We start from the raw sequence: 113705 nt of genomic DNA on the forward strand, positions 1-113705 counted from the left end.
CGGCCCTGCAAGGGCCGTACCCCGACTGGGACGAAGGAAGCTCCCTCTCGGGAGCTTTTTTACGTCCGGGGATGAGAACCCAAAGGGTTCGTCGGAGCATAAGCTTCGGGAGGAATACTCCGCAGTCGGCCCTGCAAGGGCCGTACCCCGACTGGGACGAAGGAAGCTCCCTCTCGGGAGCTTTTTTACGTCCGGGGATGAGACCCCCAGGGTTCGTCGGAGCATCTCCAATCCAAAAAGGCACGGCTCTACTGTTTCAAGCAGAGCCGTGCCTTTTTATTTTCTCCAGTAATCCGAATTATGTTGTTTTCCTCTACACCTTGAATTTTCCGATCACTTCCTGAAGCTCTTGCGCCATCTTGCTGAGGGCTTCTGCGGACGCTGCGACCTCCAGGTCAAGCTAACCATATCAATCCCTTTTTGCATAACTTCAGTTCCTTCGTTCATGGATTGAACTGCTTTTTCAGCTTCGGATTGGACCTCTTGAATCAGGCCGCGGTTAGGCCAGCCTAATTTGCCCAAAAGCCGGATGTTTGGTTAATATGGAGTTGAAATACATATTGAGAGGAGTGCATATCGGTGAAATTCAGAAAGTTAGGAAGAACCGGGCTGGAAGTATCGGTCGTTGGTGTAGGAACCTGGCAGTTCGGGGGAGAATGGGGCCTGAATTATACCCAGGCTGAAGCAGATGCGATTCTGGATAAGGCGGCTGAGCTCAATATTAATCTGATCGACACGGCGGAATGTTATGGAGATCATCTGTCGGAATCATTTATCGGGGATTATCTCAGCAGACGCAAACGGGAAGACTGGATTGTGGCGACCAAGTTCGGACACCAATTTCACGATCTGTTCAACCGGACAGATGCCTTTAAGCCGGAGGAGGTACTATCTCAACTGGATGCATCGCTGAAAGCGCTCCGTACGGATTATGTGGATCTGTATCAGTTTCACTCAGGCCCTGACCAGGTTTTCGATCATGATGACTTGTGGACACTGCTGGATAAGCAGGTTCAGGCCGGGAAAATCAGACATCTGGGCATTTCCATAGGAAGCAATGACAATCTCCATCAGACAGCGCAGGCGACCAAGGTCCATGCGGATGTGATTCAGGTGGTGTATAACCGGTTGGACCGGGTTCCGGAGCAGAGGGTTTTTCCTTCTTGTCAGGAGCAGAATCTCGGTGTGCTGGCACGTGTGCCGCTCGCCAGTGGGTACTTGAGCGGGAAATATAAGCCAGGCGCTGAGTTTCAGCAAAATGACGTGCGGAACAATCATGATGCGGAGCAGCGTAATGAAAAACTGAGACTGGTGGAGGAAATCCGGCAGAACGAGGTGCCGGAAGGTGTGCCGATGGCCGAGTGGGCCTTGGCCTGGTGTCTGCAGCATCCTGCTGTTACGAGCGTTATCCCGGGATGCAAAACCCCCGAGCAGGTAGAATCGAATGCGCGTGCAGCTGACCTGGAGCTGTCGGTTGAAAAAGCTTGACAATGCGATACTGTCTAATGTAATTTTATAAAAAATTATGAAGAAAATATATCCAAAGGTGTTGAACGGGACCATATGCTCCGATTCGGCTGCTGACAGAGAAGAAACCCTTGGCTGTAAGGTTTCGCGGCACGGTCGTACGCATCCCTCCCCGCTAGCTGCTCATTTGCCGGGTCGTTCCGTTATCGACATGAGAAGAGAAGCGCATGTTTGATGTGAATTTTGAAACCTGCGCTAAATAAGGGTGGTATCACGACGCATTCGTCCCTTGACGAATGCGTCTTTTTGCGTTTGGGCTGGGTGCGGGGTTCCCCTGTAACTCAAGCATACAAAAAGATGCCCATGGCTAACGGATATCATTCCGTTCTATGCCTTGAGCGAAACGAAAGGAATGGGTATACAGATGAGACAGACTCAGATTGCTGTTCCAACATGGAGAGAAGCCTCTGCTGATGCTGAATCAGGGGGCCATCGTTATCTGCTGCGGAGCGGTATGATCCGGCAGCTGGCGGCGGGGGTGTACACCTATCTGCCGTTGGGTTTTCGCGTATTGTCAAAAATATCTGCCGTTATCCGTCAAGAGCTCAATCATGCAGGCGTACAGGAGATGCTGATGCCTGCGCTGCAGCCAGCGGAGCTCTTGAAGACTTCTGGAAGAGATGAGGTTTACGGTCATGAACTATTCCGGCTTAAAGACAGGCACCATCGCGAATTTGCGCTCGGGCCAACTCATGAGGAGGTCATCACTTCGCTGGTCAAGCAGGAAATTTCATCATACAGGCAGCTGCCGGTGGCATTTTTTCAAATTCAAACGAAATTCCGTGACGAGCCTCGTCCACGGTCAGGGCTGCTGCGCGGGCGGGAATTTCTGATGATGGATGCATACTCTTTTCACAACGATTATGAGAGCCTTGATTCCTTCTACGAAGTGATGCATGCAGCCTATGAGCGCATTCTCAGCCGCTGCGGTCTGGAATACCGGGGAGTGGAGGCGGATGCCGGGGCCATAGGCGGAGAGGGCGGTTCCCATGAATTTATGGCCTTCTCGGACATCGGTGAGGATACGATTGCTGTTTGTGGCAGCTGCGGATACGCGGCCAATCTGGAGAAGGCGGAGGTACGCTTACGCTTGGCTCAAAACGGGAGTGAACCTGCCGGGATTAATTCCGGGACTAATATAGAAAATGCTGTGCCGGAGAGATTCCACACGCCGGGTTTGCGCACGATTGAAGAGCTTTCGGCAGCCTGCGGGGAGCCGGCTTCTTCATTTATAAAAACCATTCTGTTTAACGCAGATGGAGCAGCGATTGCCGTGTTGGTCAGAGGAGACCGTGAGGTCAACGAGATTAAGGTAAAACATGCCTTGGGGGCACAGGAGCTTCGATTGGCCGATGGTGGAGAGATCGTGGATTGGACCGGAGCATCTTCCGGTTTTTCAGGGCCGGTCGGCCTCACGCTGCCGCTTCTTGTAGACCGGGAAGTAGCGCTTATGAGGCGGGGTATCGTCGGAGCAAACGAGACGGATTACCACCTGCGCGGTGTTCGGCCGGGGAAAGACTTCAGCCTGGAGCGGACGGGCGATTTCCGCAATGCGGCTGAAGGTGATGCATGTCCCCGTTGTCACGGTGTATTGTCAATGCAGCACGGGATAGAGGTAGGCCATATTTTCAAGCTGGGGGAGAAATATACTTCTCCTTTTAACGCTCAAGTGCTGCGGGCAGACGGACAAAGCCTGACTCCTGTTGCAGGCTGCTACGGTATCGGTGTGTCGAGGCTCATGGCTGCGGTGGCAGAACAGTGTCATGACGAACACGGTCTCAACTGGCCTGAGGAAGTTGCCCCTTTCCGGGTTCATCTTATCCCTGTGTCTGCAAAAGATGAGCTGCAGATGCAGATGGCGGAAAAGCTGTATCAGGTTTTAATTGGATTAGGTATGGAGGTGCTGCTGGATGACCGCGAAGAACGTCCGGGGGTCAAGTTCAATGATGCTGATTTGATTGGGATTCCTTGGAGAATTATTGTGGGCAAAAAGGCTGGCGAGGGTTATGTTGAAGTGAAACGGCGGGGGATGCAGGAGACGGAGACGGTGTCGTTAGAAGAAGCAGTAAGGCGGGTTACTGAAAGAGAATAGGAACATTAGAGAGAGATAGAAAATATGAGGTGAATGGGAAGGTTGTCGGTAAGAGTTACGAACCTGGGATGGATTCGGATTAGCCGGGACTAACCGGGATTGACCAAGGCTGGTCAGGAAAACGCGATTAACCAGGATGGAGTGTAGCTGCCTTTAAAACTGTTTATATTGGAGTAACGAGAATGCGGACCGTAGAGACGCTATGTGTGGGACTTTGCTGGATTGGAGGCAGTTGGCGGACTGTAGAGCCCTTATTTCACTAAAAACGCCCTGTGACAGAGGGAAATTGCTTGAATAAAGGCATCTGAGTCCGCTAATAAGAGGAATTGCCCGGCTTTTTGAACAATAAGAGCCTCTGGGTCCGGTGCATTCAGTCGGGATACGGCCCTAACGGGCCGACTGCGAAGTAGCGCTCCCGAAGCGTATGCTCCGACGAACCCAATGGGGTTCTCATCCCCGGACGCAAAAAAACTCCCTAGATGGGAGTTTTCTATGTGCGACGGGCAGTCGTACTTTTAGCAACTAATTGCTATAAACAATCCGTTAATAGCGGCGACTACGTTACCGTAGGTAAAAACGAGTCGAGAGCTTGGAAGGATGTTTTCCAGAGGGTGAAAGTCCCTCCTCAAGCGCTCTGGTGCGACTTGAGAAGCCTAATCTAGGGCGGCATCGTGAGGTGACCGTTTGAAGGAGATGCGGATAATCGAGAGACCCGTAGGCGGATGAGCAGACCCAAATGCGAAAGCGTGAAGCACGCAGCGGCAGGACAAGTCGGCGACTGTGCGTAGATAACGGGAAGCCTAGGAAAAAAAAAAATCGTCGTCCAATGGGCCAGACGGAGGGCGGTGGCTTGTCAGGTGAAGGTGCTGGGTATGTTCAGAAGGAAGGTACGATGACCCCGTGAGGTTCTCTGCTTACCTGTGAAGGATGGCCTGCATATAAGGCTTCGCCGAAGTTGCAGACATGGCAGAGAACTCAGACGTTCTCATAGTACGGGAGTAGGCAGATGACCAAACATCTGCTGAACGGAAGGGGAGCGACCTCGTGGACGAACACTTGAATGTGGTGCCGGACAACCGTCACGATACTGCGGTAAGAACGAACGGAGTGGGCACGATGAAAGGTGGGAGATAGACTTGAATCAAGCATTAAAGCTAAAATGGCACAGCATCTATGGGCAGATTCTGTTTGAGCGAAAACTACATGAAGCATGGTTACAGGTCAAAGAAAATAAAGGTGCGGGCGGAATTGACGGTGAAACCTTGGAGAGCTACGAGAAGAAACTGGACGAAAACCTAAGCGGACTCTTACAGAAACTTCGAGACAAAGCTTATGTTCCATCCCCCGTACGCAGACGATATATCCCCAAGAAAAATGGGAAGATGCGTCCGCTCGGGATACCGAACATTGAAGACCGGATCGTGCAGCAAGCCATTGTAAACGTGTTGCAGCCAAAGTGTGAGGAAAGCATCTTTCATCGCTGGTCATGCGGGTATCGCCCCAACTACGGAGCGAAACGCGTCGCCCAGATTATCCTGTGGAACATAGAGACAGACCATAATTTTATCTATGACTGTGATATACGCAGTTTCTTTGATAATATTCCCCACAAGAAACTGATGGGGATACTGACGAAATATATCGCAGATGGAACGGTGCTGGATATGATCTGGAAGTGGCTCAAAGCAGGATACATGGAAGAAGGAAAGTACCACGAAGTGGATGCCGGAACCCCGCAAGGGGGCGTCATTTCACCACTTCTAGCCAATTTGTACCTGAACGAACTGGATTGGAAACTGGAAGAGCAAGGTATCCGATTCGTGCGATACGCAGATGACTTTTTACTATTCGCGAAGACAGAAGAGGATATCCGAAAAGCTGCGGAAGTCACTATCGAAACGTTAGAAGCACTGGGATTAGAAGTCGCAGTGGAGAAGACCCAAACGGTTAACTTCAAAAACGACGACTTCGACTTTCTGGGGTTCACGTTCCAGCACTGGCGGGAACGCAAGAAAGATGGGAAACCGTACTTCATTGCTAAACCCAAAGAGGCCACGTGGAAAGACTTCAAGCAAAAGGTCAAAGCCAAAACGCGAAAGACTTTAACGCTGAACAAGAAAGCATGGCTGGAACGCGTAAATCCGATTATTCGAGGGAAGGTAAACTACTACTTAAACCTATACAAAGCAGTAGAGGAAAACAAACGATACGGACAGGAGAGCCGTTGTTTTTATAACGCCTGCAAAAACCAGCTCTACGACATGGATGGATATGTAAGACAACGACTGCGAGTCGCGATGATCCACGACCATCCAAGCCAAAGAAAAGGACATGCAATGAAAACGAAGTGGAACAACGAGTTCTTCGCTCGAATCGGACTTATTCCGGCGTTTTGGCTGTATTACAACGAACAATATGGGTACACGCTCGACGACTATATCGATTACATGAAGAACAGACAGAAAACAAAACAGGCCCGAAAAGAGCAAAAAACAAAAGAACGCGGACAAGCGTACTATACTCCTGAACGCGTTCGAAAGATGCAATATGCACAGCGTTTGGCGACATACTGATACAAGTTGAATCACGTTGGTGAGCCGTATGCCTTAATAGGGCACGTGCGGTTCGATAAGGGGGAAGCCATGAGAGTGGTTTCCCTACTTTATTTACGTCCCAGTCGGGGTACGGCCCTTGCAGGGCCGACTGCGAAGTAGTGCTCCCGAAGCGTATGCTCCGACGAACCCAATGGGTTCTCATCCCCGGACGCAAAAAAAACTCCCCGGAGGGGGGAGCCTTGTATACGTCCCAGTCGGGGTACGGCCCTTGCAGGGCCGACTGCGAAGTAGTGCTTCCGAAGCTTATGCTCCGACGAACCCCAATGGGGTTCTCATCCCCGGACGCAAAAAAAACTCCCCGGAGGGGAGTTTTTCATTTACGTCCCAGGAGGGATTCGAACCCCCGACCGACGGCTTAGAAGGCCGTTGCTCTATCCAGCTGAGCTACTGGGACTTAAAAGGTTATGTAGGACAGCGCATTAATGAGTATAGCATAATTTGTGGTGGTATGGGAAGTGTTTTTTTATGTGTTATTTCAGTCATAGTATGTATATGCTTGATTTTACAAAAAAGCCCCTAAACAGGCTTGCAAGCCGCTGCTTTGGGGCATTATGCTTTTTTACCCTACATTCCCGCCCGGACCGTGGGGTCCATCTTTCATGAATCGCAGCGGGTTGCGCCGAATGAGAATCACCAGCCGAAGCATGCCACAGCAGCATGGCAGCTTCATTTCCCGAACTCCGCCGCCAGCTCGCTATCCATCTTGCCGTGAGACAGCAGCTCGCGTGTGAATCGTCCCCGCTTTTCCGGCAGATCTTTCCCGTCATTATCGCTAAATACGACATCTGTCACTTCCTCAAAAGCGGAATGAAGATTGTTGTCGTACCAGTCGAGTTCCAGATCCGCGTCATTGCGGAGCATACGCAGCATTTTATACCCATCTCCCCCATCAGACGGAGCAAGATATACAAGCAGACCCGTATCCTCCACACTTGCCGAATTCACTTCGATTTCTGCGCAGCGCACACCGTCGATGTCTGTAAATCTCCGTATTTTTGCATCTTTAATCGTATACATAAGCACCCTCCGTGTCAGCCGCCAGCCGTTTTATGTTTGTAGTTTTCGGTAAGGACAGACATTTTATGCCTTCACCCGGCATATGTTTGTTTATGCTTTTACGGCCGGGAGAACGAACTCCCAGCAGTGCAAAACCGAGAGCAGCAAGACAAAGAAGGGATGAACCTACATGTGCGGAATTACTGGATTTATACAGTGGAATAAGGATTTAACAGTACAATCGGAACTGCTGTCCGGCATGACGCGTACACTGTCCCATCGCGGGCCGGATGCAGCCGGAACTTGGATATCCAATCCGTGCGCCTTCGGACACCGGCGTCTCAGTGTCATGGACCCCGAGAACGGTGCGCAGCCCATGATTCGCCATCGGGATGACTATACGTACGCACTGGTATATAACGGGGAACTGTACAACGCTCCCGAGCTTAAAATAGAACTCCAGCAGCGTGGACATGTCTTTTTAACAAAATGCGACACAGAAGTGCTGCTTGCTTCCTACATCGAATGGGGGCCGGATTGCGTAGACCGGTTAAACGGTATTTTTGCTTTTGCGGTCTGGGATGAACGAAGACAGCAAGTTTTCATGGCAAGAGACCGGTTAGGAGTCAAGCCGCTTTTTTACAGTGAAATCCAGGACGGTCTCATCTTCGGCTCGGAGCCCAAAGCGCTGCTCAGGCATCCTGAAGTTGAGCCTGTCGTTCATGCGGACGGCCTGGCCGAGATCTTCATCATCGGGCCTGCACGCACTCCAGGGCATGGGGTCTATGCTTCTATCCGTGAGCTTCGTCCCGGGCATACGCTGATTCACGACCGGAGCGGAACGAAAATCCGCGCCTTCTGGAAGCTGGAAAGCAATCCTCACGAAGACGATACCGAACAGACTGCTCTCCGGGTACGGGAGCTGCTGCAGGATACGCTCGAGCGCCAGCTCGCCTCTGACGTGCCCGTTTGCTCCCTGCTGTCAGGCGGGCTTGATTCAAGCGCTTTATCCGCGCTTGCCGTCAGTTATTACACAAGGACAGAGCAAGGCAACATCGATACGTTCTCTGTAGATTATGTAGATAATGACAAGTATTTCAAGGAGCACTCCTTTCAGCCTGGAGCTGACGGACCGTGGATCAGACGTATGGCTGAAGAGCTTGGCACCAACCACCACTGGATTGAGTTTGATACTCCAGACGTCGTTGAAACGCTGAATGCTTCGACCGAAGCACGTGATCTGCCGGGAATGACAGATGTGGACTCCTCGCTTTATCTGTTCTGCCGTGAGATCAAAAAACACGCAACCGTCGCGATCTCCGGGGAAGCAGCCGACGAGGTGTTCGGAGGATATCCATGGTTCCACCGTGACGAGATGCTCAATTCCGGAACCTTTCCGTGGGCCGTGGCGCCGGAGCTGCGGGCAAGCCTGCTGAATCCCGAGGTCAGGGAATGGATCAGGCCGATCGAGTATTTGAATGACCGTTATGCCGAAGCCGTCGGCGAGGTGCCGAAATTAGCGGGAGAAACCGGCAAGGCAGCCCAAATGAGAGTCATGTCGTACTTGAACATCACCCGCTTCATGCCTACACTGCTGGACCGCAAAGACCGTATGAGCATGGGTGTGGGGCTGGAAGTCAGGGTTCCATACTGTGATCACCGCCTCGTGCAATATGTATGGAATACCCCGTGGGAAATCAAAATGACCGGAGGACGCGAGAAAGGTCTCCTGCGCAAAGCGCTGGAAGGTGTTTTGCCAAATGACGTACTTTACCGCAAAAAGAGCCCTTATCCGAAAACCCATAATCCGGCTTATCTTCATACCGTAAAACAAGAGGCGCTTGATATGCTGGCCGACCCCTCCTCACCCATTCTGTCCTTGATTAATGCCAAGCGCATCCGGGAAATCGCCGACTCGCCCGACGCCTCTTCGAATCTGCCGTGGTTCGGGCAGCTGATGTCTGGCCCCCAGTTGTTCGCCTATCTCGTGCAGGTGAATCATTGGCTGAAAACCTATCGTGTGGCAATCCGCTGATTTGAACGTGAAAAACCCGGCTCCTCTTCATGGAACCGGGTTACAACCCAACATTAAAAGTCTACCGCTTCTTCTCAAGCTCGGCTGCCAGCTGCCGCAGCGCTGCCCCACGGTGGCTGATCGCCTGCTTCTCCTCCAGCGTCAGCTCTGCCATCGTTTTGCCATACTGCGACAGGTAAAACAGTGGATCGTAGCCGAAACCGCCACTGCCGGCGGTGTCCGAGGTAATCCATCCTTCGACGCTGCCTTCAGCTTCAAGGGCCTCTCCTGACACGGGATCGTACAAAGTCAAGGCGCACACAAAACGGGCGGGACTCAGCAGCGGCTGCTCCGTATCATCCCCGAGCTGTCTGGATTCGAGTCTATCCAGCAGCTTGAGATTGTTCTCCTGATCGCTGGCGCCTACACCGGCAAACCGTGCCGAATAGACACCAGGCTCCCCGTTTAGCGCATCTACGCACAGTCCCGAATCGTCCGCAAGTACAGGCAGCCGAAGCACATCCCCCACGGTTTTTGCCTTCTTGAAGGCATTTTCCGCAAAGGTTTTTCCGTCTTCAACGATATCCGGCAGCTCCGGATAGTCGTACATGCTCTTGACCTGCTTGCCAAAAGGGGCAAAGGCGTGCGCAAATTCACGGATTTTGCCTTTGTTTCTGGTGGCTACTACAACCACGGATTGCTCAAGCCACATCAGGCCCGCACCCCCGCCTGACCCGTGCCAATCTTGAGCGCAATCGGTCCGAGCACTTCCTTTTGCCGCTCAATCATCTGCAGAATGCCCTGCTCGCCAAGCGCAAGCATCAGGTCAAGCTCCTTGCGGTCAAAAGGACTTTCCTCTCCGGTTCCCTGAAGCTCGACAAATTTTCCGCTGCCCGTCATGACCAGATTCATGTCTACCTTGGCTTTCGAATCCTCTTCATAGTTCAAATCAAGCAGCGGCTGTCCTCCTACCACACCGACGCTGACGGACGCCAGGAAATCCGTGATCGGGAAGCGCTGCAGCTTGTGCTGCTCGGCAATTTTATTGATTGCGATTGCCATGGCCACGAAAGAGCCTGTGATCGATGTTGTGCGTGTTCCGCCATCTGCCTGAATCACATCACAATCCAGGGTAACCGTCCGCTCGCCCAGCGCCTGCAGGTTAACCACCGAACGGAGCGCCCTGCCGATCAGCCGCTGTATTTCCATCGTCCGGCCGCCCAGCTTGCCGCGGGCCGCCTCTCTCTGGTTGCGGGTATGCGTCGCCCGTGGCAGCATGGAATACTCTGCAGTCACCCAACCCCTGCCCTGTCCTTTCATAAAAGGGGGAACCCTTTCTTCCACGCTCGCAGTGCAGATCACCTTGGTGTCACCGACTTCAATGAAGACGGAACCCTCCGCATATTTATTCACACCCGTAGTCAATTTCATCGGGCGCAGCTCATCGCCGTTTCGGTCGTTAGCTCTCATGTAAGTGCCTCCTACGTAATTGCGTCCTGTATGTTCACCCTATTTTACCAGAGGAGTTTTGAAAAATCCAAAGATAGATGCTGCAGGACGTTAGATGTACGGTGCGATCAAATCGGAATTTCATTGATATGCTGCGGTTTGGCCGCAGGTTTGCCGTAGTTTATGTTGTCCTCGCCAAGGACGCTGCTCTCTCCGTTCAGCACAATTTGCACTTTGGCGGAGCTGTTATTCGCATTGTCAGAGGCCGTCAGGACAACGGACTGCAAAAATTCGGCCGGAACTACCTCGCCTTGAGAGAACATATCATCCGCTATGGATACTTTTACAATGCCTTCGGAAGATTGCTCTACGGATTTCAGCATCGTCCCTGACGTCATGACCTGATTCAGACCATCCTCCGCCCGTGGGCCACGGATTAGCTCCTCCAGAGATGCCTTCATCTTGTCTTCGCCAGGCGGAACAAGCCTCGTCACAGGCACGTAATACTGAATACCGGCAGGAGAAGAGGCGGAAAAATATACCGTGACAGGGCTCGAAGATGTATATGACGCCCCCTGCCCCAATTGCAGGTTGATGCCGATCCCCCGCGTCAGGAGATGGTCCATCGGCATCCCACCCTTCGGCATCTCGCTCAGCTTCTGTCCGTCCACCCAAATTTGCACGTTCTGTATATCTGGCTGTTCCGTCAGCGTCCATGTCACAGCCTCCACAATCTTCCGTTCCTCCGCTTCCGCATATTCCATAAACGGCTTTGTAAATTCGACGACAGCCAGCTTTCCATTCTTATCAAGGGTCACACTTTGCACCTCAGTTCCCTGTGGAAGAACACCTGCAAAACCGTCGGGAAGGTTTCCTGCATAGAGTCCGCCGTTAACCAGCATTTCAAGAGAAGCCTTGGCATTCACCTCCACGGCGCCTCCCGGGACGGGAAGTGACACAGGCACCAGAAATCCGTTGGCATCCTGAAGGTAAACAGTCTCTAGCTTTGTTCCTGCAACAGCCTCTTTTCCGTGGGACTCCGCCGCTGCAAGCATGGCCTGTTCCACGGCAGCAGGAGGCGGATCGATAGGCTCAGCACCTGTGCTCCAATCCCCGCAGGCGCTCAGCAGCAGCACGGACGACAGGATACAGACGGCGGATCCTGTCCGCCATGATAGTTTACCCCTCATCGTTGAAGCTCCTTCCTAACCATTTTGTTCAGTTTGTACTAATATGTATACGAGACCCTCCGCAAAACATGCGCACCAAATTTAACTGTACTGGACAGGCAACAGAAAATCATGCCAGGATTGGTTATACTGTTACAAGACAACAAAGCGAAAGGTGATGAACATGAAGCCGGAGAAAATTCCTTACAGCTTAAACAGTAAAAAGGTGGCTGACGCTACAAAAGAGTGGTTGCATAAACGCGGTGTAGCGGTTGACGAAATCGCAGAGCTGGTCATGCTGCTGCAGAAAAAATATTATCCGGATCTCACAATGGAAGAGTGTGTCCACAACGTTGAAAAGGTACTCAGCAAGCGTGAAGTGCAAAATGCCGTCCTTACCGGAATTCAGCTGGATATTCTGGCAGAGCAGGGAGCGCTGATTTCGCCGCTGCAGGAAATGATTGAAAATGATGAAAGCTTGTACGGGGTTGATGAAGTCCTGGCCTTCTCAATCGTGAACGTATACGGCAGCATCGGTTTTACCAACTACGGCTATGTAGATAAGTTGAAGCCGGGGGTGCTTGAAAAGCTGAACGACAAAAATGACGAACCGATCCACACCTTCCTGGACGATATCGTAGGGGCGATCGCCGCCTCTGCCAGCAGCCGTATTGCCCACCGTAAGCAAGCAGAAAGAGAAAAAGCCTTGGGAGAAGAAAGCGTGGGAGACGGCAGCACTCCCGAGTGAGGAGGAAGATCGATGGGAGAGGAAATTCTGATTCGTAGCATGTCCATGGATGATTATGGCGAGGCACTGGAGCTCTGGCACAGCGTGGAGGGTCTGGCTGTCAGCGAAGCGGATTCCCCCGAGCAGCTTGGAAGGTATCTGGAGCGCAACCACGGATTCAGCTTCGTATGCGTTATTGAGAGCCGCATTGCAGGCACCCTTCTGTCCGGGCATGACGGACGCAGGGGATATATGTACCATCTGGCGGTGGATCCGGCCTACCGCAGCCGCGGCATTGCAAGCCAACTTGTTGAACATGCGCTGGAGGCCCTGAGGCGGGAAGGAATAGACAAATGCCACATTTTCGTCATCAGCGACAATGAAACAGGCAAGCGCTTCTGGTCGGCGAACGGCTGGGAGCAGCGTAGCGGCTTTTATGTCTACTCGAAGTCCGTATAGGCTTAAATCGGAAAATCGTACAGAGAGAGCATAGCCTTAAGTCAACCCGTTCATAAGTTGACTTAAGGCTGTTCTGCCTTCAGGGTTCTATATTATTGCGCTCTACCCGTTAGAAGCGGCGACATACGCTGTACCCCAGCTGCCCGCCTGCTCCTCGGCCTGACCTCTTGCCATCAGTTCGTCAAGATGAGCCAGCGTTTCAGAGAGCGCAAAACGCAACTGATGGATGGTGAGGCCGTCCCCGAACATGGCAAGGCACAGCTCATAAGCGCTGCGCGGTTCTTCACCGAGCAGCCGCGCAAACCGATCCAGCCTTTCTTCATGATGCTCCAACAGTTTGGCTGTACGATCCCTGAAATGAGTGAACGGGTGACGGTGTCCCGGGAAGGCTTGCTGCACCTCATATTGTCCCAGCTTTCGCAGTCCGTTCATGTAAGCGGCAAGAGGGTGTGCGTCACTGCCCGGCAGCAGGCTTACATTGGGAGAAATCTGCGGCAGCACAGCGTCACCACACATCATGATTCCGCTGTCACGCTGATACAGCGACAGATGGCCAGGCGCATGTCCGCCGGTCATGATCAGCTCCCACAGCCTGTCCCCCATCCGGAAGCTGTCCCCTTCATTCACGCAAGTAACTGTCGGCTGGGGCAAAACCTCTCTGTACGAGCCAAGCAGATGCTCACGCATCTGCTCCGATAGCTCCTGAGGCAACCCATGGGCATGAAAGAAACGGACAAGCCTTTCCTCTGCTCCGCCTTCCTCCCCCCACATGAAGCGGGCTTCCTGCAGGCTCCTGGCTGACATCAGCACCGGCGCCCCGCTCCGCTCCTGAAGCCATCCTGCCAATCCGTAGTGATCGGGATGATGGTGGGTGATGAAGATGCGGGTGATATCCTTGGCCGACCAGTTCAGCTCACTCAGCACCTGCTCCCAGTTCTCTACAGCCACAGGCGTATGTGGTCCAGGATCAATCACTGTTATACCTTCATCCCCAGGCACAATATAGCTGTTGACCCACCGCAGCGGAAAGGCCATCGTGATTTTCACCTGAATAATCCCTTCCTCTTCAAAGCGGTTCCATTCGGGCAGCTTCATCTTCTTCTCCTCCTATAACGACCGGGATCTCATCGTATATCGGAAATTCTCTGCAATGTATTTCTCGTAGTTACAGTAATTCCCTTCCGTTTGTCGTGCACACGCTCATGATACTGACCTTTGCTCATCATTTCAATCCCTTTCGTGCTACAATGGAGTGCAGACAGTATAGATAGAGCATCATCTGCATATCTGAACAGCAGAAAGGAAGTGATCCGCTAATGATCCGGATCGGACTTACGGGCTGGGGAGATCATGACGATTTGTATCCATACGGCACCAAACCTGCGGGCAAGCTGCACGTATATGCTTCCCACTTTTCCATCGTGGAGATGGACAGCTCCTTTTACGCGGTACAGCCGGCCGAACGAATGGGGCGCTGGGCTGCGGAGACCCCTGAACATTTTTCTTTTATCGTGAAAGCGTATCAGGGTATGACAGGACATACACGGGGGAAAACTCCCTTTTTTGCAAATGAGGATGATATGTACGACGCGTTTCTTCTTTCCATTGAGCCCCTGACCCGGGCCGGCAAGCTGAAAGGAATTCTGTTCCAGTTCCCGCCCTGGTTTGATTGTACGAAGGAAAATGTACAGATTCTCCGCTCGGCAAAGCAAAGAATGAAGGGGCTTCCCTGCATTCTCGAATTCCGTCATCAAAGCTGGTTCGCCCCCGAATTCAGGGAGCGGACGATCAGCTTCATGCGCCGTGAAGGCTGGGTCCACAGTGTATGTGATGAACCCCAGGCCGGCATGGGCTCCGTGCCGATGGTTCCCCAGGCAACAGATGACAGCCTGACCATTGTAAGAATGCACGGACGCAACCTTGAAGGCTGGAATCAGAGCGGGGCGCCCAACTGGCGGGAAATCCGCTACCTTTACCGCTATAACGAGCAGGAGCTGCTGGAGTGGAAGGACATCATTATAGAGCTGGCCCGCCAGAGCCGGGAGGTGTGCGTCATTTTCAACAACAACTCCGGCGGGGACGCGGCGGCCAACGGGAAACAGCTGATGACCCTGATGGGCATGGATCCCAAGCCGTTTCCCGCCCGTCTTGACCGAAATACGGATGAGGATCCCGAGCAGCTTGAATTATTCTGATTCAGCCTTCTGCCGATATATAAGATGAGAACAGTTGGAGGAGGGAAGAGTATTGGATATCGGATCCACGTCTATGGCACTTAGCCAGAGCAGCTTGAAGCTGAATTCAAGCATCAAAGTATTAAGCATGTCCAAGGACATGGCTGAAACTCAAGGGCTGGCCATGATTCAAATGATGGAGAAGAGCGTACAGCCGAATTTGGGCGGCAAGCTGAACATTCGCGTCTGATCATCAAACCGTACGACCTGAACACAGGGGCATCCCATGTAGTCTTATTGGCCTGGGGCGCCCCTGTTTTTGCGATCCGCGCAAAACGTAGTACTATATAATTTAACAACTATTCTAGGAGGATAATGACGATGAATTACTCCGTCTATTTTGAACAAAACAGGGAAAAACATCTGGAGGAGCTGAAACAATGGCTATCCATCCCCAGCATTTCTGCGCTGTCGGAGCATAAGGAGGACATTAACCAGGCCGCTTCCTGGCTGGCTGATCAATTGACACAGGCTGGCCTGGAGAATGTTGAGATTATCCCGACGAAAGGGCATCCGCTCGTTTACGCCGATCATCTGCATGCACCCGGCAAGCCGACACTGCTCGTATACGGGCATTATGACGTGCAGCCGGTGGATCCGCTTCATCTGTGGGAGACGCCTCCATTCGAGCCTTCGATCCGTGACCACAAAATTTATGCACGGGGGGCAACCGACGACAAAGGCCAGGTTTTCATGCATATCAAGGCGGTTGAGGCCATTTTGCGCCAGGAAGGGCAGCTTCCGGTCAACCTCAAATTCTTCATTGAAGGAGAAGAGGAAATTTCCAGCCCCAGCCTGCTTGCATACCTGTCTGACGGTGCAGGCCGTTTGGCTGCGGATGCGGTGCTGATTTCGGATACCGCTCTGATTGAGAAAGGTAAACCCGCCATCTGCACGGGGCTGCGCGGCCTTTGTTCGCTTGAAGTCGCTGTACATACGGCAAATACCGATCTGCATTCCGGCTCCTTCGGGGGTGGGGTGCCCAATGCGCTGCATGCCATGGTCTCCCTGCTTGCTTCCCTTCATAATGACAAGGGAGAGGTCAGTGTGGCGGGCTTTTATGACGATGTTGAGACGCTTTCCCCTGCTATGAAGGCGGAGTTTGCCAAGCAGGATCTTAATGAGGAAAAACTGCGCACCGATCTCGGTCTCGACACTCTTTATGGAGAAGGAGACTACAGCTTCGTGGAACGTGTCGGGGCCCGGCCTACGCTTGAGCTGAACGGTGTATATGGCGGCTTCCAGGGGGAAGGCACCAAAACCGTCATCCCGAAGGAAGCCCATGCGAAAATTACATGCCGTCTCGTAGCCAATCAAAATCCGCAGGATATTCTCGATAAAATCGAACGCCACCTGCGTACACATATTCAGCCCGGTGCCCGCCTTGAGGTTATTAAGGGTGAAAAAGCGAACGCATTTAACATTGATCCTTCCCATCCGCTGCTGCAATCTGCCGCTGACGCATTTGAACGGGTGTACGGAACACGGGCTGTCTTCACCAAAGATGGAGGCTCCATTCCGATTGTCGAGACTTTTTCCCGCCTGCTGGCAGCGCCAGTTGTGCTCATGGGCTTTGGCCTGCCGGATGAGAACCTTCATGCGCCGAACGAGCATTTTCATCTGGAAAACTTCGATAAAGGCCTGTTGACGATTGTAGAGTACTTAAAAGCATTGTAAGTGCAGCACAAATAAGGCATCCCTAAGCATTTCAGGCTAAGGGGTGCCTTTTCATCAGGCTTGGAAATGACGTGTTTTTCATTTGGTAAGGCCCCTGTACAAGACGTATGCCCCCAAAATCGAACAGATCAGCGAAAACGGGCCGAAAAAAGAATGACCAAGCATCCAAAAAATGAGACTGAACACCGGCCAGCCGATTAACGCCCCCAAAAGAAGCGCGAGGCTTAGCACCTCTTTGAGATCGTTCCAGTCGTACACATATCTTGAACCCGCGTATCTGATTTTGTTTTTATTGCTTTTATTGCCTTTATTCCTTTTCCACCATTTCTCCACCGCTATGCACCCTACATTCCGACTTCGCGGGGAAGTCATTTGTTATCTGTTTAAAATCGGTTGTAGAAACATTTAATCACAAAAAGGGCTTCATTGTCACCTAAGAATTTGCTGCCTTTCAGGATTGGAGAATCATAGTTTCTCCAAAATGTTAACAAAAATTCAAAAACAAAAAACAACCGGCCTTAGCCAGTTGTTCCCCGTTCCACAAAGTATTTATTCGTCATGTAGTAAGCTTCGCCTCTGGATGTCTCAACCATTCCCTTTTTACTGTCCAGGAATACGATTTCCCTGCATTTCGTGCAGTACCATTTCGTTCTCTTGAAGGGGGATTCCGTGACGTAGGCCGTTCCGCATTTGCAGTCGATTTTGATGAGAATCTCAGAAGCTTTATAAGCGTTCGATAGCTGTTTCATACTGTGGTCATGCTGTTGCTGAACAGGAGCAAGCACTTCCTGATAGCTTGAGTGAGCGTTATGCACCTTAAAATCGGCAACTAGCTCCGAATGCAGCCCGAAGAATTCTTTACCGATCTCGGTGACGAACTTGCGCCCGTTTCGGTAACAATCCATCCATTCTCGGATCTGTTGATTAGACAAAGGCACAGTGCCCTTGATGCCACTGTTCAAGGTATAGGTCATGATGTATAATGTATCCTCTTGTCTATTACCGTACATTAGAAGCCTCCTTTAGATTCTCTGCTAATGTACTACAAACCTGAAAAAACATCAACGAGTTCCCCTATATAAAAAAGGCTGAGGGATATATTCCCATGAAAACAAAGTACATACGTTATTATATCGCAAAATTCGATGATTCGGAAATACATTCTTTTCTCCAAAGCCAAATAAACCGTCCCCCGTAAATCCGGAAACGGTTTACAAACAAAACCCCCTCCCCTATCCTTCCTGAAAGATAGTGAGAGAGGGCATGCCTCCACGGAAAGCGTAAGTAGCTAGATTTTGAGCTCTCCGAGCTTAATTAGCTCTACGACCGCTTGTGAACGACCCTTAACATTCAGCTTCTGCATGACATTGGAAATATGATTACGCACCGTCTTTTCGCTAATGAATAGCTGGCCAGCTATGTCACGTGTTGTCTTGTCCTGCACCAGCAGTTCAAATACTTCACGTTCACGGTGAGTGAGCAAAAATTTGCTTTTATGGTCGCTACCCTTCAAGTTCACCCCTCCTTGCCCGGGTTTATGTGGTGTAACAAGGTTAAGGGATACAGTCAACATATTTTATGTAAAGATGACAGGGTTGGTTCTGTATAAGCAGAAAAATGGGCATAAGAGGCTGCATATGCACCAAAGAAAAACCCACTGCCGTATCGGCGCGGGCTGAAAAGGATATATGTATGCGATTGCCCGGCACACGGGCCCGCGAGTTCTATATCTTCTGGAGCGTCTTTGGCAGGATCAGACGTTGATGCCGCAGAGCATCTGTGCGGTTGCCATGTTCCCGGATCACATACACTTGCCCGCCAGCCGCGAGCAGTTCCGCCGGAGCCGGATGACCAAGAAAATCGACCGGACTATAGCTGAGGCCGTATGCGCCGGCATTGGGAATGCCGATGTAGTCAGCTTCCCTGATGAGCGGCAGCTTCACTTTTCGTACAAGACAATCCTCGGGCGTACACAGCGGGCCGACTACGGTGACCTCTTCTTCCTGATCAGCCTGTCCGGGATTGTCCCCGCCCTGCTGGCGGTTATGTGCACTGAAGACCTTCACCGGAAAATTATCGCGCAGCCTGCGGCCCCGGAAAGCTGCCGATGCGTAATGATTCATGCCTCCGTCCGTGACGGCGAATTTTTCCCCCTTGGACGTTTTGGTGTACAGCACCTTGGCCACATACATGCCAGACTGGGCCACCAGATACCTTCCGCTCTCGATGATCAGGCGGACGCCCGGCATACGCTGCACCGCTTCTGCTGCCAGTCTGTTGAGATGCTGGAGCACCCGGTCCATATCGAGCGGCTGTTCATGAGCAAAATAAGGAATGCCAAAGCCGCCACCCAGATTAATGCTGTTAACGGGCAGGCTGTATTTTACACTAATCTCTCCGGCAAGTCTGACGGTATTCTCAAACGATCCAATAATGTCCTCAGCCTTCAGCATCTGTGTACCCGTATAAATCTGAATGCCCTGAAATTGAATATACCTGCATTCCCGGAGAGCTGCGAAGAAAACATCCAGCTGGGATTCATCCACTCCGAACGGGCGGGCAATCCCGCCCATTTTAATCGTCGCTCCGGATACATCCGCGTCAGGATTAATGCGGATGGCGGTCCGCACACAGGCACCGCTGCGCTCCGCCGCTTTTTCCAGCAGCCGCAGCTCGCGGACTGATTCAACATTCACACACCCGATTCCTGTCTCCACAGTCTCATTCAGTTCGGATTCCGTTTTCCCCGGTCCGGCAAAGATAATATCCTCCGGCTTATAACCTGCTTTAAGGGCTGTATACAGCTCTCCTGACGATGCAATCTCCGCCCCGCAGCCAAGGGAGCGCAGCAGCGCGGCGATACTCACATTCCCGTTCGCTTTCAGCGCATAATGCAGCTTGACCGCCGGATGCAGGCGGGCGAGTATACTGCTCACATGAGAACACAAGGCATCTCCGTCATACAGAAAAAACGGAGTCCTGTGGCTCCGTATTATGGACAATAGCTGATCATCCGATATATTCAAGAAGACCTCTCCCTTCATTTTATGCTGCTCTGGCAGGCTGATTGATAAATGGCATCCAGCAGCCTGATCCGTTCCGCCGATTCCTGAAAAGACAAAGGCGCGGCCATGCCGCGGACCATACGGCAAAAATGCTCCAACTGATTGACATAATAATTCATGGGCTGAAATTCGGTTTTAGCCGGTGCCTGTCCGAGCTGCCGTATCCGAAGCGTCATTTTATAAAATCCGAGGTTGGCGCGAAAGCAATCATGCAGGGAAACCACCGCATGCTCGAAGGTCAGGGTGTGCGAACAGCGATAAGGGCGTTCGAATGAGAAGAGAGCAACCGCGCTCAAGCCGTCCGGATATTCCGCCTGCGCCTGAAATGTCCAGTCACAGCCCCCCGGTCCGTCGAACGAAGATTGTCCCTGAAATCCGGCCCCCTCCAGCCCGACCACCATCTGCAGAAACTGCAGCCAGTACACGCCGAGATCCCGGAAGCAGCCGCCTCCTTGCTCGGGGCGGCTGCGGTAATTGTCCATGTGCCCGTTTTTGGCAGGGATGCACAGACTGGTTTCCACTGAGCGCAGCCTGCCGAAGCTGCGTTCGTTTACCATGACACGGAGCTTGTCCTGCCAGGGATGATGCCTGACCATCACCCCTTCCAGCAGGCATGGCCCGCCCGGCTGCAGCGCTGACTCGATCAGGCCCAGTTCATCTGTGTGCAGGCACAGCGGCTTTTCGACCAGCACGTGCTTGTCGGCGTTCAGCGCCTTTGCAATCCATTCGGCATGCAGGTCGTTGCTGAGCGCAATATACACGGCATCCACCTGACTGTCACTTAATAACTCTGCGGGTGTCCGGTACACCGTGTCGATGCCGTACCGTTCCGCCATCATTTCGGCTTTGGCTTCGGTCCGGTTCGTGACAGCCACAACTGCCGTATCCTCAACAAAGCGGGCAGGCTCAAACAACGCGCGCGGCACGATGGACGAGCAGCCGATCACGCCAAACCGGACGGGCTTTGCAGTCGGGAAAGACGACGCATATGCGGCGGCAGTATTCATCGGCCCCCCTCCCACACACCGGGAACGGTCTGCGCAGGGTGCAGGTCAAGGCGCTCTGCCAGCAGTGCCGCACATTCCGGAGTCCGCTTTTTCGTCTCCAGCATGGCTGTATGCATCGGCTCCAGGATGTCCGCACGGCCGCCGTATTCCGTAATCCAGCGCTCGTACCGGATGCCAAATCCAAGCTGCTCCCACAGGTCCGCATTGTCCTTCTCATGCGCACCGAATGGCTCCAGCATGATGAGCGGTGTCGCAGATGCAAACGAATCGGTCAGGGTTCCCCCTCCCGGCTTGCTGACAATCGCCTTCATCTGGCGCTGCCGCGCATATAATAGATGATATTCCTCCTGATTGCCGTACAGGGTTTCTTCCCCCGGATGAACTTCGGCAAACGGAGGAAAGATATGCCCTCCAGCCGCTTCCGTTTGCCACGTCCGCCACTGCGGATCCATCCGGTAATATCGTCTGCCTGGCTGCCCGACAGGGGCATCATCGTTGTACAGTATCATGTCCAGTCCGTAACCGGCAGCCTCCAGCTGATCCAGCTTTTCACGATAGGTGCCCATTCCCCAGCCGCCGCCGTGCACGAACAGCCGCTGTTCACGCTCCGGGTAGGGCACAAGGGGAACAGGCACATCGATGTAACAGCTTATGCTGCCGGAGGCACGGTCAAACAGAGTTAGCTGGCCACAGCCCGCAGCAAATTGCGGCCGGTGCCGTGCAACATTTTTCCAGGACGGGGAGGGTGTAGAATCCATATACAGCAGCTCAATGTGGAGCGGAACCCCGCTTCGCCGGGAGCGGTACTCCTCCAGAACATACATCCAATGGCCTGACAAACAGATGAAATGGCGGCGATCCTCCTCGCACCAGAGGGACAGAAGCTGTTCCAGCGCTTGCGGATCGATGGATTCACTCATATCCTGCGGGATTTTTTGCGACATCAGCGCAATCTTGAAATTGTCATGATAGGCTTCACGATTCTGGTCCACTTTGATACGGGCGGATTCTGGCAGCACATTCTCGAATACATGAACAGCCGTCCTGATGCCAAGCCTGCGCAGTCCCCCTTCAATCAGCAATCCGGGCGTATAGAAACCCAATCCGAAACCGGAGCACAATATCGTAACCTTCATTTCCCTTCCCCCCAGCTATGTCAAAAATGAATTTCCTTTCACCAATTGCAGCTAATTTAAGACAGCAAACCGGTTTTCGGTAAAAAAACGCTCCAGCCGCTCTGTCAATTGCGCTTTTTTGTCCTGATTCTCAGCGATCATCGCAAGGTAAAGCCGCCCTTTTCCTTTTCGTCCCGTACTTTCATCACTGCTTGCCTCGTTGCCCGGAATGGCCGCATCCCTTCCGCCTGTATTCACATAAAGCGTATTGGCCGAGAGAGGCATTACCCCTTCTTCCCGGCTTCCGGTGAAAAGCAGCTCCGCCTGCTTCAACTTGTCCAGCAGAGACTCATACGGCAGCGACCCCTGATGGGACAACGTGTAATGGGTCATGCTGCCCTGCAGCGACCGTTCCGCGAGAAGCAAATCAATGCGGTGCTTGATCAGGCTCATGGAACGCCGCGCATTGATTTCGACAATTTCTTCCAGACTTCCGTCCCTGAGGGTCATGGAATCCACACATACATCCCCAAAATAACCGTCCGCCCACAACTGTTTTCCGACCGCCCTCATCAGCGAAAAATAACCCTTCTCTTCCAGCATCTCCATGAATCCCGGATCAGGCAGCAGCGACTCTCTGTAGGAAAAGCTCGCATTCGCCAGCAGCTGAACAGACACGATGTCCACTTCCCCGGTCTCGGAAACGACAAATTGGCAAGAGAAATCCCGCTCTTTCTCCAGAAAAGGCTCCAATATGAAGCAAAGCCTCTTCCCTTTCCGTTCCTGCTGCCCCAGGTACGCCACGATCCGCTCCAGCATTTGCGCGGAAGTGATATGCAGATTGCCCTTACCGGACACGCCAAAATCGTCCTTCACCAGAAAAGTGCCCCCGGCCAGCAGCTTCCGTCCTTCCTGCTCCAAGTCCGCGGAGCTTGTTACAATCAGACCGGGATTGCTCAACCCAAAGCGCTTTTTGAGCATGGAGGAGTAAGTTTTGGCATTCACTTTGCGGATCGTCTCCAGCGACGGCTGATGGATACGGATGTCCCAGGCTTTTGCCGCCTCCTCTGTGTAAGGAAGGCACGCAAACGGAGTGAGCAGGCAGTCCTTCAATCCCGGCAGTCCTTGCAGGCCGTCGTTTCTGCGTCTGCAGAGCAGCTCGAAGACGGATGCAGCGGAGTCGTGCGCAGGGGTTTCGTCTCCGCACAGATCATGCTCATTGACGGCGGGCCTGAAGCCGAACCCGGATATATACTGCCTGTGTACAGATGACATGGCATAACGGGTAAGCAGCACATCCCCTTGTCCGCAGAAGCAAAACAGCAGTTCATCCATCGCTGCGACAATCGCCGAACTGGACCGATCCGGCAAAGCAGGCAGGGACGCGGTTTCCGGATCCCTCCAATAAGCTTCCGCCTCAAAGGTTCCCATATAAAGACGCTTCAGCCCAGGTATATCAGTTCCCATGCATCTCTTCCTCCCCGAAAAATAGAATGCTGCTCCTTTTCCCACGCCGGTCATTGACTGGCACTGGTATAACCGCGCAGTGCGAACTGCCAGATCAGCCGCACAAGCAGCAGCAGCCACAGTGGCGCCAGCACAGCCCACAGCAGCATGCCGCCGTTCATCATGCCCAGCACAAACATCGGCGGAAAATTGCAGATGACGAATACCGGCAGCACAAAAATGCCGATCCTCTGAATGAGATTGCTGTATACCGACATCGGCACATAATTCGTTTCAAACAGGCTGTTCGACAATTCCGTCACCCCGTTCGTGCGGATGGTCCAGAAGCCCAGCATTTGCGGCAGCAGAAAGACGGAATAAGCGGTAAGCACACCGGCTACGAGCAGCAAAGCAAAACCGCCAATCGCGTCCCAGGTGAACGGAAGCTGCAGTCGATGCCAGCCGATGCCTGCCATAATGCCGCCCCCCACGACATTCGGGATGGTGTACCCGAGATCGAATTGCCGCAGGGTGACAATAAACTGCAGGGAGACCGGCTGGGTCATCAGCACATCCAGCGAGCCTGTGCGGATTTTGACCGGGAGCCCGGTAAAATTGCTGTAAAAAAGCCCGCTGTACAGACCGCTCATGATCGTAAATACACCGATATACAGAAGCACCGCATCCGGGGACCATCCGTTGATGTCCGTGCCTGTCCGGTAAGGGACCGAGGCATAGAGCAGCTTGATCAGCAGGTAAGCCGTCTCCACGAGAAATGCGGTGATAAAATTGATCCGGTATTCCATTTGCGACATGACGGAAAATTTGATGAACCGCCCATACAGCCTGGCATAGCGGATACAGGTCCGCAACAAATTGCTCATTTTACCCTCCCACGGACACAAAGCGTCTGACACCTGCGCGCCATACCACACCCGAAAGAATAAAAAAGACGGCAATCCAGAAAACCTGTACCCCAATGCCAGCCGCAATGAGGGGGGCTTCCAGTTTTCCGGTGATCGCATTCACGGGAAAAAACACCGTATAGGCAAATGGCAGCAGGCTCAGCAGCCTGCCTGCCACATCCCCGAATATCGTCAATGGAAAAACGGTTCCGCTCGCTACGTATATGACAAGGGACAGCGTATAGAACAGCCCCGAGGATTCCGTAACCCAGAAGGCCATGCCGCTGAGCGTATAATAGACGAGAAAATTCAGCAGCAGCGCTCCGGGCAGAGTCAGCATATACAACAAAAGATACGTCATTGAAAAGTCAGTGCCGCCTGACAGACGGAGCCCGACCAGCATACAGACAGCGCCTGCCCAAATGACCGTGCTCTGCACCGCTTTGCCGCCAGCAAACCGGAAAAAACGATAGGCGAAATAATGAACAGGCTGCACAAGAAATTTGCCAAGGCCGCCCTCCTTGATATCTGCCGCAATCTCGTATTCAAATCCGGCCGCAATCAGCCTGCCGGTGACCGCTGCCATCACCACATAAATAAGCATTTCCTCCAGCGTATAACCAAGCAGCCGCCGTTCGCCCGAAGAGCCAAAAACAGCAAGCCAGAGAAATACCTGTGTCATTAACGGCAGGGTGAAGGAAAAAAGCTGCAGCCAGTAGTTCGTCCTGTACTCCATCTCGTTCTGCATGCCGAGCAGAAACACTTTGACATACTTGTTATTTGCAATCAGATTATTTCGCATCAGCCCATCTGCCTTCGTTGTACAGATTTTCAATGCCCTCCTCCAAAGGCACATCCTCAATGGTAAAATCCACAACAGGCAGCGCATCAAGCACCTTTTTCGACCAACCGAGCGTATCTTCCGCATCCACCTCAAAAACAGCCTCCATCTGATCGCAGGAACGGACGCTGCCCAGACCCGTTAGCTGCTTCCGGGCGACCGGCTCGGCCAGCCGGACCTTGAGCAGCTTGCGGGCGCCCAGCCGCTCATTGACGCTCTTCAGGTCCCCGTCATAGACAAGACTCCCGCCGCTAATAATGATCGCCCTTGTGCATAAATCCTCGATATCCTTCATGTAATGGCTGGTCAGCAGCACCGTGGTCCGGTGCTGCCGGTTATACGCCTTGAAGAATTCCCGAATCCGGCGCTGGGAACCCATATCCAGACCGATGGTCGGCTCATCCAGCAAAATCACTTTCGGCCGGTGCAGCAGCGCGGCAATCAGTTCCATTTTCATACGTTCCCCGAGCGACAGCCGCCGCACCTGCACATGCATCTGCTCCTCCACACCGAGCAGCGTGACCAGCTCGTCCAGCGAAGCGCGGTATTCCTGGTCACCGATTTCGTAAATCAGCTTGTTCAGCTCAAAGGATTCGCTTGCAGGCAAATCCCACCATAGCTGGTTTTTCTGGCCCATGACGATGGAGAACTGGCGCTTGAATTCCTTCTGCCGTTTCCAGGGCGTAAATCCCAGCACGGAAGCTTCGCCACTGCTCGGATGCAGAATGCCTGACAGCATTTTCAGAGTCGTCGTTTTGCCGGCCCCGTTCGGCCCGAGAAAACCGACCATTTCGCCCTCCCTGACGGAAAAGCTGACGTCCCTAACGGCTTCCTTGGCCAGCTTTTCCCTGCGAAACAGGTTTTGCAGCGATTTCCGCACACCCGGTTCTTTTTTGTAGTACGTAAATGTTTTCGACAATCGGTTCAGTGTAATGGCCGGCAAAACGTTTCCCCCTCACTCATGTTGTGAAGCGTGTTCCACAAGAGGCAGCAGGCCTTCAAGCAGCCGGTACTGCTGATCGGCCAGTTCATTGGCACGGTTGATGATCGCCGGCACGCGGCGTCTGTCAAGCTGCAGACCGGTCTTGTAGATCAGAAGATTCAGGCGGTGCCAGCCGGCATAAAGCTCTTTTGCCCTGTCCGCGATTAAGCGCACTTCCGCCCCCAGCGTATCCTCATGGAGCAAGGCATAATCATGGAGATAATCTGCCAGGGTAAGCGCAGTGCCAATCCGCAGCTGGTAATAAATCTCTCCACAGTGGTGCCGGAATTCCTGATCGTTCATCCCGGACAGCAGTTGAAAATCCGCTATGAAGGCACGATAAGCCGCATCTCCTTTCCGGAACCGTGGCTCGTCGCTCCGGCCTGTCAGATAATCCCGGATATGCAGGGCGCACGCTTGATACATTCTGGCTGGTGAAAGCGCGGCTGGCGGAAGCGCCAGCCAGGCATAATCCAGTATTCCACCCAGCAGATCATCCAGGCGGGCAGTACCCGTGTATTGAAACGCCTGGCCTGATGAGTCCAGCAGAAAGCTGTCTGATACATGGACATCCCCTGACTCCGCATCCAGTCCATGCAGCTCGATCACATGTCCGCGTGCGCGGTTGATGACGTAAATCTCGTGATACGTCAAGGCTGCGCTGGATACGTGCAGCATCGTGCCATACCCGCTATGCAGTACCTTCACCAGTTTGTGCGGATCGCTGTCCTGCGGATCCCAGGCTTCAACCCGGATGGCAGGGCCACCGGAGGCCGTAATTCTGCGCAGCTGGTCCCCGAACGTTCCCGGACCAAACGGACGCAGCTCGCCCTCATATTCCGCGTTCATGCTGCCCGCCAATAGAAACAAATCAGCCTCGGCTGCTGCAATGCCTCGGTGCAACAGCAGGCCGCACAGAGAAGAATAGAGGCAATGCTTGCCTACCCGGCTTGCACCCGATACGGACTGTCCATGTAAAGCTGCCCCCGCCTTATGCATATCTGCCCAGGAGCTGTCCGATTCCCTCAAGCGTGGACAGCTTATCAAGCACCAGATTATCGTCATCGATCATAATATTCAGTTCGTTCTCCAGTTCTACAATCAATTCAACCGCCGACAGCGAATTGAGTCCAAGGCTGCGCAGGTCCCTGTCCGGTTCCAGTCCATCCAGCTCTCCAGCCGGCAGCTTCAACACCTTTTCCAGCAGAGGCACCACGATGTTTGCCGTCGTCTCCATCCGAATTCCTCCATTCTCTCGCAGGTTTCATTTCATAAAATTCATGTGTGCAGGACCTGTACTTGCTGGAGATCGGCTAATGCCTGTTCCAGCCGGTGCGCATAATCTTCAGCCTCTTCCCAGCTGTCTGCGGCAATCAGCGTGAAAATGCGGCTGATAAATCCCTGCTTCAGACGGGCCGCAGAAAGGGTACCCGCCGTATACGCAATCACCCCTTCCGGGTGTTCTGGACCGTACAGCAGCCCATTCTCCCGGAGCAGCCCGCAGAGGGATTCATACGTCAGCGGCTCAGCAGAGACAACCCGGTAATAACGGGACAAAAACTTGCGTTCTCCAAGCACGGCGGATACAAACGAAATATAGGTCGAGAGTGTCAACCTGCCGTTGATTTCAATAACCGGAAAGAGCCGGCCGTCCTCATCCACAAAACCGTCAATGGACGCAATTCCGGTATAACCGGCGGCAAACAAGGAGGCGCCAAGCTGTTCCGCACAGCCGCGGATCTCCTCCTCCAGCCTGTTGCCCAGTTCCGCAGGCATGCGGGAGCCGGTATACACCGTTCCGGCAAGCTGCTGGACCTTCAGTGAAAACAGGGTCACTCCACCATCCCTACCAATATAAATCTGGTAATTCAGATCCAGCTGTTTGCCATACCACCGTTCCACCAGCCAGCCAGACGCAAGGGAATCACGTCCGGCAAAGCGCTTCATCACATTCAGAACCCCATTCAGCCGGGACAGGTCCTCGACGAGAAGCATGCCTTTGCCGGAAGCCCCGTGCGGCTGCTTGATAATAAAGCGGACAGGACCCGCAGCTTCCGCCGCGATGCGGCCGCACGCCGCCTGCACCTCCGTTTCATCCTTGCATACGGCCCCTTCTGTAACCGGAAAACCAAGATTTTCAGCCATCCTGCGGCTGAAAATCTTGTCATTCACACGTGCACACAGATCCGGGCTCGCTCCGAGCAAGGTAAGGGAGCAGCGTTCAGCAACCAGCTCTTCCTTCCATGTCACAGCATAGGGCATCAGATAAGCGCCGCCCGCTTCCTGCGATGCGGTCTGCAGCCGCTGCAGCAGCCCTTCATCGGCAAGTAACAGCTCGGTAATCGGCATCAGCGGGTCGGAAGGCGCCGGCACCTCGATGCGGGGAATGGTGAACCCCATTCGCCGCAGCGTCTCCAGAAAATGCGGTTCCGGCTGCTCCCGCAGCACGATAATATCCTGACTACGGCAGAGCAGCAGGTTCATTTCCTCCATTCGGTTCACCACGGTCTGCTCCGCCGGATCGGCGATTCCCCGTGAACCGGGATGCCATACCTCCTCAGCGCCAATATTGAACAGCCAGATGAACACATGCTGACTGCGGTCGGTTGAGAGCGCTGCCAATACATTTACATCCGAAATACGATCCATCACGTGCATCTCCTTTTTAATGCTGCTCTGCCGCCACGGCCGCCGCTCAAATATATTTCAGCGATCCGGCTCCATGGAGATACAGCACGCTGCATTTGGAGCATACAGGTGTCAGCCCGTTTTCGTTGATGATGGACCGGGTCATTTCATATTGGTCGGATTCCCAGATTTCCTTCAGACTGTGCTCCCGCAGACTGCCGATCGTGAACTCACTGAAAAACTTGCAGGGCATCACCTTCCCGTCCGGCAAAATGTCAGTGCGTGAATTCAGGGCAAGACAACGCGAGGAGCAGCGGCTGACCATTTCATCGCCATGAATGAATTTGTCGATTTCCTCGAAATCGAGGCCAGGCTGATAACGGACACGGATATTCCATACACGCTCATTGATACGGCGGAGCTCCTGCATGAGCGGCTCGATGTTGTCCGGATTGATTTTGTATTTAAAGGCATGCCAGCTGCTGATATTGTTTTCCTCAAGCGAGCGCAGCCAGGAGAAGTTACGGGAGAAATAGTCGTCCATCTTGAGTGAGGTTTCTTTGGAGATATACCATGGGAACGTAAGCAGCACGAGATCCAGCCCCATGCTTTCGAACATTTCGAGAAATTCGAACATCCGTCCGATCATGTTGTCATTGATGACTGCATGCACGGTTACTCTGCCTTTATACAGGCCCTGGTCGCGGAACTCGATCAGCCGCCGCATCTGTGTCATCGTTTTTTTGAAGGTGCCTTTGCCGCGGATCAGATCATGCTCCCGCTCGAAGCCCTCAACGGCGATCAACAGCTCCAGATTTTCCGACAGGTCCAGAATCCGGTCCAGGTACTTGTCGATCAGGAGGCCGTTCGTACAAAACGTCATCTCCCGCCGGTCTTCGGCCAGCACGTCCAAAATTTCAGCAAAGCGGCGGTGGAACATCGGTTCTCCACCCCACATATACAAGCGGGATTTGGCCTCCTTCGTCTCCTGTAAAATTTGTCTGAGCAGCGCAGGGTCCAAATCCATATTCTGTTCTTCCTTGTCCATCTGGTGGTGGTAGCCGTCCTCATTCCATTCAAAGCAGTGAGTACAACGGAGATTACAGCGGTTCGTCAGCTTGATGCCGATCGTCTGGGGCATGTCCGTCCTGAAGGAAGGGTCCTTGACGGAGTTGCGGTAGGAAACCGATGCGTTTTTCAAATTTCTTTTGATCAGCTTGAATGCCTTCTCGTCAATCAACACATTGCTTTTCGGTTGCATGGTTATGCACCTCGCTTATCGATTTGATGAATCTTAACGCGTCATGCCGTCATACTGTCCCGATTTCCGTTGTCTCCGCGAATCCTGGGTTTTCCCTCATTTCCCGGATATAACCGCAGAAGGCATCAATTGAACTCAAATATTCCAGTTCAAAATCTTCAAAATCGATTTCCACGTCAAATTCATCTTCAATCTTCAGCATAAAGTGCACCAGCTGCAGGGAATCCAGGCCTGCGTCATGAATAATATCCGAAGTGCCATCCAGCTTCCCGGCGAGTTCCGGGTCTTCCTTCACTTCACTGATCATGCGGATTACTTGGCTCTGCATTTCGATTCCTCCTCCTTTTCTTTGGCGGCCGAATGGCCGGCAAGCGAGGGGCGGGGCGCAGGCGAGTTTCTCTGGATGATCCGCCCGGCAAGTCATAAGCATGCAAAGATACAATGACAGCACAGAAAATACAGGTAGAATTCTCCTCCTAATTCCATACATGGAACTATATACAATTATAACTCTCGTTAATTGCCATTCGTCAATAGCATAAAATGTAGTAATTTGTCATATTTAACGGGAGATCATCATTTTTTGCTTCCTCTTGATTTTGGCGCTGAAATTTCCTATGATGATTATGAAAATAATTTTCTTATAAATCGCATAAAAAATTAAAATAATTTTCATAAAGAAAAGAGGTGACGATTCCATGTCGGCCATTTTGAAGACACTGCAAAGGGAGCTCGCGGCCCTGCCTCTGCAGGAACGCAGACTTGCCGAGACGATTCTGGCTTCACCTGATGCGGTCATACGGCTTGGCATCAAGGAGCTGGCCGAAGAGGCAGGTGTCAGTCCCGCGACGGTAACCCGTTTTTGCAAATCCCTTCATTTCAAGGGTTATCCCGATTTTAAAATGAAGCTGGCCGCCGAAATCAGCCATCCGGCGACAGAGGCGACTTATCAGGACATTGTGGCAGGCAACCCGCTTCCGATCATCGTGCAGGCGATTGAAGCCAACCATATTGCTTCCATCACCGACACGACCCGGCTGCTTGATTTGGAACGATTGGAGCAAGCGGTACAGCTGCTCTGCAGTGCAGGCAGGATCGATCTCTACGGTATGGCGACCTCCTCCATCGTGGCGCAGGATTTCTACCAGAAGCTGATCCGGATCGGGGCCAATAGCACGGCATTTCCCGACTCCCATATGCAGATTACATCCGCTTCCTCACTCGGTCCCGGAGATGTGGCCCTGGCCATATCCTACTCCGGTGAAACGCCTGAAACGATCGATGCGCTGCGGCTGGCCAAAGCAAACGGCGCACATACGATGTCGCTCACATCTTACGGCAGCAATACGCTGGCAGGCATCGCGGATATCCCGCTGTTCTCCTCTTCTCTGGAAGAAGGCATGCGCAGGGGGGATATGGCGTCCCGCATAGCCCAGCTTCATGTCATAGATATTTTGTTCACCGGAATGGTAAGCGCAGGCTTCAACCGATATATTCCAAAGCTTGAGCAGTCCTACCGCAACGTGCGGACCATCCGCAAAAAAAAGGAGGAGAATTTGTAATGAACATTTGGACCTTTGAGCATGAAGAAGATTTGAGTTCCACGGGGGCGGGCATTATTGCCAGTCTGCTGCAAAGCAAGCCGCGCGCTGTGCTTGGACTTGCCACAGGCAGCTCGCCTGTCGGCATTTACCGCCATCTGACGGACATGCACCAGCGCGGACTTGTAAGCTTTGCGCAGGCGTCAACCGTCAATCTCGATGAATATGTGGGACTCCCGGAAGGCCATCCTGAAAGCTACCGCACCTTCATGAATCATCATCTGTTTCAGCACGTGGATATCCAGCCGGCCAATACCCATGTGCCTGACGGCAATGCGGCTGATCTTGAAGCAGAATGCGCAGCTTATGACCGGCTGATTGACGAAATCGGTCCTGTGGACCTGCAGCTTCTTGGCATCGGGCATAACGGACATATCGGTTTTAATGAGCCTGGGCCAAGTCTGGTTGGCGGCACACATGTTGTGGAGCTGGTAGAACAGACTCGCCAGGCGAATGCCCGCTTTTTCCCATCCATTGATGAAGTCCCTGCCCAAGCCGTTACGATGGGTGTTGCCTCCATACTGAAGGCCAGACAAATCCTGCTGGTCGCACGCGGGGCGGATAAAGCGGAGATCATTCACCGTGCGCTGACCGGCCCTATTACGACCGAATGTCCCGCTTCCCTGTTGCAATGCCATCCGAATGTGGTCGTTCTGCTCGACCGGGAAGCCGGAGGGTTGCTGCGATGAGTATAAACCACAGCAACCGTGCCGAAATTTTATATGGATCTGTCGTCACACCTGAAGGAATCATCGAAGATGGGGCGCTTGTGGTGCAGGACGGCATCCTGCAATATGTGGGAACTGCTGCGGAAATCCCGGCAGCGCTGACAAAAGAAGCCGTACAGGGCGAGACGCGAAGCGGCTATCTGCTGCCTGGATTTATCGATATCCATGTCCATGGCGGAAACGGCGCAGACTTTATGGATGCAAACCCGGAGGTGCTGGATCGGATCACTTCCTTTCATGCTTCACAAGGTACGACATCCATGCTGGCAACAACGATGACCGCCCCTAAAGACCGCATTGAGCAGGTTTTGGCCGGGGTTCACGCGTATATCTCCAGAGGCTCGGATTACGCGCAGCTTGCAGGGGTTCACCTTGAAGGACCGTTTATCAGTCCCAAGTGGCCAGGGGCACAAAATCCGGAGCATATCGCGTTTCCCAATGTAAACTGGGTTCAGGAATGGCACGATAGCTACCCGGGGTTAGTCAAACAGCTTACACTTGCTCCTGAAAGGGAGGGGGCTTTGGAGTTGATTTCCTGGCTCAGGGATCATGATATTACTCCTGCGCTGGGACATACCGATGCGTCCTTTGAGGATGTTGAAGCCGCGGTGGAAGCGGGGCTGCGCCATGCTGTTCATACCTTCAACGCGATGACACCGCTTCATCACCGCAAACCGGGTGTGGCTGGAGCCGTCATGTATGACCAGCGCATCGAAGCCGAAGTGATCGCGGATGGCATTCATGTGCATCCGGCGGCCGTTGCCGTGTTGGCCAGACTAAAGCAGGATCACAACCTGATCCTCATTACGGATGCGATGTCCGCCGCCGGGCTTGAGGACGGTCATTACATGATCGGAGATCTCCCTGTCATCGTACAGGCAGGAGTTGCGCGTCTGGAGGATGGAGTCACGCTAGCGGGCAGCACGTTAACGATGATTGAAGGCTTCCGCTTTCTTGTGCAGAAGGTCGGCCTGAGCATCACCGAAGCATCCCTTGCCGCGAGTCTGAATCCGGCGATGTCCATCGGAATCGATAAGCAGACTGGGTCGCTTGAGGTTGGCAAGCAGGCTGACATTCTCTTCCTGAGCCCCGATTTGGACCTGAAGACGGTCTGGATTCATGGCAAACCGCTGGCATCGCCAAGACTGTAAATTGGCAATATGCCAAAAAAAATAAGGTCCCTGGTTCGCCAGAGGCCTTTATTTGTTGCATAATCAAATTTTCAATTAAGTCTTGCTTGCACGATCAGGCGCCGCTCTCCCCCAGGGGTGCAGGTGATCAATGTCAAAATCGACTCCTCCCCCTTATCGGCAATTACGGATAGATCGGTCGGATCAACAACAGTAATCCGATCGACGGTGTACACAAACTTTCCTGACGGAGTGGTTACCGGGATGGTATCGCCAAGTTTCACTTCATCCAGCCTGTTGAAAAGCCGTCCTTCGGTTCTTGCCCGATGAGCTGCTATTGCCACATTCCCTACAGCTCCAATCGCCGCAGTTTCGGACATGTGTACGGTAGCATGGCGCATATTCTCCTGGGTCGCCCCTTCCAGAACCGGGAGCTTGACCCCGATCACCGGAATCTCAATGACGGCAATGGGTGTCTCTCCGTCTACATTCTTTAACAGTTCGGGCTGGACCATGGGCGCAGATTCATCTGCTTCTGCTTCCGCCAGGAGGCGGGATGTCCGCTGGTATTCGGCGGCTAAGGACGGATTCTGTCCGCCGTTTTGCTGCTCTGCTTCCCACTGAGCAGTCTTCTGCATCAGCTCATTCTGCTTATGATCTTCTTTCCATTCCAGCAGCGTGGGAGCAATGATAATCAGGCCACCAAGCAAGATCAGCAAATATGGCAGCAGCCTGCGCATATGTTTATCAGCCCCTTCCTGTTTCAAAATTGTCTACTCCATAATACACGTTTTTAATTGCATGAAATCAGATATATTGTATCTGTCACTTCTCAACATTTTCTACACAAAAGCCTTTGCCGACAACATTATGTAAAATGAACAAGCCGCGTCCGTCACGGTCACGGAACACGGCTTGCTCAGATGCATCTACACACAAGTTACCGATTGCCGCTAATGGTCGAATTTCCGCGGTTGATGGTTCCTGCTCTTGGACCGATTCCATCCAAGCCGATTGTTCCCGCTGGAAATAGACGATCTGTCAACGTCCGGAAATCATTCCTCATCCCGCTAAAAGGCAGGCCATTTCCCAAATCACGTGCATAACCGCCCATCCGGGTCACAAAATCAGGATCATTGGATACGTAGACATGCTTAATATGTGGTGCATACTGTTTTACTTTGTTCGCCACTTTGTTGCGGACATGGCTTGGTAATGCAGTTGTGCCTGTTCCGGAAGTTCCGTATAATCTGTTGTTATCAGCTATAGACCCGCGTGGAACGGGGCCATAGTTATTGCCTGTCAATCCAGGAGCGATTCCGCTGGTTGTATACGGAGCTCTTGTGCCCACTGTGCCACGTATGCCCATATTCCCCATATCTGTCGTCCGTTCCCGCATCGTCGCATTCGTTCCGCGCCGCCCTTCCTGGGAAAGGGCCACATAAGCACTGTTATCGTTCACCAACACCGTTGCGTTGCGGATTCCCTTCATCTCCGAAATATGCCGGGACAGCACTGCACTATACCGCATATTGTCGAAATTCCGAGTACCGACAACATTTGGGCTCAGATTGTCCAAATTCCGAGTGCCGACAACATTTGGGTTCAGACGGTTCCGCATATCAGTGGAATTGACGCCAAACCGGTTGATCCGGTTCGTATCCGTCACGCCATAACGGATGTTTTGGGTACGGACGCCGTTGCCGTTATCACGGTAGCCGCATCCTGCAATCCCGAACATACTGGCAATCAAAGCCGCCGACACGGACAAAGTAATTACTTTTTTTGCTCCAGGCATCAGCTCATCCTCCATGAAGTTAGTATGTGAGACAGGCTATAGGATGCGCGACGGAATAGGGGTTTATCCTGAGATGTTCTGGATGAGGGGGGCGGCGATTCTCCTTATGCATAATGGGGATTTTCTTTGGGCGCTCCGAGAACGAAGCATTCCTCCAATCGCTGTTGACCCTTCGGGCCAAAGGCGACCGCTCCGCTTTATCCGGAATTGCTTCGTTCTCTCCGCTGCTGCGTGCAATCCCCTGCTTAATGCAAAAAGAAGAAATCGCCGCCTGAAAGGGGCTTATAGGTTTGAATGGCCGAGAACAGGGAACTAATTCCTGTTCTCGGCCTGCTCTATTTCTTCAACATTGGCGGCAGAAACTGCATAAGCCCAATTGCTGTCAGGGGGGATAATCCACACTGTGTCTGTCTGGCCAGTCGTTGTCCAGCCCTGATAAACCTTGGGGGCTTTACCTTCGTCCAAGGTTACGGTCAACGTAAAACGGTGCGATTCCTCCTTGAGCTCCGACGTGCTGCGGAGCTGTTTGGACGTGGAGGTATTAATTAACTTGTCCGATAATGACGAAGCGTCCTCCTCCTTGATCTGCTTTCCGTTGAGGGTCCAGTCCGGGCCGGATTCCCCTCGTTTCAGTACCCAGGAGAAGGATGTGCCTTCCCACTCCAATGCCGACAAATGAGCCTTGTCCCATTCAAATGGGGTGGTATCGGTAAATTCGGTTGCGCTCAGCAGCATCCCCGATAAGCCGTCCTGCGCGACGGAAATGACCGCTCCGCTCTCCAATTGAACGTAGGAGGAGCTGCCGGATGGCAGCGTGCTTCCCACCGCCAGCTTATGAACCGCACCCTCGTTTCCGGTTACCGTGATGTTCCAGCCATGCTGGCCGCCAATACCATACTTTTCCGGGTTCTTGGGCTGCTCCTCTATCATGTCACCGGCCGTTGCTGCTTCAAGCGCGTTCAACCAGTTATCAACGGCATAGCTGTTTAACGGGTACGCATGAGGAAGCTTCATAACCCATTCGTCATTCTGCTTTATCATTTCAACAGGGTCACCGCCGGTCTGTTCAATCCTGATTCCGGTTACGACTTCACGATGAACCGCCATCAGCTTCTGCGGCACCGGATCGGATGCGCGAAAAAAATTATGGCTGCTGGCATACACGACACCGGCGGCAAAAATAAGCACCAACACCAGCGTAGGTATCCATTTTCTCATGCTTTTCGTCTCCTCCACCACAGAAGCAGGCCCACTGCAGCAAACAACAAAGGAATAACAGCAACCGCGATCACGAAAACACTTCTCGCCTGAACAGGCGTCAAGTAGGCAACCTCGTAGTTTTGCTGCTGGCGAGGCCGAATCGTGAGATCATTCGATTGTTCCCGCAAATAATTGAGTGTATTCAGCGCAAAATCCCGGTTTCCGCCATTCATAAATTCCGTATCGCTAAACAGCGAGGAAGTGCCCAAAATGACCGCTTTCGGTTTGCCTTCCTGCGTATCCGCCGCAAACCCCAAATCAACGGGTCCCTTCGTGTCCTGCCCCTCGTTATACTCGGTTTCGTTATTGAGCAGTCCCTGAATATTGGTCTCTGCATAGCTGTCATCCGAGGACTGCAGCAGCGACGTCAGCTGCCATTTGGATTGCTCCTCCGCTTTGACGCCGATGGACAGCGACAGCATCGGGAACAGGTTGGATTCAGACAGCTTGCGTGTAATATCATGATCGCCAAAGCCGGGAACAACCCACAGCGGTCCAAGGGTGCTGGTCTGCGTGTTGTCCACGGTTACCGCATGAAGATCGCTCACTCCGTAATCGGAGGCCAGCTTATCGATATTGGTCCAGGCCGATTTCATTTCCTGATTAAAACCGAGCGCCAGCAGCAGCTTGCCCCCATTCCCGAGATAGGTGCGGATTGCTTTCAATTCTGCCGTGCTGATATCCCGCTGCGGCCCTATCATCGCCAGCACTTCCGCATCCTCAGGCACCGCACCGTCGCGGTTCAGCTGTACTTCTTCTGCGGTGACATTGCCTTGCTGCAGAGCCGAATTCAGGCTTGTCATACTGGACAGCGGAATTTCTTCATGCCCCGTCAGGAAAGCAACCTTGTGCTTCTCGGCAGAGGATAAGGTCATCAAAGCCGAGGTCAGCTGCTCCTCACCGGAAAATTCATAATTGCCTTCCTGATCAACCGCCCGGAAAAGCGTTCCGATATCGATGGTCCGCCGCTGCTCTCCCTGCTCCAGCACAATCGATGCAGAGGATACCCCGTACTGCTGCGCCAGCGCAGGCTCCTGATTCAAATCATACTGCTCGATTTTCAACTTGCTGCTGTGCTTTTTATATTCATCCAGCATGTCCGAAACATCCTGATTCAAACGCTGGTTGGCCGATGTGCCGACCGTAAAAGCAATGATGCGCACATCCCCGCCAAGATTCTTCAAGGCAGTCAGTGTCTGGTCTGACAGCGTATACTGCTTGCCTGCCGACAGATCCAGCTGAAAGCCGCTCAAAGAACGCAGGAACAGCGTCAACAGGATAAAGATGCCGATAAGAGCCGCCGACAGGATCAGGCTGTTGGTCCGGCTTAGCCATTTTTTCATGCCAATCACCTCCACCTCTTCCGCTCGACAACCTGTATGCTGAGCAGCAGGAACAGAACGGCAAGTGTAATATAAAAGAGAACATCCGCGCCGTTGATGAGTCCTTTGATAAAGCTGTTAAAACGTGCGGACAGCGAAAACGGCTCAAGCCATTCCCGCAGCTCGCTTCCGCTTCCGAAGGAATTCAGCATCCAGAGGCCCACCAGCAGGATAATACCTGAAACAGCAGCCACCATCTGGTGCTGGGACAGCGTGGATGCAAACAACCCGACCGCCATCATGGCTGCTCCGAGCAAAAACAAACCTAATGCCGAAGTAAACACGGTATTGTAATCAAGATTGCCAAAATAGGACATCATAACAGGGTAGAGCAGGCTGAGCAGAACAAGCACCGCCATCATGACCAATGAGGCCAGATACTTGCCAATCATAATTTCCGCCGCGCTAGCCGGTGATGTCAGCAGCAGCTCGTCCGTTCCCTGGCGGAATTCCTCTGCCATCAGTCTCATGGTCAGTAGCGGAATGACAAACATAAGCAGAGAAAGCGTATCCCCCAACACAAGCCTGTAGTCCACGATGCTCGGTTGATAAAAAACAAAGCTTGTATAAAAAAACAGACCGGAAATCAGTGTATACACAGCCAATATAAAATAAGAGGCCGGGGTCCAAAAATAAGCGTGCAGCTCCTTACGACAGATGGCCAGCATTCTCTTCATCCTGTGCCTCCTTCCCGTCAACCGGCGCAAGCCCGGCAGAGACTTCGCTGGTCGTCAGCTTTTGGAAAATCTGCTCCAGACTCATATTCTCTTTCTTCATTTCCAGGACAGGAATACCGGCTTCCGACAGCAGATAAAAGAGCGGCTCACGGAAATCCTCCCCTGATCGCCCTGTCAGAAGAAGACGGACTGTTCCTTGAACCTCGGCTTCCGGATTATCTTTCAACACTTCCGCACTTGCATGCTCCCACTCACTGAACACACTTTGAATACGGCTTTCTTCTCCCTTCAGCTCTACGGCCACCTTAAACGGCTCATCCCCTCTGCCACCGATAGAATCCGGTGAGCCATCTAAAACAAGCTTACCCTGATTAATAATGAGCACCCGGTTGCACAATGTGCTTACCTCGGGCAGGATATGTGTGCTAAGCAGCACCGTATGCTGCTCCCCCAACTCACGAATCAGCTGGCGGATTTCCAGAATCTGATTGGGGTCCAGACCGGAAGTAGGCTCATCCAGTACGAGCAGATCAGGCTTGTGAATGATGGCTCCGGCCAGCCCAAGTCTCTGTTTGTAGCCTTTGGACAGACTGCGCACCAATTGGCGCTCCCGCCCGTTTAATCCGAGCCTGCTGATCATCTCGCTGATTCTGGCCTTCTGCTCCCTGGCCGCCACATCCCGCAAGCTGGCTACAAAGCTCAAGTAGCCGGAAACGGTCATGTCATGATAGAGCGGCGGATTTTCCGGCAAATAACCGATGCGTGAGCGCACCCTGCGTCCCTGATCGTGCACCGATATACTGTCAAGCAGAACCTGTCCCTTCGTCGGCTGCAAATAACCTGTAATTAACCGCATGGAGGTCGTTTTGCCTGCCCCGTTCGGACCGAGAAAACCGACGATCTCGCCCCGCTGCATGGAGAAGTTCAGCTCTCCAACACCGCGTCCCCCTTCAAACCTTTTGCTTAATTGGTTTACCTCAAGCATGCATCCCATCCTTTCTTTTTGATAGTATTCTTTTATCGTAGTGCTGCAGATATAAACCAAGCTTAAAGTCGCTTTAATGAAAGCTTAAAAAAATGTGTCCGAAATGTGAACTTCAATTCCATGCATACATTTCCTCTGACCTGCATATTCTGCATAACCGCAACTTCTGCTGGATATTACCGGAGCTCTCGTCTGAATGAATACATTCAATTTCTTTTCATGCACCCAGAAAGGGGAGAACGACAATTAAAATATTGTTCACCTTCTATGTACCAAGCGGCGGAATGGAAACACTGAACCGCCAGCGCTGCACAGTACTCGCGCGCAGCGGAATGGAATGTCACCTGCTGTATTACCAAATCGGTACGGGCAAGCAAAACCTGATGAACAATGACATCCCGGTATTTGTCGTCTCTGGCGACAACGAGCTTCTGAATATTGTTCATTCCAACCAATACGATGCGATCATCATCGCCACAGATTATCATTTGCTGAGCAAACTGCGTCAATCGGGCTATAACGGTGCGCTCATTTATGAAGCGCAGGGATTCTCAACTATGGAAGAGGCTGAAAATACGGTGACTGCGGCCGCACCGATCCTGTATAACTGCTGCAACGGGGTGCTTGTGCCAACAACCTCGTATCTTGTTGAACTGTTCACCAGGCTATGCCCGTCGCTCAACCTTTTCTCTTTTCCGAATGTGCTCGACACCTCTACAATCCGTTATACAGCAAACATTCCCCCTTCCGATCCGGTTGTGGCCTGGATCGGAAGGCTTGAGCCCAATAAAAACTGGAGACATTTCCTGGATATTTCTTTATTGCTGAGACAGCAATTCCCCAACCTGGGGTTGTGGATGTTTTATGACGATACCCTTTCACAGCCGGATGACAGGAATCAGTTCGAATACTTGCTCAGTACCCATGGCTTATCCAATGTTGTTGAAAAATTGAACAATATCCCACATCATAAAATGCCTTATTATTACTCCATGATCGGTGATTCCGGGGGTTTTCTTCTTTCCACTTCCCTGCTCGAGGGTTTTGGTTATGCAGTAGCAGAGGCTATGGCCTGCCGCTGCCCGGTGATTAGTACCGATTCCCACGGGGTACGGATCTTAATCAGACATAATGAAACGGGGAAATTTTATGTGCATGGAGATCTTGATCAAGCGGCAGCAGAAGGAGCAGAGTTGATAACAGATCATGCCTTGCGCGAGCATATCCGCCAACAGGGAACGGACATGGTCGCCGGACTGCTGAACGCCGATTCCTATGTCCACTCCTTCCGCTCCATGCTGCATTCACTGGGATTAGCCAATTAGCGGTTATGAGTGACTAACCCGCAGCAGCCCTCCAACTGGTCACCGGAGGGCTGCCTGTCTGTCCTATTCATCCAACATTGTTCAACCAACTGTCATATGTCTGCCTTAATCCTTTTTCAATACTGTAAGACGGCTTCCATCCAAGCAGCATACCGGCTTTAGCATTCTCAAGACAGCTGTGCCTGATGTCCCCCGTTTTGGCCGGCGTATGCACAGACGTCAAGCCCTTGCCATGCAGGCCGAGCAGATAGGAAGCCAAACCGTTGATCGTAGAAGTAAGGCCTGTGCTGACATGGACTGTGCTTTGACTGGCTTTCCGGGCAGCGGCCATATTGGCCTTGACGACATCATATACATAAATAAAATCCCTCGTCTGTTCGCCATCCCCGTGAATTTGCAAGGGCTCCCCTTTCACCAGCCGTTCCATGAACAAAGCTACAACGCCGCCTTCTCCTTTTACCCCTTGGCCTGGCCCATATACATTGCTGTAACGCAGAATGGTGTATTCTACTCCATAAAGATGGTGAAACAAACGGATATAACATTCCGCAGCCAGCTTGGATTGACCATAGCAGGAAATCGGGACCGTGGGGTCTTCTTCTACGATTCGTTCCTTTTGCAGCTCTCCGTATATCCCTGCCGTTGAAGAAAAGACGATCTTGCATCCCGCCTCCCTGCAAGCTTCCAGAATACGAAGTGTACCCATAATATTAACATCGGCATCCTGCCATGGCTGCCGAATGGAATGCTGAACGTCTGCCTGAGCAGCAAGATGAAAGACAACGTCAGGGCGTTCCCGCTTGACGATCTCGCCGGCCTCCATGCTGCGGATATCCATCTGATGAAACACCGCTCTTGCATCCAGTCCCGCAGTACTTCCGCTTGAGAGATTATCCAGCACGTGCACCTCGTATCCGGAATCGGTCAGGGCACGGACAAGATGGGTCCCGATAAAGCCGGCTCCTCCGGTTACAACAGCCTTCACTGACCTCACCCTCCTGATCTATTTGAAAGTGGCATTTGATAACTCATTAAATGCATGACTTCGACCAAGAGTATGGACCAATACAGGATTATTTCAAAAAAGGCAATCGTCCAAGCCGGCATTCCTTTTCCACCATATAATGAGAGCAGCCAGCTAAAAAGGAGGCTTTATCTATGTCTGTATTCCGCTTGTCCACCGGACAGCATATTCATTGTCCAAGCCAAGATATTGACAGCATACAAATAACCATCCAGAACTGTGGCTTACACCAAACTGACGTTTTGGTGGAGGTAGACAGCCCCAACGGCCTACTGCTGCGTGAGCTCCGCACCCTGAAGACTCAGAACGATTTTCCGTCTTTATTCATGATTAAAAACATTGCTACAAATGGAAACCCATTCATCCTGCAAGTTGTGTCGAATACCCGGAATAAGGATACCCTGCTTGTCCTCGTAGAGCTTATGAAAGACAGTACGATTATTGCCAGTCATACGAACAGGGACTTTACGATTCTGGAATAATAATAAGAGGGGAAAGACTGAAAGTGCCCCCCTATAATAGACATTGGAAAACACCCCCTGGGAACCAATGAATTATAGGGGGTGTTTTTTTATGTCATAAAACAGAATTTTTGTTTGGCCAAAGCGCCTTCTGATACACCTTAAGAAGATTTCCGATCATTAGATCCATTGACCAATACTCCGTCCCCCACGCTTTAGCTGCAGCTCCCATATGGGCACGAACTTCATCATGAGCCAGAAGAAACTCAAGATGGGAGGCTAACATATTTACATCCCCCACGGGTGAGACGAGGCCTGTGACTTCGTGCTGAACCATCTCTGGCAGCCCCCCCGCATTGGACACAACAACGGGCAACCCTGATACCTGGGCCTCCATCACTGAAAAAGGCTGGTTATCCTGAATGCTGGGGTGTACAAAGATATCCGCCTGCTGGAGCAGAGCGGGAATATCCGAACGATGACCCAGAAACACAACATTCCCGTCAACTCCGGCCTGAATTGCCTGTTTCATCAGATCCTCTTTCTTGTCACCTTCCCCTACGATCCAGCACACCCAGTCGCTGCGGCGCTGATTCAGGAGCTGCAGCGCGGATATGAGAAAATGAAGCCCTTTAATATAAACCAGACGAGCAGGGCAAATAATCACTTTTTTTCCGGGAGGAGCGGTTAGATCGGTGCCTTGGGCACAGATGGACCAGAATTGATCGGTGTCCAGACCGTATTGGAAAGTGCTGATCTGCTGTTCGGGAACCGAAAAATTCTGCATAAGAATGTTCTTCATCCAGGTGGTTGAAGTTATCGTTACATCTGCGGCAGCAGATCCGTAATGCTCCAAAGCCCAGTAGTATTTCCACACCGGCGATTCCCGGTAACCGGGGTCCTGATTCCGTTGCAATAAAAGTATAACTTCGCTTGCAAGTGAGCCGTGAACATTGGCAACCAAGGCGGTATGTTTGCTTTTCACCCTGCTCATGGCAAGCGCTGAGATGACATCCTGTGCATGAATGATATCATAATGGTCCAACCCGAAATAAGCTGCGGACAGCTCCAGGCAGTATCGGTCCAGCTCGACATTGCGAACCCAGGGGTCCATATTCAGCAGGGGATTCGCATTCTCATTAAGCTTTCTTTGCAGCATGGGCAGAATGAACTCCTTGCTCAATTCCCTCTCCTGGTTGACAATATAATATTTAGGGGAATCCGGCCCATTCCCGAACAGATCGACGGTATGTCCAAGCTGCTCCAGTCTGCGCTTGACCTGCAGCATAAACGGCCAGACCCCGCCCAAATGGGGGATCGGCCAGTACGTTGCCAGTAAAATATTCAATAGATCATCTCCCCCTGTCTGAAAGATAACCTCCGAACACCTCACGCCGAATGAACTCACGGGTTCTTTCGGATGAGGTGTTTTTGGACAGAATTATCTAATCAGCCTAAGCGCCCTCTGATAAGCCTGAAGATATTTTCCAATCATGTGCTCCAGTGACCAATGCTCTATCCCCCACGCTTTAGCCGCCGCTCCCATATGGGCACGAACTTCATCATGGACCAGCAGAAACTCAAGATGGGAGGCTAACGTCTCTACTTCCCCTACAGCTGAAACGAGGCCTGTCACTTCGTGTTGAACCATTTCCGGCAGCCCCCCGGCATCAGACACAACAGCCGGCAATCCGGAAACCTGAGCCTCCATCACTGAAAAAGGCATGTTGTCCTGAATGCTGGGGTGTACAAAGATATCCGCCTGCTGCAGCAAGGCAGGGATATCCTTACGCTGTCCGAGAAACACAACATCTTCAGCGATTCCCGCCGCCAACGCCTGCTGTATCAGCTCCTCTTTCTTGTCTCCTTCCCCTGGGATCCAGCACACCCAGTCGCTCCGGCGCTGCTTCAGCAATTGCAGAGCAGAGATGAGGAAATGCAACCCTTTAATATGCACCAGACGGGCAGGACAAATAATCACCTTTTTTCCATCAGGAGCGATTAGATCGGTGCCTTGGGCACAAACAGACCAGAATTGATCGGTGTCCAAACCATTTGAGATGGTGCTGACTTGCTGTTCGGGAACCGCAAAATCTTGCACAAGAATATTTTTCAACCAATGGGTAGGAGTTATGGTTACATCCGCTGCAGCAGCTCCGTTATGCTCCAAGGCCCAATAGTATTTCCACACCGGCGATTCCCGGTATCCGGGGTCCTGCTGCCAAAGCATGAATTCTCTGGCAAGTGAGCCATGGATGGTGGCAACCAGGGCGGTATGTTTGCTTTTCACCCTGTTCATGGCCAGCGTTGAAATGACATCCTGCGTATGAATGAGGTCGTAATGATCCAGTCCGAAATATGCCGCAGACAGCTCCATGCAGTACCGGTCCAGCTCAACATTGCGAACCCAGCTATCCACATGCAGCAGGGGACTGGCTGTCTCATTAAGCTTTCTTTCCTGCACAGGCAGAATGAACTCCTTGCTCAGTTCCCTCCCCTGGTTGACAATATGATATTTAGTACCATCCGGCGAGTTCCCAAACAGATCAACATGATGTCCGAGCAGCTCCATTTCACGCTTGATCTGCAGCATAAACGGCCAGACTCCGCCCAAATGGGGAATCGGCCAATACATGGCCAGTAAAATATTCAATAGACCTTCACTCCCTATTTGGGTCCTTCCAGCAAAACTGTCAAAATCCTCTGATCAGGCAATATATACTGTTCCGGAAGTCCTATATTGATCCTGTTCCAGATGCTATAATCCACATACAGATCCGGATGTGATTGCTGAACGGCAAATATCCCGTTGTATAAATCACTGATCACTTGAACTCTCATCGTACTCCTCCCTTTTCTTTCGCCTGCTCTGAAACCTGTTCATAAACCTGAAGAATTCTTCCGATCATTTGATCTATTGACCAATGTGCTGCCCCCCACGCTTTAGCCGCCGCTCCCATATTGACACGGGCTTCATCGTGAGACAGAAGATATTCAAGATGGGAGGCTAACACATTTACATCTCCCACGGGTGAGACGAGGCCTGTCACTTCGTGCTGAACCATTTCCGGCAGCCCTCCGGCATTGGACACCACAGCAGGCAATCCCAGTATCTGCGCCTCTATCACCGAAAAAGGCATGTTATCCTGAATGCTGGGGTGTACAAAGATATCTGCCTGCTGGAGCAAAGCGGGAATATCCATCCGATGACCAAGAAACATAACATCCTGACCGATTCCGGCCTGAAGCGCCTGCTGCATGAGCTCCCCTTTTTTCTCCCCTTCTCCCACGATCCAGCACACCCAGTCGCTTCGGCGCCGCTTCAGCTGCTGCAGAGCGGAGATGAGAAAATGCAGCCCTTTAATATAAACCAGACGGGCAGGACAAATCATCACCTTCTTTCCGGGAGGCGCGGCCATATCAGTGCCGCTGGCGCAGACGGACCAGAATTTATCGGTGTTCAGACCATATTGGAAGACAGTGATTTGCTGCTCGGGAACCGCAAACTGCTGTACAAGAATGTTCTTCATCCAGTGGGTTGAAGCTATCGTTACATCCGCGGAAACGCCTCCGTAATGCTCCAAACCCCAGTAATATTTCCACACCGGCGATTGCCGGTATGCGGATCCCTGATCCCGTTCCAGACCAAGCATGACTTCCCTTGCAATCGAGCCGTGGATGCTGGCAACCAAGGGGGTGTGTTTGCCTTTCACCCTGCTTATGGCAATCGTTGAGATGGCATCCTGTGTATGAATGATATCGTAATGGTCCAGCCCGAAATAAGCCGCAGACAGCTCCATGCAATACCGGTCCATTTCTATTCCGCGAACCCAGGCATTCATATGCAGCAAGGGAGCCGTCGCCCCACTAAGCTCTCTTTCCAGCACAGGAAGGATGAACTCCTTCCCCAGCCCCCTCCCCTGGTTGACCATTTGAAATTTAGGAGGATCCATCCCATTTCCAAGCAGATCGACGGTATGCCCAAGTTTCTCCAGTCCGCGCTTGATCTGCAGCATAAACGGCCAGACTCCGCCCAAATGGGGAATCGGCCAGTATGTTGCCAGTAAAATATTCAATAGACTTTCACTCCCTGTAAAGATGATTCCGCAAAGAAAACCTCACCCTAGATGGTCGCAGGGCATTCAGGCGAGGTTTTTTAAAAGGTTATTTACCCTCTTCCAGCAAGAGTGACAGAAGCGTCTGATCTGGCAATGTATACTCTTCATGGAGTCCCATGTTGATCTTATTCCAGATGTTATAGTCCACATACAGATCCGGGTGTGGCTGCCGAACAGTAAATATCCCGTTAAAGAAATCACTAATCACTTTAACTTTCATGGTTTTCCTTCCTTTCCCTTCGCCTGTATCCTTCATCTATATACTTTATTTGAAACACTCTCATAAGTCTGAATATATTTTCCGATCATTTGATCCATTGACCAGTGTGCCGTCCCCCATGCTTTAGCCGCCGCTCCCATTTGGGCCCGAACATCGTCGCGAGACAGAAGATATTCAAGCTGAGAGGCTAACGCATTTACATCTCCCACGGGTGAGACGAGACCTGTAACTTCGTGCTGGACCATCTCCGGAAGCCCTCCGGCATTGGACACCACAGCAGGCAATCCTGAAACCTGAGCCTCCATCACCGAAAAAGGCATATTATCCTGAACACTGGGATGTACAAAGATATCCGCCTGCTGCAGCAAGGCGGGAACATCTTCCCGGCTCCCGAGAAAAAGGACATCCCCACCGAGTCCCGCTTGCAGCGCCTGCTGCATCAGTTCCTCTTTCTTCTCCCCGTCCCCTGCGATCCAGCACACCCAGTCGCTTCGGCGCTGCTTGAGCTGCTGCAGAGCGGAAATGAGAAAATGCAGCCCTTTAATATAAACCAGACGGGCAGGACAAATCATCACCTTCTTTCCGGGAGGAGCAGCCATATCGGTGCCGTTGGCACAAACGGACCAGAATTGATCGAAATCCAGACCGTATTGGAAAGTGCTGATCTTCTGCTCGGGAACCGCAAACTCTTCCACAAGAATGTTCTTCAGCCAGTTGGTTGAAGTTATCGTGGCATCCGTGGATACACCTCCGAAATGCTCCAAAGCCCAGTAGTATTTCCATATCGGCGATTGCCGGTATCCGGCGTCCAGATTCACAAGCCTGATTTCCCTCGCAACTGAGCCGTGGATGGTGGCAACCAAGGCGGTATGCTTGCTTTTCACCCTGCTCATTGCACGCGTTGAGATGATATCCTGTGTATGAATGATGTCGTAATGGTCCAATCCGAAATATGCCGCAGACAACTCCATGCAATACCGGTCCAACTCTGCATTATAAACCCAGGTATCCATGTGCATGAGGGGAGCCGTCGTCTCATTAAGATTTTTGCTCAACATAGGAAAGATGCTCTCCTTGCTTACTTCCTTCCCCTGATTGACCATATGATATTTAGTACTGTCCGGCGCATTCCCGAACAAATCGACGGTATGCCCCAGCTTCTCCAGTTCGCGCTTGATCTGCAGCATAAACGGCCAGACCCCTCCCACATGGGGAATCGGCCAATACGTTGCCAGTAAAATATTCACAGTTCATCACTCCTTTCTGAAGGATGCCACTTGCGGGCAAGGACCTTACATATTATTTACGCCTTTCCGACCAGGACTGCCAGAATCCTCGGATCGGGCACTGTATACCCTGGAGGGAGTTCCATATTGATCTTGTTCCAGATGTTATAGTCCACATATATATCCGGATGTGGCTGACGAACACCAAATATCCTGCTGTATAAAGCACTGGTTACCATAACTCTCATCGTTTTCCTCCCTTTCCCTTCGCCTGTCCTTCACTTAGATCTGACGACTCAAACGCAAATGCGTCGCAGCATTTCCTGAAAGCGGGGCTGGTAACGGGCCTGTAGCTGATCATACTCCGGTTTGATTCTAGCCGAATGCAGTTGTGTACCCATTTGGCTATGCACACGATAATTCGTCAAAGCCATATCCAGATACATCGTAAAATGACCGCCGAGCAGCACACGGTACCACATATCCAGATCATGCGTGTAAGGAAGGGTCTCATCGAACAGGCCGATTCGACCAAACAGTTCCCTTTTGAACATGACTGTACATCCATTCACCGGGTTGGCCGTGGCAAAGCACTCCAGAAACTGCCTGGTGGAGATAAACGGCTCGCCCGCGCGCAGCTTGGTTATCTTGCCTTGGTCATCGATATAATTAAAATTGGTATGGGAGATGAAGGACTTATGCTCCTGCATAAAATAAACCTGATTATTGATTTTATCGGGGTGAAAGGCATCATCTGAGCTCAGCCACGTAATATAGTCTCCGGATGCATGACGGATGCCGTGATTTAACGCACTCGCGGTGCCGCCATTAGACTTGCCAAGATAGTGAATATATTTGAGGTAAGGCTTCACCCTGTCCTTATGATCCGTCGAACCATCATCCACAAGAATGACTTCAATCGCCCGGTAGCTCTGGTTCAATGCACTGTCCAGAGCCTGTTCAACGTAATTACAGTTATAAAATGGAATAACGATCGATACCTTCGGTCTGGATCTCATACCTCCCCTTCCTCTCCGTTTCGAAAATAATCCAGACAATCAGCCAGCGACTGGTGTAATGGAATGGACGGGCTCCAGCCCCTTGCCTCCAGCCATTCCGCCCGTTGCAGCTGTCCCGGGGCTGCTTCTCCTTCCTGCCCCCATTCAATTTCCGCCTGCCGGCCGCTCCCGGACAGTGACAGCATATGATCGACCACGGTGCCAAGCCCCTGTTCGGTTCCCGAGCACACCGGATAGACCTTTCCGCTCTCTCCCTGCTCCAACAGCAGCTGGTAGGCCCGCAGCGCATCGCGGACATCCAGGAAATCACGGACCGCCTTTCGTGAGGAGACATGGAAAGGTCCCGGGGACTCTTTCCGCTCGGAACGGACAATATGACGTGCCAGCAGAGCGCAAAATCCGGTGGATGGCCCCGGTCCGATCAAATTGGAGGACTCTGCCGTCACAACCTCCTGCTTGAACAGAACGGACCAGGACCGGGCTGCAGCCTGCTGCAGCCCTTTACTGAGACCATACGGGTGGACAACACGCTCTGGTGCTTCAAGCGATGCCTTCAGTCTGGAGCCAGCCACCAAAATTCTGCACTGCGGAAGCTGGCGCAACGCATCAAGCAGATACACCGTACCCATCACGTTGGCCTCCATAAAACGAACAGGATGCTCCCATGATTCGGACACCGCATTTTTGCCGCCAAGGTGGAGAACATAATCCGGATTAAGACTGGCGACAAGCTCCCGCAGACGCTGATGATCCAGAAGATCACACTGGTAATAGACCACATTATCCAAGCCTTCGGGTTGCTTCCGGGACTCGCGAACGAGCCCCGCAACGCTCATGCCGATCGAAGCAAAGTGAAGACAAGCGTTCAAGCCAGTAAATCCGGCGGCACCGGTAATCAGAATGACTGGCATTCTCGGGGATTTCTTATCCATAAGAGCAATTCCTCCAGCATATCGCGGTAATCGGGAACAACATATTTCATGTCCGGGCGCGTTGACCGCAGCGTCCGGTCTTGAACTGGCATATCCACCGGAATAATGGACACATCTTCTTTGCCCCAGATTTTCTGCATCAGCTGCAGTAAATCATGCTTACTCACAGGCCGCGGACATGCCAGATGAACGAGGCCGGACAGCTCCTGCTTGACAAGAACATCGATGGCCTTGGCCAGTTCGAGTGTGGTCACTCCATTCCACATCACCTGCCGGTATCCGCTAACTTCACCCTTTTGCCGCATGAACCATTGAAACAGGCCAATGCCGCCATCACGAATTTCAGGGCCGATAATGGATGTCCGTATCGTCAGATGTCCGGCCTCTACAACCTCTCCAAGTGCCTTCGATTGTGAATAGACACTGGTCCCATCAGGCTGATCCCGTTCTGCGTAACCTCCACGTGTACCGGAGAACACACAATCCGAGCTGATATGAACAAGCTTCGCGCCGACGAGATCGGCTGCTTTCCTCAGCCGATGCGGCAAAATGCCGTTGAGCTCGTAGGCTCTCACTTTGTCTTGCTCAGCAAACTGATTCAGGACGCCCACCGCGTTAATAATGACAGATGGTTGTACGGTCTTGATGATGGACTCCACCATGCCGAAATCCGCAGCGTTCAGCAGCAAACCATCCGTATCCTCCGCATCGCGTGTCGTGTAATACACACGATGCTCCTCCTGTTGTCTGAAATATTGAACCAGCATATGTCCTGCCATCCCATTCCCGCCAAAAACGAGAATCTTCATCTGATGAAGCCTCCCTGCCGCAGAATGGCCCGAATCTCGTCTTCGGACATCAGATTATACTCCGAACTGAAGCTGCTGAACGAGACCGGCGGGCAATGCTGGTAATGCTCCTTAAGACCTGGTATATTCAGCGTTGGCAGGATAATCAGGTACTGATCGTCGTACACGACGGTTGATTTGCTTTCGAAATCGCTCATCAGAATTTCATGAATTTTCTCGCCAGGGCGAGTCCCCCTTTCAACAATCTGCACATTTTTCACGCCCGAAGCTTCAATGAGCACATGAGCCAAATCGACGATCCTGCACGTCGGCATGGTGATGATAAAGATTTCGCCCCCTACACTTTCGATGGAAGCCTTGAAGAGAAGGGATATGGCGTCGCTCAGTGTAATAAAGAAGCGGGTCATATTCATATCCGTGATGGAGATGACACCCTTTTGCCGAATCTGGCTTTGGAACAGATGAACGACGCTTCCATTCGTGCCAAGCACATTGCCTCCCCGCACCGTGACAAATTTGGTCGGGCCGTTAAGCAGGTTGGCATAAACAATCAGCTTCTCGCCAATAGCTTTAGTCATTCCATAAAAGTTCGAGGGGTTGGCCGCCTTGTCCGTCGAAATGTAAATGACCTTTTCCACCTTATTGGCCAGCGCTGCCTCGATCACATTCTGCGTGCCTACAACGTTCGTTTTAAGAGCTTCATAGGGCTGATCCTCACAGATCGGAACATGCTTTAACGCAGCCAGGTGATACACGTAATCCACCCCCTGGCAGGCTGTCATAAGGGCCTCCCTGTCCCGGATATCTCCGATACAGAAGCTGAGCCGGCTGTCCTCGAAATGCCTGCTCATCGTGACCTGGCTGGACTCCCCGCGTGAGAACACGATGATCTCGCGGGGCTCGAACTGCAGCAACTGCGCAATAAGCTCATAACCCCATGAACCCGTGCCGCCAGTAACCAGAATCCGTTTATTTTTGAACATGCCTTTCCCCCCCAAGCAAATATTTGACCACTTTATCGGAAACATCTTCGACCAGGTATCCGGCTGGACACAGCCAGCCTTTGTTCATCTCCGTCATCAGCACCGTCGCACGTTCGATGGCAGGTCCATCGAGACCTGACACGACATTGCTGCCGCAATCCACGGTTTCCGGCCGTTCTGTCGTCCGGCGCATCGTGACCGTCGGCACCTGCAGAACACAGCATTCCTCCTGCACGGTCCCGCTATCGGTCAGCACACAACGCGCATGACGCTCCAGATGAACAAAATCGAAGAAACCGAAAGGCTCATGCAGTTCAATTAACGGGTGCAGGCTGATTTCCGGAAAGGCTGCGATTTTTGTAGCCGTGCGGGGGTGAAGACTGCAGATCATCCGCTGCCCGAATCTTTCCGCGATCCTGTGAAGCCCCTCCAGAATCGCTTTGAGATGAGGAGCATGGTCCACATTTTCCGCACGGTGTGCAGTAACCAGAAAATAGCCGTTCTTGGAAAGGTCAAGCTTTGTCAATATATCACTGCTGTTGATCTGGGAGTCGTAGTGCTTCATGACTTCATAAATCGGATTCCCTGTGAGGATAATCCGCTGTACGGGAAAACCCTCGCGGAGCAGATGCTGCTTGCTTTGCTCCGTGTAAGGCATATTGATGCTTGAAATAGCGTCGATGATCTTCCTGTTCTTCTCCTCAGGCACATCCAGATCGAAGCAGCGGTTGCCGGCTTCCATATGCACCACAGGAAAGCCTAGTCGTTCGGCCATCACAGCGCATAACGCGCTGTTCGTATCCCCCAGCAGCAGTACACGGTCCGGTTGCTCCCGCAGCAGGATCTCTTCCATACTTGAGAACATGGCGGACAACTGAGATCCAAGGCTGCCCGCTTTTTCCTGCAGCACATAATCCGGCTTGCGAAGACCCAGCTCACGAAAAAACTGCCCGCTCAAGCTTTCGGTGTAGTTCTGCCCGGTGTGCACGAGTACATGCTTTTCAGCCCATCTATCTAATTTTCGTAGAATCAGGCTAAGGCGGATAATCTCAGGTCTTGTACCCAGAATCGTCAGTATTTTCATCTGCCCGCCCCCTTTCTGCGCGAGCCGGTGCTCATTCTGCCTTTCCTTGCCAGTCTCTGTTTGCGTCGTCCGGTCGCGGCCCGTTTGGGAAGCCTGCGCTTGCGCCGGTCCGAAAGGCGGCTTCTTTTCTTCCCGCGCCGGGTTATGCTGCGGATTAACCGTGCTTTCCTGCGTAGACGTACCGTTCCGCGTTTGTTCGGCGCGGGTTGAGCAGGCCTGGCCGCATCCTGTACAACTGCATTCGGCTGCACCTCTGCCCCCGCCAGCTCGACCGGCGGCCCCGCAGCCGCTTCGTATAATCGCTGTGGACTAAACCACTCCGGCCGTTCATTCATCCATCGCTCGACCATTCCTCTTAACTTGCCTTGATAAGCCTCCAACCCGTAAATCCGGTCTGCCTCCAGCCGGTTGCGCCAGCCTATCGCTCTGCATTCCTCCGGGTTGCTGATGAATCGGGACACGGAGGCCACCAGACCGTCACTGTTTCCGGGCTCAACCAGAAACTCCCCGTTGCCCGTCTGCTGCATCAGCTCGGCCAGTCCGCCCTGAGCAAAGGCAACGACCGGTCTGCCATACATCAGCCCCTCAAGTGCGGTGAGACCGAAGCCTTCCTCCACCATGCTCGGCACTACTACTGCATCCATTACGCCGTACACCTTCGTCAGGGAAGCTTCAAAGCTGGTCAGGATAAACCTTTTGCTATACCCTGATTGCCGGATCATCGAAATGCATTGCGAATAATAAATGGAATCCGAAGGTTTACCGATAATCCAGAACCTGCACTGCGTGTAGCGGCTGCACAGCTTTAAAGCCATTTCAACAAAGTACAGCAGACCTTTGGCCTCGTAAATAAATGAAGAGATATACCCTACACAAAAATGGGAACCCTTCAGGCCCAACTGAGCCCTCTTTTTTTCTCTAACTTGGCTCAACTTTTCCAATTCCTCTGCACTAATGCTTCGCGAGGGCTCGACCACGCTTGTTTTTCCAGCCGGCAATCCCCGCATCAGAGGAGCGAGCACCGTATGCGATATACCAATAACCCAGTCACTGTACCGGTCGAGCACCCGTACTGCTGCAGCAGTGTGTTCATTGGTTCTGATCACTTCTGTGATTTTCCATATAACGGGAACGCCAGCCGTTTTGGCGGCTATGGCAGGCAGCACATTCACACATGTATTGGTTAGAACCAAATCCGGCTGCATACTTCTGATCAGATGCACGATTTCTCCAAAAAAAGGATCATTCCTCAACTGTTCCACCTCATGCTCCAATCCCTCATAAGGTGTGTACATGTTGTAAAGGAGCGGAAAGGCATGAATCTCGACAGTGATTCCCTTTTTCCGCGCTTCCGCCGTTACTTTCCCTTCAACCGGTGCGACCAGCACACAATCAAAATAAGCGGACATTTCCTGGCAGAAACGCAGGAGCAGCCTTTCGGCGCCCGTTATTGTAAAAGCATTACTGACGTGGCTGAACAGCATCATACGAGGTTTCATTGCCATCGGCCTCCTTTCTCCTGCTTCAATGCAGCGCCTCCGTTATGGAAACAGGATGGAAAGCATCTGATGAAGCCTATGGGCATACGTATGTTCCTTCAATGTCCGTTCAAGACCTCTCAGTGCGATCTCTTGGCGCTCCTTATCATGGGTGAGATAGTATTCGATCTTTTCGATCAACTCCTGCGGTGTACTGTAGGTTTCGATTTCCTCTCCCGGCTTATAGAAACTGGCCATGTTGTCCCGCGCATCCGTGAGCTGAAAGGCTGAGGCCGCACAGATCTCAAAACATCTCGGATTAGGGGACGCTGCCGGAATTTTCAAAATAGCATTATTGTTAACCGAATCATCCAAATGTGAACGATGCAGATTAATAACAATTTTGGAGCCGTTGTACAGTTGATTGGTATCCTCTGGCCCGTGCCATTTGTTCACATCGATTTTGCTGGCGTACTGATGATAGTTTTCGATCCGGTCCCACCAGAGGCCGTTAATCCCCGTATTGTAGGACATCAGCTGCGGCATGATTGGATTCATGAAATAGACGCGGCTCCAGTATGCTGAACCTGTGAAGTTAACATCCCGACGTACGACGGACGGAACTGTCAAAGGAAAGTAATGGTCCCGGTAAGCTGCGAAGGGTAAATAGTGTACAGAGGAGCAGCCCAGCTGGCGGTAAAGATCAATGCAATTGATCTCCAGGGTGAAGATATCATCAAAGTGGGGAGCCATTTGGGATGTTGTGTCGGTATAATAGGGATCATCTGTCAGCCATACAGCAGTCCGGATGCCTTTGTTGCGAATATCATCTACCTGATTTAATGGAATCTCCATGCCATCCAGCGCCAATACCAGGTCAGGTTTAACCTGAGCGGCAATATCGGCAATCTGCTGGCGCGGATCCGCAATCGTCACCTGCCGCACCATATCCTGCAGTGTTGCAATAATGGCCTGATCTATCGGCGAATATGGATACAGCTTGCCGGAGGACACATACAAAATGTGCAGCGGGCGTACCGGGAACGCTGTTCCCCTGCGGGCGGCAATGGCATTCGCTCTCCCCCTGAAATAACCTTCTTCATAGCCGGCATGCATCCCGCTTTCACGTCCTCTATTGTAGGAGACAGCCGCAGCCAATGAATTTACATTTACCGGTTGCTGCTCTTCCATGCAGTTCACTCCTGTTCGTTGGGATTCCGGATGCTCTAACTCAAGGCAAAGTTCAGCAGCTTCGGTATTCGGCTTGTAAACGTATGGTTTTGTCGTGTCGTATGCACGCCCCGCCAGGCAATATGCTCACGCTGCATGCTGTGTTTCAGGTAGTAGTTTATTTTGGCCTTTAACTCATCTGCGTTCTCGAACGTTTCGAGATCATATCCGGGGCGGTAATGATTGCCCAAGTCATCACGTATATCGGTCAACTGTAATGTCCCGCACGCGCTGATCTCGTAGGTTCGCGGATTGATGGACATCGCAGACTGCCGGTAGGTGTTTTTGTTGTCCATACCCATTTCGCTGGGACGGTGAAGATTAATCACAATCTTCGAAGCATTGTAATAATTCACCGTCTCCGTCGGCTCCATCCAGCCGTCCCGGATAAACTTTCCGAGCAGATCGGTTCGCTTCAGACGATTCCAATGTCCACCTGCAATCATCACCTTTTTATCCGCCAGAAAAGGCGCAAGCTGATCAAACAGTTCCACCCTGTTCCAGAATCCACTCCCTATGAAACAGACATCATATTGGAAGTCGACGCGGCGGGGACGAAAAATCTGCTCATCCACCCCAAGAGGCATGTAGTGAACATGTTCGGCGCCAAGCGACCGGTAAAACGGGACACAGGACAGCTCGTGGGTAAATACAACATCATACTGCAGCGCGATGACGGAAGTTTCTTCTGTAAAGTAGGGATCATCTGCAAACCATATCCCTGTTCGAATACCAAGTGCCCTTACGTTCTGAACCTGTTCAAAATGATCTGGCGGAAACACATGTAGCCCGTTCATAACCAGCATAAAGTCGGGGCGAAAGGCCGCTGCCGTCTCAAGCATCGTTTCCGGTGTCCCTATCAGACACTCTTTTGTACACCGCTGAAGTGCCTCAGCCACTCCTCCATCTATGGCCTGGAACCCTTGAGGGATGAACAGAACCCGGCAATCTATCATCTGCGGATATACAGGGGTACGCTCCACCATCGCCTGGCAGCCTCCCAGTCTCCTTCCCTCGCTGTAGCCGAGGCGGAATAAACTGTCTCTCCTTTTTATCCTTCGACGTTTCGCCACCAGCATCACCCGTCTTCTTGTAGACTCGACTTCCGTCTCTTAACCTATATATGCCGCAGCGTAAGAGGTATCATGGACGACTGTCTCCGTAAGGACAAAAAATGGCGATTGTCCACTCTTAATCCGCCTATGTCATAGAAGCAACCCTTTAGATATCCAAAAAAAGAAAAACGGCAGCCAGCCACAAGCAGATGCCTGCGGCTGATTGCCGTTTTTAACGTTCGCCTATAAGGCCTACGCCTGATTGGACAGACTGCTGCCTTCTTCGTAGCCTTTTGCAAAACCTTGGTCGAAACCTTCCTGGTAAGCATCCTCATACCCTTTATTGAATGCCGTTGCATCATGGGGCAGCATCGTACCGGGCGCGACGCCCACTGCCTGTGGGTCAATTACCGGTGCCTGGGCAGGAACCGTGGGCGTTTCAACCGGAACTGTAAAATCCCGCGGGTGGACACGCTGCTTTGGACGAAGAAAGCGCCGTCGTCTCAATAGCTTTGGCGTCCGTTTACGCCGGAGCAATCCTCTTCTCCGTACTTTCGGCCTGCGTATGCTTCTTCTCTTTAAAAGGGGTTTTCCGTAGCCCAATCTTTTTTTGCCTGTTTTCTTCCTGAGGCTAAGTTTCAGTTTCATACGGTTCCTCCTTCCTTGCATGCCGGTCTGACACAGGGGCATATACACCTTTCATCCTGCTCATCCACGGCAGGGCGGGGCTTCCCTTCACCTGCCGATTCAACGAGATCCCTGTGACTTTGATCATACGGGTAATCTGTTCCTGGTAGGACGCCAGAAGACAAAGCGTTTCCTCCAGACTCTTGGCTGATATGCCCGAATGGGGAATGACATCCGATACGCTGTTCATCATCCTTGCTACAGCCTGCTGGCTTGCAGCAATCGATTCCAGAAACGAAAGCTTTACCTCCTGCTCGCTTCTCCCGTTCATGTATCGAAATCTTCCCCGCCCATGGCATCTCCCATAAATCCGCCCATGCCGCCCGAACCGGAACCTTCGTCTCCATCCAGCAGTGCCTTCATGTTATTGCAGAGCCCTGTCTGCACGCGGGTTAACCCCTCCAGCATTTCGACCAGCTGCCCGTGAATTTCCAGCGGCTTTTTAAGCTGGTCCTCGTGCTGCTCGAAGGTCTGAGCTCCGACATGATTGATGATCCAGTTGCGGGCCTTCTCAGCTTCAACTGTTTTGGCCTCCAGGATCATAGCGATATCCCACTGCATTTTTGCAGCAGATTCCAGCATACGCATCATGGCCTGTTCTCTGCTCATGCTTTCCTCACCGCCCGATTCACATCTACTCCTCGTCCTGCACGTTCATTTCCTTCTTTACCCTCTCCAGAATCTCCGCCATGGACTCCTGCAGATCGGCGAGACCATTCAGGTAATCGATCACACTTTTATTCACTGCGGACGAGTTGTCCATCAGCCCTTCCAAACTGCCGAAATCCGGGTCCTCATCCGGCAAATTATGAATAATTTGCGCCATGCGGACGGCGACATGTCTTTCCGTATCCAGCAATCTGGCCAGTTGTTCCTGGGCTTGGGATATATGCTGCATAATTTCATTAACCTTCTGTTCCATATGCTTTTCCCCCTTGCTCCGATTTACCCTGACTCCAAATCGCTTACCAGCATGCACAGAATCTGTACTGACGTCTATACATACCTATTCAAAATCAGGGCTCCTGGTTCTTAAGAAAAATATATATCGACGCACATTCAATGAACTCCCCATTTTCTCCTAAAACACGGACTTGGCAGCTCCTGTCGGTTTCTTGATATAACGTCCGGGATCCACCCGCCATTTATCTACAAACCGTTGATAATTACGCTGTATCAGTTCCTTCAACGCTTCCTCTTCCATCAATTTGAAGCTTGCGCTTCCCTTATGGTGGACAAAGCAATCGCCGCATGCAAGCAAGCGGAATCCATGCGCCCGAACCCTGAAGCAGTAATCGTCATCCTCATAATGGCCACCGCTGAAGATCTCATCCAGATACCCTACCCTCTCCAGCAGCTGCCTGCGGAATAAAAGGCAGAGGCCCACAAGTCTTTCCGTTTCGATCCAACGGGTCGGATCGCTCCGATTGTTGCCTGTGGCAAAGCGCAAAAAAGCTTCCATGCTGTCCGCTCCGGTCTCCACCTGCTGAATGCCGCTAGCGTAATTGGTGACAGGCCCCACCATTCCGACATGCTTGCTGCTGTGCAGCGCAGTATACAAATTGTTCAACCAGCCCGGCATCACGGTCACATCATTGTTCATCAGGAGCAGATGATCGCCCGCAGCCAGCTTTAATCCCATATTACAGGCGGCCGCATAGCCGCGGTTGTCCGGATTCCAAATGCTGATGATCCGCTCTTTTTCACAATAAGCCCATGTTCCGTCATTCGAACCGTTGTCAACAACAATGATTTCATAAGGGAGGTCCGAAAAATTGCGGATTGCATCCACACACGGCCGCAGCAAATGCAGGCCATTGTAGGTTGGAATAATAATACTAATCAGCGCAATAGCCCATTCCTCCTTCTGGCAAGGTCAACCCGGACCATAGATGGAGACGCCGGAATCCTGCCTCTCCCCGTCATGGTGAGCACATAAGCCACAGCTTCGGCATGATCGCCCACAATCAGTGCTTCCACCGGATTACCGGCTCCCTGGTTCAAGGAATTGCGCCCTCTGTTACGGCTGAGCACATCTACGGTATGAGCAGGGGCAACCTTCATCCCTTTCAGCATCGCGGCAGCCTGTGCCAACGGAGGTACGGCAAGCAGCTCTGCTCCGATCTCTTGCAGACAGCGACGGGAAAGGGCATGAGGAACAGCTGTCATCGAATCGCGCCCCAAGTCGGGGCGCTTCAACAGCCTGTTCAAGGAGCCCTTGCACCGGGTCACACTGTCCTGCCTTTTGAACGGAGGCAGGAGCGGGGTCAAGTGATTCAGCGCCACATCGCAGCCACGTTCTATCGCGGACAGAAACGGGTAGAGCTCCACAGCGGGGATCCTCATGTCTCCGTCCACGAATAAGACACAATCAGCCGTGCTCAGCCGTGCGCCGATCCCCCGTCCTACATCATATCCAAGCTTTTCAGGAATGTTCACAATCACAATGTTTGGAAATTCAAGCGCCCTGCGGTACGTCCCGTCAGTGCACCCATTCAGCACGACGATAATTTCCTGTAGGGGGAGACGTTTGAGCTCATTAAGCACATCGGCGATTGTATTCTCTTCATTACATGCCGTTACAACAGCTGCTGCCGATATGTTCAAAGTAAAAGAGGTGTTGGCAGACGGATGCCTTCTCCTGCTTTTTTGTAACGAAGGCTGTGCCGATGCTGGCCGCACCCTCCGCTTGCCCTTGGTTCGCCCCCGGCGCTTCGCCCGGCGCTGCAGTCCGGGAACGGATTTATCCTTCTCACGAATCATGACGGCCTCCCCCCGACAGCGCTGCGCCTTCGCCCCAGATCACTGAATCCGGCACGGGGACCGAGATGTTCGGTTAACCAGCGGATTGCTTGCATATGATCTTCCAGCACAAAATCCTCCAGCGGATCTTGCCTGTCGTACCATCTCTTGACATTCATTTTTCCGACTTGAACAGCAGATGCCGTTTTTACTTTTAATCCCGCGACGACAGCCATAGCCTGAGCGAGCGGTGGCTGTCCCAAAGCGTCCCCAACCATTTGGACGGCTTTGCGGCTCAGCGCATGAGGCACCGTCATTAAGGAGGCTCCCTTTAAATCAGGGCGGCTCAACAGGATGTTCAGCACAAATTTGGCTTCAACGACCCTATGAACCGGATCCCGGTCTACAGGTCCGCTGTAGCTGTTCAGTGCCACATCAGCGCCACGCATGACGGATTCAATAAAGGGCTGCAATTCAGCGGCCGGAATAACCATATCCGCATCCAGAAAAAGAAGGATCTCCCCCGCAGCAGCCTCGGCCCCGATCCGGCGTCCGACGTCATGGCCAAGAGGCTCCGCATACCGGATTACTTTAGCTCCGGCTGCAGCGGCCAGTGCAGCAGTGTTATCCGCTGACCCGTTGTCCACAACAATAACCTCCACTGGATGGCTGACACGGCAAGCCTCTTGGACAACTCTGCCGATGGTTCGGCCTTCATTCATCGCGGGAATGATAACGGATACCAAGGGACGTAAGATCCGGCGGGGGAGTCCCCTCTCATTCAGCCTTGCCGGAGCGTTCTTTTTTGTTCGCATAAACCTCCGTTGCCTTCTCTTCATCAGTCTGCGCCCTCCTTGCATCAACGCTGTAAGCCTTCAGCATTCTATGAAGCACGGAAGTCCTCCGTAACGGCCTTTGTCCTAATCTATCAAAGTTCCCTGTACAAAAAGCTTGCCATTTTTCAGCGGATTTCAGAGAAAAATCTCAAAAAACCTCTTCTCGAATCTATGAATCTGTGATAATATCAATTTCAGATTCGAAGGACTTACAAATAATAACTTTTATGTATACCAACCCCTGTCCTTTTGCATCCCTGCTACGCATCAACTCTATCACGAAGGGAGGACTGCCCATCTGACTTGTACAACCCCTGTCTGCTTACTTCTGCTTCACAACTCTGCTTATGCAAAATGAATTTTCCTCTGTGACCTCTACTTCAAATCAGCTTGCTTCCTGATCCTGCTAACGATGCTTTTCTTTCCACCGGCTACCAGACATCTGATACCGGAAAGGCAATTTCCAGCACATCTAAAAATCTGTTTATAGGAGAGTGGATGAAATGCGGATGAAAAAAACGGGAACGCTCCTGGCAGGAGGCACGCTGCTTTTTGGTGTACTTGCCTCGGGTGCAGGCGCTGAACCCTCGGACAGCAGTCCTGTGGAATTAACGCCAAAGTTTGTAACAGAGGTCGCAAAAGCGCCGGCTTCTGCCCCCAATGATCAGAAAGTATTGAATTTTTTGCAGAAAAGCGCCAAAACACTCGGCTTGAGCAGTCAGAGTGTGCAGAAACAGCTGAGAATTGTCAAACGTGAAAAGGACAGCAACGGCTTGCTGCATTACCGCCTGCAGCAGTATATCGACGATATCCCGGTCTACGGAGCGGTGCAGACCGTACATTTGGATAAGGAGGAACAGATCACCTCTCTTCTCGGTGCCGCAATCGCCGAAAGCTTTCAAACCATCCCCGGCGGCACAACCCCGAAAATCAGCGCAGCCGATGCCGTTTATATTGCGGAGCAGGAAGCTGCTGCCCGTATTGCCAAAGAGCTGGACAATGCCGAGGTAACGGATGACGTGTACGCGGTAAACAGCCTTGAGGAAGACCGGATTTCGCTTTCTGACTCTGTGCTGGGTGAACATGCGGCCGCGCCTAAAGCGGAGCTCTATATTTATCCGGAAGGGGATGCTGCCCGGCTGGTATATATGACAGAGGTAAACCTGATTGAGCCTGTCTTGCTTCGCACTCGCTACTTCGTTGATGCTCAGGATGGCAGCATTGTGTTCCAATACGATATCCTGGGCATGGCTACAGGCAGAGGAACAGGCGTGCTTGGCGATTCCAAAACATTCACGACAACCCAGTCAGGCAGCACCTATCAGCTAAGAGATACGACCAGGGGGAACGGAATCATAACCTATACCGCGAACAGCAGATATACCTGGCCCGGCACATTGCTGACAGATACGGATAATGTCTGGACAGACGCTGCGGCGGTCGACGCCCATGCTTACGCTGCCGAGGTTTACGATTACTATCTCGACAAATTCAATCGCGACAGTCTGGACGGCAACGGCTACCAAATCCGATCCACAGTCCACTATGGCAGCCGTTATAATAACGCGGGCTGGAACGGTGTAGGCATGGCTTATGGCGACGGCGACGGAGTGCAATTCCGACAGCTGTCCGGTGATCCAGACGTAGTCGGCCATGAGCTGACCCATGGAGTGACCGAATTCACCTCAGGCCTGGAGTATCTTAACGAGCCCGGAGCGCTTAACGAAGCATTCTCCGATATTATTGGCAATGATGTCCAGCGCGCGAACTGGCTGATTGGCGATGATGTTTACACCCCCGGAATTCCCGGAGATGCATTAAGATCGTTGGCCAATCCTGCGCTGTATGATCAGCCCGACCATTATGATGACCGCTATAGAGGCACGGCGGATAACGGCGGTGTTCACACGAACAGCGGCATTATTAACAAAGCGTACTATTTGACGGCTGCAGGCGGAACGCACCATGGTGTGACTGTGCCCGGGATCGGACGCGACAAGGCTGTGAAAATCTACTATAACGCCTTTGTCTATTATTTGACGCCAACGTCCAACTTCGCAGCCGCACGTGATGCCCTCGTTCAATCTGCCGTTGATCTGTACGGGGCAGGCTCCGCCGAGGCTACCTCTGTCGGTCTGGCATTCGATGCGGTTGGCGTCCATTAATCTGCAGGGCAAGGCCATCGGCAGTTGACATTATCGCGGACTGGGTATCCAGGTTATTTTCAAAATACTACATATATTCTCATAAATGGCGGTATCCCGGTCCGCTCCTATTGTTCTTGAAAAAATAACGGCCTGTACCTGCGGTTCCGGTGAAGGACATACAGGCTTACAGGCCGTATTTGTTCTCTTCCGTTCATTTATGGGCTACCTGTTCGATGATTTCCGCCCACCGCCGTGAAGAATGCTCCCACAAAAAGCGGCTGCCCGCTTCCCTCAAGCCCGCAAGCCCCATCCGCCTTCTTGTCAGCGGCTCCTGCAGCAGTCGTATAATCGCTTCGGCAAGCTCCTCCTCCATCCGTTCGGGCGAGATCAGCATGCCCGTAATACCGTCCTTTACCACCTCCGGAATTCCTCCCGTACGTGCTGCCACCACTGGCACCGCCGCCGCCATCGCTTCCAGATTGACCAGACCGAAGGCCTCGTCCCGCAGCGAGGGGACAACGACAAGATCTGCAAGCTGATACCAGCCCGGCAGTTGATCATGGGGAGTGTAAGGGATAAAGCGCACATGATCTCTTACGCTCTCCGCCTGTGCCTGCAGTTGCCTTGTATACGCTGTGGAGCGGCGTTTGCCGTAAAATGCGCTCCCGACCACGAGCAGCAGCACATCCGGACAGAAGACGATAATCCGGGGGAGCGCCTCAATCAGCCGATGCACCCCTTTGCCGGGGACCAGCCTGCCTACATACAGAAGAATTCTCCGATTCTGCCAGCCAGCCTCGTACAATCTGGCCGCGCGTTCCGCTTCGCCTTCCGCAGTCCACCGCTGCCGAAAACGATCGATCTGAACCCCGGGGTAATTGATCGTTATCTTGTCCGCTGCCTGCGGCGCCCTGCTGATGACTGCCTGTTTGACATATTCACTGTTCACCACGATTTTGTCGACAGGTGCAAGCAGCTTGCTTTCCTTGCCCGGAATCATGTAAGGAGGGCGCATAAAGGTGGTGGAATGAAGCGTCAAAATAACAGGCATGCGGGGAAAGGCTTTCTTGATCCTGTAAGCTGCAAAAGGGCGGTTGTGTACATCCGCGAGCTGGGCAGGCCATCTTTTTATGGCCTTGATGACAGCGGGGATATATTTTTTGCCGCGCGGAAACCGGATGCACGGGATGCGCTTCAGTCGGCCCCGTGCGGATAGACCCTCCCCCCGAATCCCGTAAATCCGCGTTCGGTACGGATCGGCAACAGGTGGAATCGTATGCTCAATCACCCGTTCAACAGAGCTGCTTCGGAAAGAGGGAATGACAAAGGATCCTGGTGTCACAACAACCAGCCTGGGAGAACGCACTGCAGCATTCACCCCCTTTCTCAATCGGTTTATATATCATCATATACAGCATCTTCTGCGGGGGAAGGTTTTTAGCCCGAATTATGTAAATATAAACAACTTAAGTCAATTGCCATGTCCCTTGCGACCAGACGAGTACATATAATGTCATTGTTCAATCACTGTACTTGACAAGGAGGATTGGCCATGCCCCTAGAGTACGCCGGTATACTGCTAAGCTCTGCCGCATACAGCAAAATTCCAACAGGACGGACAGGTCATGAATCGCTGTTGAACTATGAAGAAGCCGGCGGTCGCTACGGGCTGATCCCGTGCTACCTGTGCTTGAAGGATATCAACCTTGCCACACGCGAATGCATCGCTTACATCCAGCATAACGGACGCTTCATCCGGGCGGTGATTCCGTTGCCCTCCGTGATTCACAACCGCGCCATACACGGGGGCCGGGCAAGCAGGATGAAGCTGGCAGCCCTTTGGAAGAGTGGCGTGCGCATTTACAACCTGCAGACCCGTTTCAGCAAATGGGATACTCATACGGTACTGTCCCAGCATCCGCAACTGAGCCACCACGTACCCGTAACGTCTCAGTTCAGACGAACTGCTCTGCAGAAAATGATGGGCCAGTATGAGGATCTTATCATAAAACCCTGCTTCGGCAGTGTCGGCAAAGGGATTATGCGTCTGCAAAAAAGCGGCGGCCTGTGGAAGCTTCAGTATAAGCAGAATAAACAATCAAGCCCGGGAAGTCATAAATGGGTGACAAAATACCTGAGCCGGCAAGAAGTGCTCTATAAACTGGGCAGAATTACGAGAAACGAGCCGTTCATCATCCAGCAGACCATTCCGCTGGCGGTCTGTGGCGGACGCCCGTTCGATATTCGCATGACAGTGCAGCGCGGCTATGGTGGAGACTGGACCTTGACCGGCATGTTCGCTAAAATTGCACCACCCTATACATTTGTCTCTAATGTAGGGCAGGGCGGTTCGGCGGCTTCCGTGACTGAAACGCTGGCCTCCGTTTTCCCCGGCTTCGATGTCCAGGTGCTGATTGACAGACTTAGGAGTTTTGCCCTTCAACTCGCTGAAGCGCTGGCTGAGAAGCTTCCGCACCTTGCGGATGTCGGGCTGGACGTCGGGATTACAGAGCAAGGTGAGCTTTACTTCATTGAATGCAACGGCCGCGATTTGCGTTACGGTTTTAACAAGGCTGGTATGCTTCATGAATGGAAAATGTCGTACGCCCACCCTATGGGCTACGCCCGCTGGCTGCTGGATCAACGCGCACAGCTCCCCCATGGCCTGCCATATTGATTTACATCACGTATTATGTCAATATAATGCAGAGCGGCCGGGCACGATTCGGTTCGTAAGGCCCTGAACAATAACAAGGGGGAGCAGTAATGACAAAACGGTGGCTGCGGCTGATGACAGAGCTCTCATCTCGCAAATGGGTCTGTCGGTTGATGGGGGCTTTCGCTCAAAGCGGTGCCAGCCGGCATATCATCCCTACATTTATTCGAACCTATCGTATTACAGCGGAGGAGGCCGAGCAGGACTGGAGGCAGTATCCTTCGCTGAATGCTTTTTTTACACGCAGGCTGAAGGCGGGCGCGCGACCGGTACATGCAGCCCCGGACATCATGGTCAGCCCGGTTGACGCTTTGATTACATACAACGGCGGGGTCACTGCCGGTATGCTGCTGAATGTGAAAGGGCAGGATTACACGCTGGAAGAGCTGCTTCATTTCTCGCCCCGGCTTGAGAAGTATACACACGGACACGCCTTTGTTCTCTACCTGAGTCCAACGGATTATCACAGGATTCACGCGCCGGTTACCGGAAATCTGGTTGAAAAAGAGCATGTGAAGGGCAAAGTGTATCCGGTAAATGATTTTGGACTTACCCATATGAGAACCGTGTTAAGCCGCAATGAACGCAAAATCGCATATATTTCCCACGAATACGGAGAAATAGCCCTGGTCAAGGTCGGGGCCATGAATGTAAGCAGCATCCGCTACACCGATGAAGACGCCAAATCCTGGACGGCCGGCGACGAGCTGGCTTATTTCGAGTTTGGTTCTACGGTTGTGCTGCTGACGGAGAGCGGCACGTTTACACCCGATCCTTCCCTGCATCAGGGAGCAAGGGTGAAAATGGGCGAAGCGCTCGGCCGTTTTGTATCGGACAAGCCCGGCTCTTAAGATTTACAGCGGGTGCGCCATTTAGAGCCTGGGGCGACCACGATCTATTAACGATAGCAATAGCAGGACAATTGCATCCGTCTTTAAAACCACCGGTTGGAGGAGCCGCCTCCTTTCCGGTGGTTTTTCTGTCATACCGCAAAATAAAACGGGCTCACTTCAAGCTTTGCCATGCCGCCGCCAGCCTTCTCGCTCCCTCCTCCAGCCGCTCCTCATCCAGGTGTGCAAATCCCAAACTGACGGATGGGGAAGCAGGAACAAGATGATAAGCGGACATGTCCCTGAGAATGACCCCATGCGCGGCGGCAGCCTCCATAAAAGCTGGATAGCAGGCCGGGTCCTGCTTCCAGCGAGCGTAGATATGCAGGCCGGCATCACCCGGCTCCAATGCAAACAGCCTGGAGGCATGGCGGCTCATGCTTTCGCGGAAATGATCATGCCTGGCTCCATAGAGCCTGGTCATGCGCCGCAGGTGGCGCGCATAGCTTCCGCGGGCCATGAAGCGGGCAAGGGCCCGCTGCTCCAGCAATCCGGGCGGGAGCGGATCGTAGAGCCCTTTAGCCGCGAGCAGCGGACCAACAAGTGCGGGCGGCACCACGGCATAACCCAGCCGGAAGTCGGCCAGCATCGTTTTCGAGAAGGAGCCGATATAGATGACACGTTCTTCCGTATCCAACGCCTTCAGCGGCTCAATCGGCCTGCCGCCCCAACGGAACTCACTGTCATAATCGTCCTCGATAATGACGGCATTGTGGCGGGATGCCCAGCCGAGCAGCTCACGGCGTCTGCCCAGGCTGAGCACCGCGCCTGTCGGATATTGGCGGGCGGGCGTGACGAACAGCAGCCTGGAATCCCAGCTCCCGGGGATGATACCATCCCGGTCCAGCCCCGCTGGCAGCGGATTACCCCCGCATGCTCTCACTGCGGTCTGAATACCCGGATAACAGCTCTGCTCCAGCACGACGTTATCTCCCTCCGCAACCAGAAGCTGTGTCAGCAGGGCGATGCCCTGCATGGAGCCGCTGAAGAGCACGATGGTGTCTGCATCCGCCCGAATGCCGCGTGTGAGGCGCAGATGGGCGGCGATGCCTTCGCGCAGCTCGGCGGCCCCCGCGCGGTCCTCCACCCCAGGCTCCGCTGCTTCACGGGCCGCGGCATAAAGCGCACTTTTCCACTCTTCATGCGGAAAGTGCTCCCGCTGCATGCCCTGTGGAATCAGGCTGATCAAATCCTTGTGTTTGGGACCCTGCCGTCCTGGAATGACCGTGTCCTGTGGGCCATACTCCTGTCGGACGCAGTCCTTAATCCGCATCAGTCGCTGTCCCCAGGGAGAGAGCACGATGCTTGACTCCCGGCCCGCCTCAGGCTGCGGGCTGGCCGCAGGTGCGACGAACGTCCCCCGCCCGACTTCAGCCTGCACATATCCGTCGGCCAGCAGCATATCGTACGCCTCCGCCACCGAGCCGCGCGACAGTCCGTAATGCTCCGCCAGCCAGCGCGACGAGGGCAGCCTGGTCCCTCCCTGCAGCGTGCCGTTAAGGATGGCATCACGCAGAGCATGATATAGTGCGGCATATTTATATGGGTGCTTTTCCAAATAAGAATCGAGCGGCAGCATGAACTCCATTACGAAATACTGAACCCCCTTCGGCATAAAAATTGGTCTAATATAATTACTTTAAATTGGCTCTTATTTCATGTCAATTTGCAGTTTATGCTGAAAAAACAAGTTGCCGGGTCATATCCCGCCAGTTTTATAGGGAGGTTGCATACATGAGAAGAGAAGAATTTACAGTGACAGAAGAAGAGGAAATTCGCAGCTATTTGCATGGCATGAGCTTCGGTTTTTTAGGCACGGTCGGTCCGGACGGGCGGCCGCGTGTTACACCATTAAATTTTGTATACGAAGACAGCTGCTTTTACTTTCACGGCAGCTATGCCGGAGAGAAAATGAAGCATCTGCAGAGCAGCGATACCGTAAGCTTTACGGTCGCCGACGAATATGCGCTGATCCCGTCCTATTTTGAAGACCCCGAAATGGCCTGCCCCGCTACGTCCTACTTCAAAAGCGTAACAGCTTCCGGGCGGGCGGAAGCGGTGCGTGAGTTAGACGAGAAGGCACGGATTTTCACAAGCTTTATGAGCAAGCTGCAGCCGGAGGGCGGATATGCGCCAATCGACCCGCAGGATGACCGCTACAGAGTTGCTCTCAAAGCCGTATCCCTGACACGCATCGTACCTGAATCCATAACCGCCAAGTTTAAATTCGGCCAAAATCTGGAGCAGACTGACAGGGACAGCCTGATCAGACAGCTCGAAGAGCGCGGGCAAAACCGCGATCAGGAAACGGCGGACTTAATGCGCCAATACTGCCCTTTTCATCAATGATTACACAGCTTAACCCCGGATTTTCGCCTTCTGTTTTTCATGAGCTTTTCCCGTGACTGTAACGCGGTGAAATGCTATAATGATTGGCAGCAGAAAACAGAGCGGACCGTATGATCGCGATCCCTGCGCATTCCTGCAATAACCTTACATGACTGGAAGGATGAAAACCGGGATGAATCCACTGGCTGTGCAATTAAACCAAAGTATTCAGACAAGTAACGAGCATGTGTACGATATGCTTTCCCAGCTCGGCAAGGAAATTTATTTTCCAAAGGAAGGGATCTTGAGCCAGTCTGCGGAAGCGGGCAAGCTGGCCAAAAAATACAATGCGACGATCGGCATTGCCACAGAAGCAGGGGGACCGATGCATCTGGGCGTCATCCACGACAAGTTGTCGGCCTTCAGCCCGAAAGACCTGTATCCTTATGCGCCGCCTGCCGGCAAACCGGAATTACGCGCCGCATGGCGTGAGAAAATGCTGAAGGAAAATCCCGCACTGGAGCATAAAACGTTCGGAAATCCCATTGTCACCAATGCCCTGACCCACGGTCTGAGCATCGTGGCCGACCTGTTCGTCGAAGAGGGCGATGCCGTCATCTATCCCGACAAAAACTGGGAGAACTATGAGCTGACCTTCGGCATCCGCCGCCATGCCCGGCTTGTCAATTTCCCGCTGTTCACGGAGCAGATGACCTTCAACAGCCAGGGGCTGCGCGAAGCCCTGCTGGCGCAGAAGGATACCGGCAAGGCCATCGTCATTCTGAACTTCCCTAACAACCCTACCGGCTACACACCTGGAGCAAGCGAAGGCGAAGAAATCGTCGCCGCCATCCGTGACGCCGCCGAAGCCGGCATTAACGTTGTTGTTGTTACGGATGACGCCTATTTTGGCCTGTTCTTCGAGGATTCCCTGCAGGAATCGCTATTTGGCAAATTAGCATCCCTTCATCCGCGTGTGCTGGCCATCAAGGTGGACGGCGCCACCAAAGAGGAATATGTGTGGGGATTCCGCGTCGGTTTCATCACCTATGCCTCGGACAGCAGTGAAGTGCTGTCGGCGCTGGAGCAGAAGACGCTCGGCATTATTCGCGCCACCATTTCCAGCGGACCGCATCCGTCGCAGACTTTTGTGCTGGAAGCCCTGAAATCCCCGGCATTCGAACAGCAGAAGGCGGAGAAATTCGCCGTCATGAAGGGCCGGGCCAATACGGTCAAAGCACTGCTAGACAGCGGCAAGTATGATGATGCCTGGGACTATTACCCTTTCAACTCTGGCTACTTTATGTGCCTGAAGCTGAAGACGGTCCATGCCGAGGCGCTGCGTATCCATTTGCTGCAGCAGTACGGGGTCGGCACAATTGCCCTTGGCGAGCATGATTTGCGCGTTGCTTTCTCCTGTATTGAAGAAGAGTTTTTGGAGGACTTATATAATCTTATCTATCAAGGGATTCAGGATTTGCTGCAAGCATAGATTCATTTAGATCCATTTAAAAAGAGGGGTGCTCCCAAGCTATGATGCCGGGAGCCCCCTCTTTCTGTTATGCTTACTCTTCATCCGGGTCACTGGCCCATTTCTTCGCCTGCATCCTGCGTTGCAGCAGAATCAGCAGCAGGCCCGCTGCCAAGGAAAGCCATACGGCAGACCATCGGCCAGCTCCACCGGCCAGCAACGGCAGCCATAGAACGACCGCTGCCGGAAGCATGATCTGCATGTAAAAGTGAAGGAAGGCATTCCCGCGGGCGCTCTCCGGGATCGGATACAGCTGCAGCCACAGGGAATCCCGATGTGACCGCCGCAGGGCGGCAAGCTGTACGCCGATTAAAAATACGAACAGCAGATATACAGCGCTGCCCGCCCAACCCCCGCTCAATATCCAGATCAGCAGCAGCCCCAAAATCAGTAGCCGGGTCACGATACCTGCAGGCTCTGTACGGGCAAAGGTCTTCACCAGCAGGTAGCGGTATGCCGCATCCCGGCTCCAGGGAATACGGCTGCCGAGCCAGGCCAGCCAGCGCCGCCGCGTCACCCGCTGCGTCCAGGCCGGAACGTCCACGAACCAGGCGAGGGTGCGCATCACCCGTCCCGCCTGGGCCTGCTCCACCCGGATCAGATGCTCCCACGGGACTTTATGCTTGGCTGGCAGACGCAGGACGGCATAATACAACGCCGCCACCAGCAGGATGAACGGCAGACTGCGCAGCGGCGGCTGCCATAGCCAGGCACCGATGGTCAGGACGGCAAGCACCCAGCGCAGCAGCCGGTAAACGCCGGCCGTGCTCCGAGAAGCCATACGCAGCTCCTGCCAGCCGCCGTAGCTGAACAGCAGCTTCAGCAGCACAAGCAGGAGCAGAAACGGCAGGAGCGGACGGGGAGCTTCATCACTGCGGATATAGAGCGGCCACAGCAGCATGAACAGAAGCAGCATGCCGATGATTTTATATACCACTCCGCTAATTCTCGCGCCCCTGAAATATACGTGCAGCCGGTATTCCTGCGGACGCAAAAACACGATATCCGCGTCATTCAGATACGTACGGAAGCTGCTCCATGCCGCGGGCGCCGCAAGCAGCAGCATAATCCACCGGATGGGCAGGTCCGGCGGCAGGTGAAGGATCAAGGAAGTATACCAGGCGGCAAAGGTGATCAAGAAGGCCATGAACAAAACCGCCAGACCGCTTTGCATAACGTAACCGAGATAGGGGAGCACCTGCCCCCAAAATGCGGCCCGCCTTTGCCTGTGCAGTGCTTTCAAATCCATGCTTAGTCCCTGTCCTGAACGAGAGAATAAAATACTTCTTCAAGGGGAATGCCCGGTTTCCCCGCCTGTGCCCTGACCTCATCAAGCGTGCCCTGTGCGATAACGGCTCCCCGATGAAGCACAATGAAACGATCGCAATAATTTTCAATGGTGGATAAAATATGTGAGCTCAGCAGAATCGAAGAGCCGGAGCGCTTGATCTCCACCATAAAATCAAGCAATGAGCGAATGCCGAGCGGATCAAGGCCCAGAAACGGCTCGTCAATAATATACAGCGGCGGCCCTGCCAAAAAGGCACACATAATCATGACCTTCTGTCTCATCCCTTTGGACAGGTGCATCGACAGGCTGCCACTTTTCTCCTGCATCCGGAACAGATCCAGCAAATGCGCTGTTCTGGACTGAAAATCTGCCTCGCTTACTCCGTAAGCCCTGGCCGTGAATTCAAGATGCTCCATGACGGTCAGCTCGGGGTACAGCTCCGGTGCTTCGGGAACAAACGCGATCGCCCTCTGGTATTGTTCAGGGTTCTCCTCTCTCGTATGCCCGTTTACGCGGATTTCGCCGCGCTGCGGGGTCATCAGGCCCAGAATATGCTTCATCGTTGTGCTCTTGCCAGCTCCATTCAGGCCGATAAGACCGATCATTTCGCCAGGCTGCACCTCCAGCGAAACATCGTGCAGCACCGGTCGCTTCGCACTGTATCCGCCTGTCAGTCCGCCAATTTGCAGAACAGGATTCTTCTGCATCGCTTCCCCTTCTTTCCATCCGGCGATCCGCCTCTGCGGCGGTTCCACCGGATATCCATTGTTTACCGATATTGCTCAGACCGCTATTACTCAGGCTGCTGGCCCTTTTCCTTCAGCCATCTTGGAGCCCCTTTGTTCTTCCGGTCACGCTCCCGCTCGCTTTTGCTTTTGAGCCCATTCTGAGTCTGCCCGCCTTTACGCGCGGGAGGACGAGCCAGCTTCCTGCCGCTGTCCACAGCGGCAGGGCGGGATGCTTCCTTCATTCCCCCGCCCCCGGCAGGAGCAGCCGGACGGGACGCCTCCGTCTTGGGCTTGGCCGGTGCCGTTCTGCGCACGCCCGTCTGGCCCGGCTCGATCACCATTCCATTTTGCAGCATACGCTCGCGGATATCCTCCGCGATATCACGGGAGAATTTGTTCATAATGAAACGCTCCCGTTCCGTGATAACGGAGATGACCGTACCTTTACGGCCCATTCTTCCTGTGCGGCCAGCGCGATGCACGTAATGCTCCGAATCCGGGGCCGGATCGAATTGAATGACCATGTCCAGTCCTTCGATATCCAGCCCGCGGGCAGCCACATCCGTCGCCACCAGCAGCTTGAGCTTGTCCGCGCGGAATTGGGACAGAACTGTGGCACGGGTTACTTTATCCGCGTCGCCATACAGAGCAGCTGCCTTCAACCCGACATGATTCATCTTGGCTTCCAGCTCTCCGATGGTGTCGGTCATGTTAACAAATACGATTGCCTTGCGCGGATTGTAGGTCCGTACAACACGGCGCAGCATATCCGCCTTATCCCGTTCCTCGCAGACAAAATAGTAATGTTCAAGTCCAGCTGCCGTCACTCGCTCCGGCTCGATACCGACCTCGGCCGCATTCTTCATCTCGCGGCTAGCCATGGCGCGAATCTCCTTGCTGATGGTAGCCGACAGAAATACTAGCTGCCGGTCGCGCAGCGCGCTGTTGATGATCTGATTCACTTCCCCCGCATCACCAAGCTGAAAAATCTGATCCACTTCATCCACTACGATGGTCGAGATGTTGTGCATCTTCAGCTTTTTCAGGGCAATCAGTTCCCGTACGCGGCCCGGCGTTCCCACCACCAGCCGCGGGTGCTCGCGCAGCTTTTCAATCTGCCGCTTCACCGCCGCTCCACCGATCAGGCCGAGCACCCCCATGTCGCTGTCCATATAACGCTGTGCTTCACGAACGATCTGCATGGCCAGCTCCTGACTGGGGGCAAGCACCAGTTTTTGCGTGGCTTTCAGCTCCGGCTCTATGCTTTGCAAAATCGGCAGCAAATAAGCCAGCGTTTTGCCCGTGCCGGTCTGGGAGCGAGCGATGACATCCTTTCCTTCCAGAATCAGCGGAATGGCCTCCTGCTGAACCGGAGACGGTTCCTCAATCCCATGCTCCGCCAGTTTGGCGGCAAGAACGCCGGATACGCCCAGTGTTGCAAAATTAAATTCCATGAACAAGTCCAACCCCTATACGTAAATTCAAACGGATCTGTCTATATGTTACTTTCCGATATCCATTATATGCGAATACGCGCCATTCACCAAATACCGCCAGGCACAAAAGGCCGAGAACAGGTGAACTTGAACCTGTTCTCGGCCTTTTAACCACACCAGAAATCGCAGGTAGTTCTTTTTGACTGACGATTTCCGTGTGATGCTTTTTAGTATGGAATATGCACAATAGCAGCGGAGAGGACGAAGCAATTCCGGAAAAGCGAAGCGCTCGCCTTTGGCCCGAAGGGTCAACAGCGATTGTAGGAATGCTTCGTTCCCGGAGCGCCTCAGAACAGCCAAACGGTCCGCCTCAGGTCAACAGAACTTCCGCTTATTTCTTATTCATCATCTTGTATGTCAGCCTGTCGGCCAGCCGTGGGAACAAATGGTACAGCCTGATGCCGGCTGCAGCCAAATATGGAAGATTGACCTCTTCCTTGTGCTTCTCCATGGCAAGGATGATATGCTTCGCCACTCTGTCCGGCTTCATCATGAACCAGCGGATGCTGCCGACATACCCTCCGGAAGGATCGGCCATCTCAAAGAAAGGCGTGTCGATCGGTCCCGGATTGATGGTTGAAACGACGATGCCTGTCCCGCGCAGTTCCTGCCGAAGGGCATTGCTGAGACCGAGCAGCGCATGCTTGGTGGCCGTATAGGACGCAGACTTCGCTGTCCCGATTTTGCCCGCTATGGAAGCTACGTTCACAATCTGTCCGGATCTGCGCTCCAGCATGGCGGGCAAAACCGCCTTGATACAGCGTACAGCCCCCATATAATTGACGTCCATCATGTTCTCAAACTCGGAAGCATTCATCTCTGTCATCCGTTCAAACTTCCCATAACCTGCGTTATTCAGCAGAATATCGATTCGGCCATATCGGCTTAGCACAAGCTTGACGACGTGGGTGACCTGCTCGTTATCCGTTACATCGAGTGCAAACCATTCATGCTGGCCCTGCAGGCTTGCGGATAGACGCTGCAGCCTGTCCTCAGAACGGGCAGTCAGGATCGGAATCGCTCCTCTGTCAGCCAGCATACCGGCGCATAGAGCTCCCAGACCACTCGAAGCGCCTGTAATAAAAACAACTTTGCCTTTCAGGCTGCTCATGGCTATCCCCTTTTCAAAAGAAGAGTCTTCTTTCCATTTTAGGAGATCATGACTTGAATATCCAGTTCACCAACCCCGTCGATCATTAGTGGAATGCTCAAAGCCTTGGCGGTGCTCAAAGTTGTCATATGGGCGGACTTCATAACCTGTGGCGGTGTAATGTCGACTGAGACGCCCTGATTGGATAAAATGGTGCTTGCGTTACCGCTGATCATGTTGCCCAATTCGGATATGGCGCTCTGCCCCATCTCGTCCATTTCCGTCAATACAAAGCCACCCATCATCAGGGAGACAATACGCAGTGCGACCTGTTCATGCAAACCAAACATCACGTTGCCGCTCATCTGTCCGGTCATGCCGATCATGATCCAGATATGGTCGTCAATCAGCTCTACATTTTTGACAGCCAGATTTCCCGTTGAGGGAGATACTTGAATCAGTTGTTCAATAACATTCCGTGCAGATTCCAGAAACGGATTGATTACTTCAGCTTTCACGATATCCTTGGCCCCTTTTCAATGGGTTTTTAGTCACACTTCCAAAGTCCTAAAATAGTTAGGAATATTATACTTTAGTTTTGAAAATAAAAACATATATTTGAGTTTGAATCCGATAAAAGAAAGCTTCATCTCCGCTGAAAACTCACACTTTCTTTAATCCAAAAATAAGCCGTGTAACCTTCTTCATGCTTTATCGTCAAATCTCTGCCCTTTTGTTATAGCAGGCATTGTGTTTTTTGTGATAAACGTCCTATTCAAAGCACATATTTTTTTATCACTTCGCCAAAAATAGGTCTTTAGTCTATGGATGAATTGTCATAATCCAGCCAGGTTCACTCAAGAGGATTGCGTTGCTCTGATGCCAGGAATCCCCTATAATTTAAGGAATATAGAGAAAACGAATGCAGCATAGACTGCGTTATCCCGTGAAAGATTGACCGGAACAGAGAGGAGGGAGTGTCTTATGAACATCAGCCAACTGGAGACTTTAATTACGATATCCAAAACGATGAGCTTCCGGAAAGCGGGAGAACTGCTGAACTTGACACAGCCTGCCGTGTCCGCGCAAATTAAAAGCCTTGAAGATGAATTCAAAACGGTGCTGGTGGACCGGAATCAGCCTGTGACTTTGACCGATCGTGGCAAGGTGTTCCTGGAACATGCCGAACGGATTCTCGATGTGGTGGAAGAACTCCGTCAGAAGCTTTCCGATTTGAACGAGACGCCCCAGGGACACATTGTGCTCGGGACGACAACTTCCATTGCCATTCAGATTTTGCCGCGTGTGCTTTCTTACTTTCAGGACCAGTTTCCGCTGATCAAAACGTCGATACAATCCATGGCTTCCTCTGCGATCTATCAGCAGGTTGAGAACGGGATGATCGACGTTGGAATCGGCTATCTGATTGAACGTAATCCAAATCTGAGCACCTCAGTGCTTTATTATGATACCTTCGAGCTGGTTGTCTCGCCCAGTCATCCTCTTGCCTCCCAGGCTTCTTCGGCCACAATGGAATCGCTGCGGGAAATCCCGTTGATCCTGCTTTCCCCTGACACCGTGGGACGTCGGTTCGTGGAGGATGTATTCAAGAAACACGGAATTGAACCGCATGTTGTGATGGAATTGTCCAGCAGTGAAGAGGTCAAGCGGATGGTGGAAATCAATCTCGGGGCGGCGATTATTTCCAAACAATCCGTCAGCTCCGAAATCCGGGCGGGAACGCTGAAAATCATTCCGATTAGCGTGCTGGAGGTCAGCCACCCCGTCGGTGTCATTTATAAATCGAGCCGCTACCTGAACTCGGCGATGCGGCAGTTTATCAGCGACCTGAAGGGGATGCCGGAAACCCATTTTATCAGTTCCGAATGAAACAGGAGGCATATAGCTTATGAAGTTCGATCTGCATACCCATCACTTTCGCTGCGGCCATGCTGACGGCAATATCCGTGATTATATCGAGGCCGGGATCCAGGCAGGTCTGCAGGTCATCGGCATTTCTGATCACTCTCCTTTCCTTTGCAGTGAGGAAGATCAGGCTTTTCCGCAAATCTATATGGCCAAATCCCAGCTTGCGGAGTACGTACAGGAAGTGCTGGAGCTGAAAAAAGAGTACGAGGGACGGATTGATGTTCTGCTCGGGCTGGAAACGGATTATTTTCCCGAATATGCGGAGTTGTACCGCTCCACTCTGGCCAAGTACCCCTTTGATTACCTGATCGGTTCCGTACATAATATCGAAGGGGTTAGCATCTTTAACAAGAACCGCTGGAAAAATCTCACCAAGGCACAGAAAGTCGCCGTAAAAGAAGGTTATTATGAGCTGATCGCCCAATCAGCGCGCAGCGGCATGTTTCAAATTCTCGGCCATATTGACGCCATGAAAGGGAACTATCCTCTTTTCTCGGGAATTGCAGCAGATGAAGCCGTAGATGGGACGCTGAAGATAATCGCCGAATGCGGGGTAGCCATCGAGATCAACACTTCGGGTAAAACCAAGCTCGTCGGCGGCTGGTACCCATCCGATGCCATCCTGGAGCGGGCACTCCATTACGAAGTGGAAGTCACCTTTGGCTCCGATGCGCATATTCCGTCCCGTGTCGGCGATGAATGGGAGCTGGTTCGCACCCGTCTGCGGGAAATCGGCTATACAGAGTGGGTCTATTATAAGGAAAAGAAGAAAAAAACAGTACCTTTGTAAGTTAACAAACAAAAAAAGGAGACCCGTTCGCCGGGTCCCAACAGCATATATATTATTCAAAAGGGGGTCATGTTTGTATTGTACCCCCTTTCTGTTAGGATTTTTTTACATCCATATTTCATTTATGTAACAAAATCTAGTTTTTCTTATGAAGAACATCCGTAGCAAAATAGACTTCAGATGTCAACTCATACACGAGCACACCCTGCCTGTCATCGTTCAGGCCTGGCATTCCGATTCTGCGGATGTAGCGAAAACCGTTCTTAAGCAACACTTTGGCGGATGCGTCATTACGTTCATGGCAGCGCCCCTCAATCCGCCGCAACCCAAGGCTCTCCATCCCGAAAGAAAGCAGACCTGCAGCAGCCTCTGCCGCGAAGCCCCGTCCCCAACATGCCGGATCAAGCAGGTAGCCGATCTGCGCCTCCCCTTTCTTCTCATGCCAATGCTGGAACGAAACCAGCCCTGCCATCCGCTCCATGTCGCGCGGAATGATCGCATAGTGAATGGAATCCAGCGTGGCAGAGCCGGATTGGATTTGCCGGAATAGCCGGCCTGCCCGTTCAACAGGCGGTCTGCGGTTCCGGTTCATATACCTTATGACGTCCGGCAGCGACAGGAGCGCCCGCAGCGGCTGATAGTCCTCCACGCCCAGCGGCCGCAGCTTTACACGTTCCGTGTGAAGCTCGGGCAGCCCGCCGAGCAGATTTTGCCTTGTCAGCATGTTGCTCCTCCTTCGCAGTGCTCCAGGCTTAATCCTGAAGCCCTCTGTAGATGGCTGTCCTCAATTCGCGGACATAATAGTCGAGTGAAGGGACTCCGGCTTTCTCTGCTTGGGCAACCGCTCCTTCGATATCATAAGGGACCCGTACGAAATGAATGGAGAACGGTGCGTTCTCCTTGCTTTCGGGCATGCCTTCCAATATGCAGTACGACGCCTGCGTCAAATCCAGGGGATTGCCTACGCTTCCTGTATTAAAGAGCGTCTTTCCGTGGAGATGCTGCAGAAAAGCATTGTGCACATCGCCATAACCGACGACGTCCGGTTCAAACCTTTCATCCCCTGTTTCGCCAGGAAGCGGGTCGAACATGGCCAGCCGTTTCTCCGACGGGTCCCAGGGCTGCACCCGATGGTATACGCTTTGCGGCGACGCATGCAGTAGCCTGATCCGTCTTCCGCTCATCACCAAGTCATGATGGAAGGGAAGACCTGTAAGATAAGCGACACGCTCGGAGCCGAGACGCTGTGCATGCCAGGTGAAATTCTCATCTTCACGTTTGGTTCCGACCAGCTCGTCCCAATTGCCGCGGACGATCACCTCGCACCGGCTGCGCACCTGATCCGTCACTTCCACCGGGTTCGGCCCTTTACCCACCAGATCTCCGAGACAAATGATGCGGCTTATGCCCCTGGCATCGATATCCTGCACGACGGCATTCCAGGCCTCCAAATTCCCGTGTATATCCGAAACCACCGCTACCCGTTCCATCCTCATCATTCCCTTTCTCAGCCCATGCTACGGCTTCAAGCCGGACAGGGCAACGCTTATGATCAGAGTGCCGCTCTCAACGTTATAAGCGAGACTTCAGGCCGGCACAGCACACGGATCGGCAGCTTCGTCGTCCCGACTCCTCTGCTGACATAGAGCGGCATAGCCTCCGCTCCGACCCTGTACAGCCCATGGACGTATTTGCGGCCGCCGGGCGGCGGCAGTAAAGCCCCCAGCATGGGGATTCTGACCTGCCCTCCATGGGTGTGGCCCGAGAGCTGCAGATCAAATCCGTAACTGACCGCCGTATCGGCATAATCCGGCTCATGCATGAGCAGCAGCTTGAACATACCGTCAGGTAGCCCCTGCAGTGCCGCCTCAGGGTCGGGAGCGCTGAGAAAAATATCCTCCAGCCCGACGACCGCCATACTTTGTCCATCTTTATGAATGACATAATGCTCATTTTTCAGGAGCGTGAAACCTGTCTTCTTGTATAAAGCCTCCACACCTTCTGGAATTCCGCGATAATCATGATTGCCGAGAATGGCAAATTTGCCTAAGGGTGCATGCAGGGAATTCAAAATCGGCACGGAGCCGGCCATGGACTCGGCATAATCATCAACGATATCTCCCGTGAAGCAGATCATGTCCGGCTGCAGCCCGCTGATTACGGACGCAATGCGGCGCATGTCATCTTCATCCTTGAAGAAGCCCAGGTGCATGTCGCTGAAATGAAACACCCGCATATTATTAAAGCTGGCCGGGAGCCTGGGTAAATGGATTGTAAACTGTGTAACTTCCAAATTATCCGGCTCCCACACTGCTGCATAACCTCCGGCCACAGCGGCCGTTCCCACTGCTGCGGCAGCAGCCTTCTTCAGAAAACTGCGCCGGGATATCCTCGTTCGCCGCTCCTTTTCCGTGCCTGAAGCAACCCTGGCGCCGCCCTGTGAAGACAGAGCCGTATCTTCCATATCATCCGCAGCCGGACGATGATTATGTTGACTGTTCCCCATCGTTCGTCCGTCACTCCAATCCCGTTATTCCTCTTCTCTCTCTGTTTTATTCTTGTTGTATATTTTAACATAATTGTACTTGAACAGGCCAAACAAGGCTTTTGAAGCACTTCCGTTCGAAATGAAACAACCGCTCCCCGGTGGAATACCGAGAAACGGTTGTCGCTTAAAAGTGCCTTTTTAGTTCTTATACAGTTAACCAGCGCTTGAACATGCGCTTTGTGGTATCCTTATTCATTTCCGCGATCGAAGTCGTCAGCGGTATGCCCTTCGGACAAGAGCGCACGCAGTTCTGCGAGTTGCCGCAGCCCTCAATTCCATCGTCCTCCATCAGCGCGTCCAGACGCTCATCCTTGTTCATCTCACCGGTAGGGTGGCTGTTGAATAAGCGAACCTGTGAAATAGGAGCAGGCCCCATAAAATCCGTCTTCTCGTTGACGTTCGGGCAAGCTTCCAGGCAGACACCGCAGGTCATGCATTTGGACAGCTCATACGCCCACTGGCGCTTCGTCTCGGCCATGCGCGGTCCCGGGCCGAGATCATAGGTTCCGTCGATGGGAATCCATGCTTTCACCTTCTTGAGCGCTCTGAACATGCGGCTGCGGTCAATAACCAGATCCCGCACGACAGGGAAGGTGCTCATCGGAGCGACGGTAATCGGTTGCTCCAGCTTGTCGACCAGAGCGGCACAGGCCTGGCGGGGCTTGCCGTTAATAACCATCGAGCAGGCACCACACACCTCCTCAAGGCAGTTCGACTCCCAGCAGACCGGAGCCGTGTTGGATCCCCCGCTGTTGACCGGATTGCGCTGAATTTCCTGCAGCGCGCTGATGACGTTCATACCCGGACGATACGGCAATTCAAATTCTTCCTTGTACGGTGCCGATTCCGGTGTGTCCTGGCGGGTAATGACAAATTTCACCGTTTTGGTCACTGTGGACATCGCTTCTTCATCCTTTCTCTCCGGCCCCGCGCTCCCTCACGGGGCGATCAGAGCCGGGCAGCTTGGCTGCTGTATTAAAAACAGGTATTTACAAGCTCAGCACTTATTTATTCTTGGAATAATCGCGGATCCGTGGCGCGATCAGTGACACATCAACAGGGTCATAGGAAATTTTCGGTCCGTCAGGTGTCCAGGTTGCAATGGTCGTTCTGAGGTAACTCGCGTCATTGCGGTCCGGATAATCCGGTTTGTAATGTGCGCCACGGCTTTCGTTGCGCAGCAGTGCGCCCTTGGTCATCGCTTCGGCCAGCTCCAGCATGTTCCAGAGCTGACGCGTGAAGGCCGCGCCCGCGTTGTTCCAGCGCGAAGCATCGTTAATATTGATTTTGGTGTAGCGTTCCTTCAATTCCTTGATTTTGTTAATCGTCGCTTCCAGCTTGTCATTGTAGCGCACAACCGTCATATTGTTGGTCATCCACTCGCCAAGCTCTTTATGGATAACATAAGCGTTTTCGTTGCCATCGTTGCGCAGAATTTTTTCGTATTTCTCCGTCTGTCTTGTTTTGTAACCTTCGAATACGGAGGAAGAAACGTCCTGGGCCGATTTCTTCAGGCCTTTGATATACTCTACCGCTTTAGGACCTGCAACCATGCCGCCGAAGATGGCGGACAGAAGAGAGTTCGCTCCCAGACGGTTTGCGCCATGATACTGGTACTCGCATTCGCCTGCGGCGAACAGTCCCGGGATGTTGGTCATCTGGTTGTAGTCAACCCACATACCACCCATGGAGTAGTGAACTGCCGGGAATATTCTCATCGGAAGCTTACGCGGGTCGTCCCCTACGAATTTTTCATAGATTTCGATAATACCGCCGAGCTTGACGTCCAGTTCCTTCGGATCCTTGTGGGACAGATCCAGATACACCATGTTCTCGCCGTTGATGCCCAGCCCCTCGTCCACGCAGACACTGAAGATCTCGCGGGTAGCGATATCGCGGGGCACAAGGTTGCCGTAGGCAGGATACTTCTCCTCAAGGAAGTACCATGGCTTGCCGTCCTTGTAGGTCCAGATCCGTCCACCCTCGCCGCGCGCGGATTCGGACATCAGCCGCAGCTTGTCATCACCCGGAATGGCCGTCGGATGAATCTGAATGAACTCGCCGTTCGCATAGCGCACGCCCTGCTGGTATACCGCCCCGGCGGCAGTACCTGTGTTGATGACAGAGTTCGTTGTTTTGCCGAAAATAATGCCAGGTCCACCGGACGCAAGAATCACTGCATCCGCTGCAAACGTCTGTACTTCCATCGTCTTCAAATCCTGGGCCACGATACCGCGGCAAATCCCTTCGTCATCAACGACAGCCTGCAGAAACTCGGCGTTCTCATACTTTGTAACCAGACCAGCCGATTCCCAGCGGCGGACTTGCTCGTCCAGGGCGTACAGCAACTGCTGTCCAGTCGTCGCGCCCGCAAACGCCGTACGGTGATGCTGTGTACCCCCGAAGCGGCGGAAATCCAGCAGACCCTCGGGCGTGCGGTTGAACATTACGCCCATGCGGTCCATCAGGTGAATGATACCGGGTGCGGCTTCGCACATTGCTTTTACCGGCGGCTGATTGGCAAGGAAGTCTCCGCCGTATACCGTATCGTCAAAATGGATCCAAGGGGAGTCGCCCTCCCCTTTCGTATTTACCGCTCCATTGATGCCGCCCTGCGCGCAAACGGAGTGCGAACGTTTTACCGGAACCAATGAAAACAGATCTACGTGAACCCCTGCCTCAGCCGCTTTGATGGTCGCCATCAGCCCGGCCAGGCCGCCGCCCACGATAATGATATTGATTGCTGCCATGAATGCTCACTCCTTCTTGAATAATGCATGGGTATAAGACTCGGGGCGCTTTGGTCCCCCGGAAACGGAACTTAAACTTTCAAGGCCCCAATCCATTGCGTAAGTGCCGTTGCCTCCTGGAATTCAGCCCCGCGGAATGCGAAGAGTGTTGCAATAAACATAATCGACATGATGGCAAAAATGCTCATGCAAATATAGGAGGACACACGCTGCGCACGCGGCCCAACCGTAATGCCCCAGCTTACGAAAAAGGACCAGAGGCCGTTGGCAAAATGGAAGGATACAGCTACGACACTGATCAGGTAAAGAACAAAGAACAGTGGATTGGTCACTATATTGTGCATCAATCCGCCAAGCTCTGCATGCGTTACATTGCCGAGCGCAACCTGAAAGCGTGTATCGTACACGTGCCAGATGATAAATACAAAAGCGATGATTCCCGTAATGCGCTGCAGGAGATACCTCCAGTTCCGCTCGTATCCGTAATTATTGACGTTCGGCCTGGCCTGATACGCAATATACAAACCATAAATACCGTGAAACAGCAACGGCAGATAAATGAGGAAGATCTCCAGCACTAATACGAGCGGCAGGCCGTTCAGGAATGCCACGCTCCGGTTAAAGCCTTCCTTGCCGCCCTCCACAGCCGAAAAGTTGGTGATCAAATGCTCAACGAAAAACAGACCGAGCGGAATGACACCGAGCAGCGAGTGAATCTTGCGGGAATAATACCCTTTCATACGTTGTGTACCCCTTTCCAATAACAGCGTTTTCATATGATATATTCATAACAACAGCTCCCGGACGGGAGGATGCGACAAAGTGTTCCATACATTTACACATCCAAATTTGAACAACTTGTGTCGCTTACATGTTACTCCTTTTTATCTTATAATGGAATTGCAATATATTTATTAAATGTTATACCTTTTATGCATATGTCACATGAAAGCCCGTTAGCACCCTTCTGATCCGGCCATAACGCCGAAAATTCAGCAGAAAGGAACCCTATTTCATGTTTGAAGAAATGAACGCCTATGCCGTCGTAGTTGAGCAGTCCAGCCTGAATAAAGCCTCAAAGCTGTTAAATTTGTCACAGCCTGCCTTGTCCCGTAAAATCGCCAAGCTGGAAGAGGAACTGGGAGTCAAGCTGTTCAACCGCCGCGGAAAACGCCTGGAGCTCACTTCTCCCGGCCGGTTCGTATACACCTTTGCCCTGGAGCAGCGGCAGCGGCAAATCCGCTTCCTGCAAAAGCTGTCACAGTATAAAAACGAAGGCGGGACCGAGCTGACACTCGGGGCGAGCCTTACAACGATTCAAACAACCCTGCCCACGCTGGTGGAGGCCTTCATGAACAAACATCCGCACACCGAGCTCAAGCTGCTGACAGGCAAGACACATGAGATCGTCGGTTTTGTGCGGGACAAGAAGGCTGATGCGGGCATTGTTGGCTCTGCCATTGAAGAACCGGGCCTGAGCTGTATCCCCCTGTTTGACGACCATCTGGAACTGGTCGTTCCGGCCGGCCATCCGTTGACTGCACAAAGCGGCATGATCGGGATGGCCAATCTGCAGAGCCTGCCGATGATCACCTTCTCCAAAGGCACCTGGTACAGGCGGTTGACCGACGAATTGTTCCAGTTAAGCGGAATTATGCCCGATATCCGTATGGAAATCGACTCCTTCGAGGCGATCGTCCGGCTGCTGCCGACCTGCAAGGCCGCCGCGCTGCTGCCGAAGTCTTATCTGCGTCCCGAGCTGTTGCGGGATAACGGCCTGGTGGCGCTCTATATTCCGGAGCTGAAGGAGACCCGGCGCACAACCTGCCTCATCTATTCCGAGACCGCCGAGCACGGTCCGACGGCCAGACAATGGATCGGGGAAACCCGCGCCTCCTTTGCCGGGTACCGGATGGTGTGAGGTAAAAGGTGTACGGCTCCGAGACGCTCCGAAAACGAAGCATTCCTACAATCGCTGTTGACCCTTCGGGCCAAAGGCGACCGCTTCGCTTTTCCGGAATTGCTTCGTCTTCTCCGCTGGTATCGTGCATACCCCTCTTACAAGAAAAGTAAGAAGAAAGGTCAAGGACAGGGAAGACTCCCTTTGTCCTTGACCTTGTTTCCTATTTCTAATTCTTCATCCGCAATCCGAGCAAAGTCGTTGCTTTTAGGGAGCTTGTTATGGGTACTGTCAACTTCTTACCCTAGCCTATCGGCGCTTTGCCTGTTTTTCATTCCCTCGCTTGAAATTGCCTGTTACCTTGGCCATAATCAACTGCTCTTCTTTGCTGTCGTTGGCAGTAGCGATTCGCTGCAGGAACTTTTCACTGTCTTTTCCTTGCAAAATCATCACTTGTCTGCCTTGCCAGTACAGAATCACTTTTTGGTCCTTCGTGCTGCGGTAGGAAAATACTTCTTCCTCCAACCGGCCTCGTTTACCGATGTTATTGTCCAAGTTATCCCCACTTATTTTTTAATGAATACGTATAGAATAGACAGAATGATTACTGGTTCACGACCTCTTCCTCGAAACGTCCGATATTATTGTTCGTGCCGATGATGACCATGATGTCATCGCAGTGAACCTTATCCATTGCTGTAGGCGCAATCAGCACCCCGTTGCTGGTGTGAATGGCCACGATGCTGCAGCCGAAACGGGTCCGTGTATTCAGCTCAGACAGCGTTTTGCCGTTCAGGCATGCCGGCACATTCAGTTCCGCAATGGTGTAGTCCTTGGAAAGCTGCAGATAATCAAGCAGATTGGGGGTGACCAGCTGGTGGGCGACCCGTATGCCCATATCCCGTTCCGGATACACGATACGGTCCACCCCCAGCTTTTCCAGCGCCCTTCCGTGCAGCTTGGAGATCGCTTTGGCCACCACGGTCTTGATGCCCAGTTCCTTCAATAGAATAGTAGCGAGAATGCTCATCTGAATATCATCTCCGATCGCCACGATGCCGCAATCCATATTGCGGACTCCGATGGAGCGGAGCAACTGTTCATCGGTGGCATCGCCGGTCACCACATGGGTCAGATACTCACTCATTTCTTCCACGACATCTTCATCCCTGTCGATGCCAAGCACCTCATATCCCATTTCCATAAGCTGCATTGCCAGGCTGGAGCCAAAACGTCCCAAACCGATAACCACGAACTGCTGAATTTTCATTGCTGATCTGTAACTCCCTTATCCTATAATCATTTTGCCTTCCGGGTGGCGATAAAGCTCCTTGCTCTGCTTTTTGCCCAAAGCATAAGCAAGCGTGATCGGTCCGAGTCTGCCCGCAAACATCGTGAAACTGATCAATATTTTGCCGATCACCGATAAATCCGGCGTCAGCCCCATGGAAAGCCCGACTGTTCCGAATGCAGAGGTCGTTTCGAACAGAATCATCAGAAAATGACGATCCTCTGTAGTCGTCAAGATCATCGTAACAGCTATCACGAGAAAAAGGGCGAGCAGTGTAATCGTGAGTGCTTTCAAAATACGATCCTGAGCCAGACGGTAACGGTAAATCACGATATCTTCCCTTCCGCGAATCATGGACACAACAGCTCCAGCCATGATCGTAAAGGTTGTCGTTTTGATGCCGCCCCCCGTTGAGCCTGGAGACGCACCGATAAACATCAATATAATAATGAAAAACTGCGTGGCCTGACGGAGTCCCGCAATATCCAGCGTATTGGCGCCCGCCGTACGCGGCGTAACCGACTGGAACAGCGATCCCAGGATTTTGCCTGACCAGGGAAGGCTGCCCAGCGTCTTCGGATTCGTGAATTCAAAAACAAAGATGACCAGCGCACCTGTAACAATAAGCACCGCTGTCGCTGTAAGCACAACCTTGGTGTGCAGGGAAAGCTTCTTTCTCTTGCGGTATTCCACCAAATCCGACATGACGACAAACCCGATACCGCCGGTAACGATCAAAAACATGGCTGTAAAGTTGATAACCGGATCGTTGACGTATAACGTCAAGCTGCGGAATTCGCCAAACAGATCAAAACCCGCATTGTTGAACATCGAAATGGCATGCCACACCCCGAAATAAATAGCTCTGCCTACAGGCATGTCAAAGGACCAGCGGACCGCGAACACCACGGCACACACTGCTTCTATGGTCAGCGAGTACAACAGCACCTTGCGGATCAGGGCGACAATGCCCTCCATGGAGGTCTGATTCATCGCTTCTTGAAGAATCAGCCGCTCCTTCAGCGAAATTCTGCGTTTGAACACAAGAGCCAGCAAGGTAGCCATTGTCATGAAGCCAAGGCCTCCGATCTGAATTAACAGCGCGAGGACGACCTGACCGAACACCGTGAAATGCGTGCCTGTATCCACAACGACCAGACCGGTCACACAAGTAGCCGACGTTGCGGTGAACAAGGCGTCAATAAAAGGCAGTGGCACCCCCGACGTATTGGAGATTGGCAGCATAAGCAGTCCTGCACCGAGCAAAATAATAAGGGCAAAACCGCTCACGAGAATGCGCGGAGGGGAAAGGCGCAGCCATTTCAATTTGGGAATTATCATTATACACCTCTAGAAAAAGTCATTAAAAAAAGACACCGGAAAACCAAGTGCCTGACCAGGTTCCTGCCTGCAGCCTACGAGGTTAGCTGACGGATTCGGGCCGCAGAAATCGCCCTATTCAGACCCGGCCCATGACCAGGTGCGAAATTCACCCCAATTAAATGGTTCCCCCGTATTCATAACGAAATTCGGCTTGTATGCAATTGCAAACAAATTATAAACCTTCTCCTTGTACATCACAAAAGATGCTTTTCATGAAAAAGGCTCAAATAACGCCAATTCAGAGCAAAAGAAGCGTTCCAGCTCTCATGAATCCTACATTATTGTATTCTTTCATCTTTTTCATCGCATTTACACACGCTCATGAAGCGATGACGGTCCATTCATCCCCTTCCTGCAAAGGAAAGGAACTTCTCACGGAAAGATGTTAAAATGGTCCATATGAAGGAGGTATTAGATGAATCCCATCGGAAAACCGGTTAAATTAACCGCTGATTTCAAGAAGCTGAGCACCCTGGGCATCATCGGCCTCGCCGTGTTTCTGCTGCTGCAGGTACTGCTGCCGGTTCTCGCATCCTTAAGCCAGAATCAGCCAGGGGAGGCAATCAGCAAACAGAAGGCTGTTGAGCGCGCAGAAGGCTTTGCCAAGTCCGTTTTGGGTTTTAAAGAGTCGGCAGGGGAAATGCCCGCTCCCGCCTATGAAGCACACGCCGAACTGTACGGGTATCTTTCCAAAGAGCAGCTTATCCCTGAATACAATCGGAAGTGGGGCGGGAAGTATCCTTACGAATTTTACCGGGTCAGCCTTCCCGACCCGGCGCAGGACCACACCGTCATGGTTGATGTCGGTCTGCAGACGGGGAAGCCTGTCGGTTTTATTATTCAAAACGGAGACGGATTTTATAACAACACCGAAGCTCTTCCTGACGGTGAAACCCGGAGCGGACTGCTGCGGGCGTACGAAGAAGGTATGCCGCTTGCAGATAAAAAGGCTTTGGCTGCCCCTTTACTGAAGCAAATGGGGTATAACACGGAAAATCTAACCGTTGAGACCAGGGAAAGTGAGCCTGGACTTACCTATTCGGACGAAGGAAGCAAGATCGGGGATGCTATGCTTCAGGTCAGACTGACGTTTGAAAACGGGGGTGTCCGCTCTCTGGAGTCCTCCTTTGCCGTTCCTTCTTCCCATACGGAATATGTCGATCAACAGACGAAACTTGCCAACCTTTTGTACTATATCGGCTACATGCTGTTTTCCTTCGTGCTCGGTGTGCTTGCCGTGGTGTACAGCAGCTTGACCCGGCGTCATACCTCGTTTACCCGCGGTATTATTCTGAGCTTCGTTTATTTTGCCATTTCGGTGCTGACTCTGCTCAACATGATGCCTTATTTGCAAGCCCAATCCGCCAACAGCGACGTCCTGATCTTCGGCATCGGTCTGCAAATCATCTTTAATCTGATGATGGGAGTTATCATTTACTTCTCCTTTGTAGGAGGCAACGGGCTTTGGAAAACAGCTGGACTCAACCCGTGGCCGCGTGCAAAGGAGCCTGGATACGGAGTGTATGTGCTGCGCAGCATGGGCGCCGGATATGTGTGGGCTTTCATCCTGCTTGGGGTTCAGTCCGTCATCTTTGTCATTCTCAACCTGCTGATCGGCAGCTGGTCCACCATCGATGAAACGCAGTCGCCGTATAACATGACCTACGCCTGGCTGCTGCCGATCATGGCCTGGATGGCGGGAATCGGAGAAGAAGCGCTTTACAGGCTGTTCGGCATCCCGATGCTGAGAAAGATCGTGCGCAGCACGCTGGCCGCCAGCGCCCTCAGCTCACTGATCTGGGCGTTCGGACATACCCTGTACCCGATTTATCCTGTCATCACCCGTCCGATCGAGCTGCTGTTCCTCGGGCTGCTGTTCAGCTTTATTTTCCTTAGATACGGCTTCATTACCGCCATGTTCAGTCATGTCATATTTGACAGCATTCTGATGGGCATCAGCCTGATGTCGATGGGAGATGTCGTCAACATCACCGTAGGAGCTATCGGGATGGTGCTGCCCGCTGTAGTCGGCTATGTGGTGTATCTCTTCAATCCCACTAAAAAAGAGAAGCCGTTTATTACGACTCCTCATCCTGAAGGGCAGCTATAATTTGTGTGGCGAGCTTGTCGCCGATCGAGAGAGGCCGGAAATCTTCAACACTGGCCTCTCTTATTTTTTTAATGGAGCCGAAATGCTTAAGCAGCAGCTTGCGCCGTTTTTCCCCAATGCCCGGAATTGAATCCAGTCTGGAGGTCACCATGGACTTGCCGCGCTGCTCCCTGTGAAACGTAATGGCGAAGCGGTGAACCTCTTCCTGGATGCGCTGTAGCAGGTAAAACTCCTCACTGTTGCGCGGAAGTGCCACCGTCTCCGGCGGATCGCCGACGAGCAGCTGGGACGTCTTGTGCTTGGCATCCTTGACGAGACCGCATACCGGGATGAACAGCCCCAGCTCGTTCTGCAGCACATCCACCGCAGCCGAAATCTGGCCGCGCCCGCCGTCCACCACAATGAGATCGGGCATCTCCAGATTTTCCTTCAGCACCCGTTCATAACGGCGGCGGATAACCTCACGCATCGTTTCATAATCATCCGGTCCCTGTACAGAGCGGATTTTGTACTTGCGGTATTCCTTCTTGGCCGGTTTGCCATCGATAAACACGATCATCGCGGATACCGGGTTGGCCCCTTGAATGTTGGAGTTATCGAACGCCTCCACGCGGTGCAGGCTCTCCAGGCCGATGGCGCGACCCAGATTATCCGCCGCCTTGGACGTTCTTTCCTCATCCCTGGCGATCAGGCGGAACTTCTCATCCAGCGCAACCCGGGCGTTCTCCGTCGCCATGCTGACCATCTGACGCTTCAATCCTCGCTGCGGAAGCAGCACCTTGATCTCAAGCCATTGCTGCAGCGCAGCTGCCGCCGTATGGGGTTCCTCCAGGCCGCCACCTGCCGATAGCTGCAGGTCTTCCTCGCCCTGCTGCCCTTTTTCCATCAGAGAGTTCTCACCGGCGGTGTAGGCAACAGCAGACTCCGCCACCCGGTCCGCCTGCCGCAGATCCTCTCCAGTCACATTCTGCTCTTCCCCGGAGGCAGAACCCTCCACAGAGGGCGCGTCAGGCAGCAGAATTTCCTGCGGCAGCGCCGGATTATCACTGTAGTATTGGGTCACGTAAGAAATAAAGTCATTGTACGGCTCTCCATAGAACGGGAAGGTCGACATGTGACGTTCGATCATTTTACCTTTGCGGACGTACAAAATCTGCACACACATCCAGCCTTTGTCTACGGCAAAGCCGAACACATCGCGATCCTTCGTATCGGCCGTTGTAATCTTCTGCTTCTCCATCATGGCCTCAATGCTGATAATCTGATCCCGTAGCTCCTTCGCGCGCTCGAAGTAGAGCTCCTCCGCCGCTTCCTGCATTTTGCGCTGCAGTTCCTTCTTGATCTCCTCATGCCCTCCGCTCAGAAATGAACTGATTTCCTCTCTGATCTGCTGGTACGTCTCCTGGCTCACTTCGTACTCACACGGACCAAGGCATTGGTTCATGTGATAATACAGACATACCTCCTTGGGCATGGCCCCGCATTTGCGCAGGGGATACATCCGGTCCAGCAGCTTCTTCGTCTGATGGGCGGCATAAGCATTGGGATAAGGCCCAAAATATTTTGCTTTATCTTTAAGCACCCGCCGCGTAACCTCCAGGCGCGGATGCGGTTCATTCGTAATTTTGAGGTAAGGAAATGTTTTGTCATCTTTCAGCAGCACGTTGTAGCGTGGCTGGTATTTCTTGATCAGATTGCATTCAAGAATAAGGGCTTCCATGTTGCTGGCGGTGACAATGTATTCAAAATCGCGGATTTCGGAGACAAGGCGCTGCGTTTTTCCGTTATGGCTGCCGCGAAAATAGGACCGCACCCGGTTCTTCAAAACTTTGGCCTTACCCACATAGATGATGGTGCCTTCCCGATTCTTCATCAGGTAACAGCCCGATGAGTCCGGAAGCAGCGCCAGTTTGTTATTGATGTTCTCCAACGCCTTCTCCTGTTCCCGCAGGGCATCCGTATAGGATTCCATTCTCCCGGTCTCTCCTCCCATGATGGTCCTGTTCTACTATAGAATACGAAAAAACGCCCCCGGTTAACACCGGAGGCATGAATCAGACCCTAAAGCACCAGAGGTCGATGCCGACCCCGGATGCGGGTGCTGTTACTGATGCTTGCTGATTATGCTTTTCAGCGCTTCTTTGGAATTCAGACCTACCACCTTGTCAACAGGCTGGCCGTCTTTGAAGAAGATCAGGGTCGGAATGCTCATCACGCCGAAACGGGAAGCAGACTCCGGATTTTCGTCCACGTTCACTTTAGCGATTTTTACGTCGTCGCCAACTTCTGCGGACAGCTCTTCCAGAATCGGAGCAATCATTTTGCAAGGTCCGCACCATGGAGCCCAGAAATCAACAAGAACCGTTCCTTGACCTTCAACTTCTGTATTGAAAGATTGATCAGACACATTCACAATAGCCATTACAAATTCCTCCTTATGGGAAAGTCGTATAAATATATTATAACCTGTTGTGTCTGTTAAGACACATTCAACATTATAGCACACAATTGTTTCGATAGAAATAGAAATATCAATCGATGTGCTCCAAAGAATACAGGTCTTATCCAAGATCGCTATCAACAATGTTATGAGCCGCGTTGGTTCTTGCCCTTCACAGAGACGACATCCACAAATGGGCGAATCCGGTCCATAAGACGCTGCCCTTTGTAAAGCTCCTCCCCATCCCGGCTTGTAAAGCTCAAATGCCGCTCCAAATCCTGCAGTGAATAGTTGGAGGTGTAAAAAGTGGGCTTGCGGTTCATACGGTAATTCAGTATGGAACCCAGCACATGGTCCCTGACCCAAGGGCTCAAATTTTCGGCCCCGATATCATCAAAGACGAGCAAATCGCAATTTTTCAGCAGGTCCGTCGTTTCCTTCAGCTTCTGCCCCTCCTGGATCATCGATTTCAAATCCTCGACAAAATCCGGCATATAGACGATGACTCCATGATATCCGGCCGCAGCCAGTTCATTAAGCATATATCCCATCAGGTATGTCTTCCCGGTGCCGAACGACCCTTCAAGGTACATGCCTCTTGTTTGCAGGCCAACGTCCTTCGTTTCCGTGATATAACGGAATAGTTGGGTCACTGCCGGTGCCCGCTGCAAATCCTTGCGGGCAATCTCCACCGCGTCATATCCTTCCTGCAGCGCCCGTTCATCAACATAAAAACTGCGAATCCGCTGTCTAACCTGCTGTTCATGTTCATGCGCAAACTGAAGACCGCACGGGGTACGCGAATCCACAATCTGCGGTTGTCCGTTGATCTGTTCAACCGCAAGCTTGCAGTAGTGGCCTTGAAAATCATTCGGACAGCGCTCGAGCCCCGGGCACTGGCTGCAGTTGCGGCGATCCCGCGCATATTGGTAAAGCCGGCTCATATTGAGCCGCAGCTGTTCCTCCTTCAGTTCCGGATGCTCGGCGCGGAATTCCATGACCAGCGGGTCGTTCATCACCTGCTCGACAATGCTGCGGGAGCGTTGACGGAAGGAGGGACTCTGCAGCTGCTGCAGCAAGTCTCCCATCGATTCCATGACTTGATCTTCCTTTCCAATCTCTAAGCATTAACTGTTTTTCCGTCCGGCCTGCAGCTGCTCCGCCATGCGGAGAGCTTCCTTCAGCTCTTCTTCCGATACTGTTTCCCCTGCGGATTGATTCTGAATGACCGGGATCGCCGGTTTGCCCGATGTGCCCTTATGCGTACGCGCGCGTGGAGCACCGGCGGCCTGCTTGCCTTTTACCTTGGCCTGATCACGTATATACTCAACAGCCTTCTCATAGGTATTGACCTGCTTCAGCAGCATATTGGAGGCGATTGCTTCCACAAAATTGCGGTTGATCCGCTGCTCATTGCCCGTCGTAAGCAGGGTGACCAGATAATGAATCAACACATTAATGACCTCGCCGGGCAGCTTGTAGCTTAAATCCAGCTTCTCGAAGATGTCCAGGAGATTGCCTGGCACCGTGCCGGGGAAAAAGGTTTGCAGCAGCCGATTATAAGGTTCATTGCGCAGCATCATATTATATTGATGAATATCACATTTATCGGCAAACTGCATAGGCACTTCCACATAAAATTCCATCTCGACAGGCTGCTCTTCCGTCAGCTCATCCGGCACAGCATTAAGCTCCTGCCGGAGGGCAATCACCTTGGCCGCCTTGATCTGCTGCGCCTCCTGCCTTTTCAAGTCCTGTCTGAACTGCAGACTGGCCTTATACTGCAGCTCGTCCAGCAGCAGCTCGCCCTGCACGCTGAATATTCCGTCCTCGTCAAGCAGGCGGCTGATATCCTGGGTGGTCAGCGCGTATTTGCGGGCAACGTATTTCACGGCTCCGAACTGCTCATGATCAAAGCGCAGCCGCTCTACATGCTTGCGGTTGGCCGACTCCCGCGGAAAACGGAGAATGATGTCCGCATAGTTGATACTCTCCTCTTCTTCCAGAAGAACCGCCCCCTTTGGCCGTGATACGGATACTTCGGCCAGCGCTTGCTCCAGCTCATAATCGATGACATGGGTATTGAGCTCGAACAGCTCGTAAAAGGGGATGGAAATATTTTCTTTACTGCGGGTGGTATTCGTCCATTCAGCCGTCTCTTCGCTCCACAGAGAGGAGCGCAGGGACAGCACTGCGAATTTGCCGATTTTGTCGCGCAGCAGCAGCGTAAGATGCTGGGTACGGAAAAATTCCGGCGGCGAAAGCGGCGGCTGCATCTCATATTCATACATATAATCATCCGCTTCAGGTACGTATAGGCGTGAAGTCTGCAGGAGACCGACCGCCTCCAGTTTGGAGGTCTGCTCAATCAGGAATTTGCGCCCCTTTTCACTCGGCTCCAGACCGAGTGTCAGGAACAGGCTGCGCTGCTGTTCAGGCTGCGAATAGCCGATCCGACCCGCAGGAATCTGCTGGAACAGCAGCCGATACAGACTGATGGCAAATGCGCCTACAAGGGGCTGATATACCTGGCCTAACATGACCTCATCCATAGTGCTGAGGCCAAATTCCCGGTAGACGCAGTAACGGTGGTTTTCGGTGAAATGCAGCAGGTTCTTCAAACGCATCGTTCATTCTTCCTTTCCTCACTCACATCACGTTCTCCAAGATGTTTTTCTATTCTATCATACTTGGACCTCTTATCGATGCGGAAATAAAGGTAAAATTGCGGGATTATGGCGGCCACAGCCACCCGCATTCGTCAAATTTCACGAATTCGTCCTTTTTGCGGTTCCTCACCGTTTGTTCACCATTCCTTCATTTGCCCCACCGCTTTCGAATGGGATAGAATGGGAGGGGTGAAACATGCCAAGAACAGGAGTGAACGTGAATGAATCAACCCGCATCAACCACAAATGAAGCGGCAGCCACACTGGAAGGCTGGTATGCGCTCCATGATTTCCGGTCCATCAACTGGACAGCCTGGAAGGCGGCGGATGATGAAGAACGCGCGGGCGCGTTGGACGAGCTGAATGATTTTATGAAGGAATGGTCCGATGTGGAAGCAGCGGCTGCCGGAAGTTCGACAGCATATGCCATCATCGGCCAGAAAGCCGATTTCGTCATGATGCATCTGCGTGAGACGCTTGAGGATTTGAACAAGCTTGAAACGGAGTTCAACAAAACTACCTTTGCCAAATATACAACAAAAGCCTACTCCTATGTAAGTGTGGTAGAGTTGAGCAATTATCTGGGAGGCAAGGACGAGGACCCGCTGCAAAATCCGCAAATTGTCGCACGCTTGAAGCCGGTTCTGCCGAAGAACCGCTATATCTGTTTTTATCCGATGAACAAGAAGCGTGACCTGAGCGATAACTGGTACATGCTGTCCATGGATGAACGGAAAGGCATGATGCGCAGCCACGGCTTGATCGGACGCAGTTATGCCGGCAAGGTCAAGCAGATTATTACAGGCTCCGTCGGCTTTGACGATTGGGAGTGGGGCGTTACCCTCTTCTCCGACGATGCGCTGCAATTCAAGAAGCTTGTCTATGAAATGCGCTTCGACGAAGTCAGCGCCCGCTTCGGCGAGTTCGGCTCATTCTACGTCGGTAGCCTGCTGGATACGGTATCGTTCGGAGAAATGATGAAGCTGTAAACCCGATGTTATGGAAAAAGCCGTTCACATTTAACCGTGAACGGCTTTTTAGCTTGCAGGAGGAGGCTTTCATTTAAAAAAACCTTCCCTTTTTCAGCACCAGCGGAATGCCACCGATAATGAACAGGTACCGGATGTCAACGATTTTCTTGAGTTGTGCCGCCACCCAGCCCTTGATCTTTCTTCCGCCCACGACGGCAACTGCCTCTCCACGGCCTAAGGAGGCCACCGTTCCTTTATTGCTGAACTTGAATTTTTGCGGCTCCTTGCCGTGAATGGCGGCAGCGATATTTCTCGCACAGACTGCCCCCTGCTGCATCGCAATCTGCGCCGTCGGCGGATAAGGACGCCCTTCCGGGTTCATGAACAAGGAGTTGTCACCGATCACGTATACATGATCATGGCCAGGGGCACGCAAATACTCGTCGGCCTTCACCCGTCCGCGCATCACCTCCAGGCCTGCTTCCTCGATCACATGATTGCCGCGGATGCCACCGGTCCAGACGACCATGCCTGCAGGAATCTTTTCACCCTCACCGATAATGACCCCGTCAGCGAGACATTCTTTAATTGGAACGCCGATTCTGAAAGTTACGCCTTTACGCTTCAGGACGTCCATTGCATATTCGACAAGCTCGGGATCAAAGCCCGGCAGCGCCGTCGGTGCGGCTTCCACATTGATGATTTTAATGTCCTGCGGATGGATATCGTACTCCCTGCACAGCATCGGCAGCCGGTCGGCCAGCTCAGCCACAAATTCAATGCCCGTAAAGCCCGCTCCACCGACAACAAAGGTCAGTCTGGCCGGATTGCCGTCATTTTTGTACATAGCCAGTTGATAAGAGATGTGATCCCGGATTAAGCGCACGGAATTGATGCTGCGGATCGTCAGCGCATTCTCCAGCATGCCAGGGATGCCAAAAGTTTCGGGCTCGCCGCCGAGCCCCAGCACAAGATAATCAAAATCAAGAGAGCCTTGATCCAGAATCACCTTTTTTTCATCCAGTTTGATGGCCTGTACGGTGGACTTCACAAAATCGACCCTGGACTCATCAATCAGTCCGGAAATCGAAACTCTGGCGTGCTCAATCGAGTCCGTGCCCGCAGCGGGCATATGCAGGTGGGTTGTGATGTAATGGTAGTCATGACGGTTAACGAGCGTCACCTCGGCCTCTTTGTGCCTGAGCGCCTTTTGCAGGTTTTGCGCGGTCAAAATGCCGCCGTAGCCTGCACCGAGAATTACAATTTTAGGAATGTTGCCCATATGGATACCCCTTCCGGTTTGTTCTTTCTTTGTCTGTGAGGCTCTTAACTTTGCAACAACCTGCCCTGCGTTTATAATATATAGAAATTGAATCAGACGTGCGGAGGATGTATGCTGATATACGAATGATTCAATGTACATTGTGGAGGTGTAGAACGAATGACAGAGCCATCAACAGGTGCTAATATGAGCGATCTGATTATTATCGGGGGCGGGCCTGCAGGTTTATTCGCCGCTTTCTACGGCGGTATGCGTCAGGCATCCGTCACCTTAATAGAAAGTATGCCCCAACTTGGAGGCCAGCTTGCAGCATTGTATCCTGAAAAATACATATACGATGTAGCAGGTTTCCCGAAAGTGACCGCACAGGAGCTGGTAAACAATCTCGTGCAGCAAATGAATCACTTTAACCCGACGATTCGCCTGGAGGAAAAAGTATTGTCTGTCGTGAAAAAAGAGGAGCGTCACTTTGTCGTGACGACCGATGCTGCGGAATATCATGCAAAAGCCGTGATTATTACAGCAGGTGTCGGCGCTTTCGAGCCCCGCAGACTTGAGCTTCCGGAAGCGGCCCGCTTCGAGAAAAGCAATCTTCATTATTTTGTCAGTGATCTGAACCGTTTTGCCGGCAAAAAAGTGCTCATCAGCGGCGGCGGTGATTCGGCGGTGGACTGGGCGCTCATGCTGGAGCCGATTGCGGAGCAAGTAACGCTCATTCACCGGCGCGATAAATTCCGTGCCCATGAGCACAGTGTTGAAAATCTGATGGCATCCAAGGTTCAGGTGATTACACCGACCGAGATTACGGAGCTGCATGGGGAAGACCGGATTACCCAGGTTACGCTGTCTCACATTAAAACGAAGGAAACACAAACGATTGAAGTGGATGATGTGATCGTCAACTTCGGCTTCGTGTCCTCGCTGGGACCTATTGCCGAATGGGGGATTGAAATCGAAAACAATTCCATTGTGGTCGATACCCGTCAGCAAACCAATATTCCAGGGCTGTTCGCGGCAGGGGATATTACAACCTATCCTGGCAAGCTGAAGCTGATTGCCGTCGGCTTTGGCGAAGCGCCTACGGCAGTAAATAACGCCAAGGTGTATATTGATCCCGATGCCAAGCTGTCACCGGGACACAGCAGCAATATGAAGCTGTGAACTCCCCCACCTATGCTTTGCATAGAGGCGGGCTTCGAACGTAGTTAAAGTGAGACTATCCTAGCTTATGACATGAAAGGGCGCCTTACCCCCATTTTTCATCATTGGGAGTAAAGCGCCCTTTATTTAAGTGTTCATCTGGCTGGCAGCATAAACGGACTATCCTCAACCTGAGCAACAGAATATTGAAGATTCCTTATTGAAGTGCGAGTTCAAAAAGTCAGGTTTTCAGCACCGAGAAGGTTGAATGAAGCTAGGGACTGAGGAGCGGAGCGTACTTAGGGTACGTGAGCACCGGAAGTCCCGGCTGAATTCAAGATTCGATGTCGAGCCCGCTTCCTGACTTACTTCGTGATCAAAAGATGACTTTTTGAACTACCTCTTGAAGAGAATAATCCGTAATGGTCAGATTTCTTCTATAGATCTCTGCCAATAGCAAGGAGATAAAATCGTCCTCTAGATCAAGCTCAATTGCCAAGTGATAGGATTCCAGCAGCATCTCGTCCGTCAGCATACCCATCTCCGACACACCTTTCCTTTTTTTTCCTCGCTCCTATTCTATCAAAATAGACAGACAGGAACAAGCGTTCTTGTTATCCACAAGCGGCTGTGGAAATCCTGTGCACAGTTTGTTGGTAAGTAATCCAATGCTGTGATAAATCACCGTGGACAATGTGGATAGAAGTTATGCACAGCCTTGCAGTGAACAAATGTGGATAAAAAAATATATTAGGATTGGCTTGCAGGAACTCTATTACCCTGTCAACTGCTGCTATAAACGCTCCTTATACAGCTATTACTGCGGACGTGTATTGACTTCAAGGATCCATATCCTTCCACTGCGGTCAATGCCATAATCAAAACCCAGCTGCCCTATTCCTGGGAAGTGTGCCTCCAGTACTGAAATACAAAGCATAGTGAGCTCTCGCATTTCCCTGCGTTTGGCTCTGGCTGAAAATCCTCTTAAAGAGCGCTTCAATCCGACTGCTCCCGGAAGAAGTGTGCCTCCTTTGCACAAATTGGTGACGACCAGACCGGGGCGAGCGAGCCTTCCCACCATCGCGCGGAATTCCCAATGCCCTCCGTTTTTTACCGTCTTGACTCTGTAATCGATCGGTCTGCCACCAATCGTGGCCAGTTCGATTCCCTGCTGAATCAGATAAGGTCTTTTAAGCTTAATGGTGGACAGGACCCGCGCAAGCTCCTCAAAATGTGAACAACGGTATGTCTGGGATAGGCGTGTACAATAATAGCCCGACGTGTGCCTCCCCACTTTGATGACTCCGTGTCCCCCTCCTCCCTTCACCGGCTTAATGAATACAAATTTGTACCGCTCCAGCATACGTCTTAACTCTTCGGAAGAATATTTAACCGTCTGGGGAATATGGGCCGCAACATGCCCGTTTTTCAGCAGCGCTTCCGTCTTCCGTAATTTGCTTGCAAGCTGTCTGGACATAGCAAATCTCCTTTCCGGATCCCCTGCAATATACTTACTCAAAGAGACTCATTTTTTCTTGTATGTTTGTCCAAGGCCGGGGCCTGTTTTGTCCACAGCGCAGTGAAATGGTAGTATCTGCGTTGCAGTATTGGTACAATAATGTTTATTAGCTTGACATCACAGAGCTGCGGCTTTGACGTCAGCCGGCGACTTGCCAGATCACTATTAAGGGAGTGTACATCATGCACAGCAGCATAGGCATCATGGATATCGGCTCCAACTCCATTCGGCTTGTTATCTATGAAATAACGGATACGGGGGCATTCCGTATCGTGCGAGAATATAAGGAATCGGCCCGGCTCAGCGCAAAGGTCGGACCCGACGGAAGAATAGAACGGGAGGCTGTGCTGGGTATAACCCCCCTTTTACGACAATTTGTATCCATATGCGAACAGAATAAAGTGTCCCGGCTTCGAGCCGGAGCAACGGCTGCCATACGTAATGCCGTAAATTCTGAAGAGGTTGTGGCCTGGATCGCCGAAGAAACCGGATTGCAGGTGGAGGTGCTGTCGGGAGAGGAAGAGGGCAACGCCGGATTTCTCGGTGTAGTCAACACGATGAACGTACGTGACGGCATGATCATTGATATTGGCGGGGGAAGCACGGAGGTCACCCTGTTCAGGGAGCGGAAACGGCTCAGAACATTCTCTTTTCCATTCGGAGCCGTAAATATGAACCTCCGCTTTGGTCAGGAGAACAACGACGGAATTTGGGACGCGGCCCAGATCGCCAAGCTGGAAAAATACGTTCAATCCGCCCTTGCAGAGCATCCATGGATCACTTCAAATCCAGGCCTGCCCTTTATCGGACTTGGGGGAACGATGAGAACACTGGCCAAAATCAGCCAGCGGACACGGGATTACTCCCTGCAGGTAACCCACCATTATGAGATGGCAGCGGATGAGGTTGACCGGATGTTCGCCCATCTGCCCCGTCTCAGCAATGGACAGCGCAAAAAAATTGCCGGCCTGTCCAAGGACAGAGCCGACATTATTATACCGGGTCTGATTATTCTCCAGATCATCTTCCGTGCGGCCAAGGGAGCATCCTTTCTGATCAGCGGGGCAGGCTTGCGTGACGGGCTGTTCCACGAGCTTGTGCGTCCGGAAAATCCCGTGCTGCCAGATCCGCTTGAAAGCTCGCTGCGCAATGTGCTGGAATTCGGCGTTCCCGCCGCACCGGCTCACCTTGATCGGGTATTGAGCTATACACTGCGGCTGTACCGGCTTCTGGCCGGAGAGGACACCTTGCATGATGAACGGGTGATTCGCACCGCAGCCATGCTTTATAAAGCCGGCACCGTCCTGAGCTATTATCATTACACCCAGCACAGCGTGTACTGGATCATGCGTGCCGGACTAGGGGGCTTGTCGCACCGGGAAATCGTTCTGGCCGCCATCGCTGCCGATTATCATCCGAAAAACCGGACTGAGCGCCTGCTCCATGCCCATAAAGACATCCTGCAGCCTATGGATATGCAAAAAGTCCACCGCATCGGTTCCCTGCTCCAGCTGGGTATCGCGCTGGACCGCAGTGAAACCGGTTTGGTGGACAACATGGTTCCTTCCTTCGATGGCGGCTCGCTTCATTTGCGTTTACACAGCCGGGAGGAACCTATTCTGGAGTTGAAGGCCATGGAAAACATGGCCAAGGATGTGCAAAAAGCCTGGGATATTATGTTATCGTGGTCGGTAATTCTTTCTTCCAACTCGTGACCTTCATCGCCTCAAATTGACTGCGGACGGACAGGCTGTCGTTTGTCACAAAACGATAGCTTCCGTTCGGCATCAGTTGTCTGGACTTTACATTATCGCTAAGGGAAAGCTGGAGAATGTCAACCACCATCTGCTTGATCCCTTCGTCAAACACAGGACACATCAGCTCAATTCTGCGTGTCAAATTGCGTGTCATCCAATCCGCACTGGACAGGAATACTTCCGGATAGTCCGAATTCTCAAAATAAAAGATTCTGGAATGCTCCAGAAACCGGTCAACGATGCTGATGACCCGTATGTTTTCACTGAGTCCCGGCACTCCCGGACGCAGGCAGCATACTCCGCGCACGATCAGGTCGATCTTGACCCCCGCCTGGGAAGCTTCATACAGCTCATCAATCAGCTCCTGGTTGGACAAGGAGTTCACCTTGGCTATAATTTTGGCCGGCCTGCCGGCTTTGGCATGTTCGGATTCCCGCCGGATCAATTCAAATAGCTTGGGCTTGAGCCCTATCGGGGCGGCAGTGAGGGCCTGCAGCTGCTTGACCGCGGAAAAGCCGGTAATTTCGTTGAACAGCCCTGAGGCGTCCTCGCCAATGAGCGGATTGGACGTGAAGAGCCCGACATCCGTGTATACTCTGGCCGTGCTTTCATTATAGTTGCCTGTCCCCACATGCACATAACGTCTGAGAGAATTCTGCTCATGCCTTACGACAAGGATGATTTTCGCATGGGTTTTGAGGCCGACCAGCCCGTAAACGACATGGCAGCCCGCCTTTTCCAGCTTGCGCGCCCAAGCGATATTGCGTTCCTCATCAAATCTTGCCTTCAGCTCAACGACAACTGTAACCTGCTTGCCAGATTCGGCTGCGCGTGCCAGGGCGGGGATCAAACGAGATTCTCCGTTTACCCGATACAACGTCATTTTGATGGCCATCACCTCAGGATCCTCGGATGCCTCCAGCACAAAATCCGTGACCGCATCAAAGGATTCATACGGGTGATATACCAGCACATCGCGGCTGCGCAGCACCTCGAACATATCCTCACGCAGCGGCAGCTCCGGCGGATACAAGGGCTTGATCTGCGGAAAACGCAGATGCGAGTAGCCTTCAAGACTGTCGGCAAAAGAAGAAAGAAACCCGAGGTCCAGCGGCCCATCTGCTTCGAACACATGATCGAACAGCTCGAATTCCGTCTGCAGCTCCAGCAGTGCGTAAGGATGGATGCCTTTCTCGACCTCCAGCCTTACAGGGGCCCCCCTTCTCCGTCGGCGCAGCTCCTTCTCGATCTCTTCCAGAAGATCCTCTGCTTCCTCTTCATTAATGCTCAGATCGGCGTTGCGCGTCACCCTGAAGCCGTGGACAGATTCCGGGATGTATCCGCTGAACAAAGTATGAACATGATGCTTAATTAAATCCTCGATCAGGATAAAATGCTTGTTTTTACTGTTTGCGCGACGTGGAACGGCAACCACACGCGGAATATTCGACGGAACCTGCACGATGGCGAAATATGGCTTTTCATCCGAACGGTCTCCCTTCCGCCGCAACACAACCGCAAGATAAATATACCTGTGATGCACAAGTGGAAACGGCCGGCTCTGATCGACCGCCATCGGCGTCAGCACCGGAAAAATAATGTCATGGTAGTAAGTGTCCAGCGCCTTGCGCTGGGTGGCGTTCAAATCTTCGTAATCCAGAAATACAAGCCCTTTCTTGCCCATCTGGCGCGATACTTCGCGGAAGGCTTTGTACTGCTCGGACACCATCTCCGAAATTCTTTTGATCAACCGCTTGTACAGACCTGACGGGGCATAACCCGTAAAATCCTTTTGCATGAAGCCTGCTTTGATTTTCTCCCTGGTTTCCGCTACACGTACGGACATAAATTCATCCAGGTTGCTGGAGACGATCGCAAGAAATTTGGCCCGCTCCAGCAGCGGGGTATCCGCAGCCTGTGCTTCCTGCAGCACTCTGCGGTTAAACTCGATCCAGCTGAGATCACGGTTGAAATAACGGGCTGCCCGTGCTTTGTCGCTCTCGACGTGACTTTCTTCTTTAATCATGATGACCTCCATCATTTACCGCATAATTGGAATTGTCTATTAGCTGCAATGTTGTCTTGCTATCCATTCACCATCAGTATATCAACAAAATGTAAAATATGCGTAAACATACAGCTTTTATTCTTTACAAAACAGGCTATACACGTTAAAGTCATTACTTGAACAATTTTTGTGTGGCGTCACTGGCCCAGCAAAGCCAAAATCCGGGAGGACGATCTATGGACTCGAAGAAAAAACCCCGCATTCTGCAAAAAAATATCGATTTTTTTATAGCCGCCCTATCCCAAACCCCCGTTACGGTATGGCAGGAGGATCCGACAGGCGTGTACTGTGAGATCGGAACCGGGATTGTCGAAATGTTCTCGGATGCGGCCGTACGCGTCCGCAATACTGATGGCAGTAAAAGTCATTATGACCGGGATATCACGCTGTTTCAGGGTGTTCATTAATTTTAAGGAACTGATTTTTCAAGCGCCTGCGGGCGCTTTTTTTGCTTTCTTCCAAGCTTCGGATATTTGGAACGCTGCTTTCAAAAGGTGTATGATGATTAAGAATCGAATGATGGAAGCAGGGATGCACTTTTGAACGAAAGCATATTGATTATGACCGCTGTAGAAGCCGAGCGGGAAGCCGTGCTGCGCGGCCTGAACGGCAGCGCGCGCTTTGATGTGCACCTGGCCGGGGTGGGCCCGGCTTCGGCCGCCGCCCTTACGACAGGGCAGCTTGCGGCAGGCGGCTACCGGGCTGTCATCAGCGCCGGCATCGGCGGAGGTTTTGCCGGTGTCGCACCCGTGGAATCGGTCGTGGTCGCGACCTCCATTATCGCCGCCGATCTTGGCGCCGAGACGGCGGAGGGCTTCAGCAGCGTGGACGAGCTTGGCTTCGGCTCCAGCCGTCTGCCGGTGGACGCCGCGACCGCCGGTCGCTGGGCGCGGCTCCTTGCAGCCGGTGGCCTGCAGGCCTGTGCCGGCCCGGTGCTGACCGTGTCCACAGCGACAGGCACAGCCGCCACCGCAGCGGCGCTGGCAAAGCGGGTACCGGGCGCTGCCGCCGAAGCAATGGAAGGCTACGGGGTCGCTATGGCCGCCCGCTCCGCCGGACTGCCCGCTTTTGAGGTTCGCGCCATTTCCAATGCCGTTGGCCCCCGCAACCGCGCCGAATGGCGGATCAAGGAGGCGCTGCAGTCGCTTGAGGCTGCATTCAAGATGTTAACGGAGGTTTTATAAGATGAAGATTGCATTTTCGCCATGCCCCAACGACACCTTTGTATTTCACGCATTGGTACATGGATTGGTGGAGGGCACACCCGAGTTTGAGGTCAAGTATGCCGATATCGATATTACGAACAATCTGGCCGTAACGCCCGCGGGTCTGGATGTTATGAAAATTTCTTATGCTGCCCTGCCCTGGGTGCTGGATGACTACGCCCTTCTGCCTTGCGGCGGCGCACTGGGACGCGGCTGCGGCCCGCTCGTGCTGACGCTTGACGGCTCCACCGATCCGGCGGATTTGTCCGGCAAGCGTGTCGCAGTGCCAAGTGAACGTTCAACCGCCTACCTGCTGTTCCGCCTCTGGGCGGCTAGGCATGTGCCGGGTGGTGTGGGCGAGATCGTCGTCATGCCGTTTGACCAGATTATGCCGGCGGTACGGGACGGCCGGATGGACGCGGGACTGGTCATTCACGAAGCGCGCTTTACCTACCCGGAATACGGGCTCAGCCTGCAGGTGGACCTGGGCAGCTGGTGGGAAGAGGATACAGGGCTTCCCATTCCGCTGGGGGCCATCATTGCCCGCCGAAGCCTCGATTTGAAAGCAATCACCAGTTGGATCCGCGCCTCCGTAGAATATGCGTGGCAGCATCCCGAGGCTGCGCGGGATTACGTGATGTCGCACGCCCAGGAGATGTCCCCTGATGTGGCGCAGTCTCATATCAACCTGTACGTTAATGATTTCACGGCTGATCTTGGGGAGAGCGGTTATGCCGCGATTGAGGCCCTGCTTGGCCGCGCCGCCGCCGAGGGCCTTGTGCCTGCATTTGATCCCGGCAAGCTGCGTCCATATCATCTAGATCTGTAAGATCATTAGTTTCATGACAAAAAGACAGTCCGCCAGACTTGAAGTCCAAGCCGCAAACTGTCTTTTTGTTTTTCATGAATAAAATTCCGAAATACAGAAAAAATAATATTCCGCTAAAAATTATAACGCATCATTCGGTCTCCATAACTTCCGTTTTAAATACGTTATCCAGCTTCGTGCCCAGCCTTTTCACCAAAGGGACCTTGATATCTCTGCCCAGCTCTTTAAGAAACGTATCCACATCACAGTTCACTCGTTCCAGACGCAGCTCTATAGAACCATCCCCAATAATGCTCGGATTGGCTTCTTCGGGCACCACAACTTCAATGTCATACTTCTTAGTCAGCGTGTTGCTGTAGCGTGAGAAAATCTCAAGTAACTCGTCATTGCTGAACTTTTCAATTGCTGTTTTCCCTTTGTTCGTAAATTTCAGTTTCACTCTCACTTGTCCTGTCCCCTTTTCGTTCAACCATAAAATTTAGTCTAATCGCGGAAGCTGCTCTGGCTGCGGATGGAACCTTAAAGAGAAGACCTGAAATCATTCGATGAACCTTACACGATTATATCAATATTTTCATTATTTTTCACCATAAACTGTTCGCCTATTCGTTCTCCTTCTTAAAGAAAAAACACGACTGCCGGAGGACAATCGTCTTAGCTAAAGGATGATACAGCCAGATAATACAGGTTTAGACAGGCTTGTGCAGGTCCAGCCAAGGGACTCAATGCTACGGCAGCAAGCTTTTATGCCGCAAAAAACCTCCATAACGCAGATAGAGTACTATCCCGCTATGGAGGTTGTTATTTGCTGCATTAAACCGCCGCTTAGCACTGCTCCGGATTCGGTGCCCCCGCATCGTCGCGTGTGCGGAAAGACGAGCCGCAGCCGCATGTGGCGATGGCGTTCGGATTATGGATGGTAAAGCCGCCGGACATGCCCGATTCCTCGAAGTCGATTTCCAGACCGTCAAGGTAACGAAGATTTTCCTTCTCCACTACCACCTTTAAATCCTGAACGTTCATATATATATCCTGATCGCTTTCCTGATCATCAAAGCCCATTGCGTATGAGAAGCCTGTGCAGCCGCCCGGCGTTACACCAAGGCGCAGGAACATATTCGGCGTTTCCTGCTGTGCAAGCATTTCCTTCAGGCGCTCGGCAGCGGGATCCGTAATTATAATCATTGTTTTTCCTCCTTCTCCTTGCTTTCTATTTTTTCAGTATACTCCAGTTTCGGCAAGGCCTCAAGCCATGACAACGCCTGACCGCCAAGGACAAAAGCACTGTTTTTATGGCTAATCCGGTTGAACACCCGCCGGGTCAGGTTTATAATAGGTGGGTACGTGAAAACAAACTGTCGGAATTTTGTCATAGAACAAACCGATATTTTTAGTTTTGTAACATTTTTCACAGCATTAACATGCTCCGCGAAGCCGGAAGCGTACCGACGGAACGGGACATCCTGTGTGTATCAGCAAGCAGTCGCTGATCGCCCAGCATTTTGGAGGAGGAATAGGTATGTCCACATTAGTATCACCCTTTACGGAGAGAAGAATGGCGGAAATCGTTGAGAAGGTGCGCAATGGCGAGCGGCTGACGCTTGAAGACGGCGTGTACCTGTATGAAACGGATGACCTTCTGACCCTGGGTCAGCTCGCTAACGAGGCCAATTTACGCAAGAACGGTAAAAAAGTGTACTTCATCGAAAACATGAGCCTGTACTTCACCAATGTATGTGAGGCCCGCTGTGCGTTCTGCAATTTCCGCAAGGACCAGGGCGATGAAGGCGCCTATACATTGTCCGGTCAGGAAATGATTGACTATGTTGAACAGCATATCCATCCCGGAGTGCGTGAATTTCATATTGTCGGCGGGCATAATCAACATGTACCCTTTCAATATTATGTAGATTCACTGAAGGCGCTCCATGAAAAATATCCTGATGTTACTCTTAAAGCTTATACGGCTGCCGAGATCGATTTTTTCACCCGCATCAGCGGGCTGAGCATTGAGGGAGTGCTGCAAGAGCTGCGGAAGGCCGGGTTACAAACGCTGACCGGCGGTGGTGCCGAAATTCTGTCCGATCAATACCGGCAGAAAATGAAAGTGACCAAAGCCAACGTGGAACGTTATCTGGAGGTCCATCGGACCGCACACAAGCTTGGTATGAAAACCCACACCACCATGCTGTACGGATCGGTTGAATCCTACGAAGATCGCGTTAGTCATATGCTGCAAATTCGTGAGCTTCAGGATGAAACGGGCGGCTTTATGGTGTTTATTCCCCTGTCCATGCAGCCGAAAAGCAAAAATGCCGGCATCATGCGGCGCAATTCAGCCTACGAGGATCTCAAGACCATCGCGATCAGCCGCCTGATGCTCGACAACATCCAGCATGTGAAGGCTTACTTCATCAACATCGGTCCGCAGCTGACACAGGTGGCGCTGTCCTTTGGCGCATCTGACGTTCACGGCACGATTGTCCGTGAGCAGATCAGCCATGCTGCCGGAGCACTCACGCCTGCCGGTCTGACCCGCAAAGAACTTATCTGGCTCGTTAAGGGAGCCGGCCGCATTCCGGTGGAGCGGGACACCTTCTATAACGAAATTCAAGTATACGAGTAATCTGCTGCATGCAATGGGCACAATCGTTACCCAGAAAGGGCGAGACCTTATCATGAAGAAATTCGTCATTCTTGGAGGCGGCTACGGCGGCCTCACTATTGCCAAAGAACTGCTGGATAAATCCATTCCACAGGATACCGAGCTTGTGCTTGTGGACCGGATGCCTTTTCAAGGGCTTAAAACGGAATATTATGCACTGGCTGCCGGAACGGTATCGGACTTTGAACTAAGAGTCGCCTTTCCGGAACTCGATCAGCTTACCCGCAGATACGGGGAAATAACCTCCATCGATTTGGATGCCAAAATCGTCCACTTCCAGGACGGTGATCCGCTGCAATATGATCAACTGGTGATTGGTCTCGGGTGTACAGACCGTTTTCATAATACCCCCGGCGCTGAAGAGTATGCCTGCACAATCCAATCGTTTAACAGCACACGACAGACTTATATGCGCTTGAATGAAATCAAGCCCTGCGGAAGCGTGCATATTGTCGGCGGCGGCCTGAGCGGGGTGGAAATTGCAGCCGAATTGCGGGAGAGCCGGCCGGACCTGAACATCTCCATCATGGACCGGGGGGATCGGGTGCTCTCCTCCTTTCCGCAGCGCCTGTCCACCTATGTGCATGCATGGTTTAAAGAGCATGATGTGAATGCTATGTCTCATGTCGCGGTAACCAGGGTTGAACCTAACGCCATCTATAACCATGATGATCTCATTCATACCGATGCCGTCGTATGGACGGCCGGGATTCAGCCGGTGAAGATCGTCCAGGATCTCAAGGTAGCCAAAGATCCGCAAGGCAGGATCGTTCTGAACGAGCTGTACCAGATCCCGGATCATCCAGAAGTATATGTAGTAGGGGATTGCGCAAGTCTTCCTTATTCGCCAAGTGCACAGGCAGCAGAAGTCCAAGGTGAGCAGATTGCCCATATCGTCCGGGCGCTCTGGAAGGGGGAACAGCCCCATGTGCACGCTATCAAGCTGCGCGGCACCCTGGGATCATTAGGCAAGAAGGCCGGATTTGGCTACGGATTCCTGGGCGGTACCGCCCTGCGCGGACGCATTCCCCGTCTGCTCAAAAGCGGCGTCCTCTGGAAATCGAAGCGCCATTTTGGCTAAATCTTGTAGTACCATATAACATGCCAAAACCTGCCCTCTGTAGGCAGGTTTGTTTTTTAGCCTCTTATTTTTGATCATTTTTTTCTTCTTTAATATACTCAATGATATCCTGTACCTCACAGTCCAAAGCCTCGCAAATTCTGTTCAATGTATCGAACTTTACGCCATCTGTTTCTTCGTTGTACAGCTTGGCAATCCCATTTCTATGTAACCCGGTTAAACGGGATAGATCAGCAATGTTAATTCTTTTTTCGCCCATAAGGCGAGATAAATGGACTTTAATCATATGTTCCTCTCCTCACAAAAATGCATACCAAAGTGTTGACAACGCACACTCCAATATGTACATTTAAGTAGATAAAGCAAACACTATAGTGTTCATTTTTTACTTCTTAATGTTTGAAACTTTTATTAAGATAAACGTCTATCGACGTACATTCAAAGAAGACAGACCACGTTTAGCGGTAGTTTTTCTTGCGATCTCAGGAAGCTGACTCTGCGATAATTATACATTCTGACATCTTAAAAAGAGGTGAGAACATGCTAGAATCGCTCGAATCTTTGGCCGAGCCATTAATTCGAACGCGCATAGAGCTATTATACAATAATTTGTCCCATTCGCGGCCAGACTATAGTCAACTAACCCAAGAATGTGACAGTTACTTCCGATCTATTCGCCAGGCAGTGCCTGATAAGCTAAACCATACGATATTTCTTTACGAAGACACACAGTTATCCATGCAAACTCTCCTGGAAAGAGAAATCTATTTGCAAGGCTTCCGGGACGCACTTCAGTTAATGAATGAATTACAATACGCCGGCATCCAAATATCCCCTGTAAAATGAATTGTTATTTTACACAAATCTACACTCCTTGTCAGTAACTAATCAGCATCTAACACTGTTGTAGAGACTTTAGGAATGGATGCGGTACAATTAGATCACTGAACAGTGAAGGGGATGGTTTTCATGATCACTGGTACCATTAGAAAATGGGGAAAAGACCTGGCTTTGCTTCTCCCTTCGAAGTTAGCTAATCATGTGAATTTTAAAGACGGCGTAGAGGTTGAATTGATCGTGACCGAAAATAAGGAAGTTATCCTCCGCCCTTTATATCCGGCTTCTGACGATCAGGCTGCATTACGTGCTCATTTTTTGGCTTTGCGGTCTCTGTGTAAGCCTCGTGCGGATAAACATAAAGAAATGTTTGATGGTCCAATGGGAGATGAACTCATTTAATCCGGTTTACAAATTACAGCTCCAAACTCTCTACAAAACCGAAATCGGCGCTTGACTGGGAATTGCGTATTCACGGACTTATGCACAAAAGCAGCGGAGAGGACGAAGCAATTCCGGAAAAGCGGTAGCGTTCGCCTTTGGCCCGGAGGGTCAACAGCGATTGGAGGAATGCTTCGTTCTCGGAGCGTCTCACAAACGCACGAAAAGAGTGTCCCCGGTCAATGGACCTTTTGGGACACCCCCTTTTAACCCGACAGTGTAGTGATGCTTCTCCTGACAATCAGTCAATATCAAGACTCTCCCATGCCTCGGCTTCCTTGATTTTGGCGATAATCGCATCATACAATGCTGCGGGCGAATCCGCTGCCACAATTTCACCGTTGACCATCGCGTACGGCTGGGCATAACACTGCCCGCAATTGTTCAGACAGCCATATTCCACAACATCATATTCGGGATTCTCCTCAAGTCTGGGCATGACATCCTCAGTGCTGGTATTACTGCTGCAAAATTCTATGATCGGTCTCATGATTTTATTTCACCTGCTTTTGGCGGGAGCATTTTATTTTGCTCTCGTTTGTAATATAATAAGCCTTATAGGAAAGGAGTTGAATTCTAATGAACGATAACACAATCACCATGTATGATGAAGTGTTGGAAGTTTTGGATAAATTGCGTCCGTTCCTGCAGCGTGACGGTGGTGACGTAGAGCTGGTTGACGTGGAAGACGGCATTGTGAAGCTGAAGCTGATGGGTGCCTGCGGTAGCTGCCCAAGCTCTACAATTACACTGAAAGCCGGTATCGAACGCGCTTTGCTCGAAGAAGTTGACGGTGTGCAGGAAGTAATACAGGTATTCTAATATGCTTCAAGCATATTGACGGTAAGGGCCTTGACTTCGCAAGAAGCCAAGGCTCTTTTTTGCGGACTCCCTACCCATCTACAGTATAGAAGGACGGATCGGGTCGAGGCCTCCTGAAATGTCCATAATATTGCCTGTAATAAAGTCGGACGAATCCTCGCATAAATAAGCAATCACACGTGCGATATCCTCACCGCTGCCCGGTCTGCCTCTGGGTGTCTCATGATCCTCCATGCCGCGAACCTCGGCAATCGTCTTCTCCTTATTGTCGCCCCGAATGTCTCCGGGACAGATCATATTGACCGTGATTCCCGACAGAGCTTCTTCAACAGCCAGAGTCTTGGTAAAAGAGACCAAACCCACCTTCGCCGCTGCATATACCGCCCGGTGCGGCCATGCTCTTCCCTCCGCAGCATGTCCAAATCCAAAATGGATAATTCTTCCCCATCGCTGTCTGCGCATATGCGGAAGTACCAGATGATCCAGCAGCATCGTGCCGACCAGATTCCCGTTCAGCATCGCATGAATTTCAACAGGCGCATAGTCAGCGAACAGCTTGCGCTCGCGTATAAAAGGCCCTGCGTTATTCACCATGATATCCACACCGCCGAGCTTAAGCTCGACCTGGCTCACCAGCTTTTCAATATCCTGCTGCTTGGAAATGTCCGCCTGAACGGCTGTACACCGAACTCCCTTGGTTTGAATGATTTGTTCCAGCTCCAGAGCTTCCGTGCGGCTGTGTACATAGTTTATCGCAATATCGAACCCTTGATCCGCCAAATGTAAAGCTGTCATTCTCCCCAGCCCTTTGGCGCTTCCTGTAATCAGGGCAATCTTTGGTTTCAACGCACTTCCTCCTCTGCAAAGAGAACGCCACAGAATCAGTATAAAAGATTTGGGTCCATGCCTCAACTTGTCCGGGGAACAGCAAGTAAAAACCGCCCCTGCCTGAAGGCAGAAGCGGTGTGGGAAACGGTCTGTTCAATTAAAATGCCGGAACGATAGCTCCCTGGTATTTATCTTCAATAAATTTCTTGACTTCCTCGGATTGCAGGGCTTTGGCCAGCATCTGAATGCCTTCGGAATCCTTGTTATCCGGACGGGCCACCAGCAGATTCGCGTATGGAGATTCCTTGTCTTCGATGAACAGGGCATCCTTCGTCGGATTCAGGTTGGCTTCCAGCGCATAGTTGGTGTTAATGACCGCCAGGTCCAGGTCAGGCAGCTGGCGCGGCAGCATGGCCGCATCTGCGTCGCGGACGTCCAGGTTCTTCGGATTGCCAGTGATATCTGCGATGGTGGAGTTGATGTCCGTGTTGTCCTTTAAAGTAATCAGACCTTGCTTGGCCAGCAGCATCAAGGCGCGGCCAGCGTTTGTCGCATCATTAGGGATGCCTACAATAGCGCCGTCCGGAATTTCATCCACGGATTTGTATTTTTGCGAATACGCGCCCATAGGCTCAACGTGTACTGGCACTACGGATACCAAATCCATGCCACGCGCTTTGTTCTCGCTGTCCAGATACGGCTGGTGCTGGAAAAAGTTCGCATCCAGTTGCTTGTCGAACAGCTGCACATTCGGCTGCACATAATCGTTAAAAGTAACAACCTGCAGGCGCACACCCTCTTTTTCCAGCGCAGGCTTGATCGCTTCAAGAATTTCAGCATGCGGCACAGCGGATGCACCGACCTTCAGCTCGATACTGCGCGATGTTCCCGGATTATTGTCCGCAGTTGCCTTCTGACCGTTTTGAGCGTTTTGAGTGTTCCCGCAAGCTCCCAGAATCAGCAGCAATGCAAGGCTTAAGAAAGCAAATGACCATTTTTTCATAACGTGTAATCCCTCCAAAATTTAATTTTTTTAAAAAGATTGGGTATGAATAAGGATCTATATTTAATGTTTCCTTATTTCCGTGTATAATGCCGCACCAGACGATCACCCGCCATTTGCAGCACCTGAACCAGTACCACCATGAGCACAACGGCGACAATCATGACGGCCGTGTCATAACGGTAATAACCGTAGTTGATCGCCAACGCACCCAAGCCGCCGCCGCCGATC

The 113705-nt window shown here is 52.2% G+C and carries 115 protein-coding genes, 1 tRNA gene and 1 riboswitch (1 of these 117 running past the window's edge); of the genes, 34 read left to right on the forward strand and 82 right to left on the reverse strand.

The genetic code is table 11. From position 1 onward, the window contains the following. The first annotated feature begins 579 nt into the window (after window positions 1-579). From ACE5LO_RS14845 to ltrA, 3 genes are all read left to right on the forward strand, one after another. Window positions 580-1488 (forward strand): aldo/keto reductase, encoded by a 909-nt coding sequence (locus ACE5LO_RS14845; RefSeq protein WP_375520804.1) that lies wholly within the window; start codon window positions 580-582, stop codon window positions 1486-1488. Window positions 1489-1891: 403 nt separating this feature from the next. Continuing rightward, the gene (locus ACE5LO_RS14850) at window positions 1892-3619 is read left to right on the forward strand and encodes a proline--tRNA ligase (RefSeq protein WP_375520805.1); all 1728 of its coding nucleotides are present in this window, start codon (window positions 1892-1894) and stop codon (window positions 3617-3619) included. A gap of 1136 nt (window positions 3620-4755) precedes the next feature. Beyond that, window positions 4756-6192 (forward strand): group II intron reverse transcriptase/maturase, encoded by a 1437-nt coding sequence (ltrA, locus tag ACE5LO_RS14855; protein WP_375520806.1) that lies wholly within the window; start codon window positions 4756-4758, stop codon window positions 6190-6192. A gap of 362 nt (window positions 6193-6554) precedes the next feature. Here ltrA and ACE5LO_RS14860 read toward each other — a convergent pair. Both ACE5LO_RS14860 and ACE5LO_RS14865 read right to left on the reverse strand, forming a co-directional pair. After that, window positions 6555-6628, reverse strand: a tRNA-Arg gene (locus ACE5LO_RS14860). 272 nt (window positions 6629-6900) lie between these two features. Beyond that, window positions 6901-7251 carry a hypothetical protein gene (locus tag ACE5LO_RS14865; protein WP_375520807.1) on the reverse strand — a complete coding sequence of 117 codons (351 nt, stop codon included), beginning with the start codon at window positions 7249-7251 and terminating at the stop codon, window positions 6901-6903. 169 nt (window positions 7252-7420) lie between these two features. Here ACE5LO_RS14865 and asnB point away from each other — a divergent pair, with 169 nt between their 5' ends. Then, window positions 7421-9265, forward strand: a complete 1845-nt coding sequence (gene asnB, locus ACE5LO_RS14870) for an asparagine synthase (glutamine-hydrolyzing) (protein WP_375520808.1) — start codon at window positions 7421-7423, stop codon at window positions 9263-9265. Window positions 9266-9326: 61 nt separating this feature from the next. Here the strand turns inward: asnB and ACE5LO_RS14875 are convergent, their stop codons facing one another. The 3 genes from ACE5LO_RS14875 to ACE5LO_RS14885 all read right to left on the reverse strand — a co-directional run bounded on the left by ACE5LO_RS14875 (window position 9327) and on the right by ACE5LO_RS14885 (window position 11883). Then, window positions 9327-9956, reverse strand: coding sequence for an XTP/dITP diphosphatase (locus ACE5LO_RS14875; protein ID WP_375520809.1), 630 nt, complete (start codon window positions 9954-9956; stop codon window positions 9327-9329). Beyond that, entirely contained in the window at window positions 9956-10714 is a 759-nt protein-coding gene (gene rph, locus ACE5LO_RS14880) for a ribonuclease PH (protein ID WP_375520810.1), read from the reverse strand. Before rph ends, ACE5LO_RS14875 begins: the two co-directional genes overlap by 1 nt. A gap of 107 nt (window positions 10715-10821) precedes the next feature. Next, window positions 10822-11883, reverse strand: a complete 1062-nt coding sequence (locus ACE5LO_RS14885; protein WP_375520811.1) for a GerMN domain-containing protein — start codon at window positions 11881-11883, stop codon at window positions 10822-10824. A 163-nt stretch (window positions 11884-12046) separates the two neighbouring features. On the opposite strand from ACE5LO_RS14885, the gene ACE5LO_RS14890 reads away from it, so the two are divergent. Then, a complete protein-coding gene (locus ACE5LO_RS14890) occupies window positions 12047-12610 on the forward strand; it encodes a phosphatidylglycerophosphatase A family protein (RefSeq protein WP_375520812.1) in 564 nt (187 codons plus the stop codon). A 12-nt stretch (window positions 12611-12622) separates the two neighbouring features. Further along, a complete protein-coding gene (locus ACE5LO_RS14895; protein WP_375520813.1) occupies window positions 12623-13048 on the forward strand; it encodes a GNAT family N-acetyltransferase in 426 nt (141 codons plus the stop codon). Between the two features lie 102 nt (window positions 13049-13150). Here the strand turns inward: ACE5LO_RS14895 and ACE5LO_RS14900 are convergent, their stop codons facing one another. Beyond that, window positions 13151-14143 (reverse strand): MBL fold metallo-hydrolase, encoded by a 993-nt coding sequence (locus tag ACE5LO_RS14900; protein WP_375520814.1) that lies wholly within the window; start codon window positions 14141-14143, stop codon window positions 13151-13153. Window positions 14144-14364: 221 nt separating this feature from the next. Here ACE5LO_RS14900 and ACE5LO_RS14905 point away from each other — a divergent pair, with 221 nt between their 5' ends. From ACE5LO_RS14905 to ACE5LO_RS14915, 3 genes are all read left to right on the forward strand, one after another. Continuing rightward, window positions 14365-15243 carry a DUF72 domain-containing protein gene (locus ACE5LO_RS14905; RefSeq protein ID WP_375520815.1) on the forward strand — a complete coding sequence of 293 codons (879 nt, stop codon included), beginning with the start codon at window positions 14365-14367 and terminating at the stop codon, window positions 15241-15243. Between the two features lie 52 nt (window positions 15244-15295). After that, entirely contained in the window at window positions 15296-15472 is a 177-nt protein-coding gene (locus ACE5LO_RS14910) for a YjfB family protein (RefSeq protein WP_375520816.1), read from the forward strand. Between the two features lie 131 nt (window positions 15473-15603). Beyond that, window positions 15604-16959 (forward strand): dipeptidase, encoded by a 1356-nt coding sequence (locus tag ACE5LO_RS14915; protein ID WP_375520817.1) that lies wholly within the window; start codon window positions 15604-15606, stop codon window positions 16957-16959. 78 nt (window positions 16960-17037) lie between these two features. On the opposite strand, the gene ACE5LO_RS14920 is transcribed toward ACE5LO_RS14915, so the two are convergent. From ACE5LO_RS14920 to ACE5LO_RS14990, 15 genes are all read right to left on the reverse strand, one after another. Further along, window positions 17038-17292, reverse strand: a complete 255-nt coding sequence (locus ACE5LO_RS14920) for a hypothetical protein (protein ID WP_375520818.1) — start codon at window positions 17290-17292, stop codon at window positions 17038-17040. A gap of 185 nt (window positions 17293-17477) precedes the next feature. Then, on the reverse strand, window positions 17478-17969 hold the full coding sequence (locus ACE5LO_RS14925) for a hypothetical protein (protein ID WP_355321521.1): 492 nt from the start codon (window positions 17967-17969) through the stop codon (window positions 17478-17480). A gap of 278 nt (window positions 17970-18247) precedes the next feature. Next, window positions 18248-18472, reverse strand: coding sequence for a helix-turn-helix domain-containing protein (locus tag ACE5LO_RS14930; RefSeq protein WP_018885466.1), 225 nt, complete (start codon window positions 18470-18472; stop codon window positions 18248-18250). A gap of 211 nt (window positions 18473-18683) precedes the next feature. After that, window positions 18684-19985, reverse strand: coding sequence for a type III PLP-dependent enzyme (locus ACE5LO_RS14935; protein WP_375520819.1), 1302 nt, complete (start codon window positions 19983-19985; stop codon window positions 18684-18686). A 14-nt stretch (window positions 19986-19999) separates the two neighbouring features. Continuing rightward, window positions 20000-21031, reverse strand: coding sequence for a Gfo/Idh/MocA family protein (locus tag ACE5LO_RS14940; protein ID WP_375520820.1), 1032 nt, complete (start codon window positions 21029-21031; stop codon window positions 20000-20002). Then, window positions 21028-22167, reverse strand: a complete 1140-nt coding sequence (locus ACE5LO_RS14945) for a UDP-glucuronosyltransferase (RefSeq protein WP_375520821.1) — start codon at window positions 22165-22167, stop codon at window positions 21028-21030. The genes ACE5LO_RS14940 and ACE5LO_RS14945 overlap by 4 nt, the downstream gene beginning before the upstream one ends. Before the next feature lie 51 nt (window positions 22168-22218). Continuing rightward, a complete protein-coding gene (locus tag ACE5LO_RS14950) occupies window positions 22219-23613 on the reverse strand; it encodes a hypothetical protein (RefSeq protein ID WP_375520822.1) in 1395 nt (464 codons plus the stop codon). Window positions 23614-23663: 50 nt separating this feature from the next. Next, complete coding sequence (locus ACE5LO_RS14955) at window positions 23664-24476, reverse strand: ABC transporter permease (protein WP_375520823.1); 813 nt, start codon at window positions 24474-24476, stop codon at window positions 23664-23666. A 1-nt stretch (window position 24477) separates the two neighbouring features. Continuing rightward, the gene (locus ACE5LO_RS14960) at window positions 24478-25284 is read right to left on the reverse strand and encodes an ABC transporter permease (RefSeq protein ID WP_375520921.1); all 807 of its coding nucleotides are present in this window, start codon (window positions 25282-25284) and stop codon (window positions 24478-24480) included. 4 nt (window positions 25285-25288) lie between these two features. Beyond that, window positions 25289-26281: an ABC transporter ATP-binding protein gene (locus tag ACE5LO_RS14965; RefSeq protein ID WP_375520824.1), complete on the reverse strand. Its 993-nt coding sequence runs from the start codon at window positions 26279-26281 to the stop codon at window positions 25289-25291. A gap of 12 nt (window positions 26282-26293) precedes the next feature. Beyond that, complete coding sequence (locus ACE5LO_RS14970; protein WP_375520825.1) at window positions 26294-27349, reverse strand: BtrH N-terminal domain-containing protein; 1056 nt, start codon at window positions 27347-27349, stop codon at window positions 26294-26296. Then, window positions 27312-27557, reverse strand: coding sequence for an acyl carrier protein (locus ACE5LO_RS14975; protein WP_375355212.1), 246 nt, complete (start codon window positions 27555-27557; stop codon window positions 27312-27314). The genes ACE5LO_RS14970 and ACE5LO_RS14975 overlap by 38 nt, the downstream gene beginning before the upstream one ends. 41 nt (window positions 27558-27598) lie before the next feature. Further along, entirely contained in the window at window positions 27599-28969 is a 1371-nt protein-coding gene (locus ACE5LO_RS14980) for a preATP grasp domain-containing protein (RefSeq protein WP_375520826.1), read from the reverse strand. 46 nt (window positions 28970-29015) lie between these two features. Then, the gene (locus ACE5LO_RS14985) at window positions 29016-30209 is read right to left on the reverse strand and encodes a radical SAM protein (protein ID WP_375520827.1); all 1194 of its coding nucleotides are present in this window, start codon (window positions 30207-30209) and stop codon (window positions 29016-29018) included. A gap of 49 nt (window positions 30210-30258) precedes the next feature. Beyond that, entirely contained in the window at window positions 30259-30537 is a 279-nt protein-coding gene (locus ACE5LO_RS14990; RefSeq protein ID WP_375355209.1) for a phosphopantetheine-binding protein, read from the reverse strand. Between the two features lie 370 nt (window positions 30538-30907). Between ACE5LO_RS14990 and ACE5LO_RS14995 the strand changes: the two genes are divergently transcribed. The 3 genes from ACE5LO_RS14995 to nagA are packed head-to-tail and all read left to right on the forward strand — an operon-like array spanning window position 30908 to window position 33689. Continuing rightward, window positions 30908-31771, forward strand: coding sequence for a MurR/RpiR family transcriptional regulator (locus ACE5LO_RS14995; protein WP_375520828.1), 864 nt, complete (start codon window positions 30908-30910; stop codon window positions 31769-31771). Next, window positions 31771-32499: a glucosamine-6-phosphate deaminase gene (gene nagB / locus ACE5LO_RS15000; protein WP_375520829.1), complete on the forward strand. Its 729-nt coding sequence runs from the start codon at window positions 31771-31773 to the stop codon at window positions 32497-32499. The genes ACE5LO_RS14995 and nagB overlap by 1 nt, the downstream gene beginning before the upstream one ends. Next, entirely contained in the window at window positions 32496-33689 is a 1194-nt protein-coding gene (gene nagA, locus ACE5LO_RS15005; RefSeq protein ID WP_375520830.1) for an N-acetylglucosamine-6-phosphate deacetylase, read from the forward strand. Before nagB ends, nagA begins: the two co-directional genes overlap by 4 nt. Window positions 33690-33760: 71 nt before the next feature. Here the strand turns inward: nagA and ACE5LO_RS15010 are convergent, their stop codons facing one another. From ACE5LO_RS15010 to ACE5LO_RS15035, 6 genes are all read right to left on the reverse strand, one after another. Then, window positions 33761-34435 carry a class D sortase gene (locus ACE5LO_RS15010; protein WP_375520831.1) on the reverse strand — a complete coding sequence of 225 codons (675 nt, stop codon included), beginning with the start codon at window positions 34433-34435 and terminating at the stop codon, window positions 33761-33763. Between the two features lie 173 nt (window positions 34436-34608). Continuing rightward, window positions 34609-35466: a YhcN/YlaJ family sporulation lipoprotein gene (locus ACE5LO_RS15015; protein ID WP_375520832.1), complete on the reverse strand. Its 858-nt coding sequence runs from the start codon at window positions 35464-35466 to the stop codon at window positions 34609-34611. Window positions 35467-35778: 312 nt separating this feature from the next. Then, complete coding sequence (locus tag ACE5LO_RS15020; RefSeq protein ID WP_375520833.1) at window positions 35779-36684, reverse strand: DUF4340 domain-containing protein; 906 nt, start codon at window positions 36682-36684, stop codon at window positions 35779-35781. Next, window positions 36681-38069: a GldG family protein gene (locus ACE5LO_RS15025; protein ID WP_375520834.1), complete on the reverse strand. Its 1389-nt coding sequence runs from the start codon at window positions 38067-38069 to the stop codon at window positions 36681-36683. Before ACE5LO_RS15025 ends, ACE5LO_RS15020 begins: the two co-directional genes overlap by 4 nt. A gap of 5 nt (window positions 38070-38074) precedes the next feature. Beyond that, window positions 38075-38785: an ABC transporter permease gene (locus tag ACE5LO_RS15030; RefSeq protein WP_375520835.1), complete on the reverse strand. Its 711-nt coding sequence runs from the start codon at window positions 38783-38785 to the stop codon at window positions 38075-38077. After that, entirely contained in the window at window positions 38757-39770 is a 1014-nt protein-coding gene (locus ACE5LO_RS15035) for an ABC transporter ATP-binding protein (protein ID WP_375520836.1), read from the reverse strand. Before ACE5LO_RS15035 ends, ACE5LO_RS15030 begins: the two co-directional genes overlap by 29 nt. A gap of 284 nt (window positions 39771-40054) precedes the next feature. Between ACE5LO_RS15035 and ACE5LO_RS15040 the strand changes: the two genes are divergently transcribed. Further along, entirely contained in the window at window positions 40055-41095 is a 1041-nt protein-coding gene (locus tag ACE5LO_RS15040; protein ID WP_375520837.1) for a glycosyltransferase family 4 protein, read from the forward strand. Between the two features lie 67 nt (window positions 41096-41162). Here the strand turns inward: ACE5LO_RS15040 and ACE5LO_RS15045 are convergent, their stop codons facing one another. After that, window positions 41163-42080 carry an NAD-dependent epimerase/dehydratase family protein gene (locus ACE5LO_RS15045; protein ID WP_375520838.1) on the reverse strand — a complete coding sequence of 306 codons (918 nt, stop codon included), beginning with the start codon at window positions 42078-42080 and terminating at the stop codon, window positions 41163-41165. Between the two features lie 173 nt (window positions 42081-42253). On the opposite strand from ACE5LO_RS15045, the gene ACE5LO_RS15050 reads away from it, so the two are divergent. Further along, window positions 42254-42601, forward strand: coding sequence for a hypothetical protein (locus ACE5LO_RS15050; RefSeq protein WP_375355197.1), 348 nt, complete (start codon window positions 42254-42256; stop codon window positions 42599-42601). A 94-nt stretch (window positions 42602-42695) separates the two neighbouring features. Here ACE5LO_RS15050 and ACE5LO_RS15055 read toward each other — a convergent pair whose 3' ends face one another. The 22 genes from ACE5LO_RS15055 to ACE5LO_RS15160 form a co-directional block, all read right to left on the reverse strand. Beyond that, entirely contained in the window at window positions 42696-43928 is a 1233-nt protein-coding gene (locus ACE5LO_RS15055) for a glycosyltransferase family 4 protein (RefSeq protein WP_375520839.1), read from the reverse strand. A gap of 93 nt (window positions 43929-44021) precedes the next feature. Further along, a complete protein-coding gene (locus ACE5LO_RS15060) occupies window positions 44022-45233 on the reverse strand; it encodes a glycosyltransferase family 4 protein (RefSeq protein WP_375520840.1) in 1212 nt (403 codons plus the stop codon). Window positions 45234-45247: 14 nt separating this feature from the next. Next, entirely contained in the window at window positions 45248-45421 is a 174-nt protein-coding gene (locus ACE5LO_RS15065; RefSeq protein WP_375520841.1) for a hypothetical protein, read from the reverse strand. Then, window positions 45418-46656 (reverse strand): glycosyltransferase family 4 protein, encoded by a 1239-nt coding sequence (locus tag ACE5LO_RS15070; protein WP_375520842.1) that lies wholly within the window; start codon window positions 46654-46656, stop codon window positions 45418-45420. The genes ACE5LO_RS15065 and ACE5LO_RS15070 overlap by 4 nt, the downstream gene beginning before the upstream one ends. 88 nt (window positions 46657-46744) lie before the next feature. Continuing rightward, a complete protein-coding gene (locus ACE5LO_RS15075) occupies window positions 46745-46918 on the reverse strand; it encodes a hypothetical protein (RefSeq protein WP_375355192.1) in 174 nt (57 codons plus the stop codon). A gap of 32 nt (window positions 46919-46950) precedes the next feature. Next, complete coding sequence (locus ACE5LO_RS15080; RefSeq protein WP_375520843.1) at window positions 46951-48165, reverse strand: glycosyltransferase family 4 protein; 1215 nt, start codon at window positions 48163-48165, stop codon at window positions 46951-46953. A gap of 56 nt (window positions 48166-48221) precedes the next feature. Continuing rightward, the gene (locus ACE5LO_RS15085; protein WP_375520844.1) at window positions 48222-48392 is read right to left on the reverse strand and encodes a hypothetical protein; all 171 of its coding nucleotides are present in this window, start codon (window positions 48390-48392) and stop codon (window positions 48222-48224) included. A 48-nt stretch (window positions 48393-48440) separates the two neighbouring features. Further along, on the reverse strand, window positions 48441-49163 hold the full coding sequence (locus ACE5LO_RS15090) for a glycosyltransferase (protein WP_375520845.1): 723 nt from the start codon (window positions 49161-49163) through the stop codon (window positions 48441-48443). Further along, window positions 49160-50095 carry an NAD-dependent epimerase/dehydratase family protein gene (locus ACE5LO_RS15095; RefSeq protein ID WP_375520846.1) on the reverse strand — a complete coding sequence of 312 codons (936 nt, stop codon included), beginning with the start codon at window positions 50093-50095 and terminating at the stop codon, window positions 49160-49162. The genes ACE5LO_RS15090 and ACE5LO_RS15095 overlap by 4 nt, the downstream gene beginning before the upstream one ends. After that, the gene (locus ACE5LO_RS15100; protein ID WP_375520847.1) at window positions 50059-50904 is read right to left on the reverse strand and encodes a dTDP-4-dehydrorhamnose reductase family protein; all 846 of its coding nucleotides are present in this window, start codon (window positions 50902-50904) and stop codon (window positions 50059-50061) included. Before ACE5LO_RS15100 ends, ACE5LO_RS15095 begins: the two co-directional genes overlap by 37 nt. Beyond that, window positions 50901-51887 carry a polysaccharide biosynthesis protein gene (locus tag ACE5LO_RS15105; protein ID WP_375520848.1) on the reverse strand — a complete coding sequence of 329 codons (987 nt, stop codon included), beginning with the start codon at window positions 51885-51887 and terminating at the stop codon, window positions 50901-50903. Before ACE5LO_RS15105 ends, ACE5LO_RS15100 begins: the two co-directional genes overlap by 4 nt. Continuing rightward, window positions 51874-52971, reverse strand: a complete 1098-nt coding sequence (wecB, locus tag ACE5LO_RS15110; RefSeq protein WP_375520849.1) for a non-hydrolyzing UDP-N-acetylglucosamine 2-epimerase — start codon at window positions 52969-52971, stop codon at window positions 51874-51876. The genes ACE5LO_RS15105 and wecB overlap by 14 nt, the downstream gene beginning before the upstream one ends. Continuing rightward, window positions 52968-54470: a glycosyltransferase family 4 protein gene (locus ACE5LO_RS15115; protein WP_375520850.1), complete on the reverse strand. Its 1503-nt coding sequence runs from the start codon at window positions 54468-54470 to the stop codon at window positions 52968-52970. Before ACE5LO_RS15115 ends, wecB begins: the two co-directional genes overlap by 4 nt. A 42-nt stretch (window positions 54471-54512) precedes the next feature. Further along, window positions 54513-55640: a CgeB family protein gene (locus ACE5LO_RS15120; RefSeq protein WP_375520851.1), complete on the reverse strand. Its 1128-nt coding sequence runs from the start codon at window positions 55638-55640 to the stop codon at window positions 54513-54515. Between the two features lie 35 nt (window positions 55641-55675). Then, a complete protein-coding gene (locus ACE5LO_RS15125; protein WP_375520852.1) occupies window positions 55676-56758 on the reverse strand; it encodes a CgeB family protein in 1083 nt (360 codons plus the stop codon). 228 nt (window positions 56759-56986) lie between these two features. Beyond that, entirely contained in the window at window positions 56987-57382 is a 396-nt protein-coding gene (locus tag ACE5LO_RS15130) for a FliH/SctL family protein (RefSeq protein WP_375520853.1), read from the reverse strand. Next, window positions 57366-57692, reverse strand: a complete 327-nt coding sequence (locus ACE5LO_RS15135) for a hypothetical protein (protein WP_375520854.1) — start codon at window positions 57690-57692, stop codon at window positions 57366-57368. Before ACE5LO_RS15135 ends, ACE5LO_RS15130 begins: the two co-directional genes overlap by 17 nt. Then, window positions 57689-58030 (reverse strand): alpha-helical endospore appendage domain-containing protein, encoded by a 342-nt coding sequence (locus ACE5LO_RS15140; RefSeq protein ID WP_375520855.1) that lies wholly within the window; start codon window positions 58028-58030, stop codon window positions 57689-57691. The genes ACE5LO_RS15135 and ACE5LO_RS15140 overlap by 4 nt, the downstream gene beginning before the upstream one ends. A 25-nt stretch (window positions 58031-58055) precedes the next feature. Then, window positions 58056-58343, reverse strand: coding sequence for a nucleoside-diphosphate sugar epimerase (locus ACE5LO_RS15145; RefSeq protein WP_375520856.1), 288 nt, complete (start codon window positions 58341-58343; stop codon window positions 58056-58058). Between the two features lie 159 nt (window positions 58344-58502). Next, on the reverse strand, window positions 58503-59273 hold the full coding sequence (locus ACE5LO_RS15150; RefSeq protein WP_375520922.1) for a glycosyltransferase family 2 protein: 771 nt from the start codon (window positions 59271-59273) through the stop codon (window positions 58503-58505). Continuing rightward, entirely contained in the window at window positions 59264-60184 is a 921-nt protein-coding gene (locus ACE5LO_RS15155; RefSeq protein ID WP_375520857.1) for a glycosyltransferase family 2 protein, read from the reverse strand. Before ACE5LO_RS15155 ends, ACE5LO_RS15150 begins: the two co-directional genes overlap by 10 nt. Next, entirely contained in the window at window positions 60181-61002 is an 822-nt protein-coding gene (locus tag ACE5LO_RS15160) for a glycosyltransferase family 2 protein (RefSeq protein ID WP_375520858.1), read from the reverse strand. Before ACE5LO_RS15160 ends, ACE5LO_RS15155 begins: the two co-directional genes overlap by 4 nt. A 500-nt stretch (window positions 61003-61502) precedes the next feature. Here ACE5LO_RS15160 and ACE5LO_RS15165 point away from each other — a divergent pair, with 500 nt between their 5' ends. Next, window positions 61503-63164, forward strand: coding sequence for a M4 family metallopeptidase (locus tag ACE5LO_RS15165; RefSeq protein ID WP_445993906.1), 1662 nt, complete (start codon window positions 61503-61505; stop codon window positions 63162-63164). Window positions 63165-63357: 193 nt separating this feature from the next. Here ACE5LO_RS15165 and ACE5LO_RS15170 read toward each other — a convergent pair whose 3' ends face one another. Next, entirely contained in the window at window positions 63358-64512 is a 1155-nt protein-coding gene (locus tag ACE5LO_RS15170; protein WP_375520859.1) for a glycosyltransferase family 4 protein, read from the reverse strand. Window positions 64513-64698: 186 nt separating this feature from the next. Between ACE5LO_RS15170 and ACE5LO_RS15175 the strand changes: the two genes are divergently transcribed. Continuing rightward, window positions 64699-65823: a YheC/YheD family endospore coat-associated protein gene (locus tag ACE5LO_RS15175; RefSeq protein WP_375520860.1), complete on the forward strand. Its 1125-nt coding sequence runs from the start codon at window positions 64699-64701 to the stop codon at window positions 65821-65823. An 89-nt stretch (window positions 65824-65912) separates the two neighbouring features. Further along, window positions 65913-66713: an archaetidylserine decarboxylase gene (asd, locus tag ACE5LO_RS15180; RefSeq protein WP_375520861.1), complete on the forward strand. Its 801-nt coding sequence runs from the start codon at window positions 65913-65915 to the stop codon at window positions 66711-66713. 154 nt (window positions 66714-66867) lie between these two features. Here the strand turns inward: asd and pdxR are convergent, their stop codons facing one another. Then, a complete protein-coding gene (gene pdxR, locus ACE5LO_RS15185) occupies window positions 66868-68340 on the reverse strand; it encodes a MocR-like pyridoxine biosynthesis transcription factor PdxR (protein WP_375520862.1) in 1473 nt (490 codons plus the stop codon). A gap of 146 nt (window positions 68341-68486) precedes the next feature. On the opposite strand from pdxR, the gene ACE5LO_RS15190 reads away from it, so the two are divergent. Further along, window positions 68487-69101 (forward strand): pyridoxamine 5'-phosphate oxidase family protein, encoded by a 615-nt coding sequence (locus tag ACE5LO_RS15190; protein ID WP_375520863.1) that lies wholly within the window; start codon window positions 68487-68489, stop codon window positions 69099-69101. Window positions 69102-69273: 172 nt separating this feature from the next. Further along, complete coding sequence (locus ACE5LO_RS15195) at window positions 69274-70572, forward strand: aminotransferase class I/II-fold pyridoxal phosphate-dependent enzyme (RefSeq protein WP_375520864.1); 1299 nt, start codon at window positions 69274-69276, stop codon at window positions 70570-70572. Between the two features lie 73 nt (window positions 70573-70645). Here the strand turns inward: ACE5LO_RS15195 and ACE5LO_RS15200 are convergent, their stop codons facing one another. From ACE5LO_RS15200 to ACE5LO_RS15220, 5 genes are all read right to left on the reverse strand, one after another. Further along, complete coding sequence (locus ACE5LO_RS15200; protein ID WP_375520865.1) at window positions 70646-71860, reverse strand: ABC transporter permease; 1215 nt, start codon at window positions 71858-71860, stop codon at window positions 70646-70648. A 2-nt stretch (window positions 71861-71862) separates the two neighbouring features. Then, the gene (locus tag ACE5LO_RS15205; protein WP_375520866.1) at window positions 71863-72609 is read right to left on the reverse strand and encodes an ABC transporter ATP-binding protein; all 747 of its coding nucleotides are present in this window, start codon (window positions 72607-72609) and stop codon (window positions 71863-71865) included. A gap of 86 nt (window positions 72610-72695) precedes the next feature. Next, window positions 72696-74084, reverse strand: coding sequence for a DEAD/DEAH box helicase (locus ACE5LO_RS15210; protein ID WP_375520867.1), 1389 nt, complete (start codon window positions 74082-74084; stop codon window positions 72696-72698). 373 nt (window positions 74085-74457) lie between these two features. Next, the gene (locus ACE5LO_RS15215; protein WP_375520868.1) at window positions 74458-75237 is read right to left on the reverse strand and encodes an SDR family NAD(P)-dependent oxidoreductase; all 780 of its coding nucleotides are present in this window, start codon (window positions 75235-75237) and stop codon (window positions 74458-74460) included. A gap of 38 nt (window positions 75238-75275) precedes the next feature. Next, window positions 75276-75734: a chemotaxis protein CheX gene (locus ACE5LO_RS15220; RefSeq protein ID WP_375520869.1), complete on the reverse strand. Its 459-nt coding sequence runs from the start codon at window positions 75732-75734 to the stop codon at window positions 75276-75278. A 466-nt stretch (window positions 75735-76200) separates the two neighbouring features. Between ACE5LO_RS15220 and ACE5LO_RS15225 the strand changes: the two genes are divergently transcribed. Together ACE5LO_RS15225 and ACE5LO_RS15230 are read left to right on the forward strand one after the other, a co-directional pair. Then, window positions 76201-77106 (forward strand): LysR family transcriptional regulator, encoded by a 906-nt coding sequence (locus ACE5LO_RS15225; RefSeq protein WP_375520870.1) that lies wholly within the window; start codon window positions 76201-76203, stop codon window positions 77104-77106. A gap of 19 nt (window positions 77107-77125) precedes the next feature. After that, the gene (locus ACE5LO_RS15230) at window positions 77126-77935 is read left to right on the forward strand and encodes a histidinol-phosphatase (RefSeq protein WP_375520871.1); all 810 of its coding nucleotides are present in this window, start codon (window positions 77126-77128) and stop codon (window positions 77933-77935) included. A gap of 136 nt (window positions 77936-78071) precedes the next feature. Here the strand turns inward: ACE5LO_RS15230 and ACE5LO_RS15235 are convergent, their stop codons facing one another. From ACE5LO_RS15235 to ACE5LO_RS15260, 6 genes are all read right to left on the reverse strand, one after another. Further along, window positions 78072-78659: a GNAT family N-acetyltransferase gene (locus ACE5LO_RS15235; protein ID WP_375520872.1), complete on the reverse strand. Its 588-nt coding sequence runs from the start codon at window positions 78657-78659 to the stop codon at window positions 78072-78074. 28 nt (window positions 78660-78687) lie between these two features. After that, entirely contained in the window at window positions 78688-79425 is a 738-nt protein-coding gene (locus tag ACE5LO_RS15240; RefSeq protein WP_375520924.1) for a metallophosphoesterase family protein, read from the reverse strand. Between the two features lie 62 nt (window positions 79426-79487). Continuing rightward, a complete protein-coding gene (locus ACE5LO_RS15245; protein ID WP_375520873.1) occupies window positions 79488-80441 on the reverse strand; it encodes a metallophosphoesterase in 954 nt (317 codons plus the stop codon). A 187-nt stretch (window positions 80442-80628) separates the two neighbouring features. Then, entirely contained in the window at window positions 80629-81384 is a 756-nt protein-coding gene (gene sdhB, locus ACE5LO_RS15250) for a succinate dehydrogenase iron-sulfur subunit (RefSeq protein WP_375520874.1), read from the reverse strand. Between the two features lie 103 nt (window positions 81385-81487). Next, window positions 81488-83233, reverse strand: a complete 1746-nt coding sequence (gene sdhA, locus ACE5LO_RS15255) for a succinate dehydrogenase flavoprotein subunit (RefSeq protein ID WP_375520875.1) — start codon at window positions 83231-83233, stop codon at window positions 81488-81490. A 71-nt stretch (window positions 83234-83304) separates the two neighbouring features. Continuing rightward, a complete protein-coding gene (locus ACE5LO_RS15260) occupies window positions 83305-83973 on the reverse strand; it encodes a succinate dehydrogenase cytochrome b558 subunit (protein ID WP_375520876.1) in 669 nt (222 codons plus the stop codon). Between the two features lie 275 nt (window positions 83974-84248). Here ACE5LO_RS15260 and ACE5LO_RS15265 point away from each other — a divergent pair, with 275 nt between their 5' ends. Further along, complete coding sequence (locus ACE5LO_RS15265) at window positions 84249-85154, forward strand: LysR family transcriptional regulator (RefSeq protein ID WP_375520877.1); 906 nt, start codon at window positions 84249-84251, stop codon at window positions 85152-85154. 288 nt (window positions 85155-85442) lie between these two features. Here ACE5LO_RS15265 and ACE5LO_RS15270 read toward each other — a convergent pair whose 3' ends face one another. From ACE5LO_RS15270 to ACE5LO_RS15280, 3 genes are read right to left on the reverse strand one after another with little or no spacing between them, the layout of a single operon-like run. Continuing rightward, the gene (locus ACE5LO_RS15270; RefSeq protein WP_375520878.1) at window positions 85443-85688 is read right to left on the reverse strand and encodes a hypothetical protein; all 246 of its coding nucleotides are present in this window, start codon (window positions 85686-85688) and stop codon (window positions 85443-85445) included. A 49-nt stretch (window positions 85689-85737) separates the two neighbouring features. Next, window positions 85738-86403 carry a potassium channel family protein gene (locus ACE5LO_RS15275; protein WP_375520879.1) on the reverse strand — a complete coding sequence of 222 codons (666 nt, stop codon included), beginning with the start codon at window positions 86401-86403 and terminating at the stop codon, window positions 85738-85740. Window positions 86404-86421: 18 nt separating this feature from the next. Beyond that, the gene (locus ACE5LO_RS15280) at window positions 86422-87765 is read right to left on the reverse strand and encodes a TrkH family potassium uptake protein (RefSeq protein WP_375520880.1); all 1344 of its coding nucleotides are present in this window, start codon (window positions 87763-87765) and stop codon (window positions 86422-86424) included. 56 nt (window positions 87766-87821) lie between these two features. Then, window positions 87822-87969: riboswitch (cyclic di-AMP (ydaO/yuaA leader) on the reverse strand. A gap of 253 nt (window positions 87970-88222) precedes the next feature. Here ACE5LO_RS15280 and ACE5LO_RS15285 point away from each other — a divergent pair. Further along, the gene (locus tag ACE5LO_RS15285; protein ID WP_375520881.1) at window positions 88223-89917 is read left to right on the forward strand and encodes a CPBP family intramembrane glutamic endopeptidase; all 1695 of its coding nucleotides are present in this window, start codon (window positions 88223-88225) and stop codon (window positions 89915-89917) included. On the opposite strand, the gene uvrC is transcribed toward ACE5LO_RS15285, so the two are convergent. The 4 genes from uvrC to ACE5LO_RS15305 form a co-directional block, all read right to left on the reverse strand. After that, window positions 89886-91889 (reverse strand): excinuclease ABC subunit UvrC, encoded by a 2004-nt coding sequence (gene uvrC / locus ACE5LO_RS15290; RefSeq protein ID WP_375520882.1) that lies wholly within the window; start codon window positions 91887-91889, stop codon window positions 89886-89888. The two genes, ACE5LO_RS15285 and uvrC, sit on opposite strands and share 32 nt — an antisense overlap. Before the next feature lie 132 nt (window positions 91890-92021). After that, the gene (gene trxA, locus ACE5LO_RS15295) at window positions 92022-92339 is read right to left on the reverse strand and encodes a thioredoxin (RefSeq protein WP_375355149.1); all 318 of its coding nucleotides are present in this window, start codon (window positions 92337-92339) and stop codon (window positions 92022-92024) included. A 164-nt stretch (window positions 92340-92503) separates the two neighbouring features. Continuing rightward, complete coding sequence (gene dnaI, locus ACE5LO_RS15300; RefSeq protein ID WP_375520883.1) at window positions 92504-93454, reverse strand: primosomal protein DnaI; 951 nt, start codon at window positions 93452-93454, stop codon at window positions 92504-92506. 30 nt (window positions 93455-93484) lie between these two features. Continuing rightward, a complete protein-coding gene (locus tag ACE5LO_RS15305) occupies window positions 93485-94984 on the reverse strand; it encodes a DnaD domain protein (protein WP_375520884.1) in 1500 nt (499 codons plus the stop codon). Between the two features lie 263 nt (window positions 94985-95247). Here ACE5LO_RS15305 and hemQ point away from each other — a divergent pair, with 263 nt between their 5' ends. Continuing rightward, window positions 95248-96015, forward strand: a complete 768-nt coding sequence (gene hemQ / locus ACE5LO_RS15310) for a hydrogen peroxide-dependent heme synthase (protein WP_375520885.1) — start codon at window positions 95248-95250, stop codon at window positions 96013-96015. A 73-nt stretch (window positions 96016-96088) separates the two neighbouring features. On the opposite strand, the gene ACE5LO_RS15315 is transcribed toward hemQ, so the two are convergent. Then, a complete protein-coding gene (locus tag ACE5LO_RS15315; RefSeq protein ID WP_375520886.1) occupies window positions 96089-97279 on the reverse strand; it encodes an NAD(P)/FAD-dependent oxidoreductase in 1191 nt (396 codons plus the stop codon). A gap of 159 nt (window positions 97280-97438) precedes the next feature. Here ACE5LO_RS15315 and ACE5LO_RS15320 point away from each other — a divergent pair, with 159 nt between their 5' ends. After that, complete coding sequence (locus ACE5LO_RS15320; RefSeq protein ID WP_375520887.1) at window positions 97439-98440, forward strand: NAD(P)/FAD-dependent oxidoreductase; 1002 nt, start codon at window positions 97439-97441, stop codon at window positions 98438-98440. A 355-nt stretch (window positions 98441-98795) separates the two neighbouring features. On the opposite strand, the gene ACE5LO_RS15325 is transcribed toward ACE5LO_RS15320, so the two are convergent. Together ACE5LO_RS15325 and ACE5LO_RS15330 are read right to left on the reverse strand one after the other, a co-directional pair. Then, window positions 98796-98960, reverse strand: coding sequence for a sporulation histidine kinase inhibitor Sda (locus ACE5LO_RS15325; RefSeq protein WP_375520925.1), 165 nt, complete (start codon window positions 98958-98960; stop codon window positions 98796-98798). 276 nt (window positions 98961-99236) lie between these two features. Further along, on the reverse strand, window positions 99237-99896 hold the full coding sequence (locus ACE5LO_RS15330) for a YheC/YheD family protein (RefSeq protein ID WP_375520888.1): 660 nt from the start codon (window positions 99894-99896) through the stop codon (window positions 99237-99239). A gap of 224 nt (window positions 99897-100120) precedes the next feature. Here ACE5LO_RS15330 and ACE5LO_RS15335 point away from each other — a divergent pair, with 224 nt between their 5' ends. Then, window positions 100121-101653, forward strand: coding sequence for a Ppx/GppA phosphatase family protein (locus ACE5LO_RS15335; protein ID WP_375520889.1), 1533 nt, complete (start codon window positions 100121-100123; stop codon window positions 101651-101653). On the opposite strand, the gene ppk1 is transcribed toward ACE5LO_RS15335, so the two are convergent. Then, window positions 101613-103721: a polyphosphate kinase 1 gene (gene ppk1 / locus ACE5LO_RS15340; protein ID WP_375520890.1), complete on the reverse strand. Its 2109-nt coding sequence runs from the start codon at window positions 103719-103721 to the stop codon at window positions 101613-101615. The genes ACE5LO_RS15335 and ppk1 overlap by 41 nt on opposite strands. 218 nt (window positions 103722-103939) lie before the next feature. On the opposite strand from ppk1, the gene ACE5LO_RS15345 reads away from it, so the two are divergent. The 3 genes from ACE5LO_RS15345 to ACE5LO_RS15355 all read left to right on the forward strand — a co-directional run bounded on the left by ACE5LO_RS15345 (window position 103940) and on the right by ACE5LO_RS15355 (window position 105797). Beyond that, window positions 103940-104170 (forward strand): hypothetical protein, encoded by a 231-nt coding sequence (locus ACE5LO_RS15345; RefSeq protein ID WP_375355138.1) that lies wholly within the window; start codon window positions 103940-103942, stop codon window positions 104168-104170. 132 nt (window positions 104171-104302) lie between these two features. Further along, entirely contained in the window at window positions 104303-104947 is a 645-nt protein-coding gene (locus ACE5LO_RS15350; RefSeq protein ID WP_375520891.1) for a futalosine hydrolase, read from the forward strand. Between the two features lies 1 nt (window position 104948). Beyond that, window positions 104949-105797: a 1,4-dihydroxy-6-naphtoate synthase gene (locus ACE5LO_RS15355; RefSeq protein ID WP_375520892.1), complete on the forward strand. Its 849-nt coding sequence runs from the start codon at window positions 104949-104951 to the stop codon at window positions 105795-105797. A 130-nt stretch (window positions 105798-105927) separates the two neighbouring features. Here ACE5LO_RS15355 and ACE5LO_RS15360 read toward each other — a convergent pair whose 3' ends face one another. From ACE5LO_RS15360 to ACE5LO_RS15370, 3 genes are all read right to left on the reverse strand, one after another. Continuing rightward, complete coding sequence (locus ACE5LO_RS15360) at window positions 105928-106242, reverse strand: hypothetical protein (protein WP_375520893.1); 315 nt, start codon at window positions 106240-106242, stop codon at window positions 105928-105930. A gap of 380 nt (window positions 106243-106622) precedes the next feature. Continuing rightward, the gene (locus tag ACE5LO_RS15365; protein WP_375520894.1) at window positions 106623-106982 is read right to left on the reverse strand and encodes a HesB/IscA family protein; all 360 of its coding nucleotides are present in this window, start codon (window positions 106980-106982) and stop codon (window positions 106623-106625) included. Next, the gene (locus tag ACE5LO_RS15370) at window positions 106979-107209 is read right to left on the reverse strand and encodes a hypothetical protein (protein WP_375520895.1); all 231 of its coding nucleotides are present in this window, start codon (window positions 107207-107209) and stop codon (window positions 106979-106981) included. Before ACE5LO_RS15370 ends, ACE5LO_RS15365 begins: the two co-directional genes overlap by 4 nt. A 107-nt stretch (window positions 107210-107316) precedes the next feature. Between ACE5LO_RS15370 and mqnE the strand changes: the two genes are divergently transcribed. Next, window positions 107317-108423, forward strand: a complete 1107-nt coding sequence (mqnE, locus tag ACE5LO_RS15375) for an aminofutalosine synthase MqnE (protein ID WP_375520896.1) — start codon at window positions 107317-107319, stop codon at window positions 108421-108423. Window positions 108424-108475: 52 nt separating this feature from the next. Next, window positions 108476-109543, forward strand: coding sequence for an NAD(P)/FAD-dependent oxidoreductase (locus tag ACE5LO_RS15380; protein ID WP_375520897.1), 1068 nt, complete (start codon window positions 108476-108478; stop codon window positions 109541-109543). 64 nt (window positions 109544-109607) lie between these two features. Here ACE5LO_RS15380 and ACE5LO_RS15385 read toward each other — a convergent pair whose 3' ends face one another. After that, window positions 109608-109829, reverse strand: a complete 222-nt coding sequence (locus tag ACE5LO_RS15385) for a helix-turn-helix domain-containing protein (RefSeq protein WP_375520898.1) — start codon at window positions 109827-109829, stop codon at window positions 109608-109610. A gap of 254 nt (window positions 109830-110083) precedes the next feature. Here ACE5LO_RS15385 and ACE5LO_RS15390 point away from each other — a divergent pair, with 254 nt between their 5' ends. Next, complete coding sequence (locus tag ACE5LO_RS15390) at window positions 110084-110389, forward strand: hypothetical protein (protein ID WP_375520899.1); 306 nt, start codon at window positions 110084-110086, stop codon at window positions 110387-110389. A 123-nt stretch (window positions 110390-110512) separates the two neighbouring features. Then, window positions 110513-110782: an AbrB/MazE/SpoVT family DNA-binding domain-containing protein gene (locus tag ACE5LO_RS15395; RefSeq protein ID WP_375520900.1), complete on the forward strand. Its 270-nt coding sequence runs from the start codon at window positions 110513-110515 to the stop codon at window positions 110780-110782. A gap of 280 nt (window positions 110783-111062) precedes the next feature. Here the strand turns inward: ACE5LO_RS15395 and ACE5LO_RS15400 are convergent, their stop codons facing one another. Further along, on the reverse strand, window positions 111063-111314 hold the full coding sequence (locus ACE5LO_RS15400; protein WP_375520926.1) for a YuzB family protein: 252 nt from the start codon (window positions 111312-111314) through the stop codon (window positions 111063-111065). Window positions 111315-111400: 86 nt separating this feature from the next. Here ACE5LO_RS15400 and ACE5LO_RS15405 point away from each other — a divergent pair, with 86 nt between their 5' ends. After that, window positions 111401-111643, forward strand: a complete 243-nt coding sequence (locus ACE5LO_RS15405; RefSeq protein WP_375520901.1) for a NifU family protein — start codon at window positions 111401-111403, stop codon at window positions 111641-111643. A gap of 78 nt (window positions 111644-111721) precedes the next feature. Here the strand turns inward: ACE5LO_RS15405 and ACE5LO_RS15410 are convergent, their stop codons facing one another. The 3 genes from ACE5LO_RS15410 to ACE5LO_RS15420 form a co-directional block, all read right to left on the reverse strand. Continuing rightward, window positions 111722-112489, reverse strand: coding sequence for an SDR family oxidoreductase (locus tag ACE5LO_RS15410; RefSeq protein WP_375520902.1), 768 nt, complete (start codon window positions 112487-112489; stop codon window positions 111722-111724). Between the two features lie 139 nt (window positions 112490-112628). Continuing rightward, a complete protein-coding gene (locus tag ACE5LO_RS15415) occupies window positions 112629-113474 on the reverse strand; it encodes a MetQ/NlpA family ABC transporter substrate-binding protein (protein WP_375520903.1) in 846 nt (281 codons plus the stop codon). A 74-nt stretch (window positions 113475-113548) separates the two neighbouring features. Continuing rightward, a protein-coding gene (locus ACE5LO_RS15420) for a methionine ABC transporter permease (RefSeq protein WP_375520904.1) crosses the window boundary here: on the reverse strand, window positions 113549-113705 show its 3' end. The gene runs 512 nt beyond the window's last position; the window shows 157 of its 669 coding nt (coding positions 513-669); its start codon lies beyond the right edge, outside the window; the stop codon is at window positions 113549-113551.

This window comes from Paenibacillus medicaginis (assembly GCF_042138635.1).
Taxonomy (GTDB): domain Bacteria; phylum Bacillota; class Bacilli; order Paenibacillales; family Paenibacillaceae; genus Paenibacillus; species Paenibacillus medicaginis.

Bases quoted from the DNA above. Each gene is read 5' to 3' on its own strand.
- ACE5LO_RS15330 (WP_375520888.1), bottom strand. From the start codon at position 99,896: ATGTCCAGACAGCTTGCAAGCAAATTACGGAAGACGGAAGCGCTGCTG.
- ACE5LO_RS15335 (WP_375520889.1), top strand. From the start codon at position 100,121: ATGCACAGCAGCATAGGCATCATGGATATCGGCTCCAACTCCATTCGG.
- ACE5LO_RS15025 (WP_375520834.1), bottom strand. From the start codon at position 38,069: ATGAAAAAATGGCTAAGCCGGACCAACAGCCTGATCCTGTCGGCGGCT.
- ACE5LO_RS15065 (WP_375520841.1), bottom strand. From the start codon at position 45,421: ATGAGAGTTCAAGTGATCAGTGATTTATACAACGGGATATTTGCCGTT.
- ACE5LO_RS15395 (WP_375520900.1), top strand. From the start codon at position 110,513: ATGATCACTGGTACCATTAGAAAATGGGGAAAAGACCTGGCTTTGCTT.
- ACE5LO_RS15380 (WP_375520897.1), top strand. From the start codon at position 108,476: ATGAAGAAATTCGTCATTCTTGGAGGCGGCTACGGCGGCCTCACTATT.
- ACE5LO_RS14905 (WP_375520815.1), top strand. From the start codon at position 14,365: ATGATCCGGATCGGACTTACGGGCTGGGGAGATCATGACGATTTGTAT.
- ACE5LO_RS14925 (WP_355321521.1), bottom strand. From the start codon at position 17,969: ATGTACGGTAATAGACAAGAGGATACATTATACATCATGACCTATACC.
- mqnE (WP_375520896.1), top strand. From the start codon at position 107,317: ATGTCCACATTAGTATCACCCTTTACGGAGAGAAGAATGGCGGAAATC.
- ACE5LO_RS15175 (WP_375520860.1), top strand. From the start codon at position 64,699: ATGCCCCTAGAGTACGCCGGTATACTGCTAAGCTCTGCCGCATACAGC.
- hemQ (WP_375520885.1), top strand. From the start codon at position 95,248: ATGAATCAACCCGCATCAACCACAAATGAAGCGGCAGCCACACTGGAA.
- ACE5LO_RS15125 (WP_375520852.1), bottom strand. From the start codon at position 56,758: ATGCTGGTGGCGAAACGTCGAAGGATAAAAAGGAGAGACAGTTTATTC.
- ACE5LO_RS15240 (WP_375520924.1), bottom strand. From the start codon at position 79,425: ATGGAACGGGTAGCGGTGGTTTCGGATATACACGGGAATTTGGAGGCC.
- ACE5LO_RS14890 (WP_375520812.1), top strand. From the start codon at position 12,047: ATGAAGCCGGAGAAAATTCCTTACAGCTTAAACAGTAAAAAGGTGGCT.
- ACE5LO_RS14975 (WP_375355212.1), bottom strand. From the start codon at position 27,557: ATGGAGACGACGGCAAACATCGTGGTGCCTCTGCTGGAAAAGGTGTTG.
- uvrC (WP_375520882.1), bottom strand. From the start codon at position 91,889: ATGGAATCCTATACGGATGCCCTGCGGGAACAGGAGAAGGCGTTGGAG.
- ACE5LO_RS15015 (WP_375520832.1), bottom strand. From the start codon at position 35,466: ATGCCTGGAGCAAAAAAAGTAATTACTTTGTCCGTGTCGGCGGCTTTG.
- ACE5LO_RS14900 (WP_375520814.1), bottom strand. From the start codon at position 14,143: ATGAAGCTGCCCGAATGGAACCGCTTTGAAGAGGAAGGGATTATTCAG.
- ACE5LO_RS14990 (WP_375355209.1), bottom strand. From the start codon at position 30,537: ATGCAGAGCCAAGTAATCCGCATGATCAGTGAAGTGAAGGAAGACCCG.
- ACE5LO_RS15345 (WP_375355138.1), top strand. From the start codon at position 103,940: ATGGACTCGAAGAAAAAACCCCGCATTCTGCAAAAAAATATCGATTTT.
- ACE5LO_RS15075 (WP_375355192.1), bottom strand. From the start codon at position 46,918: ATGAAAGTTAAAGTGATTAGTGATTTCTTTAACGGGATATTTACTGTT.
- ACE5LO_RS15040 (WP_375520837.1), top strand. From the start codon at position 40,055: ATGGAAACACTGAACCGCCAGCGCTGCACAGTACTCGCGCGCAGCGGA.
- ACE5LO_RS15215 (WP_375520868.1), bottom strand. From the start codon at position 75,237: ATGAGCAGCCTGAAAGGCAAAGTTGTTTTTATTACAGGCGCTTCGAGT.
- ACE5LO_RS15275 (WP_375520879.1), bottom strand. From the start codon at position 86,403: ATGAAAATTCAGCAGTTCGTGGTTATCGGTTTGGGACGTTTTGGCTCC.
- ACE5LO_RS15385 (WP_375520898.1), bottom strand. From the start codon at position 109,829: ATGATTAAAGTCCATTTATCTCGCCTTATGGGCGAAAAAAGAATTAAC.
- ACE5LO_RS15205 (WP_375520866.1), bottom strand. From the start codon at position 72,609: ATGCAGAAGAATCCTGTTCTGCAAATTGGCGGACTGACAGGCGGATAC.
- ACE5LO_RS15210 (WP_375520867.1), bottom strand. From the start codon at position 74,084: ATGGAATTTAATTTTGCAACACTGGGCGTATCCGGCGTTCTTGCCGCC.
- ACE5LO_RS15035 (WP_375520836.1), bottom strand. From the start codon at position 39,770: ATGCTTGAGGTAAACCAATTAAGCAAAAGGTTTGAAGGGGGACGCGGT.
- ACE5LO_RS15325 (WP_375520925.1), bottom strand. From the start codon at position 98,960: ATGGGTATGCTGACGGACGAGATGCTGCTGGAATCCTATCACTTGGCA.
- ACE5LO_RS14915 (WP_375520817.1), top strand. From the start codon at position 15,604: ATGAATTACTCCGTCTATTTTGAACAAAACAGGGAAAAACATCTGGAG.
- ACE5LO_RS15280 (WP_375520880.1), bottom strand. From the start codon at position 87,765: ATGATAATTCCCAAATTGAAATGGCTGCGCCTTTCCCCTCCGCGCATT.
- ACE5LO_RS15155 (WP_375520857.1), bottom strand. From the start codon at position 60,184: ATGATTCGTGAGAAGGATAAATCCGTTCCCGGACTGCAGCGCCGGGCG.
- ACE5LO_RS15050 (WP_375355197.1), top strand. From the start codon at position 42,254: ATGTCTGTATTCCGCTTGTCCACCGGACAGCATATTCATTGTCCAAGC.
- ACE5LO_RS14885 (WP_375520811.1), bottom strand. From the start codon at position 11,883: ATGAGGGGTAAACTATCATGGCGGACAGGATCCGCCGTCTGTATCCTG.
- ACE5LO_RS15285 (WP_375520881.1), top strand. From the start codon at position 88,223: ATGAATCCCATCGGAAAACCGGTTAAATTAACCGCTGATTTCAAGAAG.
- ACE5LO_RS15190 (WP_375520863.1), top strand. From the start codon at position 68,487: ATGAGAAGAGAAGAATTTACAGTGACAGAAGAAGAGGAAATTCGCAGC.
- ACE5LO_RS15260 (WP_375520876.1), bottom strand. From the start codon at position 83,973: ATGAAAGGGTATTATTCCCGCAAGATTCACTCGCTGCTCGGTGTCATT.
- ACE5LO_RS15145 (WP_375520856.1), bottom strand. From the start codon at position 58,343: ATGGAACAGAAGGTTAATGAAATTATGCAGCATATATCCCAAGCCCAG.
- pdxR (WP_375520862.1), bottom strand. From the start codon at position 68,340: ATGGAGTTCATGCTGCCGCTCGATTCTTATTTGGAAAAGCACCCATAT.
- ACE5LO_RS15195 (WP_375520864.1), top strand. From the start codon at position 69,274: ATGAATCCACTGGCTGTGCAATTAAACCAAAGTATTCAGACAAGTAAC.
- ACE5LO_RS15090 (WP_375520845.1), bottom strand. From the start codon at position 49,163: ATGAGATCCAGACCGAAGGTATCGATCGTTATTCCATTTTATAACTGT.
- ACE5LO_RS14850 (WP_375520805.1), top strand. From the start codon at position 1,892: ATGAGACAGACTCAGATTGCTGTTCCAACATGGAGAGAAGCCTCTGCT.
- ACE5LO_RS15165 (WP_445993906.1), top strand. From the start codon at position 61,503: ATGCGGATGAAAAAAACGGGAACGCTCCTGGCAGGAGGCACGCTGCTT.
- ACE5LO_RS15320 (WP_375520887.1), top strand. From the start codon at position 97,439: ATGACAGAGCCATCAACAGGTGCTAATATGAGCGATCTGATTATTATC.
- sdhB (WP_375520874.1), bottom strand. From the start codon at position 81,384: ATGTCCACAGTGACCAAAACGGTGAAATTTGTCATTACCCGCCAGGAC.
- ACE5LO_RS15415 (WP_375520903.1), bottom strand. From the start codon at position 113,474: ATGAAAAAATGGTCATTTGCTTTCTTAAGCCTTGCATTGCTGCTGATT.
- ACE5LO_RS15115 (WP_375520850.1), bottom strand. From the start codon at position 54,470: ATGAAACCTCGTATGATGCTGTTCAGCCACGTCAGTAATGCTTTTACA.
- ACE5LO_RS14980 (WP_375520826.1), bottom strand. From the start codon at position 28,969: ATGGATCGTATTTCGGATGTAAATGTATTGGCAGCGCTCTCAACCGAC.
- ACE5LO_RS15030 (WP_375520835.1), bottom strand. From the start codon at position 38,785: ATGAAGAGAATGCTGGCCATCTGTCGTAAGGAGCTGCACGCTTATTTT.
- ACE5LO_RS15105 (WP_375520848.1), bottom strand. From the start codon at position 51,887: ATGTTCAAAAATAAACGGATTCTGGTTACTGGCGGCACGGGTTCATGG.
- ACE5LO_RS15230 (WP_375520871.1), top strand. From the start codon at position 77,126: ATGAAGTTCGATCTGCATACCCATCACTTTCGCTGCGGCCATGCTGAC.
- ACE5LO_RS15390 (WP_375520899.1), top strand. From the start codon at position 110,084: ATGCTAGAATCGCTCGAATCTTTGGCCGAGCCATTAATTCGAACGCGC.
- ACE5LO_RS15085 (WP_375520844.1), bottom strand. From the start codon at position 48,392: ATGAGAGTTATGGTAACCAGTGCTTTATACAGCAGGATATTTGGTGTT.
- ACE5LO_RS15120 (WP_375520851.1), bottom strand. From the start codon at position 55,640: ATGGAAGAGCAGCAACCGGTAAATGTAAATTCATTGGCTGCGGCTGTC.
- wecB (WP_375520849.1), bottom strand. From the start codon at position 52,971: ATGAAAATACTGACGATTCTGGGTACAAGACCTGAGATTATCCGCCTT.
- ACE5LO_RS14875 (WP_375520809.1), bottom strand. From the start codon at position 9,956: ATGTGGCTTGAGCAATCCGTGGTTGTAGTAGCCACCAGAAACAAAGGC.
- ACE5LO_RS15160 (WP_375520858.1), bottom strand. From the start codon at position 61,002: ATGAAGAGAAGGCAACGGAGGTTTATGCGAACAAAAAAGAACGCTCCG.
- ACE5LO_RS14985 (WP_375520827.1), bottom strand. From the start codon at position 30,209: ATGCAACCGAAAAGCAATGTGTTGATTGACGAGAAGGCATTCAAGCTG.
- ACE5LO_RS15315 (WP_375520886.1), bottom strand. From the start codon at position 97,279: ATGGGCAACATTCCTAAAATTGTAATTCTCGGTGCAGGCTACGGCGGC.
- ACE5LO_RS15355 (WP_375520892.1), top strand. From the start codon at position 104,949: ATGAAGATTGCATTTTCGCCATGCCCCAACGACACCTTTGTATTTCAC.
- ACE5LO_RS15020 (WP_375520833.1), bottom strand. From the start codon at position 36,684: ATGAGAAAATGGATACCTACGCTGGTGTTGGTGCTTATTTTTGCCGCC.
- nagB (WP_375520829.1), top strand. From the start codon at position 31,771: ATGAACATTTGGACCTTTGAGCATGAAGAAGATTTGAGTTCCACGGGG.
- ACE5LO_RS15130 (WP_375520853.1), bottom strand. From the start codon at position 57,382: ATGAAACTGAAACTTAGCCTCAGGAAGAAAACAGGCAAAAAAAGATTG.
- ACE5LO_RS15100 (WP_375520847.1), bottom strand. From the start codon at position 50,904: ATGAAGATTCTCGTTTTTGGCGGGAATGGGATGGCAGGACATATGCTG.
- ACE5LO_RS14865 (WP_375520807.1), bottom strand. From the start codon at position 7,251: ATGTATACGATTAAAGATGCAAAAATACGGAGATTTACAGACATCGAC.
- ACE5LO_RS15405 (WP_375520901.1), top strand. From the start codon at position 111,401: ATGAACGATAACACAATCACCATGTATGATGAAGTGTTGGAAGTTTTG.
- ACE5LO_RS15225 (WP_375520870.1), top strand. From the start codon at position 76,201: ATGAACATCAGCCAACTGGAGACTTTAATTACGATATCCAAAACGATG.
- ACE5LO_RS15140 (WP_375520855.1), bottom strand. From the start codon at position 58,030: ATGAGCAGAGAACAGGCCATGATGCGTATGCTGGAATCTGCTGCAAAA.
- ACE5LO_RS14955 (WP_375520823.1), bottom strand. From the start codon at position 24,476: ATGAGCAATTTGTTGCGGACCTGTATCCGCTATGCCAGGCTGTATGGG.
- ACE5LO_RS15305 (WP_375520884.1), bottom strand. From the start codon at position 94,984: ATGCGTTTGAAGAACCTGCTGCATTTCACCGAAAACCACCGTTACTGC.
- ACE5LO_RS14950 (WP_375520822.1), bottom strand. From the start codon at position 23,613: ATGGGAACTGATATACCTGGGCTGAAGCGTCTTTATATGGGAACCTTT.
- ACE5LO_RS15265 (WP_375520877.1), top strand. From the start codon at position 84,249: ATGTTTGAAGAAATGAACGCCTATGCCGTCGTAGTTGAGCAGTCCAGC.
- asnB (WP_375520808.1), top strand. From the start codon at position 7,421: ATGTGCGGAATTACTGGATTTATACAGTGGAATAAGGATTTAACAGTA.
- ppk1 (WP_375520890.1), bottom strand. From the start codon at position 103,721: ATGATTAAAGAAGAAAGTCACGTCGAGAGCGACAAAGCACGGGCAGCC.
- dnaI (WP_375520883.1), bottom strand. From the start codon at position 93,454: ATGGAATCGATGGGAGACTTGCTGCAGCAGCTGCAGAGTCCCTCCTTC.
- nagA (WP_375520830.1), top strand. From the start codon at position 32,496: ATGAGTATAAACCACAGCAACCGTGCCGAAATTTTATATGGATCTGTC.
- ACE5LO_RS15200 (WP_375520865.1), bottom strand. From the start codon at position 71,860: ATGGATTTGAAAGCACTGCACAGGCAAAGGCGGGCCGCATTTTGGGGG.
- ACE5LO_RS14940 (WP_375520820.1), bottom strand. From the start codon at position 21,031: ATGAATACTGCCGCCGCATATGCGTCGTCTTTCCCGACTGCAAAGCCC.
- ACE5LO_RS15245 (WP_375520873.1), bottom strand. From the start codon at position 80,441: ATGGGGAACAGTCAACATAATCATCGTCCGGCTGCGGATGATATGGAA.
- ACE5LO_RS15365 (WP_375520894.1), bottom strand. From the start codon at position 106,982: ATGATTATAATTACGGATCCCGCTGCCGAGCGCCTGAAGGAAATGCTT.
- rph (WP_375520810.1), bottom strand. From the start codon at position 10,714: ATGAGAGCTAACGACCGAAACGGCGATGAGCTGCGCCCGATGAAATTG.
- asd (WP_375520861.1), top strand. From the start codon at position 65,913: ATGACAAAACGGTGGCTGCGGCTGATGACAGAGCTCTCATCTCGCAAA.
- ACE5LO_RS15135 (WP_375520854.1), bottom strand. From the start codon at position 57,692: ATGAACGGGAGAAGCGAGCAGGAGGTAAAGCTTTCGTTTCTGGAATCG.
- ACE5LO_RS14995 (WP_375520828.1), top strand. From the start codon at position 30,908: ATGTCGGCCATTTTGAAGACACTGCAAAGGGAGCTCGCGGCCCTGCCT.
- trxA (WP_375355149.1), bottom strand. From the start codon at position 92,339: ATGGCTATTGTGAATGTGTCTGATCAATCTTTCAATACAGAAGTTGAA.
- ACE5LO_RS14895 (WP_375520813.1), top strand. From the start codon at position 12,623: ATGGGAGAGGAAATTCTGATTCGTAGCATGTCCATGGATGATTATGGC.
- ACE5LO_RS14945 (WP_375520821.1), bottom strand. From the start codon at position 22,167: ATGAAGGTTACGATATTGTGCTCCGGTTTCGGATTGGGTTTCTATACG.
- sdhA (WP_375520875.1), bottom strand. From the start codon at position 83,233: ATGGCAGCAATCAATATCATTATCGTGGGCGGCGGCCTGGCCGGGCTG.
- ACE5LO_RS15235 (WP_375520872.1), bottom strand. From the start codon at position 78,659: ATGCTGACAAGGCAAAATCTGCTCGGCGGGCTGCCCGAGCTTCACACG.
- ACE5LO_RS15095 (WP_375520846.1), bottom strand. From the start codon at position 50,095: ATGGATAAGAAATCCCCGAGAATGCCAGTCATTCTGATTACCGGTGCC.